Source organism: Hylemonella sp. GW821-FHT12C09, assembly GCF_058807395.1.
The window spans coordinates 109498-218051 of record NZ_JBXAQQ010000001.1 but is presented as its reverse complement, the minus strand read 5'-3'; the positions used below and the strand labels follow the sequence as shown (position 1 = coordinate 218051).

Below are 108554 nucleotides of genomic sequence, written 5' to 3'. Positions count from 1 at the left end.
GTTCTCGCCGCCCATGAAGTCGCCGGCGCTGAACAGGTCGATGCCCGTGACCTTGAGCTTGGTGGAGGTCAGCGAGCCGGTGTAGCGGCCGATGCCAAACTGCGCCAGGTGGTTGGCCAGCACCTTGCCCTGCTCGAACAGCGGGGCCACCAGGCCGTAGGCAATGCCACGGTGCGCGGCGCATTCACCCACGGCGTAGATGCGCGCATCGGTGGTGGTCTGCAGCGTGTCGCTGACCACGATGCCGCGGTTCACGTGCAGCTTCATGCTCTCGGCCAGCGCCGTGTTGGGGCGGATGCCCACGGCCATCACGACCAGGTCGGCCGGCACTTCCGTGCCGTCCTTGAACTTCACGCTTTTGACGCGGCCGTCTTCGCCACCCACCAGCTCCTGCGTCTGCGCGCCGATCAGGAACTGCATGCCGCGGTCTTCCAGCGACTTCTGCAGCATCTTGCCCGCCACGTCGTCCAGCTGGCGCTCCATCAGCCAGGGCATCACGTGCACCACGCTGACCGTCATGCCGCGTTTCATCAGGCCGTTGGCCGCTTCCAGGCCCAGCAGGCCGCCGCCGATGACCACCGCATGCTGGTATTTGGCGGCGGCTTCGATCATGGCCTCGGTGTCGGCGATGTCGCGGTAGGCCAGCACGCCCTTGAGCTCCTTGCCCGGCACGGGCAGGATGAAGGGGTTGGAGCCGGTGGCCAGGATCAGGCGGTCGTATTCGGCGCTGATCGTCTCGCCCTGGGCGTTCTTTGCGTGCACCACGCGCCTGACGCGGTCCACCTCCGTCACGGTCCAGCCGGCGTGCAGGGTGATGCCGTTGTCCTGGTACCAGGCCCAGTCGTTGAGCACGATGTCTTCGAGCTTCTGTTCGCCGGCCAGCACCGGCGAGAGCAGGATGCGGTTGTAGTTGGGGTGGGGCTCGGCGCCGAAGACCGTGATCTCGTACAGCTCGGGCGCAATCTTCAGCAGCTCTTCGAGCGAGCGCACGCCGGCCATGCCGTTGCCGATCATCACCAGTTTGAGTTTTTTCATCACAAGCTCCGTCGATCCAAATCAAGCAAGAAACAAAAAAGGCGTCCACACGGTGCCTGCCGGGAGCAGTGCACGTGGGGACGCCTTCGTCCTGGGTTCATCCGCTGCGCCGTTGCACCGGATGAGTGAATGGGGGCCAGCTTTGGCCGGGTACGCCGGTACTGACGCAAGTGTCATGCCAGCAATTTCTCCAGGGAGGGGCTGTCCAGAAAGAACGCCAAGGCTTCTTGGGCCGACGCAGAATGCACCATCTCGGGCATCAATCTTGCGGAACCCTGGGCATGAGCTTTGAAATGGATATCGGTTACACCTCGCTGGCGGGCGCCAAGGCCGTCAATGAAGACTTCGCCGGCGCCATGCTGCCCGAAGACGGGCGTGAGGACATGGGCGTGATCGCCGCCATTGCCGACGGCGTGAGCGCCGGCGGCCTGGGCCAGGAGGCCGCGCAGACCACGGTGGCCACTTTGGTGCGCGATTACTACAGCACGCCCCAAACCTGGGATACCACGGTGGCGCTGGACCGGCTGATCGCCGCGCAGAACACCTGGCTGGCCGCCACCAACCGCCGGCGTGCGCCCGCTACGGGCATGACCACGCTGACCGCTTTGGTGCTGCGCGGGCATGCCTACACCCTGGCCCATGTGGGCGACACGCGCGCCTACCTGTTGCGCGAGGGGCAGGTGACCCAGCTCACGGTGGACCACGTCATGCCCCACCCCGATTTCCGCCACCAGCTCATGCGCGTGGTGGGCGCGGAAGACCGCCTGGTGGTGGACTACATCCAGGGCGACCTGCAGGTGGGCGACGTCTTCATCCTGCTCAGCGACGGCGTGCACGGATCGCTGCGCCTGCGCCTGCTGGCGGAAATGGCCGAACTGGCCAACGCGCAGCGCATCAGCGACAACCTGGTGCAGGCCGCCATCAAGGCCGGCAGCAACGACAACGCCACCGCCCTGGTGGTGCGGGTGCTGGGCCTGCTGGACGCCACGCTGCAGGACGTGAGCCGCAGCGCCCAGGCCCTGCCGGTGCCCGTGCGCCTGAAACCCGGCGAGGTGATCGACGATCTGCGCGTGGAAGAGGTGGCCGCCGACAACGGCATCAACCTCATCTACAAGGTAAGGGACACCCACACCCAGACCGACTACGCGCTCAAGACCCTGCATCCCTCACGTGCCCACGACCCCGAGGAGTGCGCCGCGCTGGCCCACGAGGCCTGGCTGGCGCAATGCATGCAGACCTCACGCGCGGCCGAGCACCTGGTGCGCCTGCACGAGAAGCCGCCCGCCGGCAAGGGGCAGACCGCCTTTTACCTGCTGTACGACTGGCACGCCGGCGAGACCCTGCAGCAGATGCTGGCGCGCCAGCAGCGTTTCAGCCCGGCCCAGGCCGTGGCCCTGGCCACCCAGGTGCTCAAGGCCCTGGGTCGCCTGCACCGCCAGAGCGTGGTGCACCGCGACATCAAACCCGCCAACCTGCACCAGGGCGACGACGGCGTGCTGCGCCTGCTGGACCTGGGCGTGGCCCTCAGCGGGCGCGAGCCCGAAGCCATGCGCCGCCTGCACGCGGGCACGCCAAGCTACATCAACCCCGAGCAGTGGGGTTTCACCGTGCGCGCCGGCGGCATCGACACCACTGTGCCGCCCGAAGACCCCGACGCCATGAGCGACCTCTTCGCGCTGGGCGTCACCTTCTACCAGCTGCTGGCTGATGGCAAGCTGCCCTACGGTGAAGTGCTGCCCTGGCAGAGCGGCCGTTATTACCGCGACCCCACGCCCCCCAGCCGCCACAACCCCGAGGTGCCCATCTGGCTCGACCACGTGGTGCTCAAGGCCGTGGCCCGCGACAAGCGCCAGCGTTTCGAAACGGCCGAGGAGTTCCTGCTGGCGCTGGAGCGCGGCGCTTCACGCCCGCTGACCGCGCCGCCGGCTTCGCCGCTGCTGCAGCGTGACCCGACCTTGGTGTGGAAGCTGTTGTTTGGCGTCAGCGCGCTGTTCAACGTGCTGCTGGTCTACTGGCTGCTGTTCCTGCCGAAGTAGGGCAAGCCGGCGACTTTGCCGGTTTTGTTCATGGGGCTCCTTTTCGAAGGAAACGCTCCAAGTCCTTGATCGGCCTGGGTTTTTTGCTGTTGACGCCGACTTTGTTATCCGTCACTTCGCCTTGTTAGGCAGACAGCTTTGCCGGGTTTGTGGGCTTTGTTCATGGTCCGGAACCGAAGGCTTGAACGGGAAAGGCTGATATAAATCAGGCACTTACAAAACACGACGGGAGGAAGGCATGAGCAGTGTTAAGCAGACAGGTTTGACGTCTATATCAAGTTAGAACCCATCATGTCGCACCTAAGCGCGCGCAGAAGGAAGGATCGAGCGCCACTGACGGAACGTAGCCTGCTGAGGACCTTGCGGCGAGCCCTTCCGCGACGGAATGGTTATGCGTCGCCCAATTGCGAAGAGCTCATTTCTGAGGCAAGCCACTTCGGCGTTGGTAGTCCGTTGCGCATACGGCGACTTCTACTCAAGCATCGTCGTACTCTTATTGCGGATGATCGAGAGACGCTCCTGGCCAGTGGCTATATGCGTCTTGTCGCCGAAGAATACGGTGAGTCGCACGTTGCGGAACTGAGGCGCAAGCAGCGTTGCTTCACCTGGGAAGCGCTCGTGCGAAACGCATTTGAGTTGGAGTTTGGTGAGCGGTATGAAGCATATTCAAGGAAGCGCGATGGGCTCTAACACTTCAATCGAGAGTGGATCGCTTACGGCTCCCACTCATCTCAAACGTTAGGCCAATCAAGTGGCAATTCTTCTCATACTCGTGTTGTATGCGCTGGCAGGCATCGCGTTGCGCTCTGTCGCAGCGCTGGACATGAGCAATGAAGTTCGTCTCGCGTTCAATGTCTTCGGCGGAATCGGCGCTCTTGTCCTACCAATTGTCGTTTACTCCGTCATTGACCATCGGCTCACGCGTCGCGCAGTAAATGCAATTGGGTTAACCTCCTGCACTGAGAGCGGAGCAGAATTCGTTCGCGTCGAGATGCACAAGAATCACTTTACGTTGGTGTGTCGTCACGCCGAGAGGCAAGAACGCAAGAAGTTTCGCATTCGCTTTGTATTTTCCACTTGGTACGTGCGGAGCGTTCAATGGCTGCAATAAAAACAGGCCTAACAACCAGCTCATGTGCGACGCGTATAAGCGTTGCACCTCCTTCATGCGTTGTCGCACGCGCGCCATAGCTGGAGCGTTAAAGAGCAAATGGGTACGTTCATTTCACCTTGGTCCTCAATGACAAAGCGCAAGCTTTTTGGCACTGTCGCGTTCGTCGTTGTTATGTTCATAGTTATTGCTGCTCTAGGGCAACTTTGGATCAAAACCTCCGAGCCATATGAGCTGGGCCGTTCTGCAGTTGGTTCAAAGCTCAACGTGCAACCGACCGCGGTTGAACTTAAGCGGTTCGCCGCCTTTCGGTTTGCCGACAGCGACTTTTCGGGCGAGGCATTGTTTGTGCTCTGTGCGCCTGAAGCACGTTGCTTTACCGTCGTCGCAAAGAAGCGAGATGCGCGTTGGTCTATTGTGGATCTTGTGGAGCGGTAAATTGGTCGCAATGCTCTTTAAAATGTCAGTCGAGCGGACCGCCTACGGCGCTCGCTCACCTTCACGTTAGGTGGCCTTCTTGAGCGCCGCATCGCCCCAAGTCATCTATCTGGAAATATGAGTAATCCAAAGTTCTCGCTGGGTGATCTGCTGAAGATCCAGGTTGTCATAGGCATCTCCTCCACTCTGATCTCCTACCCCTTTATTGCGGCTTACTGGTTCGTCCGCTATGGTGTTGAAAACTTTTCTTTCTCCGGGATAGTGTCTGAGTTGTTTACGCTTGCCTTGTGGGCATGCGGGACTGGGTTGGGAATGGCGGTGATGGCGCTGGTTGCCTACCCGGCTCTAAAGCTGAGCTATCGAAAAGGTTGGCTGACCTGATTGGCGCAGCATGACTCTCGGCACACCTAACATTTCATATATGGACTCCCCCTCAACAGCAAGAGGCTGATCGATTGGTGGTCTTGGGGGCAAGCGCCTGCTTCGTATATCCGGCATCTGAGGTGGGATCATGGAAGTCCCGTGCCGACATGGAATCTGCGTCACCGTTGCTCGCCGTCCAAACTTTCATCGGCACCGTTCTGCCAAGGCTGAGCAGGGCTGCTCTGGACGATGGCGCTTCCTGCTGCATAAAAATTCAATTGGGGCCGGGGAATCGGTCGATCATCGGGGGCCGCGTTCGTCGTAAGGTGTGAGCCATCCTCGCGACCACCGGGGTCGCGAGCCAGTGGCCACACACAAGGAGCACCCTATGAAGAACTTTTTGGCCGTTTTCCTGGGCACCCCCGAAGCCGCCGAGCGCTCAGGCTGGAACGCCCTGAGCGAGGCCGCCCGGCAGGAGCGCACCCAAGCCGGCATCCAGGCCTGGCATGCCTGGATGAATGTGAATGCCTCCCACATCGTCGAGCATGGCGGGCCCATCGGCAAGACCAAGCGGGTGTCGGCATCCGGCCTCGCCGATGCACAAAACGCGATCTGTGGTTATGTGGTCGTGGCGGCGCAGACCCATGAAGCGGCCGCCAGGCTGTTTGTGAACCATCCCCACTTTGCGATCTTCCCTGGCGAATCGGTCGAGATCATGGAATGCCTGCCCACACCCGGGATGGGGTGAGCCTTGCCGACGACGAAAAGGGGGGCACGCCACCGGCGTGCCCCTTTTTTTCAACCAGCCTTGGCGGCTGGCAGGATCAGGCTGCGATGGCTGCCTGGTCCTGGTTGGCGGCCTTGCGGGTGGCGGCCTTGACTTGCAGGGTGGCGCTGTACAGGGCTTCGGCCTTCTTGGCCTCGCCCATCGCCACGCCTTCGGCGCGCACATAACGCACGTCGGTGATGCCGAAGAAGCCGAACACCGTCTGCAGATAACTTTCCTGGTGTTCCATGGCGCGGCCACCTTCGCTGGTGGAGTACACGCCGCCGCGGGTGGAGGCCACGATCACCGTCTTGCCGCCGGCCAGGCCCACGGGGCCGGTTTCGGTGTACTTGAAGGTGCGACCCACCTGGGCGACGCGGTCGATCCAGGCCTTGAGCTGGCTGGGGATGCTGAAGTTGTATAGCGGTGCGCCCACCACGATGACGTCGGCCGCCAGGAACTGGCTCACCAGGGCTTCGGAGATGGCGTTTTCACGGCGTTGTGCGTCTGTCAGGGTGGCGGTGGCCGGCAGGCGGAAACCCAGGGATTCGGCGCTCAGGTGGCTGGGGGCCTCGGCGGCCAGGTCCAGGTAGTCCACCGTGGTGCCCGGGTGCTGGGCTTGCCATTCGGCCACGATGGCGCGGGTCAGCTGGCGCGAAACGGAGTTGTCGCTCAGGATGCTGGAGTCGATGTGCAGAACTTTCATGGGGGTCCTCGTAAGGCGGGTTGTCGATGTTGTTATTCTGGGGATGATGCGAATAAATGAATAGATGGACTTATTGAGTTACATTGTTCTGAAAATAGGACGATAGAGGCCCAAATGCAGGATCTCAACGACATGCTGTATTTCGCCGAGGTGGCCGAGCGCGGCGGTTTTGCCGTGGCGAGCCGGCACCTGGGCATCCCCAAATCCAAGCTTTCGCGCCGGGTGGCCGAACTCGAAGGCCGCCTGGGCGTGCGCCTGCTGCACCGGACCACGCGCAAGCTTTCGTTGACCGACGTGGGCGAGCACTACCTGCGCCATTGCCTGGCCATGCGTGATGCGGCCGAAGCGGCCACCGAGGCGGTGGAGCAGGTGCAGACCGAGCCCCGCGGCACGGTGCGCGTGGCCTGCCCGGTGACGCTGGCGCAGACCACGCTGGGGCCCATCCTGCCGGCTTTCCTGGCGCGGTACCCGCAGGTGCGCGTGGACATGCGTGTCAGCAACCGCGTGGTCGATCTGGTCGAAGAGGGGTTTGACGTGGCCCTGCGTGTGCGCGTGAGCCTGGAGGAGAGCCGCAGCCTGGTGGTCAAGCACCTGGGGGTGACGCAGACCGTGCTGGCCGCCAGCCCTGCGCTGCTCCAGCGCCAGGGCCGGCCGGAGCGGCCTGAAGACCTCGCGCGCATGGACACGGTGGCCATGTCTGGCGTGGAGGGCCGCTCCACGCTGGTGCTGCAGGGGCCGCAGGAGCAGACCTTCACGCTGGCGCATACCCCGCGGCTGCTGGCCGATGACCTGCTGACGCTGAAGTTCGCGGTGGTGCAGGGCACCGGCATGGGTTTCCTGCCGGACTACATGTGCCGCGAGGAACTGCTGGACGGGCGCCTGGTGAAAGTGCTGCCGGACTGGGCGCCCCAGCCCGGCATCTTTCACGCGGTGTACCCCTCGCGCCGGGGCATGGTGCCTGCGGTGCGGCGTTTTCTGGATTACCTGGGCGACTTCATCGAGGCCGAAGGCGATCCCTTCGCCGTGTCGGCTGCGACGGTGCGTTGAGGCAGCGCGATCAGGTGCTACGCGCGCGTCCACCCCGCTCCGCCCACGTGCGGGTCCAGCGGAGCTGCATCACGCGTGTCATGCCCAGCACCCCCAGCGAGAGCAGGGCGAAGAGCGCGAAGCCCCAGAAGTAGGTGCCGGTGTACTGCTTGGACAGGCCCATGGCGTTGGGCACCAGGCCGCCGCCCAGGGCGCCGATCTCGCCGATCATGGAGCCGGCCACGGCCGTGCTCAGCGGCCAGCGCAGCGGCACCAGCTGGAACAGCGCGCCGTTGCCCGCGCCCAGGGCCGCGAAGCACAGCATCATGAGCAGGGTGGTGAGCACCAGCGAACCGCCGGCCAGCCCGCACAGCAGCAGGGTGACGGTGACGATGACGAGCACGGCGCTCAGGGTGTTGATGCCGCCCCAGTGGTCGGAGATCCAGCCGCCGAAGATGCGCAGCGCCGCGCCCATGAAGGCGGCCAGCATGGTGAGCTGGCCGGCCTGCACCTTGCTCACGCCGAACTGGTCGTAGTAATAACTCGGCAGGAAGGTGGTCAGGCCGATGAAGCCGCCGAAGGTGATGGCGTAGATGATGCTGAAGGCCCAGCCGTCTTTTTCGAACAGGCAGGCCACGTGGTCGCGCAGGCTGGCGTGTTTGTCCACGTCGTCGGGTTCACGCGCGATGAAGACCATGACCAGCACGGGCAGCAGCAGGCCGATGGCCGCCAGGCCGTAGACGGCCTTCCAGCCGAAAGCCTGGGCCAGTTGTGGCGCCAGTAGGGCCGACACCGAAGTGCCCACATTGCCGGCGCCCACCAGGCCCATGGCCAGGCCCTTGTAGCGCGCGGGGAAAGAGCCCGAACCCAGCGAGAGCGCCACGCCGAAGCTGGCGCCGGCGATGCCCAGCAGCACACCCATGGCCAGCAGGTCATTGAAGGTCTGGACGAAGAAATAGCCATACATCAGGGCCAGGGCGATGCCGCTCATTTCCACCAGGGTGGCGTTCTTGCGCCCGATGTACTGGGCCAGGATGCCCAGCGGGAAACGCATGAGGGCACCGGCGAAGATGGGGATCGAGAGCATCAACCCGATCTGCGCGGGGCTGAGCTGCAGCGATTCCTTGATGAAGGGCGCCATGGCGCCATTGGTGACCCAGACGCCGCAGCAGTAGCTGAAATAGATGAAGGAGGCCAGCAGCGTGGGGCTGTGGCCGGCCTTGAGGAAAGTGCGAAAGCTGTTCATCGTTGTGGCTGCGGGCATGAAAAAAGGCGCCTGCAGGTGCTCCGCAACAGGGCTGAGCACATGCAAGACGCCTTCGTCTGGGGGAATCCGGTGCATCCTTGCACCGAATCCGGGAATTCAGACCGCCATTGGCCTGACTTGCTTGATACAAGCAATATCCGCGCCCGGGTCTGGGGCGGCGATGGTCATGCCGCTGCGCCCGGTTTTCAACCCAGGGACATCGCGGAACCGGCTTTGCCGGGCCACTGGTGTCGCCCGCTTGGGGGCTGAGGGCCGCGGCTCCAAGCCTGCCTGCGCAGGCTTGGACGTGCCCGAAGGGGCCGGGCCTCTGGCCCTGCCACCGGACGCGCCGCTGGCGCGGCACGGGGGTGTTTTGTTGTTTACGCGGCTTTTTCCACGTGGGCCTGGCGCGTGTAGAGGAAGTCGATCACGGCCTTGCGGCAGTTGATGTAACGCGGGTCTTCGGCCAGTTCCACACGCTTGCGTGGGCGCGGCAGGTCCACCGTCAGCACCTCGCCGATGGTGGCGGCGGGCCCGTTGGTCATCATCACGATCTTGTCGCTCAGCAGCACGGCCTCGTCCACGTCGTGCGTGACCATGACCACGGTGCTTTTCGTGCGCGCCACGATCTCCAGCAGTTCGTCCTGCAGCTTCGCGCGCGTGAGCGCGTCCAGCGCGCCGAAGGGCTCGTCCATCAGCAGCACCTGGGGTTCCATGGACAGGGCGCGGGCGATGCCCACGCGCTGCTTCATGCCGCCCGAGATCTCGCCGGGGCGTTTCTGTGCCGCAGGGGTCAGGCCCACCAGGGCCAGGGCGGCCTCGGTGCGGGCCTTGAGCTGGGCCTTGCTCTCGGCGGTGGCGCCCGTGCTCTTGCTGCCGGCGCCGAAGACGCGTTCCACCGCGAGGTAGACGTTCTCGTAGCAGGTCAGCCAGGGCAGCAGGGAGTGGTTCTGGAACACCACCGCGCGCTCGGGGCCAGGGCCGGCGATCTCGCGGTTGGCGCACAGCAGGGTGCCGTTGGTGGGTGTGGTCAGGCCGGCGATCAGGTTGAGCAGGGTGGACTTGCCGCAGCCTGAGTGGCCGATCAGCGCCACGAACTCGCCCTTGGCGACGGTGAGGTTGATGTCGCGCAGCGCGGGGAAGGAGCCCTTGGCGGTCTTGAAGGTCTGCTCGACGCCCTGGACCTCGATGTACTTGGTGCTTAACGAATCACTCATGATGTGCTCCTTTTCTTTCCGGGGGCCACCGTGGAACCGGCTTGGCCGGGCCGCTGGTGGCGCCCCCTTGAGGGGGTGACGCGCCCTTGGGCGCGGCTCAGGGGTGGGCTAATTCTTCACTTCTTCGAAAGTGAAGGCGGTGGCGAGTTTGATCAGCGCGTACTCGAGCACCAGGCCGACGATGCCGATCACGAAGATGGCGATGATGATGTTCTTGACGTTGAGGTTGTTCCACTCGTCCCAGACCCAGAAGCCGATGCCCACGCCGCCGGTCAGCATTTCGGCCGCCACGATCACCAGCCAGGCCGTGCCCACGGCCAGGCGCACGCCGGTCAGCATATAGGGCAGCACGGCGGGGAAGAGGATCTTGGTGACGATCTTCCACTCGGAGAGTTGCAGCACCCGCGCCACGTTCATGTAGTCCTGCGGCACGCGCTGCACGCCTACCGCGGTGTTGATGATCATGGGCCAGATCGAGCAGATGAAGATGGTCCAGATGGCCGCCGGGTTGGCGCCCTTGAAGACCAGCAGGCCGATGGGCAACCAGGCCAGCGGCGAGACCGGGCGCAGCAGGCTGATCAGCGGGTTGAACATGCGGCTCAGGAAGGTGAAGCGCCCGATCATGAAACCGGCCGGGATGCCGACGATGGCCGCCAGGCCGAAGCCCAGCGCCACCCGTTCGAGCGACATCAGCACGTTCCAGCCCACGCCCTGGTCGTTCGGGCCCTTGCGGTAGAACGGGTCGCTGAAGACGTCGAGGGCCTGCCTGAAGGTCTCGACCGGGCTGGGGATGCTGCCCTTGCTGGTGAGCGACACCAGCGCCCAGATGCCGACCAGCAGGGCCAGGCCCAGCACGGGCGGGATCACGCGCAGCCACAGGCCGCGCCAGTCGTAGCCCGGCGTCCTGACGGCCTCCACGGCGGGGGCTCGCGGTGTCGCTGCCTTTTTTCCGCCGGTGGGCGGCAGGGGAACGGGGGCGGCCCGCTCCAGGGGGGTATGAAACACGGCGCTGACCATCATGGGCTCCTCTTCAGGCTTTGATCTTGAAACCGTCGGCGTACTTCTTCGGGTCCTTGCCGTCCCAGACCACGCCGTCGATCAGCTTGCTGCTGCGCATCTCGCTCTTGGGCAGGGGCGCCTTGGCGGCGGTGGCGGCCTGCTTGTACAGGTCGATGCGGTTGATCTGCCTGGCCACGGCCAGGTAGTCCGGGTGCTCCTTGAGCAGGCCCCAGCGCTTGTGCTGGGTCAGGAACCACATGCCGTCGGAGAGGTAGGGGAAGCTCACCGCGCCGTCGTTGTAGAACTTCATGTGGTCCGGGTCGTCCCAGGTCTTGCCCATGCCGTCCTGGTAGCGGCCCAGGATGCGCTGGTTGATGGCGTCCACGCCGGTGTTGACGTAGCTCTTGTCGGCCACGGTCTCGGCCATCTTCATCTTGTTGGACAGGCCGGCGTCAATCCACTTGCCGGCCTCGATGATGGCGGCCGTGACGGCGCGCGCGGTGTTCGGGTACTTCTGCACGAATTCGCTCGTGGTGCCCAGCACCTTTTCGGGGTGGTCCTTCCAGATGGCCTGCGTAGTGGTGGCGGTGACGCCGATGCCGTCCATGATGGCGCGGTGGTTCCAGGGCTCGCCCACGCAGAAGCCGTCCATATTGCCCACGCGCATGTTCGCCACCATCTGGGGCGGCGGCACGGTGATGACCTTGGCGTCCTTCATGGGGTTGATGCCGTTGGCCGCCAGCCAGTAATACAGCCACATGGCGTGCGTGCCGGTGGGGAAGGTCTGCGCGAAGGTGTACTCGCGTTTCTCGCTGGCCATCAGCTTGGCCAGGCCCTCGCCGTTGACGGCACCCTTGTCGGCCAGTTTCTTGCTCAGCGTGATGGCCTGGCCATTGTTGTTCAAGGTCATGAGCACGGCCATGTCCTTCTTCGGGCCGGAGACACCGAGGTGCACGCCGTAGACCAGGCCGTAGAGCACGTGGGCGAAGTCCAGTTCGCCGTTGACCAGCTTGTCGCGCACGCCGGCCCAGCTGGCTTCCTTGCTGGGGATGATCTTGACGCCGTACTTCTGGTCGATGCCCAGCACCGAGGCCATGACCACGCTGGCGCAATCGGTCAGCGGGATGAAGCCGATCTTCACTTCCTTCTTCTCGGGGGCGTCCGAGCCGGCGGCATAGACGGCGGCGCGCAGGGCGGGGTCGATACCGACCGCGCCCACGGCGGCGGTCTGCAGCACGGCGCGGCGGCTCAGTTTGGCGTTCAGAAGATCAGGCATGGCTAGCTCCTAGTGACGATGAAGAAAAACAAAAAGGCGTCCTCACCGAGCCGGCGCGTCGAGATGACGCGGCCTAGCTCCGTGGGGACGCCTTTGTCCGTACCGGTGGCCACATCCGCCGTTGGACGGGCTGCCGGTAAACCGTGTATGGTCTTGCTAACTGCTACGCAAAGGGCGTGCCAGCTTCTGGGTTTTTTGATTGCTACTGATTTGGTAGCTTTAAACCATTGCCTATCAATGGCTTATAGAGGTCCGTGCACTGAATGGGGGTGATGCGCCGGAATGGTGCGGCGCACCAAAAAGAGCAGCTGTGCGCTGCTCTAAAGCAGGTCGGCCACGTCCAGCATGCGCTGCGCGACCTCGGCCAGCTTCATGCCCTTGTCCATGGCGGTCTTGCGCAGCTTCTCGTAGGCCAGCTGCTCGCTCAGGCCCTGGCGCTGCATGAGCAGGCCCTTGGCGCGGTCGATGGTCTTGCGGTCCTTGAGTTCGGCGCTGAGTTCGTCGAGTTCGCTGCGCGTCTCGGCCAGTTCATGGCGCAGGGCCTGCTCATGCTGGAAGCGTGCCAGGGCCACGTCCAGGATGGGGCGGATGCGTTCGGCCGACAGGCCGGCCACGATGTAGGCCGTGACGCCCGCGGCCACGGCGGCGCGTACGTGCGAGGTGTCCTGATCGTTGGTGAACATGACAATGGGGCGCGGCGCATCGCGCGTGGCCATGACCACATGCTCGAGCGCATCGCGCGCATCGCTCTCGGCGTCGACGATCACCATATCGGGTTGCAGTTGCGCCAGGCGCTCGTTGAGGAAGACGTCGGCCGGCAGCGAGGCGACCAGATTGAAGCCGCTCTCCAGCAGGCCGATGCGCAGGCTGCGCGAACGCTCGGCCTGCAGCACGGCGTCTTCGTCCCCGGGGTCACCCACTCCCAGGTCCGAGGTCACCACCACGATGCGCAAGGCTTCATTCATGTCGTTCCAGATGCAAGAAATACGCCAAACGGCGCGGTGCGCGTCGGCGCTTGGCATAGAATTATCCCTGCTCCGGGGTGTTGTCCGTGCAGACGGACAGCTGAGATGGTGGGAAAAGATCCCGATACCGAACCCGTGAACTTGACTCGGATCATGCCGACGTAAGAAGAGCTGTTTGCCAGGCCCCCGCCTCGCCACACCTTTCGGAGCACGCGCCGCCGGCGCACCAGGAAAGGTCATCGTGGCAGAAGCAGTACACCCATCGTCGCAGCAGGTAGCCGCTCTGGTTCCGGAGCTGCTGGCGTTCATCGCGCACCCGGATGCGGGGGATGATGGCTTCAATGCCCTGGCCCTGCGCCTCTTCGCCCACCAGTTCCAGCACAACCAGGCTTTCCAGAAGTTCTGCCAGCAGCGCGGCCGCACCCCGCGCACGGTGAAACACTGGCGCGACATCCCGGCCGTGCCGATCAACGGTTTCAAGGACCTGACGCTGAGCTGCGCGCCGCCCGAGCATTGCGAACGCGTCTTCATGACCAGCGGCACCACGCGCGGCGACATCAAGGGCCGGCACTACCACCCGCAGCTGCAGGTTTACGACCTGTCGATGACCTTGAACTTTCGCCAGCGTTTCATGGGCGGGGCGGACCGTTTGCGTATGGGCATCCTGTTCCCCAGCGAACAGCTCATGCCCAACTCCTCGCTGGCGCATTACCTGGCGCTGGCGCTGCACCACTTCGGCACGCCCGAGAGCCGTTATGACCTGGGCCCTGAAGGCCTGCAGGTGGACGCGCTCTGCGCAACCCTGGCCCAGGTGCAGGCCAGCGGGGAGCCCTTCGCACTGCTGGGCGCGAGCTACAGCTTTGTGCACCTGATGGACGCGCTGCAGGCACGCGGCCTGAGCTTTCGTTTGCCCGCGGGCAGCCGCCTGCTCGACACCGGCGGTTTCAAGGGCCAGTCGCGCGAGATGGACATGGACGCGTTCTACGACGCGCTCGCATCGACTTTCGGGGTGCCCCGCAGCGCCTGCATCAATATGTATGGCATGACGGAACTCAGCACGCAGTTCTACGACGATGGCAACGCCGTGTTGCCGGCCCTCAAGTCCGGCCCGCACTGGATCCGCAGCCGCGTGCTGGACCCGCTGACCGGGCAGGAGATGCCCCGGGGCGAACGCGGCATCCTGGCGCACACCGACCTGGGCAACTTCAACTCGGTCACGACCATCCTCACCGAAGACGTGGGCGTGGCGGTGGAGGGTGGTTTCCTGCTGCTGGGCCGTGCCCAGGGCGCGCAGGCCAAGGGCTGCTCGCTGGCGGTGGATGAATTCCTGCGGGCGGCACAGTCATGAAAATCACCGCGGCTTATCTGCCGGGCCTGAAGCCCAGCGAGGTGCAGTGGCACACGCTGGGCTTTGGCGCCGGCGCCCAGCAGGTAGATGTGCTGGTGCCGCAGCTCACGCCGGCCCAGCTGCACACGCTGGCCGCGCACGTGCGTAAGCAGGGGCGCACGCAGCTCAAGCCCATGCCGGTGTCGCAGATCATCGCGGCCATCGACCGTGCCATCGAGCGCCTGCTCAACCCGGCCGACCCCTATCGCCTGGAGCTGGAACTGCTGTTGCCGCGCATCTCGGGCTTCGACGCCGAGATGGTGCGCCTGGGCCTCAACGCCTACCTCAAGACCTTCCGCGCGCCGCAGCTGCAGCGTTTCGTGGCCGAGGACTTCAGCAACCCCAAGCTGCTCGACGAATTCCAGCCTAGGCCTAAGGGCGGCATGGCGCGCGCGCTCGGCCCCGAACTGCTGGTGCACGTCTGGGCCGGCAATGTGCCGGGCCTGCCGCTGTGGAGCCTGGTCTGCGGCCTGCTGGTCAAGGCGCCGGCCATCGGCAAGGTGGCGAGTGCCGAGCCGCTGTTCGCTTCCCTGTTCGCGCGCCTGCTGGCCGAGGTGGAGCCGCGCCTGGCCGAGGTGCTGGCCATCGTCTGGTTCAAGGGCGGCGACACGACGAGCGAACGTGCCCTGTTTGCCGAAGCCGACGCGGTGCTGGCCTATGGCGGCAACGACACGCTGACGGCGCTCAGGCAGCAGGTGCCGGTGAGCATGCGTTTCCTGCCGCACGGCCACAAGCTCAGCGTGGGGCTGGTCTCGGCCGCCGCGCTCGACGTGGCCCATGCCCCGGCCACGGCACGCGCCGCCGCGCTGGACGTGGTGCGTTACGAGCAGCAGGGTTGTTATTCGCCGCACACCTATTACGTGGCACGCGGCGGCCGTGTCACGCCGCGCGAGTTCGCGCAGCAACTGGCCGGCGAGCTGGCTGCCTTGCAACACAAGTTCGCACGGCGCACGCTGACGCTGGAAGAGTCCGCCAGCGTGGCCGGCTGGCGCCAGGGCCAGGAGATGCAAGGGTTTGCCGGGGCCGGCGTGGAGCTGCTCGGTGATGCTGGCGCCGCCTGGTGCGTGGCCTATGCCGAGCAGGCCAGCGCCTTGCAACCCTGCGCGCTGAACCGCACGGTGCAGGTCCAGGCCGTGGACCACCTGGCAGACACGCTGCCCCTGCTGGCCGCGCAGCGCGAGGTGTTGCAGACCGTGGGCCTGGCCGCTGCGCCGCAGGAATTGCATGCGCTGGCCGAACCGCTGGGGGCGGCCGGTGCCACGCGCCTCTGCGCCCTGGGCCAGATGACGGCGCCCGAAGCCGGCTGGCACCACGACGGCCGTTTCAGCCTGCTGGACCTGGTGCGCATGGTGGAGCTGGAAGCCTCGGCCGAGAGCGCGGCCGAGACCTACGCACCTTACCGGGACTGAGGAAGCGGACCCCATGACCTTCCTCGACATGCAGCAGGTGAGTTACACCTTCCCCGGTTGGCCGCCGGTGGTGCAGGGCGTGGACTGGGACATTGCGCCCGGTGAGTTTCATTGCCTGGTGGGGCGCAGCGGCTGCGGCAAGACCACGCTGCTCAAGCTCGCGGCCGGCCTGCTGCAACCCGACGCCGGCACGGTGCGCCTGCAGGGGCAGCCTGTCCGTGCCCCCGGACCGGGCACGGGCTTCGTGTTCCAGCAGCCCACGCTGCTGGACTGGCTGACCGTGCTGGACAACGTGCTGCTGCCCCTGACGCTGCAGCGCACGCCGACGGACGCCGACCGCGCGCGCGCCGAGCAGCTGCTGGCCCAGATGGGCCTGAGCGCCTACCTGCACCACCATCCGCGCCAGCTCTCGGGCGGGCAGCAGAGCCGCGTGGCGATTGCACGCGCGCTGCTGCTCGATCCGCCCATCCTGCTGATGGACGAGCCCTTTGCCGCACTCGACGCCATCACGCGCGAAGAGTTGCAGGACGAGCTGCTGGCCATGTGCCGCGCGCGCGGCACCTCGGTTTTTTTCGTGACACACGACATCGCCGAGGCGGTCTACCTGGCCGACCGCGTGGCCGTGATGGACGCCGGCCGCATCCGCCACGACATCCGTGTGGACCTGCCACGCCCGCGCGGACGGGACCTGCGCTACGGCGCGGCCTTCAACGCCATCTGCGCCGAACTGCGGCACGCCATGGACGGGGAGGGGGCCGCATGACGAGGTATCCGCGCCTGCTGGCCCTGGCCTTGCTGATCATCCTGCTGCTGGCCTGGGAGTGGGCCGTGTCGGCTTTCCGGTTTTCGCCGCTGGTGCTGCCGGCGCCTAGCGTGATCGGTACGGCGTTGCTGCGCGGCCTGCAGACGGGCTACCTCTGGCCGCACATTGCCCAGACCTTGCTGGAACTGGGCCTGGGGCTGGCGCTGGGCGTGGCCCTGGGGTTTGCGGGCGGTGTGCTGCTGGGCGAATCGGTCGTGTTGCGCCGTGTGCTCATGCCCTATGTGGTGACCAGCCAGGTGGTGCCGAAGCTGGCGCTGGTGCCGTTGTTCATCGTCTGGTTCGGCTTCGGCACCGTGCCCACGGTGGTCATCACCGCGCTGATCTGCTTCTTCCCGCTGCTGGAGAACACGCTCACCGGCATCGCCCAGGTGGATGCCGCGCGGCTGGAGCTCTTTCGCATGCTGGGCGCCACGCGCTGGCAGACCCTGTGGCGGCTCAAGGTGCCCGCCGGTCTGCCGGCCATCCTGGCCGGCCTGCGCGTGGCCGTGGTGCTGGCCCTGGTGGGCGCGGTGGTGGGTGAGTTCATCGGCGCCAGCAAGGGCCTGGGCGCGCTCATCATCGCCGCCCAGGGCTCCATGGACACGCCGCTGATGTTCGCCGTGCTGCTGCTGATCACGCTGATCGGCCTGCTGCTGTACGAGGCCACGCTGCTGATCGAGCGCCGCTTATTGCAATCCTATTCATCCAACCTTTGAGGACGACACCATGAAACGACATTTCCTGCGCACCCTTGCTGCGCTTGCAGTCGGTGCCCTGTGCACCGGTGCCTGGGCCCAGGCCAAGCTGGACAAGGTGACCATCGCCGGCTGGGGCGGCCCGATCTCCGAGATCACCAACCTGCTGGTCGAGCCTGACAAGGGCTTCTTCCGCGCGCAGGGCATCGACATGGTCTACATGCCCGGCACCGGTGGTGGCGATGCCGTGCGCAACCTGCTCAGCGGGCAGGCTGACGTGGCCTTCACCGACCCGGGGTCGCTGTATGCCGCGCTGGACAAGGGCGAGAAGCTGCGCGTGATCTACGACATCTACCCGCAGAACATCTTCAACGTGGTGGCGCTCAAGAGCAGCGGCATCAGCAAGCCCGCGGACCTCAAGGGCAAGAAGATCGGCGTCTACAGCCTGTCCAGCGGCACGCTGACCAATCTGCAGTTGCTGCTCAACCAGGCCGGCCTGACTGAAAAGGACGTGACCATCGTCGTCACGGGCTTGCTGAACTTTGCGCCGCTGATGCAGAGGCAGGTGGACGCCACCGCCGCCACCGACACCGGCCTGCTGGTGGCCCGCGCCAGGGGCGTGGGCGAGGTGAACGTGATGGAGGTGCGCCAGTCGCTCAACGTCTCCAGCGACATCTTCGTGGTGCGCGAGGAGACCTTCCAGCAGAAGAAGGACGTGCTCAGGCGCTTCCTCGCCGCCTACCGCGACAGCATGCAGTGGATGATCGCCCAGCCGCAGGAAGCCGCCGCGCTGGCGGTCAAGCGCGCCATCAACGGCCAGAACGAGGCCGTGAACCTGGAGGTGATCAGGCTGCGCAATGCCTCCAGCGTCTCGCCGCTGACGCAACAAAAAGGCCTGGGTGCCATCGACGTGGAGGCCTTGCAGAAGGGGGCCGACGCGTGGAAGAAGATCGGCCTGATCCAGCGCGAGCTGAAGATGAAGGACGTGGTGAGCAGCGAACTGGTGCCGGGTAAATAAGCATGAACTTCCAGGGCCAGGTCATCCTCGTCACCGGCGCCAGCCGCGGCATCGGCGCGGCCATCGCACGGGCCTTCGCGGCCGAGGGGGGCTTCGTGGTCGTCAACTACCTGCGCAACGAGGCCGCGGCCGACGAGGTGGTGGCGCAGTGCAAGGCGGCTGGTGGCGATGCCTGGGCCCTGCGCGCCGACGTCAACGACGCCGCCCAGGTGCAGGCCCTGGTGGCGCAGGTGCAGGCCGAACTGGGCCGCATCGATGTGCTGGTCAACAACGCCTTCGCACCGTACCGCTTCGACCCCGAGCAGCGCAAGCGCTTCTGGGAAACCGGCTGGGACGATTACCAGACCCAGTTCGACGGGGCCGTGCGCGCGACTTACAACGTCTGCCAGGCCGTGCTGCCCGGCATGCGCCAGCGCGCGCAGGGTTGCATCGTCAACCTGGCCAGCGACCTGGTCGAGCGGCCCGTGGTGCCTTATCACGACTACGCCACGGCCAAGTCCGCGCTGGTGGGCTTCAGCCGCAACCTCGCGGCTGAACTCGGGCCGCTGGGCATCCGTGTGAACTGCGTGGCGCCGGGCCTGGTCTACCCGACCGACGCCAGCCGTGCGACCAAGGAGGACGTGAAAGAGGCCATCGTCGCGCAAACCCCGCTGCGCCGCATCGCCCGGCCCGAGGACGTGGCGGGGCCGGTGCTTTTCCTGGCCTCCGACTGGAGCCGTTTCGTCACGGGCCAGGTGCTGGTGGTGGATGGCGGTCTCGTGATGAAGTAAGCGGGCATTCGCCTACACTCGCTGCCATGTCTGATGTAGCGCCCCTGATCCTCGGCATCGAATCCTCCTGCGACGAAACCGGCGTGGCCCTGGTGCAAACCGATGACGGCCCGGTGCCGCGGCTGCTGTCGCACGCGCTCTACAGCCAGATCGAGATGCACCAGGCCTATGGCGGTGTGGTGCCCGAGCTGGCCAGCCGTGACCACATCCGCCGCGTGCTGCCTTTGACGACACAGGTCATGCAGGAGGCCGGCAAGTCGCTGCAGGACATCGACGTTGTCGCCTATACGCGCGGCCCGGGTCTGGCCGGCGCGCTGCTGGTGGGGGCGGGCGTGGCCTGCGCGCTGGGCGCGGCCCTGGGCAAGCCCGTGCTCGGCGTGCACCACCTCGAAGGCCATCTGCTTTCGCCCTTCCTGAGCGTCGACCCGCCCGAGTTCCCCTTTGTCGCCTTGCTCGTTTCCGGCGGCCACACCCAGCTCATGCGCGTGGACGGGGTGGGGCGCTACGCCATCCTGGGCGAGACCATCGACGACGCCGCCGGCGAAGCCTTCGACAAATCGGCCAAGCTCATGGGCCTGCCCTATCCCGGTGGTCCGGGGCTGGCCAGGCTGGCAGAGCAGGGGGACGGCGCGGCCTTCAAGCTGCCGCGGCCTCTCTTGCACAGCGGCAACCTCGATTTCTCCTTTGCCGGGCTCAAGACGGCGGTGCTCACGCAGGCGCAACGCCTGGGTGATGAGCTGGAGGCCCGCAAGGCGGACCTGGCCGCTTCGACGCAGGCCGCGATCTTGGAAGTGCTGGTGAAGAAGTCACTGTCCGCGTTGAAGGAAACGGGCTTGAAGCGCCTGGTGGTGGCCGGCGGCGTGGGCGCCAACAAACGACTGCGCGAACAGCTGAATATGGAATGCGCCAAGCTCAAGGTGCGCGTGCACTATCCAGAGCTACACCTGTGCACCGACAACGGCGCCATGATCGCCATGGCCGCCGCCATGCGCCTGCAGGCCGGCCAGCAGGAGGCGACCCGCGCCTACACCTTCGAGGTCAAGCCGCGCTGGCCGCTGGACGCGATCAGCCAGTCGGTGTGAACTGACGGCTGCGCGGTTACCGGCTTTGTTCATGGCCGCGCCGAGGCAGGAAAAATCGTGGTTGCGGTTATAAATCAGCTCCGCTCAGCAACTCACGGGAGGCGTTAGCATTGTTTATGAAATCGCTCTCTGCCCATATAAACCTCACCTCACATTGGAATGGCGCCATGCGAAAGCTACTCAAGTCCCTGTTGCTAATACTTCTGATTCAACAAGCTTTCGCTGCTAATGAGGATGCTCTTCTGTCATTTGCGAAGAAAAACGCGGGAAAATTCTCAACTGAAATAGAGCAATTCTCCAAGCCTGTGAAAGTTCGCGCTAGACCGACCGATGACTGGTGGACATTCAGTATGTATGACCAGGAAAAACAGATCCTCGTCGCAAATCGGGGTAGCGTTACCTATAGAGAACGGCTGTCCCAGCGTTGTACTAACGTTGGCTCGTTTGTCGGCCAGAATTCCTTCGGAGCGAAAACGCGCGTTCAAAAGCAACGCTGCGAACGCCTCGAAATTCAAGATGTCCGAACCCTGGGGGTAAAGCTCGGCAACCTTGATTGCAGTTTGGCTAACAGATTAACTCTTTCAAAAAGCGAGGAGGACCGACGCCAGGAGTGTCGGGAAATGAACTTCCGTCGTTTCGAGATACCGATGACGCCCCAGCAGTACCGTGTGCTTAAAGAACGCGGGCCGATCTATGAAATCGACTTCGATGTTGGCGCCGATGCAAAGCAGGAAGTAGTCACAGACGATACTGTGGTTTCAGAGGCGACGATAAGCGAACCCATCGAACAAACCATTCGCATACTTCGCGTCTACGGAAAGTTTAGATCCGTCCGAATAATGTCCCCCGATGGGCAAATCGTTTTGGCAACTTACGAGATCGACTGAATACGGCTTGCCATCACATCGGAGATTTTCAAATCATCACGTCTATGAAGATGGTAGTGCTAACCCGGCTACACATACGATGCACAGCGAGATAGCCGCGTAGCGCCAGTGAGTTTCACATTTGGTTTAGGAATTCATGAGTCCATATGACCTCATCGAAACCGAGGTTCGAGCAACCACCACACTGGAGCAGTGTGCCGATTCACTGGCCAAGCTTCTCTCCGATGGCTTTGCTGTATGGGAGGACGGTTCCCTTTACAGCATCAAACAGCTGGTTGCTCAGGTCAAAGGCCTGAAGATCGAGGTCTTCGCACGCGAGCACTCGCCCCCTCACTTCCACGTTTCCGGTGGAGGTGTTGACGCAACTTTCTCACTCGCGGACTGCACGCACTTGGCGGGGCAAATCTCTGGTCGCCATGCGGCCTTGGTTAAGTGGTGGTATGTACGCAGCCGCCCGGCGCTTGTAAGGGCGTGGAACGAGAGCCGGCCCTCTAATTGCCCAGTCGGACCCATTCACGAGTGAAGCTTTCGTCCACCCCTTAGCACTCGCCTGCTTCCGGGATTTGATCAACTCAATCGTGAGGCATCGCTTAGCAATCAGGCTCTCGCCACCAACGAAGAATACAAGTTGCCATCATGAACACACAGGTCATCGACGAGAAGAGTCTCTCGCTGTCTTTGCTGCAATCCACGCTATCTGGTTTGACTAACGAAAAGTGGACAACGATTGACGAGAGAGTCCTAAGTGCCACGATTAACGAACGAGCCTGCTTAGTCAGCATTGTGGGTGGTTCTCAGATCCGAATATTCTCAGCGTCCGTGGTCCCAGTTCCTCAAGGTGTTTCATTGCACGAACTCGTGGCACTTGCGAACGAGGTGAACAGTGACCTCGATTGGTCCCTTCGAGCATACGTCTCTGATGAGGCCGACCTCTGCTTTTTGCACTCGATTTATGTTGACGGAGGCGTCAACAATTGGAACGTTGGTCTCTCCCTGCTAGCTTTTCTTGTTGAGTGCACGATAGTTGACGAGGGGGTTGTGCGAAAGAGGGTCACTGCAAGCTGATCCGCCCCGCGCTGTAGCCAAAGCTTTCCGGTCACCATGTGCATGGGCTGTTCGAGAGCAAGGTAGTTGCAGGCTACGGCGGTGCGAACTTTGATGTCATGAAAAAGGCCGCGCATTGCGCGGCCTTCGTTTTTCGAGGGGTGGATTCAGTTGATCGCCAGCTTCACCGCCTTGCTTTCGGGCGGCACTGTGGCCTGTTTCAGCGTCAGCATGCCGTTTTCCAGCTTGGCTTCGCTCTTGGCGGTGTCGATGTCCTGCGTCCAGTTCGTAACGTGCACGGGCTTGCAAAACACAACAGAAGTGTTTATTATGCGGGTCCATGAACTCGAAGCAGATGAGGAAATGGCTGGTGCAGCAGGGGGCGACGTTCCAGTCGGGCAAGGGTTCGCATCTGAAGGTGTTCTTGAACGGCAGGCAGACCACGCTGCCCATGCACGGCACGGCCGAGCTGGGTAAGGGCTTGGAAGCCGCCATCACGCGCCAGTTGGGACTGAAATGAGGAACCGCTATGTTTGACTATCCCGTAACGCTTGAACGCGACGGCGACACCGTGCTCGTCACGTTCATTGATGTGCCCGAGGCCATCACTTTCGGAGCGAACGAAGAAGAGGCGCTGCTGCACGCCGTCGATGCGCTGGAGACCGGGCTGTCCTTCTACATCGACGCCCGCCAGCCGCTGCCCATGCCAAGCAAACCCAAGCGGGGCCAGAAGACGGTGCGTCCTGGCGCGCTGGAGGGCGCCAAGCTGGGCCTGTACCAGGCCATGACGGAGCAGGGTCTGCGCAAGGCAGAGCTGGCCCGTCGCCTGGGCTGGCATGTGCCGCAGGTGGATCGGCTGTTCACACTGAACCATGCATCCCGGCTGGACCAGATCGAAGCCGCCGCCCGCGTGATGGGGCGTACGGTCGAAGTGCGCGTGGCTTGATAGACATCATGAAGCCGGTCGATCATCACAGCTACCGTGTCTGCTGGTCACCCGAGGACGGCGAGTACGTGGGGACTTGCGATGAATTTGCCTCGCTGAGCTGGCTGGACCAGACGCCGCAATTGGCGCTGGCGGGCATCATGCGTATGGTGGCTGATGCGGTGGTTGATCTGCGGGCCCTTGGGGGAAATGCGCCATCGCTCACATTGGAGCAAAGGCTCGCGCTGTTTGACCCTGAGCGCCATGGCGGCGAGGCGTAGGGATTTTGCGAAAACCCGTTCGCGTTGAGCTTGTCGAAACGCGGTTTCGGTTTGGCAACGCAACATCCATCCGCGTTTTCCTTGCGTCACGTGACTGCGGCAGTTGAGCGCCAGAGCTTGGCGTGACAAAACATTCCCCACCCACTAAACTTGCGTCGAACACAGATCATGTCAGACAGCCGTCCCAACCTCGCCATCAACGCTGCTCGCGACTTTGCCAGCCGCGTGGCTGCGCGCTGGCCGATGCGCAGCGCCATGCTGTTTGGCAGCCAGGCGCGCAACACGTCTCACCCGGGCAGCGATACCGATGTGGCGATTGTTCTGACGGGCGCGCGTGGTGATTTCGTGGCCACCAAGCTTGCCATGGACGATGTGGCTTACGACGTGCTGCTGGAGTCCGGCATCCGCATCCAGCCGCTTCCGATCTGGGAGCAGGAATGGGCGCACCCGGAGCAGTATTCCAACCCGCGCCTGCTGCATAACATTGCCCGCGAGGGCGTGCCGTTGTGACACCAAGGGACTTGATGCACAAGGCAGACCGTGCCTTGCAGTCAGCCAGCGTGTTACTTGAAAACGGCGATGTGGATGGCGCCTGCAATCGCGCCTATTACGCCATGTTTGACGCAGCCCGTGCGGCCCTGCTGGCATCCAAAGCTCCGGTAGAAGCCGAAGTTGCCCGCACCCACAGCGGCCTGATCACCGCTTTCAGCCTGCATCTGGTGAAGCCGGGCCGGATTGCGGTGGAACATGGCCGCGCCCTGAACAAGGTGGAGGATTTGCGCCTGCTTGCCGATTACAAGGACGACCCGGTCAGCCCGAAAAACGTGGTCTGGGCAATCGATCAAGCCAAGCTTTTCGTCTCGGCCATCCGGGCGGCCTTTCCCGATGAATCGCCCGATCAGTAAAGGTGCACGCGGCAACTCACCGGGGTGTGCGCGGTTCAACCAGATCCTGCGGCTTGCCTGAGGCGCAATAGAAAAGGCCGCGAGATTCGCGGCCTTTGTTTCGTCGGTGGAGCGGGATCAGTTGATCGCCAGCTTCACCGCCTTGCTCTCAGGCAACACCTTGACCAGCTTGAGCGTCAGCACGCCGTTTTCCAGCTTGGCTTCGCTCTTGGCCGTGTCGATGTCCTGCGGCAGTTCGTAGGCGGCCTTGTACTGGCGCTTGGCTTCGGGCAGGGTCTCGATGCGAATCACATTGCCCTCGATGCCGATGGACAGCTGCTCGCGGCTGACGCCGGGCACGTCGAAGCTCAGCTCGTAAGCCTTGTCTTCGGCGGCCTGGGGGGCCTGCTCGGCGGGCGCGGACTCGCTGAAGAAGCGGTCGAAAGCGCGCAGCGAAGGGGAGAAGGCGGAACGGCGGATGACGGGAACAAACAGCATGGTTGAACTCCTGTAGGGTAAACGGTGGACTCGGTGTGCGGGGGCACTGCCGGCCGCAGGGCATAACTGGGAACGGGCCAGGAAGTTTTCAAGGCCTGCAGCGCGCGGCAAATTTTTGGTGGCCAGGTCTTGAAAACATGGGGGCTGTCTCTATGTCGGGCCGCCGCGCCCGTGCCGGCCAGGCGGCACAATCGATCCCTTGCGATGGAGAACACATGCGCCAGGTGATCCGTGACCTCGAAGAATCCAAAATCCGCGAAGTGGCCAATGCCGGCCTGGGGCGCAGCGACGTGCTGGCCTTCTGGTTCGGTGAGGGGGACGAGGTCACGCCCGACTTCATCCGCCAGGCGGCCATCGACTCCCTGCAAAAAGGTGAGACTTTCTACAGCCACAACCTGGGGCTGCCCGAGCTGCGCGCGGCACTGGCCTTACACCTGACGCGCCTGCACGGCACGGTGGCCCCAGACCGTCTGGCCATCACCTCCGGTGGTGTCAACGCCCTGATGATCGCCATGCAGGCGCTGCTGGAAGCGGGCGACGAGGTGGCCATCGTCACGCCGGTCTGGCCCAACCTGACGGCGCAGCCGCTCATCCTGGGCGCGCGTCTCAAGCCCGTGCCGCTCAGGCCCGTGGCCGGGGCCTGGACGCTGGACCTGGAGGCGCTGCTGGCCGCCGTGACACCGGCCACCAGGCTGCTGGTGCTCAACGCCCCGAGCAACCCCACGGGCTGGACGCTGACGCGCGCCGAGCAGGAGCGCATCCTGGACCACTGCCGTCAGACCGGCACCTGGATCCTGGCCGACGAGGTGTACTCGCAGCTGTTTTATGAAGCCTCCCCGAATGGTTGCGCACCCAGCTTCCTCGATATTGCCTCCTCCGAAGACCGTCTCATGGTCGTGGGCAGTTTCTCCAAGGCTTTCCTGATGACGGGCTGGCGCCTCGGCTGGCTGGTGCTGCCGCCGGCCATCACCCACGACGTGGGCAAGCTCATCGAGTTCAACACCTCCTGTGCCAGCGTCTTCACCCAGCGCGCCGCCGTGGCGGCGCTGCAGCGGGCGGATGAGATCACGCCCCGGGTGGTGGCCCACCTGAAGACCTGCCGCGACACCCTGGTGCCCTTGCTGCGGGCCCTGCCGGGCGTGGAGCTGGCGACGCCGGCTGCTGGCATGTACGCCTTTTTCCGCCTGGCCGGCCATGACGACTCCCTGGCCACGGCCAAGCGCCTGGTGCGCGAGGCCGGCCTGGGCCTGGCGCCGGGCGAGGCCTTTGCCCCGGAGGCCCAGGGCTGGCTGCGCTGGTGTTTTGCGTCCAGGGACCCGCAGCGCCTGGTGCTGGGGGTGGAACGGCTCAAAACCTGGCTAAGGGCCTGCTCCGACTGATTTCTCAAGTGCGAATGGGGTTAAAACCGCGCCAATCTAGGCGCGCGACGACGCCCAGGCTGGCCGCCTGGGCGAGGAGCGCAACAACGAGTGGCGCGGTTTTAACCCCGTTCCCTTCGGGTTGCGGCCAAAAAGGCCATGCGGGGTGTTGCGCGGACTTGCCGGGGGCGACCCCGGCGGCGTCCACGCGCCTACCGCATGGCCTTTTTGATCCGCAACGCATCTTGAGAAATCAGTCGGAGCAGGCCCAAAGTAAGTAGGCGCTCCGCGGAATCGGTTTGGGCTATAATTCCATGGTTCTGCGGCCTGCCAAGGCTTGCAGAGCGCACGTCAGTAGCAGTTCCAGCCGCTGACGCAAGTTGTAAACCCTGGGACGTTCCGACCGAAAGCGGCCGGTTTCGTCCCGCATGACAGGAAATAGAAATGATCGCTACCAGCATCAAGGCCGAAGTTGTCAAGGCCAATGCCCGTTCCGCTACCGACACCGGTAGCCCGGAAGTCCAGGTCGCCCTGCTGACCGCCCGCATCAACGAACTGACCCCGCACTTCAAGACCCACGCCAAGGACCACCACGGCCGTCGCGGTCTGCTGCGCATGGTGAGCCGTCGCCGCAAGCTGCTGGACTACCTGAAGTCCAAGGACTTCGACCGTTACAGCGCGCTGATCACCAAGCTGGGTCTGCGCAAGTAATCGCCCCGGACAGATGAATAGAAGCGCCTGAGTTGGTCCGCTAGCTCAGGCGCTTTGTACTTCGGAGCAGACAGGAACAGAGCGAAGCTGTGTCATTCCAGAGGAAATCGGGCGAATTTCCTCGAATTTCTCTGGAATGGCATCGTGTTCTGTGATGTGGCTTCGAGCCCTAGGGGAGGCGGCTCAGACCTCCCTTGATCCATAAGGAGAAACACATGACCATGTTCAACAAAGTCACCAAGACCTTCCAGTGGGGCCAGCATACGGTCACCATGGAAACCGGCGAAATCGCCCGCCAGGCCACCGGCGCCGTGCTGGTCAACATCGACGACACCGTGGTGCTGGCCACCGTGGTGGCGACCAAGAGCGCCAAGCCGGGCCAGGACTTCTTCCCCCTGACGGTGGACTACACCGAGAAGTCCTACGCCGCCGGCAAGATCCCGGGCAGCTTCTTCAAGCGTGAAGGCCGTCCCAGCGAGCTGGAGACCCTGACCTGCCGCCTGATCGACCGCCCGATCCGTCCGCTGTTCCCCGAAGGCTTCTACAACGAAGTCCAGGTGATCGTGCACGTGGTGAGCCTGAACCCCGAAGTGCAGGCCGACATCGCCGCCATGATCGCCACCAGCGCTGCGCTGAGCATCAGCGGCATCCCCTTCAGCGGCCCCATCGGCGCTGCGCGCGTGGGTTACATCAATGGCGAATACGTCCTGAACCCGGGCCAGACCCAGCTCAAGGACAGCCAGATGGATCTGGTCGTCGCCGGTACCGAATCCGCCGTGCTGATGGTCGAGTCCGAAGCGCAACAGCTGTCGGAAGAGATCATGCTGGGCGCCGTGGTCTTCGGCCACGAGCAGGGCAACATCGCCATCAACGCCATCCACGACCTGGTGCGTGACGCCGGCAAGCCGGCCTGGGACTGGAAAGCCCCGGCCAAGGACGAGGCCCTGATCGCCAAGGTCAATGCGCTGGCCGAAGAGAAGCTGCGCGCTGCCTACCAGATCCGCAACAAGCAGGCGCGTACCCACGCCTGCCGCGAGACCTATGCCGTCGTGATGGCCGACCTGAAAGAGGCCGGCGTCGAGTTCGACAGCGTCAAGGTCGAAGGCATGCTGTTCGACATCGAAGCGCGCATCGTGCGCAGCCAGATCCTGGCTGGCGAGCCGCGCATCGACGGCCGCGACACGCGCACCGTGCGCCCCATCGAGATCCGCAACGGCGTGCTGCCCCGCACCCACGGTTCCGCCCTGTTCACGCGCGGCGAGACCCAGGCCCTGGTGGTCGCCACGCTGGGCACCGAGCGCGACGCACAGCGCATCGACGCGCTGGCCGGCGAGTTCGAAGACCGCTTCATGCTGCACTACAACATGCCTCCCTTCGCCACCGGCGAAGCCGGCCGTTTCGGCACCCCGAAGCGCCGCGAGATCGGCCACGGCCGTCTGGCCAAGCGTGCCCTGGTGGCCTGCCTGCCCACCAAGGAAGAGTTCCCCTACACCATGCGTGTGGTGTCCGAGATCACCGAGTCCAACGGCTCCTCGTCGATGGCTTCCGTCTGCGGCGGCTGCCTGTCGCTGATGGACGCTGGGGTGCCGATGAAGGCCCACGTGGCCGGCATCGCCATGGGCCTGATCAAGGAAGGCAACCGCTTCGCCGTGCTGACAGACATCCTGGGTGACGAAGATCACCTGGGCGACATGGACTTCAAGGTGGCCGGTACCACCAATGGCATCAACGCCCTGCAGATGGACATCAAGATCCAGGGCATCACCAAGGAAATCATGCAGGTCGCCCTGGCTCAGGCCAAGGAAGCGCGCATGCACATCCTGGGCAAGATGCAGGAAGCCATGGGCGAGGCCAAGACCGAGGTGAGCAACTTCGCGCCCAAGCTCTTCACCATGAAGATCAACCCCGAGAAGATCCGTGACGTGATCGGCAAGGGCGGCGCCGTCATCCGCGCGCTGACCGACGAGACCGGCTGCCAGATCAACATCGAGGAAGACGGCACCATCACCATCGCCGCCACCGACGCCACCAAGGCCGAGGAAGCCAAGCGCCGCATCGCCGAGATCACCGCCGAAGTCGAAATCGGCAAGGTCTACGAAGGCCCGATCACCAAGATCCTGGACTTCGGTGCCCTGGTCAACCTGCTGCCCGGCAAGGACGGTCTGCTGCACATCAGCCAGATCGCCCACGAGCGCGTCGAGAAGGTCACGGACTACCTGTCCGAAGGCCAGATCGTCAAGGTCAAGGTGCTGGAGACCGACGAGAAGGGTCGCGTCAAGCTGTCCATGAAGGCGCTGCTGGACCGTCCGGCCCAGAACAACGGCGGCGAACAGGCCTGATCCGACTTTGTCACCCTGACGACGGCGCCCTGCGGCAAGTCCGCAGGCGCTGTCGGAGCGAGAGACCATGAAAGCCATCGAAATCACTTCCTACGGTGCGCCCGAGGTGCTGCGTCTGGGCCAGCGCCCCGACCCGGTGCCGGGTGCGGGTGAGCTGCTGATCCGCGTGGCGGCCAGCGGCATCAACCGGCCCGACGTGTTCCAGCGCACCGGCAATTACCCGGTGCCCCCGGGTGCCTCCGACATCCCCGGCCTCGAAGTGGCGGGCACGGTCGTGGGCGGCAATGCCGCGGAGCTGGCGCAAGCCGGTCTCAAGCTGGGCGACAAGGTGTGTGCGCTGGTGGCCGGCGGCGGTTACGCCGAGCTGTGCACCGCGCCGATTGCGCAGTGCCTGCCCTACCCGAAGGGCCTGAGCGATGTCGAGGCAGCCTCGCTGCCCGAGACCTTCTTCACCGTCTGGAGCAATGTGTTCGACCGCGGCCGCCTGCAGGCCGGCGAGACGCTGCTGATCCAGGGTGGGTCCAGCGGCATCGGCGTCACCGCCATCCAGCTGGCCAAGGCCATGGGCGCCAAGGTCATCGTGACCGTGGGCAGCGACGAGAAGTGCGCCGCCTGCATCAAGCTGGGCGCCGACCATGCCATCAACTACAAGACGCAGGACTTCAAGGAAGAGGTCAAGCGACTGACGGACGGCAAGGGTGTGGACGTGATCCTCGACATGGTGGGCGGCGAGTACGTTGCACGCGAGGTCGAGAGCCTGGCCGAGGACGGCCGCATCGTCATCATCGCCGTGCAGGGCGGCACCAAGAGCAGCTTCAACGCCGGCCTGGTACTGCGCAAGCGCCTGACCATCACCGGCTCGACGCTGCGCCCGCGTCCCATCGCTTTCAAGCAGGCGATCGCGCAGGCCTGCCTGAAACACGCCTGGCCCCTGATCGAGGCCGGCAAGGTCAAGCCGGTGATCCACAGCACCTACGCAGCCGTGGATGCCAAGGATCCCACCGGCAGCGGTGCCGCACGTGCGCATGCGCTGATGGAATCGAACCAGCACATCGGCAAGATCGTGCTGACCTGGAGTGGTGCATGAAAAAGCTGATTGCCGGTAACTGGAAGATGAATGGCAGCCTGGCTGCCAACCAGGCCCTGCTCAAGGGCCTGCTGTCCGGCCTGAAGGATCCGGCCTGCGACATCGCGGTCTGCGTGCCGACGCCTTATCTGGCCCAATGCCAGGCGTTGCTGGCGACCAGCCCGGTCGAGCTGGGCGCGCAGGATGTCTCCCAGTACGAGCTGGGTGCCTACACGGGCGAGGTCTCGGTGGCCATGCTCAAGGATTTCGGCGTGCGCTACGCCATCGTCGGCCATTCGGAGCGCCGCCAGTACCACGGCGAGACCGATGCGGTCGTGGCGGCCAAGGCGCAGCGCGCACTGGCCAACGGCGTGACCCCCATCGTCTGCGTGGGCGAGACCCTGGCCGAGCGTGAAGCGGGCAAGACGGAGGAGGTGGTCAAGCGCCAGCTGGCTGCGGTGATCCACCTCAATGGCCACTGCATCAGCGAGATCGTCGTGGCCTACGAGCCCGTCTGGGCCATCGGCACTGGCAAGACTGCCAGTCCCGAACAGGCGCAGCAGGTGCATGCCGTGCTGCGCGCGCAACTCAAGGCTGCCACGCCGCAGGCGGACCGCATCAAGCTGCTGTATGGCGGCAGCATGAACGCGGCCAACGCCGCGCAGTTGCTGGCACAACCCGATATCGACGGCGGCCTGATCGGCGGCGCTTCGCTCAAGGCCCCGGACTTCCTCACCATCATCGCCGCAGCTGGCTGATACAGCTACCCGATTGCTACGAATTTAGGAGTAAACATGAGTTTCATCGTCACCATCATCCTCACGGTGCAGATCGTCACGGCCGTGGCCATGATCGGCCTCATCCTGATCCAGCACGGCAAGGGCGCCGACATGGGCGCCGCCTTCGGCAGCGGCTCCTCGGGCAGCCTGTTCGGCGCCAGCGGCAGTGCCAACTTCCTTTCGCGCACCACGGCCGTGCTGGCCACGGTGTTCTTCGTCTGCACGCTGCTGCTGGCCTATTTCAGCAACGCGCGCCCGGCCAGCACGGGCAGCGTGCTCGAAGGCAGCGCGGTGACGGCGCCCGCCGCGCCCGAGAACTCGGCACAGATTCCGGGCACCTCGGCACCGGTCGGCGGCGCCCCCGCATCCGCCCCTGCGGCACCGGTCGCGCCTGGCCCGGCGCAGATTCCGGCGCGATGACCTGAGTCAATAAATCCGGAATTTCTCCCCGGGGCGAGGGGGGAATTCGGAGTAAACTCCAAGGCTTGCCGGGTGAGCTATCAGACCCTCATGCAAGCCTGGCAACAGAGACAAGCCGTCGTGGTGAAATTGGTAGACACGCTATCTTGAGGGGGTAGTGGCGAAAGCTGTGCGAGTTCGAGTCTCGCCGACGGCACCAGATAAATGACCGTCCGGATACAGTCCGGGCGGCCCAACGGTGATCAGCATTCAAGATGAGCCTCGATCAGTACCTTCCCGTCCTTCTGTTCATCTTGGTCGGCATTGCCGTCGGGGTCATCCCCCAGGTCATCGGCTATGTCCTGGGCCCCAACCGGCCCGACGCGGCCAAAAATTCCCCCTACGAGTGTGGTTTCGAAGCGTTTGAAGACGCCCGCATGAAGTTCGACGTGCGCTACTACCTCGTTGCCATCCTCTTCATCCTGTTCGACCTGGAAATTGCCTTCCTCTTCCCCTGGGCTGTGGCGCTCAAGGAAGTGGGTGCGGTGGGTTTCTGGGCGGCCATGGTGTTCATCGCCATCCTCGTCGTGGGTTTTGCCTACGAGTGGAAAAAGGGCGCCCTCGACTGGGAATAGACATGGCCCCCACGCTTGTCACTTCGTGTTCTGCGCTGCCCCCCGAGGGGGCCCAGTCGCCTTGGGGCGGCCCGGCGGCGACTGACAGTTTCAACAAGGTCACTAAGGATAGTCGTCATGATTGAAGGCGTGATGAAAGAAGGCTTCGTCACCACCAGTTACGACACGGTGGTGAACTGGGCCAAGACCGGCTCGCTCTGGCCTATGACCTTCGGTCTGGCCTGCTGCGCGGTCGAGATGATGCATGCGGCCGCCGCGCGCTACGACATCGGCCGCTTCGGCGCCGAGGTGTTCCGCGCCAGCCCGCGCCAGTCCGACCTGATGATCGTGGCCGGCACGCTGTGCAACAAGATGGCGCCGGCCCTGCGCAAGGTCTACGACCAGATGAGCGAGCCGCGCTGGGTCATCTCCATGGGCTCCTGTGCCAACGGTGGCGGTTATTACCACTACAGCTATTCGGTGGTGCGCGGCTGCGACCGCATCGTGCCGGTCGACGTCTACGTGCCGGGCTGCCCGCCCACGGCCGAGGCGCTGATCTACGGCATCATCCAGCTGCAGCAGAAGATCCGCCGCACGCAGACCATCGCCCGCGTCTGAGGAACCATTGATGACTGCTTTTGCCGTAAATACCGAAGCCACCCAGGACGCGGTGGCTGCCGCTCTGGGCGGCAAGGCCCGCCGTGTCGACGTCAAGCTGGGCGAAGTCACCGTCGAGGTCGCGCCCCAGGACTACCTGGCCGCGGCCCGCATCCTGCGCGATGCGCCCGGTTGCCAGTTTGAGCAGTTGATCGACCTGTGTGGTGTCGACTACTCCGCCTGGGGCGAGGGCGCCTGGGACGGTGCGCGCTTCTGCGTCGTGTCGCACCTGCTCTCGGTCAGCCTGAACCAGCGCCTGCGCCTCAAGGTCTTCGCCACCGATGACGATTTTCCGGTGGTCGACTCCCTGACCGACGTCTGGCGCGCGGCCAACTGGTACGAGCGCGAGGCCTTCGACCTCTACGGCATCGTCTTCGAAGGCCACGACGATCTGCGCCGCATCCTGACCGACTACGGCTTCATCGGCCACCCCTTCCGCAAGGACTTCCCCCTGTCCGGTCATGTCGAGATGCGTTACGACGCCGAACTCAAGCGTGTGATCTACCAGCCGGTGAGCATCGAGCCGCGCGAGATCACGCCGCGCATCATCCGTGAAGACAACTACGGAGGCCTGAAGTAATCATGGCCGAAATCAAGAACTACACCCTCAACTTCGGTCCCCAGCACCCCGCCGCCCACGGCGTGCTGCGCCTGGTGCTCGAGCTCGATGGCGAAGTCGTGCAGCGTGCCGATCCGCACATCGGCCTGCTGCACCGCGCCACCGAGAAGCTGGCCGAGAGCAAGACCTACATCCAGTCGCTGCCCTATATGGACCGCCTGGACTACGTCTCGATGATGTGCAACGAGCAGGCCTACTGCCTGGCCATCGAGAAGATGCTGGGCATCGAGGTACCGCTGCGCGCCAAGTACATCCGCACGATGTTCGGCGAGATCACGCGCCTGCTCAACCACCTGATGTGGCTGGGCTCGCACGGCAACGACTGCGGCAGCTCCACCATCCTGATCTACACCTTCCGCGAGCGCGAAGACCTGTTCGACATGTACGAGGCCGTGTCCGGCGCGCGCATGCACGCAGCCTACTTCCGTCCGGGCGGCGTCTACCGCGACCTGCCGGACAGCATGCCGCAGCACAAGGTCAGCAAGATCCGCAACGCCCGCGCCATCGCCGAGATCAACGCCAACCGCCAGGGTTCGCTGCTGGACTTCATCGACGACTTCTGCGCGCGTTTCCCCAAGTGCGTGGACGAGTACGAGACGCTGCTCACCGACAACCGCATCTGGAAACAGCGCACGGTCGGCATCGGCGTGGTCACCGCCGAGCGCGCCCTGAACCTGGGCATGACCGGCCCCATGCTGCGCGGCTCCGGCATCGCCTGGGACCTGCGCAAGACCCAGCCCTACGACGCCTACGACCGGGTCGATTTCGACATCCCCGTGGGCAAGACTGGCGACAGCTACGACCGCTACCTGGTGCGCGTGCAGGAGATGCGCGAGTCCAACCGCATCATCCAGCAGTGCTCGGCCTGGCTGCGCGCCAACCCCGGCCCGGTGATCACGGACAACCACAAGGTGGCGCCGCCGGCCCGCGAGGCCATGAAGTCCAATATGGAAGAGCTGATCCACCACTTCAAGCTCTTCACCGAAGGTTTCCGTGTGCCCGCCGGCGAGGCCTATGCCGCCGTCGAACACCCCAAGGGCGAGTTCGGCATCTACATGGTGAGCGACGGTGCCAACAAACCCTATCGCCTCAAGATTCGTGCCCCGGGCTTTGCCCACCTGGCCACGCTCGATGAGCTCGCCCGCGGCCACATGCTGGCCGACGCCGTGGCCATCATCGGCACCCTGGATATCGTGTTTGGAGAGATTGACCGATGATCTCTGAGTCCATCAAAGCGCGCTTCGCCAAGGAAGTCGCCAAATACCCGGCCGAGCAAAAGCAGTCTGCCGTCATGGCCTGCCTGGCCATCGTGCAGCAGGAGCTTGGCCACGTCAGCACCGACAGCGAGGCCGAAGTCGCCAGCTATCTCGGCATGCCGGCCATGGCCGTGCACGAGGTCACGACCTTCTACAACATGTACAACCAGCGCCCGCTGGGCAAGTACAAGCTCAACGTCTGCACCAACCTGCCGTGCCAGCTGCGTGACGGCCAGAAGGCGCTGCATCACCTGGAGCGCAAGCTCGGCATCAGCATGGGCGAGACCACGGCCGACGGCCTGTTCACGCTGCAGCAGAGCGAATGCCAGGGCGCCTGCGCCGACGCGCCCGTGCTGCTGGTCAATGACCGCACCATGTGCAGTTTCATGAGCAACGACAAGCTGGACCAGCTGATCGACGGCCTGAAGGCTGGAGGGGCCAAGTGATGTCGGTTGAAAAACTTCTTTCGCAGTTCGCCGCCACCGGCGCCGAGACCTGCTTCCACAACCGCCACATCGAACCCCAGATCTACGCCGGCCTCGACGGCAGCAACTGGCACCTCAAGGACTACGAGGCACGCGGCGGTTACCAGGCCCTGAAGAAGATCCTGGGCAAGGATGGCGGCGAAGGCCTGACCCAAGACCAGGTGATCGCCACCGTCAAGGAATCCGCCCTGCGCGGTCGTGGCGGCGCCGGTTTCCCCACCGGTTTGAAGTGGAGCTTCATGCCGCGCCAGTTCCCCGGCCAGAAGTACCTGGTGTGCAACTCGGACGAGGGCGAGCCCGGCACCTGCAAGGACCGCGATATCCTCATGTACAACCCGCACATCGTGATCGAGGGCATGGCCATCGCGGCCTACGCCATGGGCATCACGGTGGGCTACAACTACATCCACGGCGAGATCTTCCAGGTCTATGACCGTTTCGAAGCCGCGCTGGAAGAGGCGCGCGCCGCCGGCCTGCTGGGCAACAACATCGCGGGCAGCAATTTCAGTTTCCAGCTGCATGCAGCCCACGGTTTCGGCGCCTACATCTGCGGCGAAGAAACCGCGCTGCTCGAATCGCTCGAAGGCAAGAAGGGCCAGCCGCGCTTCAAGCCGCCGTTCCCGGCCAGCTTCGGCCTCTACGGCAAGCCGACCACGATCAACAACACCGAGACCTTCGCGGCCGTGCCCTGGATCATCCGCAACGGCGGCCAGGCCTACCTCGAGTGCGGCAAGCCCAACAACGGCGGCACCAAGATCTATTCGATCAGCGGTGACGTCGAGCGTCCGGGCAACTACGAAATCCCCATGGGCACGCCCTTTGCCAAGCTGCTGGAGCTCGCCGGTGGCGTGCGCGGCGGCAAGAAGCTCAAGGCCGTGATCCCTGGCGGTTCCTCCGCCCCGGTGCTGCCGGCCGACATCATGATGCAGTGCACGATGGACTACGACTCCATCGCCAAGGCCGGCTCCATGCTGGGTTCGGGCGCCGTCATCGTGATGGACGAGACCCGCTGCATGGTCAAGGCGCTGCAGCGCCTGTCCTACTTCTACATGCATGAATCGTGCGGCCAGTGCACGCCCTGCCGCGAAGGCACGGGCTGGCTCTCGCGCGTGGTCGACCGCATCGAAAACGGCCAGGGTCGCCCGGAAGACCTGGACCTGCTGGACAACGTGGCCGAGAACATCCAGGGTCGCACCATCTGCGCGCTGGGCGACGCCGCGGCCATGCCGGTGCGCGCCATGATCAAGCATTTCCGTCCCGAATTCGAACATCACGTGGCCCACAAGACCTGCCTGGTCCCGGCCTACGTCTGAGCGACATAGCGAGAAGTACATGACCCCCAAGCTTACTCATCGTTCGCTGCCCCCCGTGGGGGCGCCCGCCTTTATTGGGGCGGCCCGGCTAAAGGCTCAACATGGTTGAAATCGAACTCGACGGCAAGAAGGTAGAGATCCAGGAAGGCAGCATGGTCATGCATGCGGCCGAGAAATCCGGCGTCTACATTCCGCATTTCTGCTACCACAAGAAGCTCAGCATCGCGGCCAACTGCCGCATGTGCCTGGTGGACGTGGAGAAGGCGCCCAAGCCCATGCCGGCCTGCGCCACCCCCGTCACGCAGGGCATGATCGTGCGCACCAAGACCGACAAGGCGCTCAAGGCCCAGAAGTCGGTCATGGAGTTCCTGCTGATCAACCACCCGCTGGACTGCCCCATCTGCGACCAGGGCGGCGAGTGCCAGCTGCAGGACCTGGCCGTGGGCTATGGCGCCTCCGCCTCGCGCTACGAGGAAGAGAAGCGCGTAGTCTTCCACAAGGACGTGGGCCCGCTGATCTCCATGGAAGAGATGAGCCGGTGCATCCACTGCACGCGCTGCGTACGTTTCGGCCAGGAAGTCGCCGGCGTGATGGAACTCGGCATGAGCCATCGCGGCGAACACTCCGAGATCGAGACCTTCGTCGGCCACTCGGTCGATTCCGAGCTGTCGGGCAACATGATCGACATCTGCCCGGTGGGCGCGCTCACCAGCAAGCCTTTCCGCTACCAGGCCCGCACCTGGGAGCTGGGCCGCCGCAAGTCGGTCAGCCCGCATGACTCCACCGGCGCCAACCTGATCGTGCAGGTCAAGAACCACCGGGTCCTGCGTGTGGTCCCCCTGGAAAACGAAGATGTCAACGAGTGCTGGATCGCCGACCGCGACCGCTATTCCTACGAAGCCCTGGATGGCGCCGACCGCCTCAGCAGCCCCATGGTCAAGCAGGGCGGCCAGTGGAAGGAAGTCGACTGGCAGACCGCGCTCGAGTACGTGGCCAACGGCCTGAAGACCATCAAGGGCGATCACGGTGCCAGCAGCATCGGTGCCCTGGTCAGCCCGCACAGCACGCTCGAAGAGCTTTACCTGGCCGCCGGCCTGCTGCGCGGCCTGGGCAGCGACAACATCGATTACCGCCTGCGCAACGCTGAATTCGGCAAGGCCGAAGGCGTGCGCTGGCTGGGCCTGCCCATCGCCGCGCTCACGCAGCTGCAGCGCGTGCTGGTCGTCGGCAGCAACCTGCGCAAGGACCACCCGCTGTTCGCGCAGCGCGTCCGCCAGGCCGTGCGCCAGGGCGCACAGCTCAGCACCATCACCTCGAAGAGCCTGTACCAGAGCGCCGACGCCTGGGCCATGAAGGTGGCCCATGCACAGGTGACGCCGGCTGCGCAGTGGGCGCAGGCCCTGGCCAATGTGGCTGCGGCCATCGCGGCAGAGAAGGGCGTGGCCGCCCCGGCCGCCGGCCAGGCCACGCCCGAAGCACAGGCCATCGCCAAGTCCCTGCTGGGCGGCGAACGCAAGGCCGTGCTGCTGGGCAACGCCGCTGCACACCATGCCAACGCCTCCAGCCTGCTGGCCCTCGCCAACTGGATCGGTGCCCAGACCGGTGCCAGCGTCGGTTACCTGACCGAAGCCGCCAACACCGTGGGCGCGCAATGGGTCGGTGCCCAGCCGCAGGCTGCAGGCCTGAATGCCGCGCAGATGCTGGGTGGCACGCTCAAGGCTGCCGTGCTGCTGGCCGTCGAGCCCGAATACGACACGGCCGCCGGCCAGGCCGCTGCGGCTGCGCTGGACAGCGCCGAGATGGTGGTCACGCTCAGCCCCTTCAAGACCAACCTGGCGTTCAGCGACGTGCTGCTGCCCATTGCGCCGTTCAGCGAAACCTCGGGCAGCTTCGTCAACGCCGAAGGCCGCCCGCAGAGCTTCCACGCCGTGGTCAAGCCCCAGGGCGATACGCGCCCGGCCTGGAAGGTGCTGCGTGTGCTGGGCAATCTGCTGGGCCTGCAGGGCTTCGATTTCGAATCCTCGCAGGACGTGCTGGCCGCGGCCACCGCCCAGCCTGTGAAACTGTCCAACGCCACGCAGGCAACCATCAATGTCGCTGCCACCGCGGGTGAGCCGGTGGTCGCTTCCATCTACCAACTCGACGGCCTGGTCCGTCGCGCGCCGTCGCTGCAACTGACGGCCGACGCCCGTGAACAAGGGGTAGCCGCATGATCGATGCGTTTTACAACGGCGGTCTGAACCTGATCGCCGCCAGCTGGTGGGCCACGATGGCCTGGCCGGTGCTCTGGATCCTGATCAAGATCGTCTGCGTGCTCGCGCCGCTGATGGGCGCCGTGGCCTACCTGACGCTGTGGGAGCGCAAGCTGCTGGGTTTCATGCAGGTGCGTTTTGGCCCCAACCGCGTGGGCCCCTTTGGCCTGCTGCAGCCCATTGCCGATGCGCTCAAGCTGCTGACCAAGGAAATCATCCAGCCGACCGCCGCGGCCAAGGGCCTCTTCGTGCTCGGCCCCATCATGGCCATCATGCCGGCGCTGGCCGCCTGGGTGGCGATTCCCTTCGGGCCGGATGTGGCGCTGACCAATATCAACACCGGCCTGCTGCTGATCATGGCCATTACGTCGATCGAGGTCTACGGCGTCATCATCGCGGGCTGGGCTTCCAACTCCAAGTACGCCTTCCTCGGTGCGCTGCGCGCTTCCGCGCAGATGGTGAGCTACGAGATTGCCATGGGCTTCTGCTTCCTGGTGGTGCTCATGGTCTCGGGCAGCATGAACCTGACCGACATCGTGCTGGGGCAGGGCGAGGGCTACTTCGCCGACAAAGGCCTGGGCATCCTGTCCTGGAACTGGCTGCCGCTGCTGCCGATCTTTCTGGTCTACCTGATCTCCGGCGTGGCCGAGACCAACCGCCACCCCTTCGACGTGGTCGAGGGCGAGGCCGAGATCGTGGCCGGCCACATGGTCGAGTACTCGGGCATGGGCTTTGCCATCTTCTTCCTGGCTGAATACGCCAGCATGTGGCTGGTGTCCATCCTCGCCGTGATCATGTTCCTGGGCGGCTGGCTGTCCCCGATCGACAGTGCGCTGTTCAACTGGATTCCGGGCTGGATCTGGCTGGGCCTCAAGACTTTCGTCGTGGTGTCCATGTTCATCTGGATCCGCGCCACCTTCCCGCGTTTCCGTTACGACCAGATCATGCGTCTGGGCTGGAAGATCTTCATCCCGGTCACCCTGGTGTGGCTGCTCGTCGTCGGCATCTGGATGCAGACGTCGTGGAACATCTGGAACTGAACATGCGCCCCCACGCTCATCACTTTGTGTATTCGCTGCCCCCCGAGGGGGCGTCGTCTGCCTTGGGACGGCCCGGCGGCAGCCGAGGAGCAGGACTATGACCACCGCTACCGCTTCGACCTTTTCCCTCAGGGACTTCTTCAAGAGCTTCATGCTCGTGGAGCTTTTCAAGGGCATGGCCCTGACGGGGCGTTATGCCTTCGCCCGCAAGGTCACCATCCAGTACCCGGAAGAAAAGACCCCGCTGTCGCCGCGTTTCCGCGGCCTGCACGCCCTGCGCCGCTATGAAAATGGCGAAGAGCGCTGCATCGCCTGCAAGCTCTGCGAAGCCGTCTGCCCGGCCATGGCCATCACCATCGAATCCGAAGCGCGCAAGGACGGCAGCCGCCGCACCACGCGCTACGACATCGACCTGACCAAGTGCATCTTCTGCGGCTTCTGCGAAGAGAGCTGCCCGGTGGACTCCATCGTCGAGACCCACATCCTCGAATACCACGGCGAAAAGCGCGGTGACCTGTACTTCACCAAGGACATGCTGCTGGCCGTGGGTGACCGCTACGAGACCGAGATCGCTGCCGCCCGCGCGGCCGACGCGAAGTACCGCTGAGCCGCCAGGAAACACCAAGAAACGATCATGGACGTCAAAACCGGCTTCTTCTTCCTGTTCTCGGCCGTGCTGCTGTTCGCAGCCTTCCGGGTCATCACGGCACGCAACCCCGTGCACGCCGTGCTCTTCCTCATGCTGTCCTTCTCGCAGGCCTCGGCCATCTGGCTGCTGCTGAAGGCCGAGTTCCTGGCCATCACGCTGGTGCTGGTCTACCTCGGTGCGGTGATGGTGCTCTTCCTCTTCGTGGTCATGATGCTGGACATCAAGATTGACCAGCTGCGCCAGGGCTTCTGGAAGCACATGCCGCTGGCGGTGACCTTGGGCGCCGTCGTGGTGCTGGAGATGGCCGCCGTGCTGCTGACGGGCTTTCGCGTCAGCGATGAGCCGGCCGTGGCCCAGGTCATCGGCCAGCCGGTGACGGACGTCGACAACGCCAAGGAGCTGGGCATTCTGCTCTACACCGAATACGTCTACCCGATCCAGGTGGCCGCCTGCATCCTGCTGGTGGCCATGATCGCCGCCATCGCGCTCACGCTGCGCCAGCGCAAGGACAGCAAGGCCATCGACCCGTCCATCCAGGTGCGCGTGCGCGCCAGTGATCGCATGTCCATCGTGAAAGTCGAGACCACCCGCGCCGCGCCCCCGGCCGCCGCGCCCGAGGAGAACAAGCCATGACCCTGACCCTGGGACACTACCTCACGCTGGGCGCCGCGCTGTTCGCCATCGCGGTGGTCGGCATCTTCCTGAACCGCAAGAACCTGATCGTGCTGCTGATGGCCATCGAGCTCATGCTGCTGGCTGTCAACCTGAATTTCGTGGCCTTCTCGCACTACCTGGGCGACATGCACGGCCAGGTCTTCGTTTTCTTCATTCTTACCGTGGCAGCGGCCGAATCGGCCATCGGCCTGGCCATCCTGGTGCTGCTGTTCCGCAACAAGTCCAGCATCAATGTGGACGAACTCAACACGCTCAAGGGCTGAACCCGCCGGTTCATCAAGGTACTAGAAGATGAGTCAAACCCTGAATGCATCCACCCTGCTGGCCGTGCCGCTGGCGCCGCTGGTCGGCTCCGTGCTGGCCGGCATCCTCGGCACCCAGCTGGGCGGCAACTGGATCGGCCGCCGCCTCTCTCACACCTTCACCATCCTGGGTGTGCTGGTGGCCTTCATCCTCTCCGCCATGACGCTCAAGAGCGTGGCCATGGACGGCGCGCGCTTCAACGAAACCATCTACGAGTGGATGGTGGTCGGCGGCCTGAAGATGGAAATCGGCTTCATGGTCGATGGCCTCACCGCCATGATGATGTGCGTGGTGACCTTCGTCTCGCTCATGGTGCACATCTACACCATCGGCTACATGGAAGAGGACGAGGGCTACAACCGCTTCTTTGCCTACATCTCCCTGTTCACCTTCTCCATGCTCATGCTGGTCATGAGCAACAACCTGCTGCAGCTGTTCTTCGGCTGGGAGGCGGTGGGCCTGGTGTCCTACCTGCTGATCGGCTTCTGGTTCAACAAGCCCACGGCCATCTTCGCCAACATGAAGGCTTTCCTGGTCAACCGCGTGGGTGACTTCGGCTTCATCCTGGGCATCGGCCTGATCGCCGCCTACGCCGGCACGCTGAACTACACCGAGGTGTTCGCCAAGGCACCGCAGCTGGGTGCCATCGAGTTCCCCTGGTACATCCTGGGCCAGGACGCCATGCTGATCACCGTGATCTGCATCTGCCTGTTCATCGGCGCCATGGGCAAGTCGGCCCAGTTCCCGCTGCACGTCTGGCTGCCGGATTCGATGGAAGGCCCCACGCCGATTTCCGCGCTGATCCACGCCGCCACCATGGTGACGGCCGGCATCTTCATGGTCGCGCGCATGTCGCCGCTGTTCGAGCTGTCCGACACGGCCCTGAGCTTCATCATGGTGATCGGCGCCATCACGGCCCTCTTCATGGGTTTCCTGGGCATCATCCAGAACGACATCAAGCGCGTGGTGGCCTATTCCACGCTCTCGCAGCTGGGTTACATGACGGTGGCCCTTGGTGCTTCCGCCTACTCGGTCGCCGTGTTCCACCTGATGACGCACGCCTTCTTCAAGGCCCTGCTGTTCCTCGGCGCGGGTTCGGTCATCATCGGCATGCACCACAACCAGGACATCCGCTGGATGGGTGGCGTGCGCAAGTACATGCCCATCACCTGGATCACCTCGCTGCTGGGTTCGCTGGCCCTGATCGGCACGCCGCTCTTCGCCGGCTTCTATTCCAAGGACAGCATCATCGAGGCGGTGCACGAGAGCCACCTCTGGGGTGCCGGTTTCGCCAACTTCGCGGTGCTGGCCGGCGTCTTCGTGACGGCCTTCTACTCCTTCCGCATGTACTTCCTGGTCTTCCACGGCAAGGAACGCTACGACCAGAACCCCGATGCACACCATGATGACCACGGTCACCACGGCCATGACGATCACCACGAGCCGCACGAGTCGCCCTGGGTGGTGACGGTGCCGCTGGTGCTGCTGGCCATCCCCTCGGTGGTGATCGGTTACCTGACCATCCAGCCGATGCTGTACGGCGACTTCTTCAAGGACGCCATCTTCGTGGACGCCACCAGGCACCACGTGATGGTCGAGCTGGCCGAAGCCTTCCATGGCCCGCTGGCCATGGCCGCGCACGCCTTCAGCACGCTGCCTTTCTGGCTGGCGCTGGCCGGCGTGGCCACGGCGTATTACATGTACATGGTCAACCCGGCCGTGCCGGCGGCCATCAAGCGCGCCGTGCAACCGATCTACACCCTGCTGGAGAACAAGTACTACCTGGACTGGTTCAACGAGAACGTCCTGGCACGCGGCGCGCGCATGCTGGGCGTCGGACTGTGGAAGGGTGGCGACCAGGCCGTGATCGACGGCACCCTGGTCAACGGTTCCTGGAAGGTGGTGGGCTGGGTGGCCGGCGTGGTGCGCTGGTTCCAGTCCGGTTACCTCTACCACTACGCCCTGGCCATGATCCTCGGCATCGTGGTCCTGATGACGTATTTCGTGACCTGGCCCATGCTGGCCCAGTGGCTCGGCCGCTAAGGAGAAGAACAAAATGGGTTTGTTGAGCCTCGCCATCTGGATGCCGATCGTTTTCGGCGTGCTGCTGCTCGTCCTCGGACGTGATGACCAGGCACGCACCGTGCGCTGGGTCGCACTGGTGGGCGCAGTAGCCAGTTTCCTGGTCACCCTTCCGCTGTACGCGGGTTTCCAGCTCGGCACGGCCGAGATGCAGTTCGTGGAACTCCTGCCCTGGATGGAGCGCTTCAATGTGCACTACCACCTGGGCCTGGACGGCATCTCCTTCTGGTTCGTGCTGCTGACCGCCTTCATCAACGTGATCGTGGTCATCGCCGGCTGGGAAGTCATCACCAGCCGCGTCAACCAGTACATGGGCGCCTTCCTGATCCTCAGCGGCCTGATGATCGGCGTGTTCTCCGCGCTGGACGGCATCCTGTTCTACGTCTTCTTCGAAGCGACGCTGATCCCGATGTACCTGATCATCGGTATCTGGGGCGGCCCCAACAAGATCTACGCGGCCTTCAAGTTCTTCCTCTACACGCTGCTGGGCTCGCTGCTGCTGCTGATCGCGCTGATCTTCCTGTACACCAAGTCGGGTGGCAGCTTCGACATCGCCACCTGGCATTCCCTGCCGCTGGATGGCCGTACGCAGACGCTGATCTTCTTCGCCTTCTTCGCGGCCTTCGCCGTGAAGGTGCCGATGTGGCCGGTGCACACCTGGCTGCCCGACGTGCACGTCGAGGCGCCCACCGGCGGCTCCGCCGTGCTGGCCGCCATCATGCTCAAGCTGGGCGCCTACGGTTTCCTGCGTTTCTCCATGCCGATTGCCCCCGACGCCGCGCGCGAATGGGCCTGGCTGATGATCGCGCTGTCGCTGATCGCCGTGATCTACGTGGGCCTGGTCGCCATGGTGCAGCAGGACATGAAGAAACTGGTGGCCTACTCCTCGGTCGCCCACATGGGTTTCGTCACCCTGGGTTTCTTCATCTTCAACGACCTCGGCGTGGCCGGCGGCCTGGTGCAGATGATCGCCCACGGCTTCGTCTCGGGCGCCATGTTCCTGTGCATCGGTGTGCTCTACGACCGCGTGCACTCGCGTGAGATCGCCAGCTACGGCGGTGTGATCAACACCATGCCCAAGTTCACGGCCTTCGCCCTGCTGTTCGCCATGGCCAACTGCGGCCTGCCTGCCACTGCCGGTTTTGTCGGCGAGTGGATGGTGATCCTGGGCGCCATCAAGGCCAACTTCTGGCTGGGCCTGGCGGCTTCCACGGCGCTGATCTTCGGCGCCGCCTACACGCTGTGGATGTTCAAGCGCGTCTACCTCGGCCCCGTGGCCAATGAGGACGTCAAGGGCCTGCAGGACATCAACAGCCGCGAGTTCCTCATGCTCACGCTGCTGGCCATCGCCGTCTTGTGGATGGGCGTTCACCCCAAGCCCTTTACCGACGTGATGGACAGCTCGGTGGCCGAGCTGCTCAAGCACGTGGCGCAGTCGAAGCTGAACTGAATTAAAGAGACTGAAGATGACAGACACCATCAGCTGGATCGCGGTATTCCCCGAAGTCATCCTGCTCGTCATGGCCTGCGCCATCACGCTGCTGGACCTGACCGTCAAGAGCCGCTTGCGCACCACCACCTATGTGATCACCCTGCTGACGCTGGCCGGCGTGGCCCTGCTGCAGGCCCTGTACGCCAGCGCCGGCGGCACGATCTACGGCCTGGGCAATATGGTCGTCAGCGACGCCATGGGCAACTGGCTCAAGTTCTTCGCCACCATCGCCGTCATGGTGACCCTGGTCTATGCGCGTCCCTACGCGGCCGATCGTGACATGCTGCGCGGCGGTGAGCTGTTCAGCCTGAGCCTGTTTGCGCTGCTGGGCATGTTCATCATGATCTCGGGCAACAACTTCCTGCTGATCTACCTGGGCCTGGAACTGCTCACGCTCTCCAGCTACGCGCTGGTGGCCCTGCGCCGTGACCACGCCGTCTCGACCGAGGCGGCCATGAAGTACTTCGTGCTGGGCGCGCTGGCCTCGGGTTTCCTGCTCTATGGCATGTCCATGATGTACGGCGCCACCGGTTCGCTGGACGTCAACCAGGTCTTCCGCGCCGTCAATTCCGGCCTGATCAACCCGAGTGTGCTGACCTTCGGCCTGGTCTTCGTGGTGGCCGGCCTGGCCTTCAAGCTCGGCGTGGTGCCTTTCCACATGTGGATCCCCGACGTCTACCAGGGCGCGCCCACCGCCGTCACGCTGATGATCGGCGGCGCGCCCAAGCTGGCCGCCTTTGCCATTGTCATGCGCCTGCTGGTCGAGGGCATGCTGCCCCTGTGGTTCGACTGGCAGCAGATGCTCGGCCTGCTGGCTGTCGCCTCGCTGCTGATCGGCAACCTGGCCGCCATCATGCAGACCAACCTCAAGCGCATGCTGGCCTACTCGACCATCTCGCAGATGGGCTTCGTGCTGCTGGGCCTGATGTCGGGCGTGATCAACGGCAACATCTACTCCGCGGCCAATGCCTACAGCTCGGCCATGTTCTACGTCATCACCTATGTGCTGACCACGCTGGCTTCCTTCGGCGTCATCCTGCTGCTGGCACGTGAAGGCTTCGAGAGCGAAGAGATCGCCGACTTCGCCGGCCTGAACCAGCGCAGCCCGCTGTACGCCGCCATCATGGCCATCTGCCTGTTCTCGCTGGCCGGCATCCCGCCCATGGTCGGCTTCTACGCCAAGCTCTCCGTGCTGCAGGCGCTGATCGCCTCGGGCCAGACCCTGCACATCGTGCTGGCCGTGTTCGCCGTCATCATGTCGCTGATCGGGGCCTTCTACTACCTGCGTGTCGTCAAGGTCATGTACTTTGACGAGCCCATCACCGCCACCACGGTTTCGGCCCCGCTGGACGTGCGTGCCGTGCTCTCCGTCAACGGCCTGCTGGTGCTGGTGCTGGGCATCGTGCCCGGCGGCCTGATGGCACTGTGCGCACAGGCCGTGGTGCAGATGCTCGGCACATGACCTCGTCTTCCGCCGCCGTCTGGTTCGTGGTGCTGGCCGCCGTCGTCGGCGCCAACCTGCCTTTCGTCAACGGCCGCCTGCTGGCCGTCGTGCCGCTGAAGTTCCCCAAGAACCTGGGCCTGCGCCTGCTGGAGCTGGTCGTGTTCTATTTCATCGTGGGCGGCCTGGCCCTGCTGCTGGAGCAGCGCGCCGGCCGTATCGCCCCGCAGGGCTGGGAGTTCTACGCCATCACGGGCACGCTCTTCCTGACCCTGGCCTTCCCCGGCTTCGTCTACCGCTACCTCTACAAGCGCCACCGTTGAGATAGTGCTGCGATCATGGATGACGAGCACCTGATCGAAACCCAGCAGAGCAGCGAGGAGCTGCTCAAGGGCCGTTTCCTGCACGCCTTCCGCGACAGGGTGCGCCTGCCCGACGGCAGCAGCGCCGTGCGCGAGTACGTCAAGCACCCCGGTGCCGTCATGATCATCCCGCTGCTGCCGCAGGCCGATGGCAGCATGCGCGTGGTGCTGGAGCGCCAGTACCGTTACCCCGTCAAGCAGGTGATGATCGAATTCCCCGCCGGCAAGCTCGACCCGGGCGAAGACATCCTGGCCTGCGCGCAGCGTGAGCTGCAGGAGGAGACCGGCTACCGCGCCACCGAATGGGCGCGTGCCGGCGTGCTGCACCCCGTCATCTCCTACTCCACCGAGTTCATCGAGGTCTGGTTCGCGCGCGGCCTGACCCAGGGCGCGCGCCAGCTGGACGAGGGCGAGTTCCTCGACGTGTTCAGCGCCACCCCCGCCGAGCTGCTGCAGTGGTGCCGTGAGGGCCAGGTCACCGACGCCAAGACCCTGACCGGCATGCTCTGGCTGCAGAACGTCCTCTCGGGTGCATGGGTTTTGGACTGGCGCCCGGCAGCCTGAGCCGCTGGCTGTCAAGATTCAGTCCATGAAGGTCTTCAACCTCCAGTGCAGCGCACACCACAGCTTCGAGGGCTGGTTCGCCTCCGAAGAGGACTACACCCGCCAGGTCGAACGCGGCCTTATGGTATGCCCCCTGTGCGCCGACAAGACCGTGCACAAGCTGCCCAGCGCCCCGCGCCTGAACTTCGGCGCGCCCGCCGCACCGCAGGCCGCGGCGAGCCAGGAGAAACAGGCCGTGGCTGCCGGCGACCCGGCCCAGGCCCTGCAGGCGGCCTGGCTGCAAGTCGCGCGTCGCATCATCGCCGAAACGGAAGACGTGGGCGTACGCTTTGCCGAAGAGGCGCGCAAGATCCACTACGGCGAAACCGAGGAGCGCGGCATCCGCGGCCAGGCTTCACGTGAGGAGACTGAGGCGCTGATGGAGGAGGGCATCACCGTGATGCCCCTGCCGCTGCCTGAGGGGCTCAAGGGGCCGCTGCAGTAAGGCAAGTAAAGAGAGGTAGTCAGATCGAAACTGATTTCAGTGCTAGCTTGTTGACTGCTTCAGCTTCTCGATAAAAATTCGCACGCGACTAAGGTCATCAGACAAGGTGATTTTTCTAGGGTCCGCATCAGGCTCTCGAGCTTGCTTAAATTGTTCAAATTTAAGTGGATGTTGATATTTGCCAGCCCACTGAGCAATCTGAGAAAGTCGCTTTAACAGCTCGTGCTCATCCGCATTCAAATTAATGCCTAGATCGGTTGCCTGCTTACATAGGTCGTGAACTGATGAGCCTTGCCCGAGGCTAGATTTCAAAATACCTATCTCGTCGAATTCGATAAGCCCTTTCCGGGCTCTAACGGATTTCAGTGCATTTTCGACTGCGAAAGCTAACAGCAGCAAGCTGCCTTTCATTGCGCCAACAGAGCGGGCTATTTGATCTTCCGAGTGGGGTGGGGGCGCTAATGCGATATTCGAGGACAGTAATTCCGCTGCAAGATATAGCTGCTCTGCTTGCAGCAGCCATATTGCGGCATCGCTGACGGAATCTTTATAGGCGTCGATATCTGATGCCATATACGTGACCTCACTCGACGACAGCGAGAAATCCTTTGATATAAGAACCAGGAATAAAAAACAGCGCATCTCCTCCTTTTCCGCTTAGTTTGAAATTCAAACCCGTGTCTACGAACTCTTCAAGGTACGCTCTGCTCACATTTAAACCAACATGCTCTTCATGAGAGCAGTTCGCGTATCTGCATGAAGGCACGTCGCGAGAAATCAACGTGGTTGAAAGCCGATTTCCTTTGATATCGAAGGCGGAGTCGTAGAAACGCCAGTCTCCGTTGTAGTAGTCTATGACGTAGATTTGGTAGATCACGATTTTGCTTTCGTCACTGCCCCATGCTCTGATAAGCAATTTGTCGAGCCTGTCGGTTGAAACGTCTGGCCCCTCGTAAACTCTTAATTTCTTGTAGGGGTCATTCTTCACGGACACTGCCGCTGATACCGCGTTAGGATCATTAAATTTTTGATTCGGTATCGTTACAGAGCACGCGGTCAAAATTGTGGTCAGTATGGCGATCAAGAATTTCATGAGAAGCCTTTCGAGTGAATCTCGGTGATTCTAGGAGGCCCCTCTAGTTTCCCCATCCTCTGAAGAGGTAATGGCAAACCCTAAGACTTGAACTGCAACGCCGCCAGCCGCGCATACAGCCCGTTCGCCGCCACCAGGCTCTCATGCGTGCCCTGTTCCACCAGCCGCCCCTGGTCGATGACCACGATGCGGTCGGCCTGTTGCACGGTGGCCAGGCGGTGGGCGATGACCAGCGTCGTGCGCCCGCGCATGGCGGTTTCCAGGGCGGCCTGCACCATGCGTTCGCTCTCGGCGTCCAGCGCGCTGGTGGCCTCGTCCAGCAGCAGCAGCGGCGGGTTCTTGAGCATGGCGCGGGCGATGGCGATGCGCTGGCGCTGCCCGCCGGAGAGGCGCACACCGCGTTCACCGAGGAAGGTGGCGTAGCCCTCGGGCAGTTTTCGGATGAAGTCGTCGGCAAAGGCGGCGCGGGCGGCGGCAAACACCTCGTCGTCGCTGGCCCCGGGGCGGCCGTAGCGGATGTTCTCCAGCGCGCTGCTGGAGAAGATCACCGGCTCCTGCGGCACGATGGCGATCTGCGCGCGCAGGGCCTGCAGGCTTTGCTGCGGCAGGGGCACGCCGTTGAGCTTGAGCGTGCCGGCGCTCGGATCGTAGAAGCGCAGCAGCAGCTGGAACACCGTGGTCTTGCCCGCGCCGCTGGGGCCGACCAGGGCCACGGTCTCGCCCGGGGCGACCTTGAGCGTGAAGTCGCTCAGCGCGGGCTGGCTGGGGCGGGAGGGGTAGTGGAAGGTGAGGGCTTCAAAGGCGATGGCGGTACCGGCGGCCGGGGAGGGGGCGGCCTGCGGCTGCGCCGGCGAGGTGATGGGCGACTGGCTGGCCAGCAGCTCCATGAGGCGTTCGGTGGCACCGGCGGCGCGCAGCAGCTCGCCGTAGACCTCGCCCAGCACGGCAAAGGAGCTCGCCAGCATGATGACGTAGACCACGGTCTGCCCCAGGTGGCCGGCGCTGATCTCGCCGGCCAGCACGGCCTGCGTGCCCTGGTACAGGCCCCAGAGCAGGGCGCCCGAGGTGGCCGTGATGATGAAGGCCATGAGCATGGCCCGCGCGCGCACGCGGCGCTTGGCGGTGCCAAAGGCGTTCTCGGTGGCGGCGTCGAAACGCGCGGCTTCGCGCGCCTCGGCGCCATAGCTCTGCACCACGGGCACGGCGTTGAGCACCTCGGCGGCGATGGCGCTGGAGTCGGCCACGCGGTCCTGGCTGGCACGCGAGAGGCGGCGCACCCGGCGGCCGAACCAGATGCTGGGCAGCACCACGCCGATGAGCACCAGCAGCACCTGCGCCATGATCAGCGGGTTGGTCCACACCAGCATGCCCAGCGCGCCCAGGCCCATCACGGCGCTGCGCAGGCCCATGGAGAAGGAGGAACCCACCACGGTCTGCACCAGGGTGGTGTCCGTGGTCAGGCGCGAGAGCACCTCGCCGGTCTGCGTGGTCTCGAAGAACTCGGGGCTCTGCTGCAGCACGTGGTGGTAGACGGCGTCGCGCACGTCGGCTGTGACGCGTTCACCCAGCCAGCTCATGAGGTAGAAGCGCACCGCCGAGAACACGCCCATGGCCGCGGCCACGCCGAACAGCAGGGCAAAGTGCTGGCGCAGCGCCAGCATCTGCACGCCGCGGTCCTGCGGCTGCAGGCCGCCGTCGATCAGCTCGCGCAGCGCCAGCGGAAAGGCCAGCGTGGCCGCGGCGGCCAGCACGAGGAACACCAGGGCCAGGGCGATGCGCGCGCGGTAGGGCCGCAAAAAGGGCAGCAGGCCGCTGAGGGAGCGGGGGGTGGGGGCGCGTGCGCGGTCGCTGGACATGGATGGAGCGGCGGTGGGTAGGGATGCCGGCAAGCTTAACGCGGCGCGTGGCGCCGCGTGCGGGCAAGGGCATGGCCAGCGCCCGGCTGGCCAGGACCGCTCAGCGCCGGGCCAGCACTTCGCGCAGCGTGGAAGCGAGATCGTCGATGTGGAACTTGGCGATGTAGGCGTCGGCGCCGGCGCTTTGCACCTGGGCCTCGTTGGCCGTGCCCGTGAGCGAGGAGTGGACCACCACCGGGATGCCGCTGAACTGCACGTCGGCCTTGACATTGCGGGTCAGGGTGAAGCCGTCCATCTCGGGCATTTCCAGGTCGGTGAGCAGCAGCGCGACCTTGTCCTTGACGGACTTGCCTTCGCTCTTGGCCTGCACGGCCAGGCTTTGCAGGCGTTCCCACGCCTCCTTGCCGCTGTGCGTCATGATGAAGGAGACCCCCAGCGAGTTCAGGCCTTTCTCCAGGATGCCGCGCGCCATGGCCGAATCGTCGGCCGCCAGCACCACGCTGCCCGGCGGGAGCTGGATCTTGGGGCCCGTGGGCTTTCCGAAATCGGCCGTGTCTGGCATCACGTCGTGCAGGATGCGTTCCACATCGAGCACCTGCGCCAGCCGGCTGTTCTCTGCGTCGCCGTCCAGGCGGGCGATGCTGGTGACCAGTTCGCCACCACGGCCCTCGGCGGAGAGCACATGCTTCCAGTCCACCTGCACGATCTCGGTCACGTTCTCCACGAAGAAGCCCTGGGTGGTGCGGGCGAATTCGGTGACCAGCAGGATGCCGTCGCCCTGGGCCGGCGTGCGGCCCGTGATGGCGGGCAGGTCGATCACGGTGATGATCTGGCCGCGGATGTTGGCCACGCCCAGCACATGGGCCGGCGCATTGACCATCTTGGTGAGCTGGGGCATGACCATGATTTCGCGCACCTTGAACACATTGATGCCGAACAGTTCGCGTTGCTCGGAGCCGGCGGCGGTGCCCAGCTGGAAGAGCAGCAGCTCGAACTTGCTGCTGTTGCCGGCAGTGTTGCGGGTATCGGCGGTGCGGGAGGCGGGCTGGGAACTCATGCGGGTCGTCCTTGTTGATCTCAGTTGACAGCGTAACGGCTTGTCCGGCTGCCGGCAAGGCAGGCCGGCCGAAAAATTCCCGGATTCACCCGCCAATTGCGCAAGAATCGGGTGGCCGCCGCCGGGTATCGCGGCCGAAAATAGGCCCCTATCGTGCAGCCCCCAAGACCATGACCCCCGCCAACCTGCTCCAGCTGATCATCCTTGCGGCCATCTGGGGAGCTTCTTTCCTGTTCATGCGCATCGCCGTCCCCGCGCTGGGGCCGGTCTGGCTGATCGAGTGGCGGGTGTTGCTGGGGGCCCTGCTGCTGGCGCTGGCGGGGCGCTGGTTCCGCCACAGCCTGGCTTGGCGTACGCACTGGCGCCACTACCTGGTGCTGGGCCTGTTCAACAGCGCGCTGCCCTTTGTGCTCTTCGCCTGGGCGGCGCAGACGCTCACGGCGTCGCTGCTCTCGGTGGTCAACGCCACGGCGCCGATCTGGGGCGCGGTGATCGCCTGGGCCTGGAGCCGCGAGCCGCTGCGGGGTCGTGTCGCGGCGGGCCTGGCCCTGGGTGTGGCGGGGGTGGCCCTGCTCATGGGGCTGGATCCGGCCATGCTCAAACCCGGCTCGGGCTGGGTGCTGGCCGGCGTGCTGCTGGCGCCCTGCTGTTACGCCATCGCCAGCCACTACGCCAGATCGACCCGCAACGCGCTCCTGCCCTACGCCAACGCCCACGGCAGCATGTGGGCGGCCACGCTGCTGCTGTGGCCGGTGCTGCCTTTCGCGGGCCATGCACCGATGCCTGAGACGGCCACGCCGGTGCTGGTCTGGGGCGCGGTGCTGGGCCTGGGCCTGCTGTGCACAGGCCTGGCCTACCTGATGTACTTCCGCTTGGTTGCGGCGCTGGGCGCAGCCTCGGCGCTCACGGTGACCTTCCTGATCCCGGTCTTCGGCATCCTCTGGGGCCACCTCTTCCTGGGCGAAGCCGTGGGCTGGCAGACGCTGGCTGGCGCGTTGGTGGTGCTCACGGGCACGGCGCTGGTGACGGGCTTCGATCCGCGCACGCTGTGGGCGCGCAAGGCGGTGCCGCATGGATGAGCTGCCGGTCCCGCCGCAACGCCAGTACGCCGTGGTGGCGCAAGCCATCCGCTACCTGCGTGAGAACGCCTTGCAGCAGCCCACGCTGGCCGAGCTGGCGCAGGCCGTGCACCTCAGCGAGCATCACCTGCAGCGCGTCTTCGCCGCCTGGGCCGGCATCTCGCCCAAGCGCTTCCTGCAATACCTGACCAAGGCCTACGCGCTGCAGGCGCTGCGCGAGGCGCAGGACGTGCTGAGCGTCGCACAGGCCAGCGGCCTGTCGGGCAGCAGCCGGCTGCACGACCTGATGATCAGCTGCGAGGCCATGACACCCGGGGAGATCAAAAGCGGCGGCGCCGGCGTGACGCTGGGCTGGGGCCAGGCCGACACGCCGTTTGGCACCGCGCTGGCGGGCTGGACGGAACGCGGCCTGTGCTACCTGGCCTTTCTCGACGGTGATGCGGCGCTGCGCCACCAGGAGTTGCTCGCGGCCTGGCCGGCGGCGCAGCTGGTCTGCGACGACCGCGAGGCCCAGCGCCTGATGGACCAGGTGTTCCCCGGCACGCCGCAGCCGGGCCGCCTGCACCTGCTGCTGCGCGGCACCAACTTCCAGATCAAGGTGTGGGAGGCGCTGCTGCGCCTGCCGCCGGGCCGGCGCGTCTCTTACACGCAGCTGGCTGGCCTGGCCGGCACGCCCCGAGCGCAGCGTGCGGTGGGCAGCGCGCTGGCCGCGAACCATATCGGGTACCTCATCCCCTGCCACCGGGTGATCCGCGAGAGCGGCGACAGCGGGCAGTACCGCTGGGGCGGTGAGCGCAAGGCGGCCATGCTGGCTTGGGAGGCCGGCGCCCGCGACAGATCAACGACGAGGGCCGGTTCGCCGCAGTACCCGCACGCCTGATCCGGTTGGTCGCGCGCGTTACTGCATGCGACGCTCGGCTGGGGCATGATCTGCCTCCGTTTCCGTCTCTTTCCATTCCCCCGTATGACCACACTTTTCGATCCGCTCCAGCTCGGAGCACTCCGCGTGCCCAACCGTGTCTTCATGGCGCCGCTCACGCGCGCGCGCGCCGGCGAGGCGCACCTGCCCAACGCCATGATGGCCGAGCACTATGCCCAGCGCGCCAGCGCCGGCCTGCTGATTGCCGAGGCCACCATGGCCATGGCGGGCAACTCCGCTTTCTGGAAGGAACCCGGCATCCATTCGCAGGCCCAGGTCGAGGGCTGGCGACTGGTCACGGACGCCGTGCACAAGGCTGGCGGCCGCATCTTCCTGCAGATCTGGCACGGCGGGCGCGCCTGCCACCCGGACCTCAATGGCGACGCCCAGCCGGTGGCGCCCAGCGCCATCGCCATCACCAGCGACATGGTCCACACGCCCAAGGGCAAGGTGGCCTATGCCGTACCGCGCGCGCTGCGCGACGACGAACTGCCCGGCATCGTCGCCGGTTTCCGCAAGGCCGCCGAGAACGCCAAGACCGCCGGTTTCGACGGCGTGGAAGTGCACGGTGCCAACGGCTACCTGCTGGACGAATTCCTGCGTGACGGCTCCAACCAGCGCAGCGGCCCCTACGGCGGCCCGCGCGAGAACCGTGCGCGCCTGATGTTCGAAGTGATCGAGGCGGCCAGCAGCGTCTGGGGCAGCGATCGCGTGGGCCTGCGCCTGTCGCCGCTCAACAGCTTCAACAGCATGATCGACAGCGACCCCGTGGGCCTGACGACCTGGCTGGCCGGCGAGCTCAACCGTTTCAAGCTGGCCTACCTGCACCTGATGCGCGGCGATTTCAAGGGCCTGCAGAAGGGCGACCTCATGACGCCGGTGCGTGCGGCCTACCAGGGCGTGCTGATCGGCAACATGGGCTACAGCGGCGAAGAGGCCGCACAGGCCGTGGCCAACGGCCAGCTCGATGCCGTGGCTTTTGGGGTGCCGTTCCTGGCCAACCCCGATCTGCCTGAGCGCCTGCAGGCCGGCGCGCCGCTGAACAAGGCCAACCCGGCCACCTTCTACACCGAAGGCCCGGCGGGCTACACCGACTACCCGCGCCTGTCCGCCGCACAGGCGGCCTGAAGGCCCCGGTGGGCCCTGCGGCTCAGCGGAATTCGATCAGCAGGGCCTGGCCGGCCTGCAGGAACTGGCCGGCCTTCTTCTCGTCGATGGTCAGGCGGATGAGCTTGTGGCAGCGCTCCAGGGCGGCCTGCAGCTCGGCCGGGCTGTCAGGCGCCGCCTGCAGGCGTTCGATGACCTTGGGCGCATCGGCGCCCAGCAGTTCGCGGCTCAGCGCGATCAGCGCATCGCGCGCCGACAGGCGCGAGGCCGGGTGGCCCGCGGGCGCCACCGACTCCACGAAACCTTCGCTGACCAGCCATTCGATGTGCTCCTGCACCTTGGGCAACTGCGCCGTTCGGCTCAGCAGGCTGGAGAGGCTGATCGAGCCGTCGGCCATGATGAGCAGGGCACGCAGTGTCTGTGGCAGGCCGAAGGAACGGCTGCGGATCTCCTCCACGCCCTTGCTGGTCTTGACCAGGATCAGTGAGGTGTCCATGGCGCGGTGGCTCCTCAGCGTGTCATTTCCTCGATGATGCGGTAGATCAGCCGCACCGTGATCAGCACGTAGACCGCGCCGAAGAAGAAGATCAGCGCCACCATCAGGCTGATGACTTCGGCCGGCAGGCTGGTGAAGAAGGGGGTGACGAAATAACCCAGGGTGAACAGGGTGACCAGCGAGGTCAGGTAACCCCACTGCTTGCCGACCACTCCGCCCGGGATATTGGCGCGCAGGCGATAGACGCTGGCCAGGCAGAACAGCATGACGGCGATGGCGGCAATATTGATCGACAGGATCACGGTGGGGGTCATTCCTGGTTCCTCTTGGGGTTGGTTGATCGCGATCATGATACGGGTGGGGGCATCAATTGGGAACGTTTGAAGACCCATTCCTAGGGTAAATCAGGATGCCCTGGAGGGTAGTTGGCGGGCCGACCGTGTTTGATCTGCGTCAACGGCGCTGCGCAAGGGCCTTGAGATGGGCGGGAGGGGGACCTATATTTTTTGCATGGCCGTCGCCGGTCATGGGGACCGCCGGCCTTCAACCCCAGGAGGATCACATGAACTCTCTCATCTCGCGCGGCAGCCTGTTCGACGACTTCTTCCGCGACGTCGCGCCAGGTTTCTACGTCAAGCCCCTGCACGGCGACCCGCTGCCCAACCCGGGCCAGATCAGGATGGACGTGAAGGAAAACGGCGAGGCCTACACCGTCTCGGCCGAGATCCCCGGCGTGCGCAAGGAGGACATCCACGTGACCATCGAAGGCGGCATGGTCATGGTGCGCGCCGACGTGAAGCAGGAAGACAGCCAGACCCAGGACGACAAGCTGCTGCGCAGCGAGCGCTACTTCGGCTCGGTTTCGCGCGGCATCCAGCTGCCGCAGGATGTGGACCCGGGCCAGGCCAAGGCCAGATACGACAACGGCGTGCTCACGCTCACGCTGCCCAAGAAGCAGGGCAAGGGCGGGCAGAAGCTGCGCATCGAATGAAACAACGGGGGCCGCGGCCCCCGTTGTGTTCCTGGAGCGGCGTGATGCTCAGCGTGCGTTCAACAGCTCGGGCACGTGCAGCAGGATGAACTCGTTGTCATCGTTGCGGCCCAGCTGGCGACCGGAGGAGTAGGGCAGGTTGTTGTCGTTGGCGACGACGATGTGCTCGGCGTCCACCACGTCCACGTCCTCGATGGTCACGAAGGGGAAGGTGAAACGGCCGTTCTCGCCGCCCACCCTGGCCAGGCCTTTCGGGTCCTGGATGTCCATCAGGTCGATGTAGCCGATCTTGCGCATGATACCGTCGGCGTCCACCTCCTTCAGGCTGACCTTGTAGACGCGCTTGAACTTCGCGGGGATGTTCTGGCAGTCCGGGCGGGCCGGGCCGTTGCAGGCCGTGCGTTCCAGGCCCTCGCCGTTGTCGCGCTCGATGATGAGGCCGGTGTCGGCATCGATCATGTTGAAGTCGCCGATGTTGTTGCCCTTGAGCTCCAGCGCGTACTTCCAGGAGCGGCCGGTCCACTCACCCTTGGCCACGTTGAACTCCAGCACGCGCAGGACTTCGCGGCCGTCCTTGTTTTCCCATTGCTTGTCGGCCTCGTTCCACAGCGGGCCTTCGAGCAGGGGGTAGAGGAACTGGCCGTCTTTCGATGCGGCCATGCCTTCATAACCGCGCGAGCGGCGCACCGGGGTGCTGAAAGCGCCGGGCGTGGCGGGCGTGCTCACGCTGAAGTGGTCGGGCGAGCGGGCCAGCTTGCCGTCGACCAGGGTGTCGTACACGGCCAGGACCTGGCCCTGGCGGTCGGTCTTGATCAGGTAGGGGCCGAGCTCGTCGCCGAACCAGACGTGATCGCCGATGAACTGCATGGATTCGATGTCGAAATCGGCGCCGGTCAGGTAGCGCTTGCTCGTGCCCTCGTTGACGATGAGGAAGGGCACCTTCTTCTGCGGGTCGTGCAGGAACACGGTCTGCAGGCGTTTGACGCTGCCGCTCTTCCAGTCGGGTTTGACGTGGTGGAACATCAGCATGGCGTCGGCCGAGTTGGCCTTGCTGCCGAAGCCGTTATCGGTCAGCACCCAGTAGCTGCCGTCTTTCATGGCCTTGATGCCCGAGAAACCCTGCACGGGCTGGCCGGTGAAGGGCAGGCTGATGCCGGTCGGCTTGGGCGCGTCCTTGGCCGAGAGGTAGGAGCTGCCGGCCATCACGCCCAGGCGGTCTTCGCGGCGTCCGTTGGGCGTGGTGTACTTGCCCGAGGTCTGCAGGCTGGCCGGTGCGTCCTTGGGCGCGGCGATGAAGGTAGTTGCCGGCAGGGCCGCGTGACCGGCCAGCGTGACGGGGAAGGCGGACTGGGCCTGGGCGGTCGATGCCACGGCAAGGACCAGGAGTGACAGCAGCAGAGGAGTGCGCATGATGGACTTGGGTTGGTTGAACACGCAAGTCGCATGCTAGGAAGCGCAGATGACAGCGCTGTGAAGGCCCGTGCGGCCTCCGCCCCGGGGCTTACATCATGGCGTAACGTTTCTTGGCCTGCACCGCGTTGGCGATGTAACCACGGGTCTCGTCATAGGGCAGCTTGCTGCGCAGGGCGTTGTAGACCTCGTCGGGGCGCATCGCGTTGACGGCGTCCAGCGCCTCGTCCTGGCGGGCCCGCCCGTTCTTGCCGCTGAACGCCCGGTACACATTGCTGGGCCCGGTGTTGTAGGCGGCGATGGCGCAGTATTCACGCGACACCGGGTCGCGGATCTCGCGCAGCGGGCTATCAAAAAGCAGCACGCCCAGATAGGCCGTGCCGAACTCGATGTTGTTCTCAGGGGTGAACAGGAATTCCTTGGTCGGGATCACGTCCTCGCCACGGGATTTGCGATAGGCTTCGCGCCCGCCGCTGGTGGGCACGAGCTGCATCAGGCCGTAGGCCGGAGCGCTGGACACCGCGTAGGGGTTGAAGGCGCTCTCGATCCGGATGATGGCGTAGATCAGGCTGCGGCTGACCCGGGTCTTGTCCGAGTTCTGGCGCACCAGGCTGGCGTACTGCAGCGCGCGCTTGTCGATGGCGGCGTTGACCATGGTCATCTGCACGTAGAACACGGTCTTCGGCGCGCCGTTCACGTCGATGCTGCGCTGCTGCAGGCGGTTCTCGACCAGGTAGCTCGCGTAACGCTCCACCTCCTCACGGGTCTTGATGACAGTGTTGTTCTGGTCCACCACCAGGTCCTGCAGATAAGGCTGGCCGCTGAGCGTGATCTCCTTGTCCGAGAACAGGTCCACGGCGCCGGGGTCACCCGGCGTGAGCAGGGCCACCACGGTGGCGCGGCGCAGCTTGTCCTTGACCCCTTCCTCATCCAGGTGTTCGATCAGGATGGTGCCGGCGTCATAGTCCACCACGACCCGGTTCTTGTAGTTCTCCGTGTACTTCACGTAGCGCGTGCGGCTGGGCAGCGTGCCTGATTCGCGCTGGCCCCACTTCTCGCCGCTTTCCTTCTGCAGGTTGCCCATGAGCTTGTCGTACTCGTTCTTGATACGGCGCAGGTCGGCCAGCGCAAGCTGGGGGTTGTAGGTGTAGGCGTTGACGCGGCTCTGGGCCATGTTGCGCAGGGCCGCTTCCGGGCTCCTGGCCGTGGCGAGGTTCACCACCTGCTGCGTGCTGCAGGCCGACAGGGTCAGGGCGCCGGCAGCGCCCAGCAGCATGCGTCTGTTCATGTCCATGGTCTGTTCCCTTGAAGGGCCCGGGTGCGGCGGTCCCGGGGCATAGGGCCATGGTAGCGAATTCTGCGGGCCGCGCAGGCTGCCGGTCCACGCGGGTGTGGCGCCGGCAGGTAACAAAAGGAAAAAGGGGGCCGGTCAGAAAACCGGGGCCCCCTGGTTGCCGGACGCGGGCAAGGTTTCAGTCGGCCTCGATCTTCGAGGCTTTCACCACCTGCGCCCAGCGCGCCAGTTCGGCCTGGGTGAACTGGCCCAGTTGCTGCGGGTTCATGTAGTCGGCCTCGGCGCCCAGGTCCAGCGCCTTCTGCCTGAAGGCCGGCGTGGCCATGATCTTCGCGATCTCGGTCGTGAGCTTGTCCACCACGGGCTTGGGCGTCTTGGCGGGTGCGAAGACGGCGAACCAGGAGGTGGCGTCCAGCTTGGGCAGGCCGGCTTCGGCCGTGGTGGGCACCTCAGGCAGGCTGGGCAGGCGCGTCTTGCCGGTCACGGCCAGCGCGCGCAGCTTGCCGCTCTGGATGTGGGGCACGAAGGGCGGGGGGGTGCCGAAGGTCAGGTCCACCTGGCCACCCAGCAGGTCTTGCAGCGCGGGGCCGGTGCCCTTGTAGGGGACGTGGACCATCTGGATGCCAGCCTGCTGCTCCAGCATGGCGCCCGTGACGTGCTGCAGCGAGCCGTTGCCCGAAGAAGCGTAGTTGAGCTTGCCCGGGTTGGCCTTGGCGTAGGCGACCAGCTCGGCCAGTGTCTTCACCGGCAGGCTGGCGCGCACCACCACGACCTGCGGCGCCGACAGCACATTGGCCACGGGCTGGAAGTCGCCGGCATCCCACGGCAGCGGGGTCTTGCTCACCGCGGGTGTGATGACGTGGTAACCCGAGTACTGCATCAGCAGCGTGTGGCCGTCGGCGTCGGCGCGCTTGACGATCATGGCGCCGATGGAGCCGTTGGCGCCACCCTTGTTGTCCACGATCACCGACTGCCCCAGCGCGGTCCCCAGGGGCTGCGCCAGTATGCGGCCGGCAAAGTCCGTGGTGCCGCCGGTGGCGGTGGGGACCACCAGGGTGATCGGGCGGTTCGGGTAGCTGCCCTGGGCCAGGGCGCTGAAGGCCGCGGCAGCGGCCAGGGTGGCGAGCGCGAGGCGCAGGCGGTTACGCGGGTTCATCATCGAAAGTCTCCTGGTGTTGTGGGTTGTCAGGGGGAGGGAACGGTAGCGCGCGCCAGGGCGCGGCTGCGGAGGGTTTCGAAATCGGCCGGCACCGGGTGCAGGTCCAGGCGGCGGCCGGCCTTGGTGATCTGGCTGGGGGTGTCGTGGCCGATCAGGCCCCGCAGGCGGCGCGAGGCGGCGATCAGGCCTTCCAGGTCCACGCCGGTGTCGTAGTCCATGAGCTCCAGCGCATGCACCACTTCCTCGGTGCAGACATTGCCGGTGGCGCCCGGCGCATAGGGGCAGCCGCCGATGCCACCGAGCGAGGCGTCGAAGCGGTCGGCCCCGGCGTCGATGCCGGCCAGCACATTGGCCAGGCCCATGCCGCGCGTGTTGTGAAAGTGCAGGGTGAGTTCGGTGTCCGGCCAGCGCTGGCGCGCCGCCTGCGTGAGCAGCGCGACCTGGCCCGGGTAGGCCATGCCCGTGGTGTCGCACAGCGTGAGGCCGTGCACACCCAGGTCGACGAAGCGCTGGGCCCAGGCCAGTACCGTGGACTCCGACACATCGCCTTCCATCGGGCAACCGAAGGCGCAGGACAGCGAGATGTTCACGGACACCTGCTGCGCCCGCGCCAGCTGGACCACCTGCGCCAGGGCGGCGAAGGACTGCTCGCGTGTCATGCGCAGGTTGGCCAGGTTGTGGGTTTCGCTGGCCGACATCACCAGGTTGAACTCATCGGCGCGCGCCTCGATGGCGCGTTCGGCGCCGCGCAGATTGGGCACCAGCGCGCTGTAGACCACACCAGGGCGGCGCTCGATCTCGCGCAGCACGACCTCGGCGTCGCGCAGCGCGGGGATGGCCGCGGGCGAGGTGAAGGAGGTGACCTCGATCTTGGACAGGCCGGTGGCCGAGAGCGCGTTGACCAGGGCGATCTTGTCTTCGGTGGGCACGAAGGTGCACTCGGCCTGCAGGCCGTCGCGCGTGCCGACTTCCTGCAGGTGGATGCGCCGGCCCTTGCCCTGCCAGACGGAATTCAGAGTGTTCATGCGACGATGCCTTTCTGGCGCAGGGCGCGGATGTTGTCCGGGGACAGGCCCATCTGCTGCAACACGCTGTCGGTGTCGTCGCCCAGGTGGGGCGCACTGCTGCGGACGGTGCCGGGTGTGCCCGAAAGCTTGGGCACGATGCCCGGCACGGCGATGTCGTCGCCGTCGCGCGTGTGCTGCATGAGGATCATGTCGCGCGCGCGGTAGTGCGGGTCTTCATGGATGTCCTTGGCGGTGTAGACGCGGCCGGCCGGCACGCGCGCCGCGCCCAGCGTATCCAGCACCTCGACGATGCTGCGCGTCTGCGTCCAGGCGCCGATGGCCGCGTCGATCTCGGCCACGCGCTTGACGCGCCCCGCGTTGTCGGCCAGGTCCGGGGCCTTGCCCAGGTCGGGGCGTCCGATGCTGTCCATCAGGCGCTTGAAGATGCTGTCGCCGTTGCCGGCCACCAGCACGTAGCCGTCGCGGCAGGGGTAGGCGTTGGAAGGTGCGATGCCTGGCAGCGCGCTGCCTGCGGCTTCGCGCACCGCGCCGAAGGCGCTGTACTCGGGGATCAGGCTTTCCATCACGTTGAAAACGGCTTCGTGCAGGGCCACGTCGATCACCTGGCCGGCGCCGCCGTTGACCTTGCGGTGGTACAGGGCCATGAGCACGCCGATGGTGCCGTGCAGCGCGGCCAGCGTGTCGCCGATGGACACGCCCACACGCACCGGCACGCGGCCCGGCTCGGCGGTGAGGTGGCGCAGGCCGCCCATGGCCTCGCCGATCACGCCGAAGCCCGGCATGTCGCGATAGGGGCCGGTCTGGCCGTAGCCGCTGATGCGCAGCATCACCAGGCCGGGGTTGATCTTCTTCAGGTCGTCCCAGCCCATGCCCCAGCCCTCCAGCGTGCCGGGGCGGAAGTTCTCGATCAGCACGTCGGCCTCGGCGATCAGCTGGCGCGCGAGGTCCTGTCCCTGCGGGTCACGCAGGTCCAGCGCAATGGAGCGCTTGTTGCGCGACTGCACCTGCCACCAGACCGAGGTGCCGCTCTTGATCATGCGCCAGTTGCGCAGCGGGTCGCCCGCGCCCGGGGCTTCGATCTTGATCACATCGGCACCGAACTCGCCCAGGGTCTTGCCTGCAAACGGTCCGGCGATCAGCTGGCCCATCTCGATGACGCGCACGCCCTGCAGGGCGGCCGGCGTGAGTGCGGGTGGGGTGGTGGTCATGGTGTCTCCTTCTCGAACCGAGATGATGGGGAAAGCGGCCCCTAGGGTAAATCAGTCTTTTGCCATGCTGCCATCGCAAACGGAGATGGCAAACCGCCGGGCATGCTCTAATCGGGCCCCATGAAGCTCGACCCGGTCTCCCTGCGCCTGTTCGTCGCCGTGATGGAAGAGGGCACCATCGCCGAGGCCGCCACGCGCGAGCACATCGCCGCCTCGGCCGTGAGCAAGCGCCTGAGCGAGCTGGAGCAGACGCTGCAGACCGAACTTTTCGTGCGCAGCAACAAAGGCACCGAGCCCACCGCCGCGGCCTACGCGCTGCTCAACCTGGCGCGTGGAGTGCTCAACGACCTGGACGGCATCCTGGCCCAGATGAGCGAATACGCCAGCGGCGTGCGCGGCCAGGTACGGGTCTACGCCAACATCTCGGCCATCACGCAGTTCCTGCCGGCCGAGCTCAAGTCCTTCATGGAGCGTTACCCGCAGGTGCAGATCCACCTGCAGGAGCGCATCAGCTCGGTGATCGCCAAGGCGGTGGCCGACAACGCCGCCGACATCGGCATCCTCAACGACGGGAGCTACGGCGAGCGGTTCAGCCTGCTGCCCTACCACGACGACGAGCTGGTGGTGATCGCGCCGGCCGGCCACGCGCTCACGCGGCGCAAGTCGGTGAAGCTGGCGCAGGTGCTGGACCACGACGTGGTAGGGGCCCATCCGGGCAGTGCCATGAACAATCTGCTGACCCAGGCCGCGGCCGGGCTGGGCCGCCCGCTGCGCTTGCGCATCCAGGTCAGCAGCTACGACGCCCTGTGCCTGATGGTGGCCGCGGGGCTGGGCATCGGCGTGATGCCGCGCAAGAGTGCCCAGCTGTTCCTGCCCTCGCTCAAGATCCGCTGCGTGTCGCTGGACGAGCCCTGGGCGGCGCGCAGGCTGGTGCTGTGCGTGCGCGACCTGGCGGCGCTGTCGCCGGCGGCGCGGCTGCTGGTGCAGCACCTGGCCGCGCCAGCAGAAAAGTCCTAAGCCTCCTGGTGCCAGGCCAGGGCGATCTGCAGCACCTGTTGCAGCGCGTCGGGCGCGTCGCAGGCCACCACGCGGCGTTGCGGCATGGAACGCAGCCAGGTGATCTGGCGCTTGGCCAGCTGGCGCGTGGCATAGATGCCGCGCTCGCGCAGTTCGCCCATCGGGAAGACGCCGTCCAGAGCCTCCCAGGCCTGGCGGTAGCCCACGCAGCGCATCGACGGCAGCTCGGGGTGCAGGTCGCCGCGCGCGCGCAGGCGCTGCACCTCGTCCAGCAGCCCACCGGCCAGCATGGCGTCGAAGCGCTGTGCAATGCGTTCGTGCAGCCAGGCGCGATCGGCAGGCTCCAGAGAGATCAGCGTGGTGGCCTGCATGGCGGCCGAGGGCTGGGCGTCGTCCCGGCGCGTGTGGAAGGACGACAGGGGAAGTCCGGAGACGCGGTACACCTCCAGCGCGCGCTGGATGCGCTGTGCGTCGGCCGGGGCCAGGCGCGCAGCGGTCACCGGGTCCACGCGCATCAGCTCGGCGTGCAGCGCGGGCCAGCCCTGTGCTTTCGCTTCGGCCTCGATCTGTGCGCGCACCTGCGCGTCGGCGCGGGGCATGTCGTCGATGCCGTCAAACAGCGCCTTGAAATAGAGCATGGTGCCGCCCACCAGCAGCGGAAACCGGCCGCGTGCGTGGATGGCCTGCAGGAGTCCGGTGGCGTCGTGCACGAACTCGGCCGCGCTGTAGGCCTGCAGCGGGTCGCGGATGTCGATCAGGTGGTGCGGCACCGCGGCCAGTTCGGCGGCGCTGGGCTTGGCCGTGCCGATGTCCATGCCGCGGTAGACCAGGGCCGAATCGACACTGATGATCTCCACCGGCAACTTCGCCGCAATGGCCAGCGCGGCCGCCGTCTTGCCGCTGGCCGTCGGCCCGGCAATCGCGAGAATGGCCCCCACGCTTGCCACTTCGTGTGCTGCGCTGCCCCCCGAGGGGGCCTTCGCGCCTTGGGGCGGCCCGGCGGCGCTCAACGCGGCAGTGGGTTCAGTGTTCGGACTTGCCATGCTTTTGCACCAAGGTCCAGGCCGCCAGGGCGATCATCACGCTCCAGAACCACACGCCGTACATCAGGGGGCGCACCGTGCCGTCCATGGCCGTGCCCAGCCAGTGGCCGACGATGAAGGAGGTCACCGCCATCAGGAAGCCGTTGAGCGCCGAGGCCGCGCCCGCGGCGTAGGGGAAGGGGCCGACGGCGCCGCTCTGGCTGCAGGGCTGGTGCACGCCGTGCGCCAGCATGAAGAGGTAGAAGGGCAGCATGATGGCCCAGCCATTGTGCAGGCCGGCCAGCGCGAAGATGCCCATCAGCGTACCGCCCGCGAGCGTGAAACCCGCCGCCAGCGCCACCGAACGCCGCACACCCAGGCGCGGCAGCAGGCGCCGGCAGGCCAGCGTGCCCAGGATGTAGGTGAGGGACACCGAACTCATGATGAAGCCGTAAGCCGGCCGCGACAGGCCTAGCACGTCGATGAAGACGAAGGACGAAGAGGCCAGCACCGTGAACAGCCCGCCATAGGAGGCGGCCGACAGCGCCGAATAGGCCCAGAAGGTCGGGTGGCGCAGGATGCCGCGCCAGGTCTGCAGCAGCGTGGCCGGCTCCAGGGCCTGCGGGTTCTTCTGCTTCACGGTCTCTTCGAAGCGCCAGGCCACCAGGGCCAGCGTGGCCGCGCCGAACACCGAGAGCGCGAGCAAGGCAATGCGCCAGCCGGCCCAGCCCGAGAGCACGCCGCCCAGCGGCCCGCTGAGGCAGGCGATCACGCCCAGGCCGGTCAGGCCCTTGGACATCATGCGTGCGCCCTCCACGGGCTTGTACAGGTCGCGCACGATGGCGCGCGCGCACATCACGCCTGCGCCCATGGCCACGCCCTGCAGCACGCGCGCCACGATCAGCAGTTCCATGGTGGGTGCCAGCGTGCTGACGACCGAGGCCAGCACATAGGCCCCCAGGCCCCAGAGCAGGATGGGCCGGCGGCCAAAGCGGTCCGACAGCGGGCCCCAGACCAGCTGCGAGATGCCGAAGGCCAGCAGCAGGGCGGTGAGCGTGAGCTGCGCCTGCGGCAGCGTGGCACCGAAGCCCGCGGTCAGCGCGGGCAGGGCGGGCAGGTAGAGATCGGTGGTGATCGGCTGCAGCCCCAGCAGGAGGGACAGAATGAGCACGATCAGGGCGGGGGACATGGCGGGCGCGGGAGTGGCCGCAGGCAGGGCGACAGACATCGGTCTGAGATTAGCAGATCGGGGGGCTCCCACGTTTGGGGGATAGGCAAGGTCAGGTGCGGTGGCTAGGATGTAGCGATGTTCGTCGGTCTCTCACGGCAGCCTTTCTGGCTGGCACCCCATGTCGTCTCCGCATCAGACATCTGACGCCCCACGCAAGGCACGCAGTGTCGTGTTCTTCGTGGCCGTCCTGGTACTCCTGGGGCTGATGGCGGCCCTCTGGCTTTTCCGGGGTTTCCGTCAACCCAGCCATCCGCCCGAAACTTTCGATGCCCGGGTATGGCGGTCGGCCGCGCCGGTGTACGGCGCCTCCAATGATCCTGGCTGCGTTCGAGGCGGCATGGCGCAGGACCTCATCGAGCGCCAGCTGCTGGTAGGCAAATCGCCTGCCCAGGTGCTGGAACTGCTGGGGGACCCGGTGCGTCGCGGCACCGCTGCCTGGGCCTATGAGCTGGGACAGTGTTCGGGTTGGGGCTGGAGTGACAGTGAGCTGCTGCTGGAGTTCGATGCCGGCAGCACCCAGGTGCTGCGCGCCGTTTTCCAGCACCTGGATCCGGACTAGCTGGCGCTGCTCAGCGCAGCCCGAACAGCTCGTTGATCGCCACCCGGTACTGCGACTGCCCCACCGAGTTGGTGTTGTGGTGCGAACCGCCTTCCACCAGCACAAAGGCCTTGCGGCCGGTGGCGGCGTCAAAGAGCTTGCGGCCCAGCTCGGGCGGGATCAGGGTGTCGTTGGCGCCGTGCACCACCAGCAGCGGCGAGCCGATGTCGGGCACGCGCTTCACGGCCTCGAAGCGCTGGGTGATCAGCGGGCCCACGGGCAGCCAGCCCCATTTGAAGCTGCTGACCACATCGGGGATGGAGGTGAAGGTGCCTTCAACCAGGGTGCCCACCTCGTCTTCCACCTGCGCCGCCAGCTCGATGGCAATGGCCCCGCCCAGGGAGTGGCCGAAGATGTAGCGCGGCCGGCCGGGGTACTGCCGGCCCAGCCAGTCCCAGGCGGCGCGTGCGTCCTCGTAGGCCATGGTCTCCGAGGGCAGCTCGGGCGAGCTCTTGCCGAACCCCCGGTAGTCCACCGCCAGCACCGAGAAGCCCAGCTCCTGCATGCGCCGCGCACGGAAGGCCGAGCCCACCACGTTGAAGCGCGCGCCGTGCAGATAGAGCATGACCGGTGCGTCGGGCTTGCGGGCCAGGTCCGGGTGTGCCAGCCACAGGCCGTGCAGTTTCACCGCCTGCCCGGTCTCGCGCGAGGTGAAGGCGACCCACACATCCGTCATGCCCTGGGCCGCCTCGTCGCCGCGCCACCAGCTGCGGTCCGAGGGCTGGAAGATCCAGCCGCGCTGCTTCTCGTCGAGGGTGGCGCAGCCCGTGACCAGGGCAAAGGCGGTGAGCAGGGCCAGGAGCAGGAGGAACCAGCGTTTCATGGGGTCATAGGATGCCTTGCGGACCGGAAAAGTTCATGCCGTCCCGAAATACCCCCAGATGCTGCTTGTGCGGTCTGGCGAGGGTTGCCATAATATTGTTGAAATTTTCAACAAACAGGGGTCGCCATGTCCACCGTCAACTTCAGTGTCCCGGACGACGTCAAGGAGGCATTTAATGCCGCTTTCGATGGGCAGAACAAGAGCGCCATCATCGCGGACCTGATGCGCGAGGCCGTGGAGCGTGCGCAGCGCCGGCAGCGCAGCATGGCCGCCTACAAACGCATTGCCCGCCGCCGCCTGCAGGCGCCCAGCGTCTCGCAGAGCCAGTTGCGGGCCGCACGTGAAGAAGGCCGGCCGTGACCGTGGTTCTCGATGCCAGCGTGGCCCTGAAGTGGTTTCTGGCCGACGCGGCCGGTGAGGATGATGTCGACCTGGCCCTCGGCCTGCTGGGACAGGTGGCCAGCGGGGAAGTAAGGCTGCTGCAGCCGCCGCATTTCGTGGCTGAAGTAGCGGCCGTGCTGGCGCGGCTCAAACCACAGCAGGCGCTGGACGACGTACTGGACCTGCTCGACCTCGAGTTCGAGACGGCCGGCGACCCTGGCATCTACGCCCGCGCGCTGGAATTGGCGATCAGGTATCAGCACCATGTCTTCGATGCCCTGTACCACGCAGTGGCCCTGGAGACACCGGGCGCGGAATTCATCACGGCCGATGGCCGTTATTTCGAGAAAGCCAGGAGCGAGGGGCGCATGCGCCTGCTGGCGACGGTCTGAGCTTCAGCGCCCGCGCAGGAACAGGGCGTCCAGGTCCTTGAGCGTCACCTGCCGCCAGGTCGGGCGGCCGTGGTTGCACTGGTCGGAGCGCTCGGTCTGCTCCATGTCGCGCAGCAGGGCGTTCATCTCTTCCAGTGTGAGTTTGCGGTTGGCACGCACGGCGCCGTGGCAGGCCATGGTGCCCAGCAGCTCGTTGCGGGCGCGCTCAATCACCGTGCTGGCCTCGTGCTGGCCCAGCTCGGCCAGCACGCTGCGCGCCAGCTCCACCGCATCGCCCTGCGCTAGGGTGGACGGCACGGCGCGCACAGCCAGCGTCCTGGGCGAGAAGGAGGTGATCTCCAGGCCCAGGGTCTGCAGCGTGGCGGCGTGCGCCTCGGCCGTGGCCACTTCCTGCGGCGTGGCGGCGAAGGTGGCGGGGATCAGCAGGGGCTGGCTGCTGATGGCCTGCACGTCGAGCTGGTTCTTCAGGCGCTCGTAGACGATGCGCTCGTGGGCGGCGTGCATGTCCACCACCACCAGGCCCTGGGTATTCTCGGCCAGGATGTAGACGCCCTGCAATTGCGCCAGGGCGCGGCCCAGCGGCCAGGTGTTGCCGCTTTCTTCAGCGGGCTGCGGCCGCGGCTCCTCGAGTGCCGCCGAGCCGGGCTCGCGCACCGCCCAGGCCGGCGCCGCGGGTGTTGCCGCGGACGCGGGCTGCCACAGCGCGGCCAGGTCGTGCACCTCATGGCCGCGCGCCGAGGTGTCGCTTGCTCCGAAATTGATAGCGGGCTGGGCCCAGGGCGCCGGCGCGATGGGCCGCGCAATGTCGGCCAGGTGGGCCGGCACAGCCGAACCCCCGTTGACAGCCGCCTGCGCGCGCGGCGCGGCCAGGGCGTTTTCCACGGCGTGGCGCACGGCCTGGTGCACTTCGCGACCGTCGCGGAAGCGCACCTCGATCTTGGTGGGGTGCACGTTGACGTCCACCCGCGCCGGGTCGATCTCCACATAAAGCGCATAGACCGGCTGGCGGTGGCCGTGCAGCACGTCCTCGTAGGCGCTGCGCGCGGCGTGCGTGAGCACCTTGTCGCGCACGTAACGGCCGTTGACGTAGCAGAACTGGTGGTCGGCGCGCGACCGTGCGGCGTCCGGGATGCCGGCGCGGCCCCAGACCCGCACGCCGGGCAGGTTGAGGCTGGTGCCGTAGTCCACCACGACAGATTCGGTGATGAAGTCCTCGCCCAGCACGTCGGCCAGGCGCTGCTTGAGGGCGTCTTCGCCGCTGCAGACGCGCCACTGCTCCACCAGCTTGCCCTCGTGCCAGATGGCAAAACCCACGTCGGGCCGGGCCAGGGCGTGGCGGCGCACGGATTCGATGCAGTGCGCCAGTTCGGTGGCGTCGGTCTTGAGGAACTTGCGGCGTGCCGGCGTGCTGAAAAACAGCTCCTTCACCTCCACCGTGGTGCCGGCGCTGCGCGCCACGGGGCGGATCTCGCCGGTGCGGCCGTCCAGCAGAAAGGCGCTGGACTGCTCGGCCACGCGCGAGAGAATGGCGCAGTCGGCGATGGAATTGATGGCGGCCAGCGCCTCGCCCCGAAAACCCATGGTGCCCACCGACTCCAGGTCGTGCAGGCTGCCGATCTTGCTGGTGGCGTGGCGTTTCAGGGCGATGGGCAGCTCGTCGCACGGAATGCCGAAACCGTTGTCTTCCACCGCGATCAGGCGCACGCCGCCGGCCAGCAGGCGCACCGTGATCTGGGTGGCGCCCGCGTCCAGCGCGTTGTCCACCAGCTCGCGCACCACCGAGGCCGGGCGCTCCACCACCTCGCCCGCGGCAATCTGGCTGATCAGCTCATCCGGCAGTTCACGGATGGGGCGGCGGGGGGCGGAGGCGAGGGGGGCGTTCACCGGGGCATTTTAGGCTGGGTGGAGTGCCCTGTTGCGGGCAGGAGCTAGCGCTGAGAATTCCTGGGTAGATAGGCTTCAGGCTGAACGGAGTCACACAAAGGCGGGTCGCGAAGGTCCGCAGTGATCGTTACCGGCCCTTCGACGAACGGCGCCTCATACGACCGCTGCGTATCCCAGACCGGGTACTTAACCGGCATCGGCCGCTGTTTGATCGCAAGCGATCCGTCTGACGTGCGATGAGCTGGCAATGCCGGCCATGAACATCAATGATGGAAACGACGGCGTATCTTGCAATGCTTGTTGAATCGACATTTCGGCCTGACCAGATCGTTGGCGATTGTGCATGCCTTACCGAAGATCGTCTGGTTAACCCGTGGCCCCATCCTGCCGTTAAGTGGATGACCGTCAGGCCGCAATCTTTTCCATCGCATCCAGCGGTGCCTGAAGGCGCCTACTGAAAAACATGACTTCTGAGCCCGTGTAGCGACGCTGGGCAGTGTAGTGGAGGCCGTACGCATAGGGTGTGGCGTATGCGTACATCTCTCTGATCTCTTCTGCGTTGTCGTACGACACGATCCACGGTCGCTTGAAACGCTGGCTACCCAGAAGCTTTGCAATCTGCACGTGGTCGTCGTGTTTGTAAAAGTTGCGGTACAGGCCAGCGCCTTTGACGTAGTACGGTGGGTCCAGGTAGATGAGTGACTTGGCTGGTAAAAACTGGTGACAACGCCGAAGTAGCTCATGTGCATCTTCTTCATACACGTGGATGCCCGCGGCGTGCTGGCCAATTCGCTCCAGGCGCGTACAAAGCTCGTCACGCATGAATCGCGCATCGATTTTGTAGCTGCCCGCTTGGGCTTTGCCACCAATAACGCCACCTTTGAGGATGCCTGAGCGGTTGGTCCGGTTCATGAACAGCGTGGCAAAACCGCGATCCAGCTCCGTTCCGGTCTCCTGCCCCAGCATCACCCCACGCCAGTGGTGCCACGCATCCATGGTGATGGGTTCGGTGGCGACCATCGCCACCAATTCGGCTGTTTTCTGCGTGGCGACGCGCCAGAACCCCGCTATGGCGGGGTCAGCATCATTGATGTGAATGTGTCCAACGACGTTATCGATCAGCAGTGACAGGGCAACACCTGCCCCTCCTGCATACGGCTCAAGATAGTGTCCGCCGGCAAGGTCGTTGGTCGTGATTACCTCGGCAATCAACGCGGCAAAGCGAGCTTTGCCGCCGGGGTAACGTAGAGGGGTGTACAGCTTGTTGGAGTACATGGATAGATCGGTAGGCGAATAGCTTACCTCATGCCTTGTTTTTCAGCCGGTCAGCGGTACGGGCAACCGCGGTCTCAAAGGCGACTTCAAATTTGGCCACCTCGGTTTTGTAAACCACAGCCCATTGCCCAATCACGCCCCAATTCTTCAGCTTGGCCCAGTGTTTCTTCCACCAAGCTTTGGTTTTTGTTCGCTCGGTACTGTTGCCATCACCGTCTTGAAAAAAGCTGACGTGGACCTTGTCACTGGTCGGGTTTGGCGTGTTGAGATCCAACAGCGCCTCGCGCAGAGGACCGTCTGGGGTATTGGAAATGTCGCGCAGGAATTGCTTGACGGTATTCTCCAATGACCGTGCAACACCGGTTGTGCCAGGCACGTTTGGCAACTTGACAGTGTTGCCTCTAGCTGCCGCAGCTTGGGGTACGGTGGTGTCGGCGTCCACGACCAAAACCCTGTCCAGGAATAGTGGGTCTTTTTCTGGAAGCTTGACCAGATGAGATCCACCAATGCCCAGCGCAATCAAGTTGATGCGAACGCCATACTTCTTGGACAAGGCGGTTTTCTTCGCTGTTGGGATCAAGCCGGAACAGAACTGCGCGGCCTCGTCGTCCTCGAAGTAAACAGCCAGGGTTGGCTTTACCTTTTTAGTTGGCTTCTTTGCGTCCGACGTCATGGCCATGTCGCTTAGCACGGCCCGAAGTGATTGATCGTCAGCCAGTCTGGGGTACTTGGTGTCAAGCAGGTAGATTACCTTGTCGGGTGCATTGGCGTTCCCGTCGCCGTCTGGGTGAACGGCTTCAATGAGACGAGGCGAGTGCGTGGTGGCAATGATTTGCAGGTCAAGTTGCTTGGCATAAGTTTTCAGTGCCTTGGCGAGCCGTTCAATGGCGTGCGGATGGAAGCCTACATCCATTTCGTCAATGACCAGCAAGCCCCCTGGATACTCTTCGCCCATATCGCGCTTCAACTGGTTGAATGACGCCAGCGCTGTCGCCATGCTGCCCAGGCTATCCTGACCCATGGACACGGCGAGCGCATCATGCTGGGTGTAGCCGGGTTGAGCGGTCTTTTTCTTTGAGCCTTTGATGGTTTGGTGGGTCACGTCCGTGTTCAGTTCGGTGCCATGAATCACTGAACTGACGAAATCCACCATCAGTGCGCTGTCGGCCAGGTGCATGTCCAGCTTGTTGCTGGCGACTTCCTTCTCGTCTGCCTCGCCTGCCGAGGCAAGCCGCCGCATCCCAAGGTATATGGTCGGCAGCGGAATCTTGGCATCCTGTCCAACCGTGTCGTCTTCGGCCTTATCAAGCGTCCGTGGCACAACCCGAGCGCGTTTCCAGACCGAACGGTGGGTCATTGAGCAACGTTTTTTGACCTCAGCGCCATTGACGCAGGCTGTGACAACAGGAGCGGAAGCCAAGTCTTTCTGGGCGTCAGCCACTTCAGCCAACGCCAAGTAAACGATGCGCTCTATGTTTGCATAGAAGGGCTCACCAAAGTAGCTTTTTGGGCTACCACGGCCAGTCATTCCAAAGGTGTTGGCGACCAAGCCCAAGATGGTGGATTTGCCGATACCGTTGTGCCCTGCGATGAGGGTAAGACGGTCGGCGAACTCAATGTTGATGTTGCCCAGCTTGCGAAATGGAGGATTCCCAAACGTCAGCGATTTGACCTGAACTTTGGCTGCCATTGGACCTCCTGAATATTGTTCATCTGCACGGTGATGCGCTCCCAGTGCCGGGACCTATGTGCATCTTATCCAAAGTGCTGCGCCGTCTGCGTTTTGGAGTAGAGAGAGGTCGCTGCAAAGCGTCGCTCGGATAGGGGCGTTCGATTGCGCAATTACTCGACTCGCCGAGGCCGGGCAACACAGCCTTGCATTGCTGTGCCTACTACAGCTGACGTTAGGGCCGTCGACTGTTGCTGGACCCAACGACTGCTTGGTAGTAAGGTAGGGTGAATCCGCCCTTGCGGCAACCACCGGCAGCACCCGCTGCACAGCAGCCGGTCAAGCCCACAGACGTGGGTGCACTGGCTCTAAACCGACACCAGCCCCGCCCTCTGTTCCCGACCTCGTTCAGATATGCCCCAGCGCCCGCAGCACCTTCTCCGGCGTCACCGGCTGTGACCAGACCTCGGCCTTGAGCGGGCGCAGCGCATCGTTGATCGCATTCACCACCGCGCCCGGCGCGCCGGCCGTGCCGGCCTCGCCCGCACCCTTGGCGCCCAGCAGCGAGCTGCGCGTGGGTGTTTCCACGTGCGCGACCACGATGTCGGGCATCTCGCCGGCCATGGGGACCAGGTAGTCGGCCATGCTGCCGTTGGTTATGAGGCCTTCGTCGTCGTACAGGCATTCCTCGAACAGCGCACCGCCGATGCCCTGCACGATGGCGCCGCGGATCTGTTCGTCCACCAGCTTGGGGTTGATGACGCGGCCGCAGTCTTCCACGGCCCAGTGCCTGAGCAGCTTCACAAAGCCGGTCTCGGTGTCCACCTCCACGTAGGAGGCTTGCACGCCATTGGTGAAGATGAAGGGGTAGTCGCGCTGCGCGTAGTGGCGCGTGACCATCAGCTCCGAGGTGAAGCCGGCCGGCAGCGTGTCCGGGCGGTAGTAGGCCACGCGGCCCAGTTCCTTCAAGTCCAGCAGGGTTTCGCCGCTCACGGCATCCTTCACCACGCCTTCGCTGACGGTCATGCCTGTGGCGTCACGTTGCAGGATGGTCTCGGCCACCTTGAGGATGTTGCTGCGCAGGGCCAGGCCGGCCTGCAGCACGGCCTCGCCGCCGATGCCGGCGCCGCGCGAAGCCCAGGTGCCGCCGCCATAGGGCACGGTCTCGGTGTCGCCGGTGACCAGGCGCACCGCGCTCATGGGCACGCCCACGGCGTCGGCCGCGATCTGCGCGTAGATGGCCTCGGTGCCCTGGCCCTGTTCGCCCACGCTCACCATCACGGCCACGCCGCCGGTGGGCTCCAGGCGGATGGTAGCGCCGTCTTGCGAAGAGATGCGCGCGCCGCCCACACCGTAGAAGGCGGCGCTGGGGTTGGTGAGTTCGATCAGGGTGGCAAAGCCGATGCCGCGGTAGATGCCCTTGGCGCGCAGCGCGGCCTGCTCGGCGCGCAGCGCGGGGTAGTCCATCAGCGCTTCGATCTTGCGCAAACACGCTTCATGCGACAGCACTTCGAGTTTGATGCCCGAGGCGCCGGTGGCCGGGTAGGCGTGGTCGGGGATGACGTTGCGCTGGCGGAAGGCCAGCGGGTCCATGCCCAGCTTGGCGGCGGCCAGGTCCACCAGGCCTTCGGTCACGGCGCAGGCAATCGGGTGGCCCACACCGCGGTACTGGCAGGTGGGGGTCTTGTTGAGGAACACCACGCTGAGCTTGGCGCGGTAGGCCTTGTGCTTGTAGGGGCCGCCGGTGAGGTTGACGACCTGGTTGCCCTCGATGCCGCTGGTGCGCGGGAACATGGAAAAGGGGCCGATGCCGGTGACGTCGTCGATCTCGAAGGCCAGGATGTCGCCGGCCTTGTTGGCGGCGATGCGGCCCTTGATGCGGTGCTCCCGTGCATGGATGTCGCTGGTGAAGGACTCCAGCCGGTCGGCCACGAACTTCACCGGCCGCTTGAGCAGGATGGCCACGGCCACGGTGGCGAAGTCGTCCGGGTAGGCGTGCACCTTGATGCCAAACGACCCGCCCACGTCCTTGCAGATCACCCGCACCGCCGATTCGGCCAGGCCGAACTGGCGCGAGTACAGGTCCTGCATCATGTGCGGGGCCTGCTGCGAGTGGTAGACCGTGAGCTGCCCGGCGGCCGGGTTGTAGTCGGCGATCTGGCAGCGCGGCTCCAGGGTGACGCCGGTGTGGCGGCCGAAGTCGAAGGTGGCCTCGGCCACCACGTCGGCCTGGGCAAAGGCCTCGTCCACGCCGCCCGTGTCCAGGCTGCGCGCGAAGCACAGGTTGTCACCGAGTTCGGGGTGAATGATGGGCGTCTCGGGTGCCAGCGCGGTGTTCATGTCCAGTGCGGCGGGCAGGGCTTCCCATTCCACCTGCACGTACTGCAGCGCGTCCTCGGCCTCGGCGCGGGTCTTGGCCACCACGGCCACCACGGGCTCGCCCTGCCAGCAGGCGCGGTCCATGGCCATGGGGTACTGCGGCGCGGACTTGATGCCGGCCAGGTGGGTGAGGGTGGCCACCCAGGGCTTGCAGATGGTCGCCAGGTCCGGGCCATCGTACACGGCCAGCACGCCGGGCATCATGCGCGCGTAGTCGCGCTCGATGCGCAGGATCTTCATGTGCGCCACCGGCGAGCGCCAGAACACCACATGGGCCATGCGCGGCAGTTCCAGGTCGTCGACGTACTGGCCACGGCCTTCGGTCAGGCGTTCGATATTGGGGCGCGGGATGGCCTGGCCGATGTGGCGCGCATCCTTGAGCGGGCCGGTGAGCGGCTCGGCCACCGGGGTGTGCGGTGCTTCGGCGCGGGTTTCGGCGCGCGAGGCCTGCGCGTCTTCCAGCGATTTTTTCAGGGCGCGTGATTCGGGGGCGTTCATGCGGCTCCTCCTTGGGGGCGGGCGGCGCGGCGGGCGGCCAGCACTTCACAGATGGCGTCGACGATGGCCTGGTAGCCGGTGCAGCGGCAGTAGTTGCCGCTCATCCATTCGCGCACGTCCTCGCGGCTGGCGCCGGGCTTGTGCTCCAGCAGTTCACTGGCGGCCATCAGCATGCCCGAGGTGCAGAAACCGCACTGCAGGGCGTTGTGGCGGATGAAGGCCTGCTGCAGGTCGCGGATGCTGCCGCGCTCGCTCAGGCCTTCGATGGTTTCCACGCGCCGGCCGTCGGCCTGCACGGCCAGCACCAGGCAGCCGCGCACCACGGTGTCGTCCAGCCGCACGGTGCAGGCGCCGCACACACCATGCTCGCAGCCCAGGTGCGAGCCCTTGAGGCCCAGGCTGTCGCGCAGGAAATCCACCAGATGGGTGCGCGGCTGCACCGCGTGCTGGCCGCAGTGGCCGTTGACCGTGATGGTGACCGGGCGGGCGCCGGTGTCGAGTTCGTCGGGTGCTTCGTGCATCGTGCTCATGGCATGTCCTCGTCGGCGTTCAGGCCTGCAGCGCGGGCTGCTGTGTCAGGGTGTGCAGGGCGCGCTTGAGCATCACCCCCACCAGATGTTGTTTGGCGGCGGGGCTGTGGGTCAGGTCGCCCTCGATCTGCAGCTCGGCGCGCAGGGTCTGCAGCGCCTGCGCCAGCACGGCCTGGCTGAGTCGCTGGCCTTCGAGCACCTGCTCGGTGGCCTTCGAGCGCTGCGGCATGCTGCCGGTGCCCAGCCAGGCCAGGCGCACCTTGCCGAGCACGCCGTTCTGCAGCTGTGCGCCGGCGGCCAGGCCGACCACGGCGTAGTCGCCATGGCGGCGCGAGAGTTCGTCGAAGACGTAGTGCTGGCCGGGGGCAGCCAGCGGCAGCTCGCAGGCCACGATCATCTCGTTGGGCTGCAGCGTGGTGGTGTACAGGCCGGTGTAGAAATCCTTGGCGGCGATGCGGCGTTCGCCCGCCACGCTGCGCGCGACGACCACGCCGTCGAGTGCCAGCAGGCAGGCCGGCCATTCGGCGGCCGGGTCGCCGTAGGCGATGGAGCCGCAGAAAGTGCCCAGGTTGCGGATGGCGCGGTGCGCGATGTGCGGCGCGGCCAGGGCCAGCAGCGGCGCGTGGCGCGCGACCTCGGCCGAGGCTTCGATCTCGCTGTGCGTGACCATGGCGCCGATGCGCAGCGCGTTGCCGCTGAGCTGCAGGCCGCGCAATTCGGCCACGCCCTGCAGGTCGATCAGCAGGGCGGGTTCGGACAGGCGCATGTTCAGCGTGGCCAGCAGGGTCTGGCCACCGGCCAGCAGGCGGGCTTCGTCGCGGTGGCGGTCCAGCAGGGCCAGCACCTCGGCGAGCTGCCGGGGGCGGGCGTAGGAAAAGGCGGGGGCTTTCATGGGCGGGGTCCTCGCGGCAGATGGGGTGCGTGCGTCTTGCTCAGCGCAGCCAGTGCGCGCCCATCCACACACCCAGGGCGGTGGAGGCCACGCCGGCAGCAAACCAGAGCAGGCGCGGTTTTTCTTTCTCGAACCAGCCCGTGGGTGCGGCAGGCACGACCGCTGCAGCCGGTGTGGCGAGCGCGGGCAGGCCGGCGCCGGGAGCGGGCAGGGCCAGCGGCAGGGCCGGCACGGGGGCGGCGCTGAGCTGGGCCTTGAAGGCTTCGAAGAAACGCTCGGACAGCTGGCGCGCCGAAGCGTCGATCAGGCGCCCGCCGATCTGGCCCAGTTTGCCGGCCACGGAGGCCTGCGCGGTGTAGTCCAGGCGCGTGCCTTCGGCCACGGCGGCCAGCGTGATCACGGAACTGCCCTTGGCGAAACCGGCGCTGCCGCCCGAGCCTTCGAAGTTGAGCGTGTAGCCCTGCAGCGGGCGCACATCGGTGAGGCGCACCTTGCCGATGAAATTGGCGCGTACGGGGCCGAGCTTGAGCTGCACGCGCGCGTGCATCTCCTCGGGCGAGATCTGGCGCACTTCCTCGCAACCGGGGATGCACAGGCGCAGCACCTCGGGGTTGTTCAGGGCCTGCCAGACCTGGTCCGGCGTGGAAGGGATGGTCACGCTGCCTTGTAATTCCATGGGGCTGTCCTGTGTCGTCTGGGTGGCTTGGGGTTTGTCCTGATTCAGGCTTATTGACCAAGCGTTAAATTAACCCGGACTATCAAGCAAGCCCGTGGCCACATCCATCCGTAAAAACCCTGTCAAGCCGGTCGCCGATGCGGCCGCGCCGCGGCGCCGGCTGTCGCCGGCCGAGCGCGAGCGGCTCATCGTGGAAGGGGCGGTGCGTTTCTTCTCCGAGCACGGGCTCGACGGCCAGCTGCGCGACCTGGCGCGCGAACTCGACATCACCCACACCTTGCTCTACCACTACTTCCCTACCAAGCAGGCCCTGATCGAGCGTGTCTACGCCGACCTGTTCGCCGCGCGCTGGGAAAGCGAGTGGGAGGAGCTGCTGGACGACAAGGCACTGGACGTGGAGACCAAGCTCACGCGCTTCTATACCAAGTACGCCAAGCGCATCCTGGAGCGCGACTGGGTGCGTGTGTTCGTCTTCTCGGGCCTGAGCGACCGCTACATCACCGACCGCTATTTCGCCCTGCTGGGTGAGAAGCTGTTCCCGCGCCTGGTGCGCGAGAGCCGGCGCTACCTGGGCCTGCCCAACCGCGCCAAGCCCACCCCGCGCGAGATGGAGCTGCTCATGGGCCTGCACGGCAGCATCTTCTATATGGGCATGCGCCGCTGGGTCTATGGCCTGGAAAAGCCGGGCAGCAAGTCCGATCCGTTTGACGAGGTGTTCGTGCACGACCGCGTGCTGGGCTACCTGCAGACCTTGCCCGAAGTCTTTGGCCAGGGCAGCCAAGCCCGCGCCCGAAGCCGGGCCCCCGTGCTCGCACTGGCCTAGACGCCCCAAGAAGGAGAAACCGAGATGGCACTGGCACTGAATCATTTTTCGATCCGCACCACCGACATGGACGCGACGCGGGTGTTCTACGAGACGGTGCTGGGGCTGACCGTGGGCCCGCGCCCGCCGTTTCCCTTCCCCGGCATCTGGCTCTACAGCGGCGACACCGGCAGCTGGGCCAACGCGATGGTGCACGTGATCGGCATCGACAAGAACGACCCCGAGGGTCTCAAGCGTTACCTGGGCGACCGCGATGTCTCCGCCCTGCACGGCAGCGGGGCGGTGGACCATATTGCGCTGTTTGCCCAGGGCCTGGGGGGCATGCTGGCGCATTTGAAGAAGCTCGGCATCGCGTGCCGCGAGCGTACCGTGCCGCAGATCGGCCTGCACCAGCTCTTCCTGGACGACCCCAGCGGCGTGGTGATCGAGCTCAACTACCCGGCGCAGGAAAAGGCCGAGCTGGACGCCCAGCAGGCGAAGGCTGCTGCCTGATGGCACGCATCCTCGTGGCCGGTGGTTCGCTGGGTGGCCTGCTGACGGCCAACCTGCTGCATCGCGCCGGCCACGACGTGGTCCTGCTGGAGAAGGCGAGCGGTTCGCTCGATGGCCGCGGGGCCGGCATCGTGACGCACCGCCCGCTGGTGACGGCGCTGGCGCGCTGCGGCATCACCTCGGACGCGCCGCTGGGCGTGGCGATCGATCGCCGTGTCATCCTGGACCGCGAGGGCCACACGGCGGACCAGGCCCACATCCCGCAGGTGCTGACCTCCTGGAGCCGCCTGTACGCCATCCTGCTGGCGGTGTTTCCGGCCGAACGCTATGTGCAGGGCGCGGCCGTGAGCCAGGTCCGCCAGAGCGGCGACGGCGTCAGTGTGCAATGCGAGGACGGCCGCCGCTTCGAGGCCGAACTGCTGGTGGCCTCCGACGGCATCCGCTCGGCGGTGCGCAGCGCGCTGGCGCCGGAGGTGAAGATCCAGTACGCCGGCTACGTGGCCTGGCGCGGCGTGTGTGATGAGTCCGTGCTGTCGCGGCGCACGCTGGAGACGGTGTTCGAGACCTTCGGTTTCGGCCTGCCGCCTGACGAGCAGATCATCGGCTACCCGGTGGCCGGTGCCGGCAACTCGGTGGCGCGCGGCCAGCGCCGCTACAACTTTGTCTGGTACCGCCCGGCAGCGGACAACGGCGCGCTCCAGGCCCTGATGACCGACGCCGACGGCCAGCACCACCCGCTGGGCCTGCCGCCGCACAAGGTGGACTGGCGCAACGTGGCCGCCGTGCGGCAGGCAGCGCGCGAGAAGCTGGCGCCGCAATTCGCCGAGATCCTGGAGAAGACGGCGCAGCCCTTCCTGCAGCCGATCTACGACCTGAGCAGCGAGCGCATCGCCTTCGACCGCATCGCGCTCATGGGCGACGCGGCCTTCGTCGCGCGCCCGCACGTGGGCATGGGTGTGACCAAGGCGGCCGAGGACGCCATGGCCATGGCCGACAGCCTTGCCGCGCACGGCGCCACCCCGCAGGCGCTGCAGGCTTTCGAGCAGCTGCGCCGGCCGGCCGGCCAGGCGGCGGTGCAACGCGCCCGGCGGCTGGGTGCCTACATGCAGTCGCACACCCAGCCGGGTGCCACCGCCGATTCGATCGAACGCGACGCGCGCGAGGTGATGATGGAAACCGCCATCGACCTCTCGCCCGTCCCCGCATGACAACGCGAACCTGGTCCGAACCAGGCACCTTGTGACCTTTCACCCACCTGAAAACAACCGGAGACAAAACATGACTGAGAAGCTAGCCCCCAGGAATCCAGGTCGTCGTTCCCTCATCGTCGGAGGCGCAGCTGTCGCCGTGGCTCCGGCCTGGATGGGTGTGGCGCGTGCGCAATCCACGCCGATCAAGATCGGTTTCCCGGTGCCCCTGACCGGTGCCTTCTCTGCCGAGGCCCAGGACCAGGTGCGCGCGGCCGAGATCGCCATCAAGGACTTCAACGACGCCGGCGGCTACAAGGGCCGCAAGGCCGAGCTGCTGGTGCGCGACGACAAGCTCAACCCGGGCGAGGCCGCCACCCGCACGCTGGAGCTGATCGAGAAGGACAAGGTGGACTTCGTGGTGGGTTCGCTGTCGGCGGCCACCCAGCTCTCCATCAACGCGGTCTGCCGTGACCGCAAGGTGCTGTTCAATTCCATCAGCCAGTCCGATGCCATCAACGAGGCCAAGGACTGGAGCCTGTACACCTTCCACGAGGCGCTCAACCCGCACCTCACCGCGGGTGCCGTGGCGCGCTACGCCTTTCCGAAGTTCGGCAAGAAGGTGGTCTACCTGACGGCCGACTACGCCTACGGCCACGAGATGGTGCGCGGCTTCCAGCGCGCCGGGCAGTCCCTGGGCGTGCAGACGCTGGCCGACATCCGCCACCCGATCGGCGCGGCCGACTACTCGGCCTTCCTGCCGCGCATCCAGGCGCTCAAGCCCGACATCCTGGTGCTGTGCAACTTCGGCCGCGACCTGGTGAACTCCGCCAAGCAGGCCACCGACTTCGGCATCAAGGCCAACACCAAGATCATCGCCCCGGTGCTGCTGTACACGGCGCGCCAGGCCGGCGGCCCCGACGCCTTCGAGGGCGTGCTGGGTGGCACCTCCTACTACTGGGGCATGGAAGACAAGATCCCGGCGGCCAAGGCCTTCAACGACAAGTTCCGCAAGGCCAACGGCGGTGCGGTGCCGTCGGACTACGGTGCGCTGGGTTACGCCGGCGTGCGCAGCGTGCTGCAGGCCGTGCTCAACGCCAACTCGACCGAGTCCATGAAGGTCAGCATCGCCCTGCGCCAGCTGCGCTACAACTGGTACAAGGGCGAGCAGTTCTACCGCAAGTGCGACCACCAGTCGGTGCAGTCGGTGGTGATCGTCGAGTCGAAGTCCAGGAACATGAAGGACAAGTACGACGTCTTCAATGTGCTGGCCATCGAGAACGCCGACGAGAAGAACCTGCGCAGCTGCGACGAGCTGGGCCACAAGGTCTCGACCTGATCCACGGCGCTGCGTCTGCGTCCCGCGGTGCCTGTGCGCCGCGGGATTTTTCTGATCCCACCGAAGAATCCGAATGCTTGATATCTCGCCGCAACTGTTTGCCCTGCAGTTGATGACCGGCATCGCGCTGGGCGCCATCTACGCCCTGCTGGCGATCGGCCTGTCGCTGATCTTCGGCATGCTGACCGTGGTGAATTTCGCCCACGGCGCCTTCTTCATGGTGGGCGCCTTCCTCGGCGTCTACTTCCTCGGCATCACCGGCAACTTCTGGTTCAGCCTGCTGCTGGTCCCGCTGGCCACCGGCGCCATCGGCCTGGTGTGCGAGCGCTTCCTGGTGCGCCCGCTCTATGGCCGCGGCATCGATTACCCGCTGCTGCTGACCTTCGGCCTGTCCTACGTGCTGATCGACGTGATGCGCTTCGCCTTCGGCATCGAGGGCCTGCCCAGTTCCACGCCGGCTGCGCTGCGCGGCTCGGTGTCCCTGGGCTTCGGGCATTTCCCGCTCTATCGCCTGTTCCTGATCGGCGCCACGGCGGCCATCGTGCTGGCGCTGTGGCTCTTCATCGAGAAGACCCGCTATGGCCTGATCATCCGCGCCGGCTCGCGCGACCCGGAGATCGTGCGCGTGCTGGGCATCGACATCTCGCGCGTCTGGCTGCTGGTGTTCGGCATCGGCACGGCCATCGCCGGCCTGTCGGGACTGCTGGCGGCGCCCACGCGCGCCGTCAACCCCGAGATGGGCATCCCCATCCTGGCCGAGTCCTTTGTGGTCACGGTGGTGGGCGGCATGGGCTCGCTGCCCGGCGCGGTGGTGGCCGGCCTGCTGGTGGGCATCGTGTTTGCGATGACCTCGCTGGTGGCGCCCGAGTACGCCGAACTTTCCATCTTCGTCCTGATGGCCGTGGTCCTGCTGATCCGGCCGCAGGGCTTTTTCGGCAAGGCCGGACTGATGAGCTGACCGAGCACCATGAACAAGACCCTGATCTCTTTCCTCACGCTGGCGCGGCAGCACCGGGTGGCCTCGGCCCTGCTGTTCCTGCTGGTGTTTCCCTTCCTGATGCCCTATGACGCGCTGTCGGTCAACATCCTGATCTTCGGCCTCTACGCCGTGGGCTTCAACCTGCTGTTCGGCTACACCGGCATGCTGTCCTTCGGCCATGCGGCCTTCCTGGGCGTCGGCTCCTACCTGGCCGGCATCGCGGTGGTGCATGCCGGCTGGCCCTGGTGGGCGGCCATCCTGGCGGGCGTGGCCTCTTCGGCCCTGGTCGGGCTGCTGATCGGCTTCCTGGCCATCCGCACACGCGGCATCTACTTTTCCATGGTCACGCTGGCCCTGGGCCAGATCGTCTACTACGCCTTCTACAAGGCCGACCACTGGACCGGCGGCGAGAACGGCCTGCGCGGCGTCAAGGTGGAGTTCATCGAGCTGCCGGGCCTGTCCATCAACTTCATCGATCCGCTCAACAAGTATTATGTGATCTACGTCTTTGTGGCGCTGGCGCTGTGGTTCCTCTCGCGCGTGCTGAGCTCGCCCTTCGGCGCCGTGATCGAGGCCATCCGCGAGAACGAGAAGCGCGCCGCCGCCTGCGGCTACGACGTGGCGCGCGCCAAGCTGCTGGTCTTTGTGCTGTCGGCCGGCATCTGCGGCCTGGCCGGCACGCTGCGCGCGCTGCACCTGTCCATCGTGCCGATCGACTCGCTGCACTACCTGCAGTCGGGCCAGGCCGTGATGATGTGCCTGCTCGGCGGCATGGGCACCTTCTTCGGTCCCTTCGTCGGTGCGGCGGTCTTCCTCTACCTGGAGGATGTGATCACCAACCTCACGCGCTACTGGATGGGGGTGGTGGGCCTGGTCTTCATGGTCTTCGTGCTGTTCTTCCCCAAGGGCCTGTGGGGCACGCTGCTGCACCAGCTGGAGCGCTGGCAGCGCCGCCAAGGAGGTGCCGCATGAGCAATGTGCCCATCCTGGAAGTGCGCCACGCCTCGCGCTTTTACGGCAAGTTCAAGGCGCTCAGCGATGTGAGCGTGTCCTTCCGCACCGGTGAACTCACGGCCATCATCGGGCCCAACGGCGCGGGGAAAAGCACCTTCTTCAACGTGATCAGCGGCGGCGTGCCGCCCAGCGCAGGGCAGGTGCTGTTCCAGGGGCAGGACATCACGGGCATTGCCCCGCACGAGTTTGCCCGCCTGGGGATTGCCAAGAGCTTCCAGATCACCAACGTCTTCAAGCACCTGAGCGCGCACGAGAACGTGCGGGTGGCGCTGCAGATGCAGACCACGCGCTTCCAGCTGCTGCGCCCGCGCAGCCACTACCGCGAACTGATCGAGCGGGCCGATGCCCTGCTGGCGCGCGTGGGCCTGCAGGCCAGCCGCGACAAGCTCGCCGGCGACCTGGCCCATGGCCAGCAGCGCTCGCTGGAAGTGGCCATGGCCCTGGCCTGCGAGCCCAAGCTGCTGCTGATGGATGAGCCCACCGCCGGCATGTCGCCCGAGGAGACGCTGGTGATGATGGACCTGATCCGCCGGCTGGCGCAGGAACGCACCGTGATCCTGGTGGAGCACAAGATGAAGATGGTGATGGGCCTGTGCAATCGCCTCATCGTGCTGCACCACGGCGAGCTGCTGGTGGACGGCACGCCCGAGGAGATCCGCAACAACGCCGAGGTCAAGCGCGTGTACCTGGGACAAGGTTAAGGAAGATCATGCTGAAAGTGCAACAACTCAACGCCTGGTACGACCACAGCCATGTGATCCAGGGCCTGGATTTCGAGGTGCGACAGGGCGAGATCGTCACGCTCATGGGGCGCAACGGTGCGGGCAAGACCAGCACCCTGCGCACCATCATGGGCCTGGTGGGCAAGTGCCGCGGCCAGGTGGTGTTCGACGGGCAGGAGCTGCTGGGCCAGCCGCCGCACGTGCGCTTCCACCAAGGCCTGGCCTATGTGCCCGAGGAGCGGCGCATCGTGCCGGGCCTGACCGTGCTGGAGAACCTGCAGCTCGGCCTGCTGGCCAGCCCGCGCCGCGGCGAGATGGGCGCCATGATCGACGAGATCGCCGAGACCTTCCCGCGCCTGAAGGAGCGCCTGCATCAGGAGGGCACCTCGCTCTCCGGTGGCGAGCAGCAGATGCTGGCGATCGCCCGCGCCATGATGGCCAGGCCGCGCATGATCCTGCTGGATGAACCGTCCGAGGGCATCATGCCGCTGCTGGTGCACGAGATGTTCCAGCTCTTCGTGCGCATGAAGCAGGCCGGCACCACCATCCTGCTGGTGGAGCAGAACGTGGAGCGCGCGCTGTCCATCTCCGACCGGGCCTACATCCTGGACCAGGGCCGGATCGTGCACCAGGGGGATGCGCAGGCCCTGCTGGAGAACGCCGAGATCCAGGAGCGATATTGCGCGGTGTGAGCGCAGGGTGCGGGCGGGGCAGGGATAATCCCCTCCCATGGAAATCCTCACCTTTCTGATCGACTTCATCCTGCACGTGGACAAGCACCTGGAGGTGTTCGTGCAGAACTACGGTGCCTGGGTCTATGCGCTGCTGTTCCTGATCGTCTTCGTCGAGACCGGCGTGGTCGTCATGCCTTTCCTGCCGGGTGACTCGCTGCTCTTCGTGGTGGGGGCGCTGGCCGGGGCCGGCCTGCTGAGCTTTCCGCTGGCCGTGGCCGTGCTGCTGGCGGCGGCGGTGCTGGGGGACCAGTGCAACTACTCCATCGGGCGCTATTTCGGCCCCAAGGTGTTCCAGTGGGAGGACTCGCGCTTTTTCAACAAGCGCGCCTTCCAGCGCGCGCACGATTTCTACGAGACCTACGGCGGCATCACCATCATCCTGGCGCGCTTCATGCCCTTCCTGCGCACCTTCGTGCCCTTCGTGGGCGGTGTGGCCGAGATGAGCCGCGTGAAGTTCACGCTCTACAACATCGTGGGCGCCGTGATCTGGGTGCTGGGCATCTGCACGGCGGGTTATTTCCTGGGCAGCTTGCCCTGGGTCAAGCAGAACCTGGACAAGATCATCTGGGCCATGATCCTGATTCCCGGCCTGGTCGTGATCTACGGCAGCTGGAAGGCGCATCGGCAGTCGCGCACAGGCTGAGCAGGTGCCCACAGGTGGATGAATGACCAGCTTGCCGGTTGTGGCCGGCTGTGTGCATGATGGAGCCAGGGATGTGTTCCAGCCGGCTGCCACAAGGCCGGCCCACTGTCAGCAGGAAGGTGCAGACATGCCACGCAAGAAAGCCGAAACAGGCAGCCACGAGACGCCCAGCATGAAGGCGGTGCCCGAGGCTGCGGAAGTCCTGGTGGGGCAGGTGCTCAAGCGCCCCGGCGGCTACTACTGGAGCCTGACCGACGGTGGGCGGGAATTCGGCCCTTACGACAGTTTCGATGAAGCCCAGGCCGACATGGAGGCCGCGGCGGACCTGGAAGCCCCCGAGCCCGGCGAGAGCCTGCAGGAGGCCGAAAGCGAACTCGGCATTGCCGACTGGATCGACCCCGAGACCGGCGAACCCGCCGAGGGGCTGTCACCCCCCCATCTCGATAACGATTAATCCCAACGCGCGAACAGCCCCCACGGCGAGTGGGTCAGCGCCACCGAGACCATGAAGCCGTAGCAGGCCAGCGCGCCGATGTAGCACAGCGCCTTGGCTTCCCGCTGCCGCGCGTACTTGAGCGCGAGCATGCCCAGCACGATGTAGAGCGGCAGCACGGCCAGCTTGACCTGCAACCAGGGCGTGACCAGGGGGTTGAGGCGCAGTTCCCATAACAGGCGCAGGGCCGCGGCGAGCAGGCCGGTGTCGATGATGGCGCTGACCCGCCCCAGCACCGGGTGCAGGGGCCAGCGCTGGCGGGCCAGCACGGCGGCGCCGCGCAGCGCGAACAGCGCGCCGCTGGTGAAGGCCAGGCCCATGTGCAGATGGCGCAGGGCGGGGTAGTGGACGATCCAATCCATGCGTGTGACCCGGTCTCAAACGCTGCGGTTGCGCGCCAGCGGCGGGTTCTTGGCGAAATAGCCTTCGATGCCGCGCATCAGCGCCTGGGCCAGCTGCTCCTGGTAGGCCTCGCTGTTGAGCTTGGCTTCCTCTTCCGGGTTGCTGATGAAGGCCGCCTCCACCAGCACGCTGGGGATGTCGGGCGCTTTCAGCACGGCGAACCCGGCCTGCTCCACACGCGGCTTGTGCAGCTTGCCGACCCGGCCGATCTCGCTGAGCAGGGTGCCGCCCAGGCGCAGGCTGTCCTTGATCTGGGCGCTGGTGCTCATGTCCAGCATGGCGCTCTGGACCTGCGCATCCTTGGCCTTGACGTTGATGCCGCCGATCTGGTCGGCCTTGTTTTCCTTGGCCGCCATCCAGCGCGCCGCGCTGCTCGACGCCCCGCCGTGGCTCAGCGCGAACACGCTGGCGCCCTGCGGGCGCGGTGTGTAGAAGGCGTCGGCATGGATGCTCACGAACAGGTCGGCCTGCACCTGGCGCGCCTTCTGCACGCGCACGTGCAGGGGCACGAAGAAGTCGCCGTCGCGCGTGAGGTAGGCGTAGAGGGTGTGGCCGTTGACGCTGCGCGAATTGATGCGGTCGCGCAGCCGGCGCGCCAGGCGCAGCACCACGTCCTTCTCGCGCGTGCCGCGCGGGCCGATGGCGCCCGGGTCTTCGCCGCCGTGGCCGGGGTCCAGCGCGATGATGATGAGCCGGTCGGTCCCGTTGCCGCGCGCCGGCAGCGCAGGCACGGGCGGCTGGCCAGGCGCAGGCGCCTTGTCGGCGTGGCGTGCGATCAGCTCGCCCAGCGGATCGGCGCCGGGGTGGGCGGCCGAGGCCGCCGCGGACGGTGCGGGCGCGCCTTCCTTGAGCTTGAGGCGCTCGGCGATCAGCGCGGCCAGCGGGTCGGGGGGCTGGGTGGGGTAGAGGTCGAACACCAGGCGGTGCTGGTAGGGTTCGATGGGGTGCAGCGTGAAGACCTGGGGTTTGATGGCCTGCTTGAGGTCGATCACCAGACGCACCACGCCCGGCGCGTATTGGCCCACGCGGATGCCGGCGATGTTGGGGTCTTCGGGCAGGACCTTGGCGACCAGCTCGCGCAGCGCGGGGTTGAGCTCGATGCCCTCGATGTCCACGGCCAGGCGCGGCGGCTGGCCGATGAAGGTCTGCTTGGCCTTGAGCGCGGTGTCCGATTCGAGCGTGACGCGCGAGTAGTCCTCGGCCGGCCAGACCCGCACGGCCACGATGGCCGCACCGCTGGCCAGCTGGGCGCGGCCCAGCAGCAGCACCAGCGTGCCGGCCTGGATCAGATCGCGCCGCTTGAATGTGGCCCCCACGCTTGCCACTTTGTGTGCTGCGCTGCCCCCCAGGGGGGCCTTCGCGCCTTGGGACGGCCCTTCGGCACTCATGCGAGCGCCTCCTTCAGACCTTGCAGCAGCGCGGCCCCGGTGGGCGTACGTGCCGTCAGGATGGCCAGGCGTGATTCGTCCGCCTGCACCTGCAGCTCGATGGCGAGGTCCGCCACCGGCAGCAGGCCGACAGCCTTCTCGGGCCATTCGGCCAGTTTGAGACCGGGGCTGGCAAACAGGTCACGAAAGCCTGCGTCTTCCCATTCGCGCGGGTCGCTGAAACGGTAGAAGTCGAAGTGCCAGATGTTGAGCCCGGGCAGCTCATGCGGCTCGACCACGGCATAGGTGGGGCTCTTGATGCGGCCGGCCACGCCCAGGGCCCGCAGCAGGTGGCGCACCAGGGTGGTCTTGCCCGCGCCCAGCTTGCCGTGCAGTTCGACAAAGGCATTGCGCAAGGACGGCTGCGCCGCCAGCACGGCGGCCAGGGCCTGCGTGGCGGATTCGTCAGGCAGGACGCGGGTTTCTACAATGGCTTCGTGACGTTCAGCAGCAGTCAATTCATTTCCCGGATACGGACCTGGGCCCGTGAACTCGGATTTTCCCAAATCGGCGTGAGCGGTGTCGATTTGTCGTCCGCGGAAGAGGGTTTGCGCGACTGGTTGTCGCGTGGTTTCCACGGTGAGATGGCCTATATGGCCGCACACGGTCTCAAACGCGCCCGCCCGGCCGAGCTGGTGCCCGGCACGGTGAGCGTGATCACCGCACGTCTGGACTACCTCAGCGCGAGTATGCCCGAGGGCTGGCAGGCCATCGAGTTCGAGCGCCTGCAGCGCCCCACGGAGGGCATCGTCTCGCTGTACGCCCGCGGCCGCGACTACCACAAGGTCCTGCGTGCGCGCCTGCAGCAGCTGGCCGATCGCATGGCGGCCGAGGCGGGTCCCTTCGGTTACCGCGTCTTCACCGACTCGGCCCCGGTGCTGGAGGCCGAGCTGGCCACACGCAGCGGCCAGGGCTGGCGCGGCAAGCACACCCTGGTGCTGAACCGCGAGGCCGGCTCCATGTTTTTCCTGGGTGAGATCTATGTGGACCTGGACCTGCCGGCCAGTGAACCCGTCAGCAACCATTGCGGCAGCTGCAGCGCCTGCATCGACATCTGCCCCACCCAGGCCATTCTGGGTCCGGGCAAGCTGGACGCGCGGCGTTGCATCTCCTACCTGACGATCGAACACGCGGGGCCCATCCCGCTGGAGCTCCGCCCGCTGATGGGCAACCGCATCTACGGCTGCGACGACTGCCAGCTGATCTGCCCCTGGAACAAGTACGCGCAGCGCAGCCCCTTGCCGGATTTCGCGCATCGCCCCGGCATGAGCGGCGCCGCGTTGCTGGACCTGCTGGCCTGGAGCGAGGCTGAGTTCTTGCAGCGCACCGAGGGCAGCCCAATCCGGCGCATCGGCCACGAGCGCTGGTTGCGCAACATCGTGGTGGCCCTGGGAAATGCCTTGCGCGTGGCGCATGACCCTGCGATAGTCGGGGCACTGCAGGGGCAGCTGGAGCAGGGCAGTGCGCTGGTGCGGGAGCACGCAGCCTGGGCCCTGGCCCGGCAAGCGGACCCACAGGCCCCCGCGTGAAAGACGGAGCCGGAACATGACCATTCAATACACCTACGTCTCGCCCCACTTGCCGGAAAACAAGATGCGCCTGTACCCGACGAAAGTGATCAACATCATCGGCGGGCCGGGCTGCGAAAAGTCGCTGTTCACTGCCGCCATCATCCTGTACCTGCACCTGCATCACAAGTCGGTGGAACTGATACCGGACTACGCCAAATCGCTGGTGTGGCAGAAGGACTACGAGGGCCTGCGCAACCAGTACAGGATCGCGCAGCAGCAGTACCACATGCTGGAGCTGCTCGACGGCCAGGTGCAGTTCCTGGTAGGCGAATGCTCGCTGCCGCAGATCCTCTACTACAACGAGTTCTACCCCGACAACATCTGCGACACGGGCAAGACGCGCAAACAGATCCTGGACTGGTACAAGCAGCACAACAACGTCAACATCTTGGTCGAGCGCGGCGAGCGCAAGTACATCCACACCGGCCGCTTCCAGGACGAGGAGCAGGCCAAGGAAGTCGACCGCGGCATGCGCGCCCTCTTGCGCCGCGAGGGCATCGCCTGCACGGCGCTCAAGCCCGACCTGGAGGCCATCCACGCCTTCATGGCCGAACTGCTCAAGCAGTGCAGGCCCTAGCGCAGCAGACCCAGCGCGAACGACAGGCTGACCACGCCCAGCAGCGTGGACAGCGTAACCAGTCCGGCCACGTAGGCACCGTCGTAGCCCATGCGTGCGGCCAGCACGTAGCAGCTGGACGCCGTGGGCAGGGCCGAGAAGGCCAGCAGGATGGTGGTCTGCACCGGCGTCAGGCCGAAAACCCTGGACAGGCCCAGGGCGATCAGCGGCAGCAGCAGGTGCTTGATGGCCAGCACGGCCACCGCGAGCACCTTGCCCTGGCCCAGGCTGGAAAAGCGCAGGCCGGCGCCAGCCGCCATCAGGCCCAGGGCCAGCGAAGCAGCGCCGATGCGGCTGAGCGTGGGATCGGCCCAGGCCGGGACCCTGAAACCCAGCACGTTGGCGATCAGCCCCGAGACCGTGGCGATGATCAGCGGGTTGCGCAGCAGTTCGCGCCCCACGCTGCGCTGCGCATGGCGGGCCATGGGCCAGACCGCGCCCACATTGAAGAGCGGCACGCAAAAGCCGATCAGCACGGCCAGCAGCAGCAGGCCTTCGGGGCCGGCCAGGCGGTCGGCCAGGGCCAGGCCGATGAAGGAGTTGAAGCGGAAAGCCACCTGGGCGCTGGCCGCATGCAGGCGCGCATCGACATGGCGACCGACGAAGGGCAGGTGGGGCAGGGCGTAGGACAGGGCGATGCCGCTGACGCCCATGGCCAGGCCGGCGCCGATCAGGCTGGAGGCGGCCGATAGGTCCAGCGGGCTCTTCACGATGCTGTGGAACAGCAGCACCGGGAAGAGAAAGTAATAGACCAGGATCTCGACCTGGTCCCAGACCGGCCGGTTCAGCGCGGTGTAGCGGCAGACCAGGTAACCGCACAGGATCAGGGAGAAATCGGGGAAAAGCAGCTGGGCGTAGTTCACATGGCGAGAATACCAGTCCCGATGGCGCCGGCCTGTCAGCCGGATCCACGCCTGCGGCGTTTTCAGGTCATGAACAAGCTGTTTTCTCTTCCCCTGCTGGCCCTGGCCGCCGTCCTGGCCGGTGCCCCTGCCCAGGCGGCCACCCTTGAAGGCCAGCGCTTCGACGACACGGCCCGCCTGGGCAGCCGCGACCTGCAACTCAATGGCCTGGGCGTGCGCGCCATCTACATCTTCAAGGCCTTCGTGGCCGGGCTCTACCTGACCGAGAAGGTCGTGGCTGGTCCCGAGGCGCTGCGCCAGAGCGGCCCCAAGCGCCTGCAACTGCGCATGTTGATGGAGGTCGGCTCCGACCACGTCAAGCAGGCGCTGGTCGACGGCATGCGCAAGAACGTCACGGACGCCGAGTGGGCGGCCATGCAGGAGCGCGTGCAGCGCTTCTCGCGCACGATCGACACCATCGGTGTGGCCCGCGAAGGCGACACCATCACCCTGGACTACCTGCCCGAACAGGGCCTGCTGCTGGCCGTCAACGATGTGCCGCGCGGCACGGCCATCGGCGGCGCCGATTTCTACCAGGCACTGCTGGAGATTTTCGTCGGTCCCGACCCCGTGGATACCCGACTTAAAAACGGCCTGCTGGGGCAATAGAATCGGTCATCCCTCACTGATTCAGGAGTCCTACACCATGCAGCGACGCGCTCTCTTCGCCCTCAGCCTGCTGGCTGCCGCCAGTACCGCCTTTGCCCAGGGTTATCCCACCAAGCCAATCAAGCTGCAGGTGCCCTTTGCGCCCGGCGGCACCACCGACATCATCGCGCGTGTCATCGCCGATCCGCTGGGCAAGGTCCTGGGCCAGCCGGTGGTGGTGGAGAACAAGGCCGGCGGCGGCGGCGTGGTCGGTGCCAACGAGACGGCCAAGGCCGCGCCGGACGGTTACTCGCTGGCCATGGCCACCGTGTCCACCACGGCGGCCAACCCGGCCATCAACTCCAAGATCCCCTACAACGCCCTGACGGACTTCACCGCCATCATCAACATTGCGGCCACGCCCAATGTGATTGCCGTGCACCCGAGCTTCCCGGCCAAGGACCACAAGAGCTTTCTGGCCGAGCTGAAGAAGTCGCCGGGCAAGCACTCCTACGCCACGTCGGGCACGGGCGGCATCGGCCACCTGCAGACCGAGCTCTACAAGAGCCAGACCAACACCTTCATCACGCACATCCCCTACCGGGGTGCGGGCCCGGCCCTGAACGACACGGTGGCCGGCCAGGTGCCGATCATCTTCGACAACCTGCCTTCGGCATTGCCCTTCATCCAGGCCGGCCGCCTCGTGCCCATCGTCGTCGCTGCCCCGCAGCGCCTGGCCGTGCTGCCCAATGTGCCCACCTTCAAGGAAGTGGGGCTGGAGCCGGTGAACCGCATGGCCTATTACGGCATCCTCGGCCCCAAGGGGCTGCCCAAGGAGGTGGTGGACAAGGTCAATGCGGCCGTGCGCCAGGTGCTGCAGGATCCGGCCGTGCGCAAGCGCATCGAGGACACCGGCTCCCTGGTCGTGGGCAACACGCCTGCGCAATTCGCCGAGCAGATGAAGGCCGAATACCTGGTCTACAAGAAGGTGGTCGACACCGCCGGCCTCAAGCTCGATTGAGCCCCTTGTGGCACAGGGCCTGGGAGACGACGCGTCCATCGACGCCTTTGTCGATGCCCTGTGGCTGGAGGAAGGCCTGTCACGCAACACGCTGACGGCCTACCGCCGCGATCTCACGCTCTACGCCCGCTGGCTTGCCGTCCGCGGGCGTACGCTTTTGGAGACCACGGAACACGATATCAACGGGTATTTTTCCGAGCGGCACGCGGCCACGCGGGCCACCACGGCCAACCGCCGCCTGACGGTCTTCAAGCGCTACTTCCGCTGGGCCCTGCGCGAGCGCCGTATCACGACCGACCCGACCCTGCGCCTGCAGGCGGCCAGACAGCCCTTGCGCGTGCCCAAGACCCTGAGCGAAGCCCAGGTGGAGGCCCTGCTGGCCGCGCCCGGCGAGGACACGCCGCTGGCCGTGCGTGACCGCACCATGCTCGAGCTGATGTACGCCAGCGGCCTGCGCGTGAGCGAGCTGGTGGGGCTGAAGACCTACAACGTCAGCCTGTCCGAGCACGTGCTGCGGGTTTTCGGCAAGGGCAACAAGGAGCGCCTGGTGCCTTTCGGCGAGGTGGCTTCGGGCTGGCTGCAGCGTTACCTGCAGGAGGCGCGCCCGGCCCTGCTGGCGCAGAAGCAGACCGACGACCTCTTTGTCACCCTGCGCGGCACACGGGCCGGCGAGGCCATGTCGCGCGTGATGTTCTGGATGATCGTGAAAAAGCATGCGCTGGCCGCCGGCGTCACCGCGCCGCTCTCGCCGCACACCCTGCGCCACGCCTTTGCCACCCATCTGCTCAACCACGGCGCCGACCTGCGCGCCGTGCAGATGCTGCTGGGCCATGCCGACATCTCGACGACCACCATCTACACCCATGTGGCGCGCGAGCGCCTCAAGTCGCTGCATGCACAACATCACCCGCGCGGATAAGATGGGGCGATGATCACCGTCCACCACCTCGAAACCTCGCGCTCGCAGCGCGTCCTCTGGCTGCTGGAAGAGCTGGGCCTGCCCTACGAACTCAAGGTCTACGCGCGCGACCCGCTCACCCGCCTGGCCCCGCCCGAGCTCAAGAAGATCCATCCCCTGGGCAAATCGCCCGTCATCACCGACGGCGAAGAGGTCGTCCCCGAATCCGGCGCCATCATCGAATACCTGGCCGAACGCTACGGCGCCCAGGCCAGCGGTGAACTGGCACAGCTGCTCCCGAAGCCGGGCACGCCCGCGTACCGCCAGTGCCGCTTCTGGATGCACTACGCCGAGGGCTCGCTGATGAACTGGCTGGTGATGAAACTGGTTTTCATGAGCATCCCGCGCCAGCGCATGCCCTTTTTCGTGAAGCCCATCGCGCGCCAGCTCTGCGCCAAGGTCATCGCGCGGTTGATCGAGCCCAATGTCGTGGGAGCGCTGGTTTTCATGGAAGACCATCTTGCCCGCAGCCCCTGGTTTGCCGGCGAGGCGCTGAGCATCGCGGACTTCCAGATGAGCTTCGCCGTCGAGGCCGCGCTCACGCGCGGCACGGACACCACGCCTTATCCGCACGTGTGGGCCTGGCGTGAGCGCATGAACGCGCGCCCGGCCTACCAGCGCGCACTGCAGCGCGGCGGCCCGGTGATCGCGAACTTGTAGGTCCAGGCCTCAGGCCTGGGCGGGGTCGAGGTTCTCAGCCCAGCTCAGGGCCTGCAGATGGGCCCAGTTGACCTGGTGGTTGGAGAGGTGCAACTGTGTGGCGGCGCGGGCAAAGGCGGCCTCGTCAGCCAGTTCGCAGGCCAGGGTCAGCTCCAGGAAGGGCGCGAACATGCCCTTGCGGTACAGCAGCGCGTCGGTCACGTGGGACGAGAGCGAGATCGACTCCAGCGCCTGCGCCATCGGCATGCCCAGCATGGTGTCCAGCAGCGAGAACACGCCGACCACGAAGGCGTCATCGGCCTCTTCGGGTGGCAGCAGCTCGGCGGCCAGCAGTTCCATCAGCCGGCCGCGCACCACCGCCATCTGGCCCACGGCCGGCGCGGTGCCGCCCACGCGCGAGGTGGTCATGAGCAGGGCGGCCCAGCGGAACAGCTTCTGCATGCCCAGGATCATCACCGCGTGGCGGAAAGAGGTGATCTCGCAGCTCAGGCCGAAACCGGCCGAGTTGATGAAACGCAAGAGGTTGAAGGAGAGGGTGGGGTCGCGCTTGAGCAGCGCCTCGATCTCGCCCACCTCGGCCTGGCGGCGCACCAGGTTGATCAGCTGGATGATGTTGGCCTGCGCCGGGCGCAGGGTCTGGCCCTTGACCAGCACCGGCGTCGCAAACCAGTAACCCTGGAAGAGCTTGATGCCGTGCTGGGCCGCAAGTTCGTGCTGCGCGGCGGTCTCCACCTTCTCGGCGATGAGCTTGGCCGTGCTGTGCTTCTGCGCAAACTTCACCAGCGGCTCGATCAGCTCGGACTTGAGCTGCGACATGTCGAGCTTGATGTAGCTGGCCAGCGGCAGCCAGGCGGCATAAGGGCGCGTGAGCATGGTCTGGCTGAAGGCCAGGCGGAAGCCCTTGCGTTTCACCTCCATCAGCATGGGCAGGCGGGCCTCGATCTCGGCCGGGCTGTTCCCTTCCAGCGGCGGGATCTCCAGCACCACACGCTCGGGGTGGATCAACTCCAGGTGCCGACCCGCCAGGCTCTCGTGCGTGCAGTTGATGAACATGGTCTTGCGACCCATGAGGGCCTGGTGCTCGGCATGCGAGAGCACATTGAACAGCAGCTCGGCGTCGCTGGCGGCGGTGTGCGCGTCGGCGCCCAGCGATCGGTCGTAGAGCTCGTAGCCGATGACGTTGCGCGCCTCGTCCAGGATGCCCTGGCGGGCTATGGCGGTCTGGTCGCCGGTGACCGGCTGATCGGGGGCTGCAGTGGGGGTGGACATGGCGGCTCTCGGGATGATCCATGTGATTCTAGGGGGATAATTTCGTCACCATGGAACTGCGTGCACGCTGCCTCGAACTGCTGGCCCTGGCCGACCCTGTGGCCAAGGCGCAGGCGGTCTCGGCCCTGGACCGCAGCGGTACGGTCGACTGCCCCCGGGTGTTTGCCGAGCCGCCCGGTGTACCCGGCCGCAGCGAGCGCCCGCCTTTGTTGCCTCACACCCAGATCAAGCTCGGCTCGCTCGCCACCCCGCGTGGTCATGCGGCCCTGGTGCACAGCATCGTGCACATCGAACGCAACGCCATCGACCTGGCCCTGGACATCTGCTGGCGCTTCGCCGGCCTGCCCGAGGCCTTCTACCGCGACTGGCTGCAGGTGGCCTTTGAAGAGGCCTACCACTTCACTTTATTGCGTGAGCACTTGCTGACGCTGGGCTTCGACTACGGCGACTTCCCGGCCCACGACGGCCTGTGGTCCATGGCCGAGCGTACGCGCGGTGACCTGCTGGCCCGCGTGGCCCTGGTGCCGCGCACGCTGGAAGCTCGCGGCCTCGATGCCTCACCAGCGGTGAAGACCAAACTCGTTTCCATCGGCGATCACCGTGCCGGGGAGATTCTGGACATCATCTTGCGGGATGAGATCGGGCATGTGGCCACCGGCAATCGGTGGTATGCGTGGGCTTGTGCGCAGCGGTCTCTTGATCCGCTTGCGACTTATGCCGAGTTGACGGTGAAGTATCAGGCGCCTAAGCTCAAGAGGCCGTTTAATCTGGATGCTCGTCGCGCTGCTGGCTTTTCGGATGCTGAGTTGTCTGCCTTGCAGGCGGATTGATTCGTCTTTGTTGTGTGTGCCCTCGCAGGCGTGGCAAGCCGGGTCTCGCCCCGGCGGGCGAGTCACCTTTCTTTGCTTCGCCAAAGCAAGGTAACCGAAAGAAAGGCGAGCCGGATTCGTCGACCCTGCGCTGCGCTACGGGCACGCTGCGTTGCTCGGGACCGGCGGGAAGCGCAGAAACTCGCTGCGCTCAAACATCTACGCTTCTTGATCCGCCGCTCCCTGCGCTACTCGCCTCCTCATTACGGCGGGGGAGACCAAACAGCCAACAGCCGAACCGGTACGCGCAAGGCGCGCACTGGTCCGGCTGTAGCGTGACTTGAAGCTTGTTGGCTGAGAGTGACTCTGCGTCTCAGCAGCGCAGAACGTAGTTGACGCTGAGCTAACGCGCTGACTTACCAGAATTTCCACCATTCCTTCGAAGACTTGTGCTTGCTGCCGCCATTGGTTGAAGTTGACAATCGAGCTTCTGCATCTGTTTTATCGTCGATAGAAATCGCAGCATTCTCATTACGCAAGAATCGGCCGAGCCCGTTATCTATTTCTAAATATCGACGAGCATCTTCATAAGTGCTGAAGCTCTCATACTCGTGTATTACGCCGCGATCTTGGTGATATACCGTCCACCAAGATTCCCCTCTTTGTAGAAAGTACACACCATCTTGCGTGCTCGGCGACGTTCTGATCCACCCGTCCTCGCGCAATGGCTTGGTAAGCAGCCAATCCAGATATTCTTTCTGAGTTAAGGTAATCAGTTCCCCAATCCTACTAATATCTCCGCCCAAATAAACGCGAACTATGTCGGGTACCTTGCGTTCTTCTAACAGCTCATATTGTTCTTCACGGGAAAATGGCGGTGTCTTCATCACAGGAATTTTTTAAAGTGATGTGGATCTCGAAGGTGCGAAATGAAATGACAGGGCTCCATTTTGAGCCATTTCCTTTTTGCATCCAAGGGGCTGTTTTATATCAACAGTCAGCTTGTCGGTTTAGTTGGCGACGTAATCAGCAGAGTATGAAAGCGCGCAAGGACGCGCCATAGCGCGTCCTTGTGGTCTTCGGCTGTCGGTGCCCTACGCCGTAATGAGGAGGCGAGTAGCGCAGGGCCGGGCGGATCAAGGGGCGCGCATGTTTGAGCGCAGCGAGTTTGCGCGCACCCCGCTCAGACCGAGCAACGCAGCGTGCCCGTAGCGCAGCGGAGGGTCGACGAATCCGGCTCGCCTTTCTTTCGGTTACCTTGCTTTGGCGAAGCAAAGAAAGGTGACTCGCCCGCCGGGGCGAGACCCGGCAAGGCTACGAACACAAACCCTTTGCCAGCGCGAGAAGGAACCTCTCTTTACAATCCCCCGATCGCCCAAAAACAAAGACGGAACAAGAACATGGCACTCTACGAACTCGACGGCCAATCCCCCAAACTGGGCAAGAACGCCTACGTCGCCGACAGCGCCCAGGTCATCGGCAAGGTGACCCTGGAAGACAACGTCAGCGTCTGGTTCGGTACCGTCATCCGCGGTGACAGCGAACACATCCACATCGGCCGCAACTCCAACATCCAGGACGCCAGCGTGCTGCATGCCGACGAAGGCGTGCCGCTGGTCCTGGGCGAGAACGTGTCGGTGGGCCACCAGGTCATGCTGCACGGCTGCACCGTGGGCGACGGTTCGCTGATCGGCATCGGGGCCGTGGTGCTGAACCACGCGAAGATCGGCAAGAACTGCCTGGTCGGTGCCGGCTCGCTGGTGACCGAGGGCAAGGAGTTTCCCGATGGCTCCATGATCCTGGGCAGCCCGGCCAAGGCCGTCAAGCAGCTTTCTCCCGAGCAGATCGCCGGCCTGCAGCGTATTGCCCAGCACTACGTCGACAACGCCGAGCGCTTCCGCAAGGGCTTGAAGAAAATCGGCTGAGCCTCATCTAGGGCCTGCTCACACTCATTTCTCAAGATGCGTTGCGGATCAAAAAAGTCATGCGGTAGGCGCGTGGACGCTGCCGGAGTCATCTCCGGCAAGTCCGCGCAACACCCCGCATGGCTTTTTTGGCCGCAACCCGTAGGGAACGGGGTTAAAACCGCGCCACTCGTTGTTGCACTCCTAGCCCAGGCGGCCAGCCTGGGCGTCGTCGCGCGCCTAGATTGGCGCGGTTTTCACCACGTTCGCACTTGAGAAATGAGTGTGAACAGGCCCTATACATGTCTGAACTCCACAAATTCCTCTTCGAAGGCCTGCCGGTGCGCGGCATGGTCGTACGCCTGACCGATGCCTGGACCGAGATCCTGAAACGCCGCGCTCAGAGCAGCACCGGAGCCTATGCGCCGCCGGTGCAGGCCCTGCTGGGCGAGATGGTGGCGGCCGGGACGCTGATGCAGTCCAACATCAAATTCGACGGCGCGCTGGTCCTGCAGGTGTTTGGCGACGGGCCGGTCAAGCTGGCCGTGACCGAGGTGCAGTCTGACCTGAGCCTGCGTGCCACGGCCACCGTGCCGGGCCCGGTGCCCGATGACGCCGGTCTGCGCGCCATGCTCAATGTGAATGGCCAGGGCCGCTTCGCAGTCACGCTCGACCCCAAGGACCGCCAGCCCGGCCAGCAGCCCTACCAGGGTGTGGTGCCGCTCTCCGGTTCCGATGGCAAATCCGTCCACAACCTGGCCGAAGCCCTGCAGCTCTACATGCGCCAGAGTGAGCAGCTCGACACGGTGTTGGTGCTGGCCGCCGACGACAAGGTGGCTGCCGGCCTGCTGATCCAGCGCCTGCCCATCGAGGGCATGGGCAACCTGGCCGGCCAGCAGCCGGCCGAGGCCGAACTGTACGAAGCGGAGATGTACGAACACTACAACCGCATCGCGACGCTGGCCTCCAGCCTCAAGCGCGAGGAGCTGCTGACGCTGGACGTGGAGACCATCCTGCGCCGCCTGTTCTGGGAGGAGAAGCTGCAACGTTTCATGCCGCATGCCGGTGAGACGGCGCCGCGATTTGCCTGCACCTGCAGCCGCGAGCGCGTGGGCCGCATGATCCAGGGGCTGGGCGAGGTCGAGGCGCGCGAGATCCTGGCCGAGCGCGGCGTGATCATGGTGGACTGCGAGTTCTGCGGTGCCAACTACCGCTTCGACACCATCGACACCACCCAGCTGTTCACGACGGCGGGCGACCAGCCGCCTTCGAGCGCAGCAATCCAGTAAAGAGACGGAGTTCGCACTCGGGATCGGCGCAGCGCTCGCAGGGGCCGGTCCAGCGCGGGGGAGGGCCATCCTGCGGGTCGATGAGGCGTAGCGCGGCGCGCGCCCGCTGCGCTCCTTCGCCGTACACCACGCCGTAGCCCACGCCGGCATCGGCCAATTGCGCACGCAGCCGGGCATCCGCTTCGTATTGATCGGGCGAGGTCGGTGGCAGGTCCAGGCCCATCAGCAGGACCCGGTCGAAGGCGCCGGGTTGCAGCGATACAGGGGAGGGGGCGTCGCTGACCTGCAACTCAGGCAGGTGCTGGGCCAGGGCCTGGGCCAGGCGGGTTTTGCCGGTCGTGGGCGCACCGACGACGGCAATTTTCATCACGGCCTTATTTGGTGATCTGGACGTAGATCTCGTTGGGCTTGACCATGCCCAGTTCCAGCCGCGCCTTCTCTTCCACCATCTCCAGGCCCTCGCGGAGGTCCTGCACGTCGGCCAACAGCCGGTCGTTGACCAGCTGGGCCTGGGTGTTCTTCTGCTTCTGCGCTTCGAGCTCGCCCGCCATGCGGTTCACATTGGGCACGCTGCCCCGGCCAAACCACAGCTGCGCGTGCAGGACCACGAGCAGGGTGATCAGGATGGCCGGGACGAAGCGTGCGCCCATGCAGCGGATTACCGGAGGTTGTAGAAGGCGCTACGGCCGGGGTAGACGGCGATCTCGCCCAGGTCTTCCTCGATGCGCAGCAACTGGTTGTACTTGGCCATGCGGTCCGAGCGGCTGATCGAGCCGGTCTTGATCTGGCCCGCGTTGGTACCCACCGCGATGTCGGCAATCGTGCTGTCCTCGGTCTCGCCCGAGCGGTGGCTGATGACGGCGGTGTAGCCGGCGCGCTTGGCCATCTCGATGGCGGCGAAGGTCTCGCTCAGGGTACCGATCTGGTTGATCTTGATCAGGATGGAGTTGGCGATGCCCTTGTCGATGCCTTCCTTCAGGATCTTGGTGTTGGTGACGAAGAGGTCGTCGCCGACGATCTGCACCTTCTTGCCCAGGCGATCGGTCAGGATCTTCCAGCCGTCCCAGTCGCCTTCGGCCATGCCGTCCTCGATGCTGATGATGGGGTACTTGTCGCACCAGGTGGACAGCATGTCGGTCCACTCGGTGGCGGACAGCACCAGGCCTTCGCCTTCGAGGTGGTACTTGCCGTCCTTGTAGAACTCGCTGGCGGCGCAGTCCAGGCCCAGGGCGATCTGCTCGCCGGCGGTGTAGCCGGCCTTGTCGATGGCTTCCAGAATCAGCTGGATGGCGGCCTCGTGGCTGGCTACGCTGGGGGCGAAACCGCCCTCGTCACCCACGGAGGTGGGCATGCCCTTGTCGTGCAGGATCTTCTTGAGCGCGTGGAAGACCTCGGCGCCGTAGCGCAGGGCTTCGCGGAAATTGGGGGCGCCCACCGGCAGGATCATGAATTCCTGCAGGTCGAGGTTGTTGTTGGCGTGGGCGCCACCGTTGATGACGTTCATCATGGGCACGGGCATCTGCACAGCGCTCATGCCACCGAAATAGCGGTACAGGGGCAGGCCGGCTTCTTCGGCCGCAGCGCGGGCCACGGCCATGGAGACGGCCAGCATGGCGTTGGCGCCCAGGCGGCTCTTGTTCTCGGTGCCGTCCAGGTCGATCAGGGTCTTGTCCAGGAAAGCCTGCTCGGAGGCATCCAGGCCCAGCACGGCCTCGGAGATCTCGGTATTGATGTGCTCGACGGCTTTCAGCACGCCTTTGCCCAGGTACCGGCTCTTGTCGCCGTCGCGCAGCTCGATGGCTTCGCGCGAGCCGGTGGAAGCGCCCGAGGGCACGGCGGCGCGGCCCATGGTGCCCGACTCCAGCAGGACGTCGCATTCGACGGTGGGGTTGCCTCGGCTGTCCAGGACTTCGCGGCCGACGATATCAACAATAGCGCTCATGCTTACCTTTCGATTTGGATTTCTTGAGAGTGGTGTTCAAACGATGGGGGCGGCCACGCCCTCCACCAGGATCATGTTGAAGAACTGCGTGGCACCGGCGCGCTTGGCTCGGGCCTGGGTGTACATCTCGCCGTCGTAGAAGGCCCGGGCCTGCTCGAAGCTCGGAAAACGCAGCATGGCCACGCGGGCCGGCTGCCAGTTGCCTTCCATCACCTCAAAGCGGCCGCCGCGCACCAGGTACTCGCCGCCCGCCGCCTTCACCGCCGCAGGGGCCTCGGCCATGTATTGCTTGTACTGCTCCATGTCGGAGATCTGCATGTCGACGATGATGTAGGCGGGTGTCATGGCGGTCTGGAGCGGGTCAGGTGTTGAAACTGTTTTCGAGGAAAGCGCTGCGCTTGGCCACGTCGTCCAGCGCCACCAGCGTTTCCAGCAGCGCCTTCATGTGCCTGAGCGGCACGGCGTTGGGGCCGTCGGACCAGGCCTGGTCGGGCTTGGGGTGGGTTTCCATGAAGAAGCCCGCGACGCCCACGGCCGCACCGGCACGGGCCAGCACGGGCACCATCTCGCGGGCGCCGCCGCTGGTGGTGCCCTGGCCGCCGGGTTTTTGCACGGAGTGGGTCACGTCGAACACCACGGGTGCGCCGGACTTGCGCATTTCGGCCAGGCTGGTCATGTCGGCCACGAGGTTGTTGTAGCCAAAGCTCACACCGCGCTCGCAGGCCAGAAAGCGATCCGGGTCCAGGCCCGCTTCAACGGCGGCCCCACGGGCCTTGTCGATCACGTTCTTCATGTCCCAGGGCGCGAGAAACTGGCCCTTCTTGATGTTCACCGGCTTGCCCGACCTGGCCACGGCGTGGATGAAGTCGGTCTGACGGCACAGGAAAGCCGGCGTCTGCAGCACGTCGACCACGCTGGCGACCTCGGCCACCTGCGACTCGTCGTGCACGTCGGTGAGGACGGGCAGGCCGGTCTGGCGGCGCACCTCGTCCAGGATCTTCAGGCCAGCCTCCATGCCCACGCCGCGCTTGGTTGTGCCCGAAGAACGGTTGGCCTTGTCGAACGAACCCTTGTAGATCAGGGGGATGCCCAGGGACGTGCAGGCTTCCTTGAGCTGGCCGGCCACGTCGACGGACATCTGCAGTCCTTCGATGGAGCAGGTGCCGGCGATCAGGAAAAAGCGCTGGTCGAGGCCGACGTCGAAGCCGCAGAGTTTCATGGTCTTTGCTCCGGCCTCAGGCCACGACCTTCAGGTTCTTCTTGCCGGCACCCTGGTGCTCCAGCGCCGCCTTGACGAAGGCGTTGAACAGGGGGTGGCCGTCCCAGGGGGTGGACTTGAACTCGGGGTGGAACTGCACGCCGACGAACCAGGGGTGGACGGCCTGCGGCAGCTCGACGATTTCGGTGAGCTGCTCGCGCTGTGTCAGGGCCGAGATCACCAGGCCGGACTTGCGCAGGGTGTCCAGGTAGTTGACGTTGGCCTCGTAACGGTGGCGATGCCGCTCGGTGACCACGTCACCATAGATCTTGTTGGCCAGCGTGCCCTTGGCGACGTCGGAGCTTTGCGCGCCCAGGCGCATGGTGCCGCCCAGGTCGGAGTTGGCGTCGCGGGTCTTGATGCTGCCGTCGGCGTCCTTCCACTCGGTGATCAGCGCGATCACGGGGTGCTGGCAGTGCGGCTCGAACTCGGTGCTGTTGGCGTCCTTGAGGCCGGCCACGTGGCGCGCGAACTCGATGGTGGCGACCTGCATGCCCAGGCAGATGCCCAGGTAGGGCACTTTCTGCTCGCGGGCGTAACGGGCGGTGCTGATCTTGCCCTCGATGCCGCGCTTGCCGAAACCGCCAGGCACCAGGATGGCGTCGTACTTGGCCAGGCGCTGGAGGGTCTCGTCGGTGATGGTTTCCGAATCGACGTGCTCGATCTTCACGCGCACGTGGTTTTTCATGCCGGCGTGGCGCAGGGCCTCGTTGACGGACTTGTAGCTGTCCGACAGCTCCACGTACTTGCCGACCATGGCAATGGTGACCTCACCCTGCGGATGCTCGGTCTCGTAGACCAGCGAATCCCAGCGCTTGAGGTTGGCCGGCGGGGTGTTCAGGCGCAGCTTGTCGCAGATCAGGCCGTCCAGGCCCTGCTCGTGCAGCACGCGTGGCACCTTGTAGATGGTGTCCACGTCGGGCATGGAGATCACGCCCCACTCCGGCACGTTGGTGAACAGCGAGATCTTGTCGCGCTCGTCGTCGGGAATCGGGCGGTCGGCGCGGCACAGCAGCGCGTCGGGCTGGATACCGATTTCGCGCAGCTTCTGCACGGTGTGCTGGGTGGGCTTGGTCTTGAGCTCGCCGGCAGCGGCGATCCAGGGCACATAGGTCAGGTGCACGAAGGCCGCATTGTTGGGCCCCAGGCGCAGGCTGAGCTGACGCACGGCTTCGAGGAAAGGCAGGGACTCGATGTCGCCCACGGTGCCGCCGATTTCGACGATGGCCACGTCCACCGCTTCGGGCGTGTCGTAACCGGCGCCGCGCTTGATGTATTCCTGGATTTCGTTGGTGACGTGCGGGATGACCTGCACGGTCTTGCCCAGGTAGTCGCCGCGGCGCTCTTTCTCGAGCACGCTCTTGTAGATCTGGCCGGTGGTGAAGTTGTTGGTCTTCTTCATGCGCGTTTCGACGAAACGCTCATAGTGGCCCAGGTCCAGGTCGGTCTCCGCGCCGTCATCGGTCACGAACACCTCGCCGTGCTGGAAGGGCGACATCGTTCCCGGATCGACGTTCAGATAGGGATCGAGCTTGATGAGGGTGACTTTGAGGCCCCGCGATTCCAGGATCGCGGCCAAGGACGCTGAGGCGATTCCCTTGCCCAGGGAGGACACCACACCGCCGGTGACGAAGACGAATTTGGTCATGTCAGGTTCGGACGCGGGTCCGAGGAGGTGGTAAAGCGAGATTATAGGCGTCGGGGCGTGACAGCCCTGCCACGGGACGGAAACTTCCTGCCAAACTGTTACATTGCGGGCCATGAACGACTTGGCTGGAAAACACATCGTCCTGGGCTTGACCGGTGGCATCGCCTGCTACAAGGCGGCCGAACTCTGCCGCGCCCTGGTCAAGGAGGGGGCCACGGTGCAGGTGGTGATGACCGAGGCCGCCGGCCAGTTCATCACGCCGGTGACGATGCAGGCCCTGTCGAACCGGCCGGTCTACCACTCGCAGTGGGACCCGCGCGAGGCCAACAACATGGCGCACATCAACCTCAGCCGCGAGGCCGACGCCATCCTGATCGCGCCGGCCAGTGCCGATTTCATGGCCAAGCTGCTGCACGGGCGCGCCGACGACCTGCTCAGCCTGATGTGCCTGGCGCGTCCGATCGACCAGGTGCCGCTGCTGATTGCTCCCGCCATGAACCGCGAGATGTGGGCCAACCCGGCCACGCAGCGCAATGTGGCCCAGCTGCAGGCGGACGGCGCCCATGTGTTCGCGGTGGGCAGCGGTGACCAGGCCTGCGGCGAGACGGGCGACGGCCGCATGCTGGAGCCGCAGGAACTGCTGGAGGAGGTGATCACCTTCTTCGCGCGCAAGAGTCTGCGCGGCCAGCGTGTGCTGGTGACCGCCGGCCCGACCTACGAGGCCATCGACCCGGTGCGTGGCATCACCAACCGCTCCAGCGGCAAGATGGGTTTTGCCATCGCACGTGCGGCGCATGAAGCCGGTGCCGAGGTGGTCTTGGTCGCCGGCCTCGTGCACCTGTCCACGCCGCGCGGCGTGCGCCGTATCGACGTGCGCTCGGCGCAGGACATGCAGCAGGCGGTGGACGTCGAAGTAAGGAATGCTACTGTTTTTGTAGCTACAGCCGCTGTGGCTGACTGGCGCCCGACGAATGCTGCCGACCAGAAGATCAAGAAGGACGGTTCCGGCCAGCCGCCGGCGCTGTCATTCGTAGAGAACCCCGACATCCTGGCCGGCGTGGCGCAGGGCCCGCGTGCAAGAAGCGGTGCGCTGTATTGCGTCGGCTTTGCGGCCGAGAGCCACGACCTGCTGGCCAACGCCCAGGCCAAGCTTGCGCGCAAGGGCGTGCCCCTGCTGGTGGGCAATATCGGCCCGGCCACCTTCGGCCAGGACGACAACGCCCTGCTGCTGGTCGATGCCCAGGGCGCCACCGAGCTGCCGCGCGCCGACAAGCTGGTGTTGGCACGCCAGTTGGTGGCCGAGATCGCCCGTAGGCTGAAACACTGAATTTCCGAAACCCCGAAGATGAACATCGACGTCAAGATTCTCGATCCGCGCATGGCGGATCAGCTCCCCGCCTATGCAACCCCCGGCAGCGCCGGCCTGGACCTGCGCGCCTGCCTGCTGGAGCCCCTGACCTTGCTGCCCAATGCCTGGCAGCTGATCCCCACGGGCATCGCCATCCACCTGGCCGATCCGGGCTACGCCGCGCTGATCCTGCCGCGCTCAGGCCTGGGCCACAAACACGGCATCGTGCTGGGCAATCTGGTGGGCCTGATCGACAGCGACTACCAGGGCCAGCTCATGGTCAGTGCCTGGAACCGCAGCCCCACGGCCTTCACCATCGAGCCCATGGAGCGCGTTGCTCAACTGGTGGTGGTGCCCGTGGTGCAGGCACAGTTCAATGTGGTGAGCGAGTTCGCCGCCGCGACTGAGCGCGGTGCCGGGGGTTACGGCTCTACCGGAAAAGCTTGAGTGGCGTGACCCCAGGCGGGGAACCCCGCGGAACCGGCTTCGCCGGGCCGCTGGGGTTGCCCCCTTGAGGGGGGAGACGGCTACACGAAGTGAGCCGTAACAGGGGTGCTTACTGGACTCGGAAGAAGCCGGTACCGGCCGAGCCGCGGCCGATTTCCTCTTCGGTCGCTTCGCGCACGCCTTCGACCTTGAGCGTCAGGCGCAGGGCGATGCCGGCCAGCGGGTGGTTGCCGTCCAGCACCACATGTTCGGGGTAGATCTCGGTGACCGTGTAGAGCACGTCCTTGGGGGCTTCCGGGTTGCAGCCAGCCGGCAAGGCCGAGCCTTCGATCGTCATGCCCTCTTCGAGTTCAGCCGGAAACAGGGCGCGCGGCTCCAGGAAAACCAGGTCTTCCTTGTAATCGCCGAAGGCCTCCTCGGGTTCCAGTTGCAGGGCCACGGTGGCGCCCATACGGTGGCCTTGCAGGGCATCTTCGATTTTCTTGAACAGGTCCTGCCCGCCGATCAGGAACTCCACCGGCTCATCGAGCACGTCGAGTTCTTCATTCAAGGTGTCCTTGAGCGTCCAGGTCAGGGCGACCACGCATTGCTGATTGATGTCCATAGGGCAGAATTGTCGCAGTTAAACAGGAACACTGAAATCGTCATGGATGTCAAAAAGCCGCTGCCCCTGCTGGGTGGCCTGAGTCCGGAAGCCTTCATGAAGCGCTACTGGCACAAGAAGCCGCTGTTGGTGCGCCAGGCCATACCCGGCTTTGCGCCGCTGCTGGCGCGCGGCGAGCTGTTCGAGCTGGCCGGGCGCGAGGAGGTGGAGTCGCGCCTGGTCGCGCTGGAGCGCCGCCGCGGCAAGGAACACTGGACCTTGCAGCGCGGGCCGTTTGCGCGCCGCGCGCTGCCGGCGCTGAAGACGCCGGAATGGACCCTGCTGGTGCAGGGCGTGGACCTGCATAACGATGCCATCCACGACCTGATGAACCGCTTCCGTTTCATTCCCGACGCCCGGCTGGACGATCTGATGATCAGCTACGCCAGCGACGGCGGCGGCGTGGGCCCGCATTTCGACAACTACGACGTCTTCCTGCTGCAGGCCCACGGCCGGCGCCGCTGGCGCATCGGTCGCCAGCATGATCTGAGCCTCAAGCCCAACATGCCGGTCAAGATCCTGGCGAATTTCGAGCCCGAGCAGGAGTTCGTGCTGGAGCCGGGTGACATGCTGTACCTGCCGCCGCACTATGCGCACGATGGGGTCGCCGTGGGGGGGGACTGCATGACCTATTCCATCGGCTTTCGCTCGCCCAAGGCGGGTGAGCTGGCGCAGGAACTGCTGCAGCGCCTGGCCGAGGATGCGGCCGAGGTCGTGGGAGACGATTTCTATCGCGATCCGGGGCAGGCTGCCGTGGCTACGCCGGCAGCCTTGCCGGCCGAAATCGGGCGGTTCGCCCGCCGGGCCCTGCAGCAGGCGCTCAAGGACCCGCTGGCCTTGATGCGTGCCCTGGGCGAGACCTTGAGCGAGCCCAAGGCACATGTCTGGTTCGAGGCCGGCGCCACGCCCGGTGGGCGCTGGGGCGTGACCCTGGACCGGCGCACGCGCATGCTTTACGACGAGCAGCATGTGTTCATCAATGGCGAGAGCTACCGCGCTGCCGGTCGCGATGCCTTGCTGATGCGCCGGCTGGCCGACCAGCGTTGCCTGAGCGCAGCCGAAGTGGCGCGTGCCAGCAAGGCGGCGCGCGAACTGTTGCAGGCTTGGTGCGAGGATGGCTGGGCCCATGCCTGCTGAGGAGAATCTTCCCCATCCGCTGCCACAGGGACGGCTGCAGGGGCGCAGTGTTTTTGTGCAGGCAGTGCGCGATGCGCTGAAGGCGGCCGCGCACGAGGGTTGGAACGAGTTGATCCTGTGCGACGCCAATTACGCGGACTGGCCGCTGGGCGAGCGCGCCGTGGTCGAGTCGCTGCAGGCCTGGTCACGCGGCGGGCGCAGGCTGCACATGCTGGCCATCGACTACTCGGGTGTGACGCGCCAGCATGCGCGTTTCGTGAAATGGCGCCAGACCTGGGACCACATCATCGAGTGTCGTGTCTGCCGCAGCCGTGATGCCCTGGCTTTTCCGAGCGCCTTGTGGACCCCAGCCTGGGTGATGCAGCGCATCGACCCCGAGCGTGACGTGCTGGTGTGTGACAGCGCGGCGTCCAGGCGTGTGGAGTTGCGGCAGGTGCTGGATGAATGGCGGCGTGACAGCGCGCCGGGTTTCCCGGCCTCGGTGCTGGGGCTCTAGGCTTCTAAGGTACTTCCTAGGGC

At 65.4% G+C, this 108554-nt stretch carries 117 protein-coding genes, 1 tRNA gene and 1 riboswitch (1 of these 119 running past the window's edge); of the genes, 75 read left to right on the top strand and 43 right to left on the bottom strand.

Features of this window, described 5'->3' with window-relative positions; translation table 11 throughout:
* Window positions 1-1035, bottom strand: partial view of a nitrite reductase large subunit NirB gene (gene nirB / locus AC1RRP_RS01130; RefSeq protein WP_493032410.1) — the start only. It extends 1425 nt beyond the left edge of the window; 1035 of the gene's 2460 nt are visible here — the first part of the coding sequence; its start codon is at window positions 1033-1035; the stop codon falls past the left edge of the window.
* Window positions 1036-1316: 281 nt separating this feature from the next.
* Here nirB and AC1RRP_RS01125 point away from each other — a divergent pair, with 281 nt between their 5' ends.
* The 5 genes from AC1RRP_RS01125 (at window position 1317) to AC1RRP_RS01105 (ending at window position 5731) form a co-directional block, all read left to right on the top strand.
* Window positions 1317-3071 (top strand): bifunctional protein-serine/threonine kinase/phosphatase, encoded by a 1755-nt coding sequence (locus AC1RRP_RS01125; protein WP_493032408.1) that lies wholly within the window; start codon window positions 1317-1319, stop codon window positions 3069-3071.
* A gap of 751 nt (window positions 3072-3822) precedes the next feature.
* On the top strand, window positions 3823-4182 hold the full coding sequence (locus AC1RRP_RS01120; RefSeq protein ID WP_493032406.1) for a hypothetical protein: 360 nt from the start codon (window positions 3823-3825) through the stop codon (window positions 4180-4182).
* Between the two features lie 129 nt (window positions 4183-4311).
* Window positions 4312-4620: a hypothetical protein gene (locus AC1RRP_RS01115; protein ID WP_493032404.1), complete on the top strand. Its 309-nt coding sequence runs from the start codon at window positions 4312-4314 to the stop codon at window positions 4618-4620.
* Between the two features lie 117 nt (window positions 4621-4737).
* Complete coding sequence (locus AC1RRP_RS01110) at window positions 4738-5001, top strand: hypothetical protein (RefSeq protein WP_493032402.1); 264 nt, start codon at window positions 4738-4740, stop codon at window positions 4999-5001.
* 370 nt (window positions 5002-5371) lie between these two features.
* Window positions 5372-5731 (top strand): hypothetical protein, encoded by a 360-nt coding sequence (locus AC1RRP_RS01105; RefSeq protein WP_493032400.1) that lies wholly within the window; start codon window positions 5372-5374, stop codon window positions 5729-5731.
* Window positions 5732-5807: 76 nt separating this feature from the next.
* Here the strand turns inward: AC1RRP_RS01105 and AC1RRP_RS01100 are convergent, their stop codons facing one another.
* The gene (locus tag AC1RRP_RS01100) at window positions 5808-6455 is read right to left on the bottom strand and encodes an FMN-dependent NADH-azoreductase (RefSeq protein WP_493032398.1); all 648 of its coding nucleotides are present in this window, start codon (window positions 6453-6455) and stop codon (window positions 5808-5810) included.
* A gap of 114 nt (window positions 6456-6569) precedes the next feature.
* Here AC1RRP_RS01100 and AC1RRP_RS01095 point away from each other — a divergent pair, with 114 nt between their 5' ends.
* Entirely contained in the window at window positions 6570-7502 is a 933-nt protein-coding gene (locus AC1RRP_RS01095) for a LysR family transcriptional regulator (RefSeq protein WP_493032397.1), read from the top strand.
* A gap of 10 nt (window positions 7503-7512) precedes the next feature.
* On the opposite strand, the gene AC1RRP_RS01090 is transcribed toward AC1RRP_RS01095, so the two are convergent.
* From AC1RRP_RS01090 to AC1RRP_RS01070, 5 genes are all read right to left on the bottom strand, one after another.
* A complete protein-coding gene (locus AC1RRP_RS01090; protein WP_493033418.1) occupies window positions 7513-8727 on the bottom strand; it encodes an MFS transporter in 1215 nt (404 codons plus the stop codon).
* A gap of 380 nt (window positions 8728-9107) precedes the next feature.
* A complete protein-coding gene (locus AC1RRP_RS01085; protein WP_493032395.1) occupies window positions 9108-9944 on the bottom strand; it encodes an ABC transporter ATP-binding protein in 837 nt (278 codons plus the stop codon).
* Window positions 9945-10052: 108 nt separating this feature from the next.
* Window positions 10053-10961, bottom strand: coding sequence for a nitrate ABC transporter permease (ntrB, locus tag AC1RRP_RS01080; RefSeq protein WP_493033416.1), 909 nt, complete (start codon window positions 10959-10961; stop codon window positions 10053-10055).
* A 13-nt stretch (window positions 10962-10974) separates the two neighbouring features.
* Window positions 10975-12219 carry a CmpA/NrtA family ABC transporter substrate-binding protein gene (locus AC1RRP_RS01075; RefSeq protein WP_493032393.1) on the bottom strand — a complete coding sequence of 415 codons (1245 nt, stop codon included), beginning with the start codon at window positions 12217-12219 and terminating at the stop codon, window positions 10975-10977.
* A 320-nt stretch (window positions 12220-12539) separates the two neighbouring features.
* On the bottom strand, window positions 12540-13184 hold the full coding sequence (locus AC1RRP_RS01070) for an ANTAR domain-containing response regulator (protein WP_493032391.1): 645 nt from the start codon (window positions 13182-13184) through the stop codon (window positions 12540-12542).
* A gap of 63 nt (window positions 13185-13247) precedes the next feature.
* Window positions 13248-13369: riboswitch (TPP riboswitch) on the top strand.
* Window positions 13370-13425: 56 nt separating this feature from the next.
* Between AC1RRP_RS01070 and AC1RRP_RS01065 the strand changes: the two genes are divergently transcribed.
* From AC1RRP_RS01065 to AC1RRP_RS01025, 9 genes are all read left to right on the top strand, one after another.
* Window positions 13426-14532 (top strand): LuxE/PaaK family acyltransferase, encoded by a 1107-nt coding sequence (locus AC1RRP_RS01065; RefSeq protein ID WP_493032389.1) that lies wholly within the window; start codon window positions 13426-13428, stop codon window positions 14530-14532.
* Complete coding sequence (locus tag AC1RRP_RS01060) at window positions 14529-15980, top strand: acyl-CoA reductase (RefSeq protein WP_493032388.1); 1452 nt, start codon at window positions 14529-14531, stop codon at window positions 15978-15980. Before AC1RRP_RS01065 ends, AC1RRP_RS01060 begins: the two co-directional genes overlap by 4 nt.
* Before the next feature lie 13 nt (window positions 15981-15993).
* Window positions 15994-16743, top strand: a complete 750-nt coding sequence (locus AC1RRP_RS01055; protein ID WP_493032386.1) for an ABC transporter ATP-binding protein — start codon at window positions 15994-15996, stop codon at window positions 16741-16743.
* Window positions 16740-17498 (top strand): ABC transporter permease, encoded by a 759-nt coding sequence (locus tag AC1RRP_RS01050; RefSeq protein ID WP_493032384.1) that lies wholly within the window; start codon window positions 16740-16742, stop codon window positions 17496-17498. Before AC1RRP_RS01055 ends, AC1RRP_RS01050 begins: the two co-directional genes overlap by 4 nt.
* A 10-nt stretch (window positions 17499-17508) precedes the next feature.
* Complete coding sequence (locus AC1RRP_RS01045; RefSeq protein WP_493032382.1) at window positions 17509-18495, top strand: ABC transporter substrate-binding protein; 987 nt, start codon at window positions 17509-17511, stop codon at window positions 18493-18495.
* 2 nt (window positions 18496-18497) lie between these two features.
* Window positions 18498-19265 (top strand): 3-oxoacyl-ACP reductase, encoded by a 768-nt coding sequence (locus tag AC1RRP_RS01040; RefSeq protein WP_493032380.1) that lies wholly within the window; start codon window positions 18498-18500, stop codon window positions 19263-19265.
* Between the two features lie 26 nt (window positions 19266-19291).
* The gene (gene tsaD / locus AC1RRP_RS01035; protein ID WP_493032378.1) at window positions 19292-20347 is read left to right on the top strand and encodes a tRNA (adenosine(37)-N6)-threonylcarbamoyltransferase complex transferase subunit TsaD; all 1056 of its coding nucleotides are present in this window, start codon (window positions 19292-19294) and stop codon (window positions 20345-20347) included.
* Window positions 20348-20463: 116 nt separating this feature from the next.
* A complete protein-coding gene (locus AC1RRP_RS01030; protein ID WP_493032376.1) occupies window positions 20464-21234 on the top strand; it encodes a hypothetical protein in 771 nt (256 codons plus the stop codon).
* Between the two features lie 136 nt (window positions 21235-21370).
* Window positions 21371-21757, top strand: coding sequence for a DUF4160 domain-containing protein (locus AC1RRP_RS01025; RefSeq protein WP_493032374.1), 387 nt, complete (start codon window positions 21371-21373; stop codon window positions 21755-21757).
* A gap of 688 nt (window positions 21758-22445) precedes the next feature.
* Here the strand turns inward: AC1RRP_RS01025 and AC1RRP_RS01020 are convergent.
* On the bottom strand, window positions 22446-22577 hold the full coding sequence (locus tag AC1RRP_RS01020) for a hypothetical protein (RefSeq protein ID WP_493032372.1): 132 nt from the start codon (window positions 22575-22577) through the stop codon (window positions 22446-22448).
* A gap of 41 nt (window positions 22578-22618) precedes the next feature.
* On the opposite strand from AC1RRP_RS01020, the gene AC1RRP_RS01015 reads away from it, so the two are divergent.
* The 5 genes from AC1RRP_RS01015 (at window position 22619) to AC1RRP_RS00995 (ending at window position 24389) form a co-directional block, all read left to right on the top strand.
* Complete coding sequence (locus AC1RRP_RS01015; protein WP_493032370.1) at window positions 22619-22798, top strand: type II toxin-antitoxin system HicA family toxin; 180 nt, start codon at window positions 22619-22621, stop codon at window positions 22796-22798.
* 9 nt (window positions 22799-22807) lie between these two features.
* Window positions 22808-23224 (top strand): type II toxin-antitoxin system HicB family antitoxin, encoded by a 417-nt coding sequence (locus AC1RRP_RS01010; RefSeq protein WP_493032368.1) that lies wholly within the window; start codon window positions 22808-22810, stop codon window positions 23222-23224.
* 8 nt (window positions 23225-23232) lie between these two features.
* Entirely contained in the window at window positions 23233-23484 is a 252-nt protein-coding gene (locus AC1RRP_RS01005; RefSeq protein WP_493032367.1) for a toxin-antitoxin system HicB family antitoxin, read from the top strand.
* 168 nt (window positions 23485-23652) lie between these two features.
* Entirely contained in the window at window positions 23653-23994 is a 342-nt protein-coding gene (locus tag AC1RRP_RS01000) for a nucleotidyltransferase family protein (RefSeq protein ID WP_493032366.1), read from the top strand.
* A 14-nt stretch (window positions 23995-24008) separates the two neighbouring features.
* A complete protein-coding gene (locus AC1RRP_RS00995) occupies window positions 24009-24389 on the top strand; it encodes a HEPN domain-containing protein (protein WP_493032365.1) in 381 nt (126 codons plus the stop codon).
* Window positions 24390-24506: 117 nt separating this feature from the next.
* Here the strand turns inward: AC1RRP_RS00995 and AC1RRP_RS00990 are convergent, their stop codons facing one another.
* The gene (locus AC1RRP_RS00990; RefSeq protein ID WP_493032362.1) at window positions 24507-24866 is read right to left on the bottom strand and encodes an Hsp20/alpha crystallin family protein; all 360 of its coding nucleotides are present in this window, start codon (window positions 24864-24866) and stop codon (window positions 24507-24509) included.
* 215 nt (window positions 24867-25081) lie between these two features.
* Here AC1RRP_RS00990 and AC1RRP_RS00985 point away from each other — a divergent pair, with 215 nt between their 5' ends.
* The 24 genes from AC1RRP_RS00985 to AC1RRP_RS00870 all read left to right on the top strand — a co-directional run bounded on the left by AC1RRP_RS00985 (window position 25082) and on the right by AC1RRP_RS00870 (window position 47806).
* A complete protein-coding gene (locus tag AC1RRP_RS00985; RefSeq protein WP_493032360.1) occupies window positions 25082-26245 on the top strand; it encodes a pyridoxal phosphate-dependent aminotransferase in 1164 nt (387 codons plus the stop codon).
* Window positions 26246-26668: 423 nt separating this feature from the next.
* On the top strand, window positions 26669-26935 hold the full coding sequence (gene rpsO / locus AC1RRP_RS00980; protein WP_057675287.1) for a 30S ribosomal protein S15: 267 nt from the start codon (window positions 26669-26671) through the stop codon (window positions 26933-26935).
* A 215-nt stretch (window positions 26936-27150) separates the two neighbouring features.
* On the top strand, window positions 27151-29274 hold the full coding sequence (gene pnp, locus AC1RRP_RS00975; protein ID WP_493032357.1) for a polyribonucleotide nucleotidyltransferase: 2124 nt from the start codon (window positions 27151-27153) through the stop codon (window positions 29272-29274).
* Between the two features lie 67 nt (window positions 29275-29341).
* Entirely contained in the window at window positions 29342-30361 is a 1020-nt protein-coding gene (locus tag AC1RRP_RS00970) for an NAD(P)H-quinone oxidoreductase (protein WP_493032355.1), read from the top strand.
* The gene (gene tpiA, locus AC1RRP_RS00965; RefSeq protein WP_493032353.1) at window positions 30358-31098 is read left to right on the top strand and encodes a triose-phosphate isomerase; all 741 of its coding nucleotides are present in this window, start codon (window positions 30358-30360) and stop codon (window positions 31096-31098) included. Before AC1RRP_RS00970 ends, tpiA begins: the two co-directional genes overlap by 4 nt.
* Window positions 31099-31134: 36 nt before the next feature.
* Window positions 31135-31539, top strand: coding sequence for a preprotein translocase subunit SecG (gene secG, locus AC1RRP_RS00960; protein ID WP_493032351.1), 405 nt, complete (start codon window positions 31135-31137; stop codon window positions 31537-31539).
* Between the two features lie 114 nt (window positions 31540-31653).
* Window positions 31654-31738 (top strand) — tRNA-Leu (locus tag AC1RRP_RS00955).
* A 55-nt stretch (window positions 31739-31793) separates the two neighbouring features.
* Complete coding sequence (locus AC1RRP_RS00950) at window positions 31794-32153, top strand: NADH-quinone oxidoreductase subunit A (RefSeq protein ID WP_057675292.1); 360 nt, start codon at window positions 31794-31796, stop codon at window positions 32151-32153.
* Window positions 32154-32270: 117 nt separating this feature from the next.
* Window positions 32271-32750 carry a NuoB/complex I 20 kDa subunit family protein gene (locus AC1RRP_RS00945; RefSeq protein ID WP_057675293.1) on the top strand — a complete coding sequence of 160 codons (480 nt, stop codon included), beginning with the start codon at window positions 32271-32273 and terminating at the stop codon, window positions 32748-32750.
* A gap of 10 nt (window positions 32751-32760) precedes the next feature.
* Entirely contained in the window at window positions 32761-33369 is a 609-nt protein-coding gene (locus AC1RRP_RS00940; RefSeq protein WP_493032348.1) for an NADH-quinone oxidoreductase subunit C, read from the top strand.
* A 2-nt stretch (window positions 33370-33371) separates the two neighbouring features.
* A complete protein-coding gene (locus AC1RRP_RS00935) occupies window positions 33372-34625 on the top strand; it encodes an NADH-quinone oxidoreductase subunit D (protein WP_493032346.1) in 1254 nt (417 codons plus the stop codon).
* On the top strand, window positions 34622-35110 hold the full coding sequence (gene nuoE / locus AC1RRP_RS00930) for an NADH-quinone oxidoreductase subunit NuoE (protein ID WP_493032345.1): 489 nt from the start codon (window positions 34622-34624) through the stop codon (window positions 35108-35110). Before AC1RRP_RS00935 ends, nuoE begins: the two co-directional genes overlap by 4 nt.
* Complete coding sequence (nuoF, locus tag AC1RRP_RS00925) at window positions 35110-36462, top strand: NADH-quinone oxidoreductase subunit NuoF (RefSeq protein ID WP_493032343.1); 1353 nt, start codon at window positions 35110-35112, stop codon at window positions 36460-36462. Before nuoE ends, nuoF begins: the two co-directional genes overlap by 1 nt.
* A gap of 101 nt (window positions 36463-36563) precedes the next feature.
* Window positions 36564-38675, top strand: a complete 2112-nt coding sequence (nuoG, locus tag AC1RRP_RS00920; RefSeq protein ID WP_493032341.1) for an NADH-quinone oxidoreductase subunit NuoG — start codon at window positions 36564-36566, stop codon at window positions 38673-38675.
* Window positions 38672-39754, top strand: a complete 1083-nt coding sequence (gene nuoH / locus AC1RRP_RS00915; RefSeq protein WP_493032339.1) for an NADH-quinone oxidoreductase subunit NuoH — start codon at window positions 38672-38674, stop codon at window positions 39752-39754. Before nuoG ends, nuoH begins: the two co-directional genes overlap by 4 nt.
* A 97-nt stretch (window positions 39755-39851) precedes the next feature.
* Window positions 39852-40361, top strand: coding sequence for an NADH-quinone oxidoreductase subunit NuoI (gene nuoI, locus AC1RRP_RS00910; protein ID WP_493032337.1), 510 nt, complete (start codon window positions 39852-39854; stop codon window positions 40359-40361).
* 27 nt (window positions 40362-40388) lie between these two features.
* The gene (locus AC1RRP_RS00905; protein WP_493032335.1) at window positions 40389-41036 is read left to right on the top strand and encodes an NADH-quinone oxidoreductase subunit J; all 648 of its coding nucleotides are present in this window, start codon (window positions 40389-40391) and stop codon (window positions 41034-41036) included.
* On the top strand, window positions 41033-41341 hold the full coding sequence (gene nuoK, locus AC1RRP_RS00900; RefSeq protein WP_057675302.1) for an NADH-quinone oxidoreductase subunit NuoK: 309 nt from the start codon (window positions 41033-41035) through the stop codon (window positions 41339-41341). The genes AC1RRP_RS00905 and nuoK overlap by 4 nt, the downstream gene beginning before the upstream one ends.
* A gap of 28 nt (window positions 41342-41369) precedes the next feature.
* Window positions 41370-43424 carry an NADH-quinone oxidoreductase subunit L gene (nuoL, locus tag AC1RRP_RS00895; protein ID WP_493032333.1) on the top strand — a complete coding sequence of 685 codons (2055 nt, stop codon included), beginning with the start codon at window positions 41370-41372 and terminating at the stop codon, window positions 43422-43424.
* 13 nt (window positions 43425-43437) lie between these two features.
* On the top strand, window positions 43438-44913 hold the full coding sequence (locus AC1RRP_RS00890; protein ID WP_493032331.1) for an NADH-quinone oxidoreductase subunit M: 1476 nt from the start codon (window positions 43438-43440) through the stop codon (window positions 44911-44913).
* Window positions 44914-44929: 16 nt separating this feature from the next.
* Window positions 44930-46417, top strand: coding sequence for an NADH-quinone oxidoreductase subunit NuoN (nuoN, locus tag AC1RRP_RS00885; protein WP_493032329.1), 1488 nt, complete (start codon window positions 44930-44932; stop codon window positions 46415-46417).
* Window positions 46414-46719: a DUF2818 family protein gene (locus tag AC1RRP_RS00880; RefSeq protein WP_493032327.1), complete on the top strand. Its 306-nt coding sequence runs from the start codon at window positions 46414-46416 to the stop codon at window positions 46717-46719. Before nuoN ends, AC1RRP_RS00880 begins: the two co-directional genes overlap by 4 nt.
* Before the next feature lie 15 nt (window positions 46720-46734).
* Window positions 46735-47322, top strand: coding sequence for an NUDIX domain-containing protein (locus AC1RRP_RS00875; protein WP_493032325.1), 588 nt, complete (start codon window positions 46735-46737; stop codon window positions 47320-47322).
* 25 nt (window positions 47323-47347) lie between these two features.
* On the top strand, window positions 47348-47806 hold the full coding sequence (locus AC1RRP_RS00870; protein WP_493032323.1) for a DUF1178 family protein: 459 nt from the start codon (window positions 47348-47350) through the stop codon (window positions 47804-47806).
* Between the two features lie 42 nt (window positions 47807-47848).
* Here AC1RRP_RS00870 and AC1RRP_RS00865 read toward each other — a convergent pair whose 3' ends face one another.
* The 4 genes from AC1RRP_RS00865 to AC1RRP_RS00850 form a co-directional block, all read right to left on the bottom strand.
* Window positions 47849-48379: a hypothetical protein gene (locus AC1RRP_RS00865; protein WP_493032321.1), complete on the bottom strand. Its 531-nt coding sequence runs from the start codon at window positions 48377-48379 to the stop codon at window positions 47849-47851.
* Between the two features lie 10 nt (window positions 48380-48389).
* Window positions 48390-48899 carry a hypothetical protein gene (locus tag AC1RRP_RS00860; RefSeq protein ID WP_493032319.1) on the bottom strand — a complete coding sequence of 170 codons (510 nt, stop codon included), beginning with the start codon at window positions 48897-48899 and terminating at the stop codon, window positions 48390-48392.
* 80 nt (window positions 48900-48979) lie between these two features.
* The gene (locus AC1RRP_RS00855) at window positions 48980-50755 is read right to left on the bottom strand and encodes an ABC transporter transmembrane domain-containing protein (protein WP_493032317.1); all 1776 of its coding nucleotides are present in this window, start codon (window positions 50753-50755) and stop codon (window positions 48980-48982) included.
* Window positions 50756-50855: 100 nt separating this feature from the next.
* On the bottom strand, window positions 50856-51812 hold the full coding sequence (locus tag AC1RRP_RS00850) for a chemotaxis protein (protein ID WP_493032315.1): 957 nt from the start codon (window positions 51810-51812) through the stop codon (window positions 50856-50858).
* A 170-nt stretch (window positions 51813-51982) separates the two neighbouring features.
* On the opposite strand from AC1RRP_RS00850, the gene AC1RRP_RS00845 reads away from it, so the two are divergent.
* The 3 genes from AC1RRP_RS00845 (at window position 51983) to AC1RRP_RS00835 (ending at window position 54938) form a co-directional block, all read left to right on the top strand.
* Entirely contained in the window at window positions 51983-52891 is a 909-nt protein-coding gene (locus tag AC1RRP_RS00845; protein WP_493032313.1) for a DMT family transporter, read from the top strand.
* Complete coding sequence (locus AC1RRP_RS00840) at window positions 52884-53771, top strand: methylated-DNA--[protein]-cysteine S-methyltransferase (protein ID WP_493032311.1); 888 nt, start codon at window positions 52884-52886, stop codon at window positions 53769-53771. Before AC1RRP_RS00845 ends, AC1RRP_RS00840 begins: the two co-directional genes overlap by 8 nt.
* 84 nt (window positions 53772-53855) lie before the next feature.
* On the top strand, window positions 53856-54938 hold the full coding sequence (locus AC1RRP_RS00835) for an alkene reductase (protein WP_493032309.1): 1083 nt from the start codon (window positions 53856-53858) through the stop codon (window positions 54936-54938).
* 22 nt (window positions 54939-54960) lie between these two features.
* Here AC1RRP_RS00835 and AC1RRP_RS00830 read toward each other — a convergent pair whose 3' ends face one another.
* Window positions 54961-55413: a hypothetical protein gene (locus AC1RRP_RS00830; RefSeq protein WP_493032307.1), complete on the bottom strand. Its 453-nt coding sequence runs from the start codon at window positions 55411-55413 to the stop codon at window positions 54961-54963.
* A 14-nt stretch (window positions 55414-55427) separates the two neighbouring features.
* On the bottom strand, window positions 55428-55727 hold the full coding sequence (locus tag AC1RRP_RS00825) for a hypothetical protein (RefSeq protein ID WP_493032305.1): 300 nt from the start codon (window positions 55725-55727) through the stop codon (window positions 55428-55430).
* A 248-nt stretch (window positions 55728-55975) separates the two neighbouring features.
* Here AC1RRP_RS00825 and AC1RRP_RS00820 point away from each other — a divergent pair, with 248 nt between their 5' ends.
* Window positions 55976-56404 carry an Hsp20/alpha crystallin family protein gene (locus tag AC1RRP_RS00820; RefSeq protein ID WP_493032303.1) on the top strand — a complete coding sequence of 143 codons (429 nt, stop codon included), beginning with the start codon at window positions 55976-55978 and terminating at the stop codon, window positions 56402-56404.
* 48 nt (window positions 56405-56452) lie between these two features.
* On the opposite strand, the gene AC1RRP_RS00815 is transcribed toward AC1RRP_RS00820, so the two are convergent.
* The 5 genes from AC1RRP_RS00815 to AC1RRP_RS00795 all read right to left on the bottom strand — a co-directional run bounded on the left by AC1RRP_RS00815 (window position 56453) and on the right by AC1RRP_RS00795 (window position 62503).
* Window positions 56453-57814 (bottom strand): esterase-like activity of phytase family protein, encoded by a 1362-nt coding sequence (locus tag AC1RRP_RS00815; protein ID WP_493033414.1) that lies wholly within the window; start codon window positions 57812-57814, stop codon window positions 56453-56455.
* A gap of 91 nt (window positions 57815-57905) precedes the next feature.
* Window positions 57906-59108, bottom strand: coding sequence for a murein transglycosylase domain-containing protein (locus tag AC1RRP_RS00810; protein WP_493032300.1), 1203 nt, complete (start codon window positions 59106-59108; stop codon window positions 57906-57908).
* A gap of 178 nt (window positions 59109-59286) precedes the next feature.
* Window positions 59287-60264: a Bug family tripartite tricarboxylate transporter substrate binding protein gene (locus AC1RRP_RS00805; RefSeq protein ID WP_493033412.1), complete on the bottom strand. Its 978-nt coding sequence runs from the start codon at window positions 60262-60264 to the stop codon at window positions 59287-59289.
* A gap of 29 nt (window positions 60265-60293) precedes the next feature.
* Window positions 60294-61292, bottom strand: a complete 999-nt coding sequence (locus tag AC1RRP_RS00800; RefSeq protein WP_493032298.1) for a hydroxymethylglutaryl-CoA lyase — start codon at window positions 61290-61292, stop codon at window positions 60294-60296.
* Window positions 61289-62503, bottom strand: coding sequence for a CaiB/BaiF CoA transferase family protein (locus AC1RRP_RS00795; protein ID WP_493032296.1), 1215 nt, complete (start codon window positions 62501-62503; stop codon window positions 61289-61291). Before AC1RRP_RS00795 ends, AC1RRP_RS00800 begins: the two co-directional genes overlap by 4 nt.
* Window positions 62504-62623: 120 nt before the next feature.
* On the opposite strand from AC1RRP_RS00795, the gene AC1RRP_RS00790 reads away from it, so the two are divergent.
* Complete coding sequence (locus AC1RRP_RS00790) at window positions 62624-63520, top strand: LysR family transcriptional regulator (protein ID WP_493032294.1); 897 nt, start codon at window positions 62624-62626, stop codon at window positions 63518-63520.
* On the opposite strand, the gene miaA is transcribed toward AC1RRP_RS00790, so the two are convergent.
* Together miaA and AC1RRP_RS00780 are read right to left on the bottom strand one after the other, a co-directional pair.
* Complete coding sequence (miaA, locus tag AC1RRP_RS00785; RefSeq protein WP_493032292.1) at window positions 63517-64563, bottom strand: tRNA (adenosine(37)-N6)-dimethylallyltransferase MiaA; 1047 nt, start codon at window positions 64561-64563, stop codon at window positions 63517-63519. The genes AC1RRP_RS00790 and miaA overlap by 4 nt on opposite strands.
* Entirely contained in the window at window positions 64544-65770 is a 1227-nt protein-coding gene (locus AC1RRP_RS00780) for a multidrug effflux MFS transporter (protein ID WP_493032290.1), read from the bottom strand. Before AC1RRP_RS00780 ends, miaA begins: the two co-directional genes overlap by 20 nt.
* Window positions 65771-65891: 121 nt before the next feature.
* Here AC1RRP_RS00780 and AC1RRP_RS00775 point away from each other — a divergent pair, with 121 nt between their 5' ends.
* A complete protein-coding gene (locus tag AC1RRP_RS00775) occupies window positions 65892-66332 on the top strand; it encodes a hypothetical protein (protein WP_493032288.1) in 441 nt (146 codons plus the stop codon).
* Between the two features lie 10 nt (window positions 66333-66342).
* Here AC1RRP_RS00775 and AC1RRP_RS00770 read toward each other — a convergent pair whose 3' ends face one another.
* The gene (locus tag AC1RRP_RS00770) at window positions 66343-67194 is read right to left on the bottom strand and encodes an alpha/beta hydrolase (protein ID WP_493032286.1); all 852 of its coding nucleotides are present in this window, start codon (window positions 67192-67194) and stop codon (window positions 66343-66345) included.
* 126 nt (window positions 67195-67320) lie between these two features.
* On the opposite strand from AC1RRP_RS00770, the gene AC1RRP_RS00765 reads away from it, so the two are divergent.
* A complete protein-coding gene (locus tag AC1RRP_RS00765) occupies window positions 67321-67554 on the top strand; it encodes a hypothetical protein (RefSeq protein ID WP_493032284.1) in 234 nt (77 codons plus the stop codon).
* Window positions 67551-67967 (top strand): type II toxin-antitoxin system VapC family toxin, encoded by a 417-nt coding sequence (locus tag AC1RRP_RS00760; protein ID WP_493032282.1) that lies wholly within the window; start codon window positions 67551-67553, stop codon window positions 67965-67967. The genes AC1RRP_RS00765 and AC1RRP_RS00760 overlap by 4 nt, the downstream gene beginning before the upstream one ends.
* Before the next feature lie 3 nt (window positions 67968-67970).
* On the opposite strand, the gene mutL is transcribed toward AC1RRP_RS00760, so the two are convergent.
* From mutL to AC1RRP_RS00725, 7 genes are all read right to left on the bottom strand, one after another.
* A complete protein-coding gene (mutL, locus tag AC1RRP_RS00755) occupies window positions 67971-69851 on the bottom strand; it encodes a DNA mismatch repair endonuclease MutL (protein ID WP_493032280.1) in 1881 nt (626 codons plus the stop codon).
* A 405-nt stretch (window positions 69852-70256) separates the two neighbouring features.
* A complete protein-coding gene (locus AC1RRP_RS00750) occupies window positions 70257-71126 on the bottom strand; it encodes a DNA adenine methylase (RefSeq protein WP_493032278.1) in 870 nt (289 codons plus the stop codon).
* A gap of 28 nt (window positions 71127-71154) precedes the next feature.
* Complete coding sequence (locus tag AC1RRP_RS00745; RefSeq protein WP_493032276.1) at window positions 71155-72816, bottom strand: AAA family ATPase; 1662 nt, start codon at window positions 72814-72816, stop codon at window positions 71155-71157.
* A gap of 387 nt (window positions 72817-73203) precedes the next feature.
* Window positions 73204-75672, bottom strand: coding sequence for a xanthine dehydrogenase family protein molybdopterin-binding subunit (locus tag AC1RRP_RS00740; RefSeq protein ID WP_493032274.1), 2469 nt, complete (start codon window positions 75670-75672; stop codon window positions 73204-73206).
* Complete coding sequence (locus AC1RRP_RS00735) at window positions 75669-76202, bottom strand: (2Fe-2S)-binding protein (protein ID WP_493032272.1); 534 nt, start codon at window positions 76200-76202, stop codon at window positions 75669-75671. The genes AC1RRP_RS00740 and AC1RRP_RS00735 overlap by 4 nt, the downstream gene beginning before the upstream one ends.
* 19 nt (window positions 76203-76221) lie before the next feature.
* Entirely contained in the window at window positions 76222-77094 is an 873-nt protein-coding gene (locus AC1RRP_RS00730) for an FAD binding domain-containing protein (protein ID WP_493032270.1), read from the bottom strand.
* Between the two features lie 40 nt (window positions 77095-77134).
* Window positions 77135-77770: an SRPBCC family protein gene (locus tag AC1RRP_RS00725; protein ID WP_493032269.1), complete on the bottom strand. Its 636-nt coding sequence runs from the start codon at window positions 77768-77770 to the stop codon at window positions 77135-77137.
* A 94-nt stretch (window positions 77771-77864) separates the two neighbouring features.
* Here AC1RRP_RS00725 and AC1RRP_RS00720 point away from each other — a divergent pair, with 94 nt between their 5' ends.
* The 10 genes from AC1RRP_RS00720 to AC1RRP_RS00675 all read left to right on the top strand — a co-directional run bounded on the left by AC1RRP_RS00720 (window position 77865) and on the right by AC1RRP_RS00675 (window position 86157).
* Window positions 77865-78593 carry a TetR/AcrR family transcriptional regulator gene (locus tag AC1RRP_RS00720; RefSeq protein ID WP_493032267.1) on the top strand — a complete coding sequence of 243 codons (729 nt, stop codon included), beginning with the start codon at window positions 77865-77867 and terminating at the stop codon, window positions 78591-78593.
* A gap of 24 nt (window positions 78594-78617) precedes the next feature.
* Window positions 78618-79085 (top strand): VOC family protein, encoded by a 468-nt coding sequence (locus AC1RRP_RS00715; RefSeq protein WP_493032264.1) that lies wholly within the window; start codon window positions 78618-78620, stop codon window positions 79083-79085.
* Window positions 79085-80293 carry an FAD binding domain-containing protein gene (locus AC1RRP_RS00710; RefSeq protein WP_493032262.1) on the top strand — a complete coding sequence of 403 codons (1209 nt, stop codon included), beginning with the start codon at window positions 79085-79087 and terminating at the stop codon, window positions 80291-80293. Before AC1RRP_RS00715 ends, AC1RRP_RS00710 begins: the two co-directional genes overlap by 1 nt.
* 70 nt (window positions 80294-80363) lie before the next feature.
* Complete coding sequence (locus AC1RRP_RS00705; RefSeq protein ID WP_493032260.1) at window positions 80364-81611, top strand: ABC transporter substrate-binding protein; 1248 nt, start codon at window positions 80364-80366, stop codon at window positions 81609-81611.
* A gap of 73 nt (window positions 81612-81684) precedes the next feature.
* A complete protein-coding gene (locus AC1RRP_RS00700) occupies window positions 81685-82569 on the top strand; it encodes a branched-chain amino acid ABC transporter permease (RefSeq protein WP_057675337.1) in 885 nt (294 codons plus the stop codon).
* Window positions 82570-82578: 9 nt separating this feature from the next.
* Window positions 82579-83562 (top strand): branched-chain amino acid ABC transporter permease, encoded by a 984-nt coding sequence (locus tag AC1RRP_RS00695; protein WP_493032258.1) that lies wholly within the window; start codon window positions 82579-82581, stop codon window positions 83560-83562.
* On the top strand, window positions 83559-84305 hold the full coding sequence (locus tag AC1RRP_RS00690; protein ID WP_493032255.1) for an ABC transporter ATP-binding protein: 747 nt from the start codon (window positions 83559-83561) through the stop codon (window positions 84303-84305). Before AC1RRP_RS00695 ends, AC1RRP_RS00690 begins: the two co-directional genes overlap by 4 nt.
* Before the next feature lie 8 nt (window positions 84306-84313).
* Window positions 84314-85018, top strand: coding sequence for an ABC transporter ATP-binding protein (locus AC1RRP_RS00685; protein ID WP_493032254.1), 705 nt, complete (start codon window positions 84314-84316; stop codon window positions 85016-85018).
* Between the two features lie 37 nt (window positions 85019-85055).
* Window positions 85056-85703 (top strand): DedA family protein, encoded by a 648-nt coding sequence (locus AC1RRP_RS00680; protein ID WP_493032252.1) that lies wholly within the window; start codon window positions 85056-85058, stop codon window positions 85701-85703.
* 127 nt (window positions 85704-85830) lie between these two features.
* Window positions 85831-86157: a hypothetical protein gene (locus tag AC1RRP_RS00675; protein WP_493032250.1), complete on the top strand. Its 327-nt coding sequence runs from the start codon at window positions 85831-85833 to the stop codon at window positions 86155-86157.
* Here the strand turns inward: AC1RRP_RS00675 and AC1RRP_RS00670 are convergent.
* Genes AC1RRP_RS00670 through tsaE form a run of 3 tightly spaced genes read right to left on the bottom strand, consistent with a single transcriptional unit; the run spans window position 86154 to window position 88483 of the window.
* A complete protein-coding gene (locus AC1RRP_RS00670) occupies window positions 86154-86558 on the bottom strand; it encodes a SirB2 family protein (RefSeq protein WP_493032248.1) in 405 nt (134 codons plus the stop codon). The genes AC1RRP_RS00675 and AC1RRP_RS00670 overlap by 4 nt on opposite strands.
* Window positions 86559-86573: 15 nt before the next feature.
* Window positions 86574-87986, bottom strand: coding sequence for an N-acetylmuramoyl-L-alanine amidase (locus tag AC1RRP_RS00665; protein ID WP_493032246.1), 1413 nt, complete (start codon window positions 87984-87986; stop codon window positions 86574-86576).
* Window positions 87983-88483, bottom strand: coding sequence for a tRNA (adenosine(37)-N6)-threonylcarbamoyltransferase complex ATPase subunit type 1 TsaE (gene tsaE / locus AC1RRP_RS00660; RefSeq protein ID WP_493032244.1), 501 nt, complete (start codon window positions 88481-88483; stop codon window positions 87983-87985). The genes AC1RRP_RS00665 and tsaE overlap by 4 nt, the downstream gene beginning before the upstream one ends.
* Window positions 88484-88495: 12 nt before the next feature.
* On the opposite strand from tsaE, the gene queG reads away from it, so the two are divergent.
* Both queG and AC1RRP_RS00650 read left to right on the top strand, forming a co-directional pair.
* Window positions 88496-89554, top strand: coding sequence for a tRNA epoxyqueuosine(34) reductase QueG (gene queG / locus AC1RRP_RS00655; RefSeq protein ID WP_493033410.1), 1059 nt, complete (start codon window positions 88496-88498; stop codon window positions 89552-89554).
* A 16-nt stretch (window positions 89555-89570) separates the two neighbouring features.
* Window positions 89571-90173, top strand: coding sequence for a hypothetical protein (locus AC1RRP_RS00650; RefSeq protein ID WP_493032242.1), 603 nt, complete (start codon window positions 89571-89573; stop codon window positions 90171-90173).
* On the opposite strand, the gene AC1RRP_RS00645 is transcribed toward AC1RRP_RS00650, so the two are convergent.
* Window positions 90170-91075, bottom strand: a complete 906-nt coding sequence (locus AC1RRP_RS00645; RefSeq protein ID WP_493032240.1) for an AEC family transporter — start codon at window positions 91073-91075, stop codon at window positions 90170-90172. The two genes, AC1RRP_RS00650 and AC1RRP_RS00645, sit on opposite strands and share 4 nt — an antisense overlap.
* Before the next feature lie 69 nt (window positions 91076-91144).
* On the opposite strand from AC1RRP_RS00645, the gene AC1RRP_RS00640 reads away from it, so the two are divergent.
* From AC1RRP_RS00640 to AC1RRP_RS00625, 4 genes are read left to right on the top strand one after another with little or no spacing between them, the layout of a single operon-like run.
* A complete protein-coding gene (locus AC1RRP_RS00640; RefSeq protein WP_493032238.1) occupies window positions 91145-91723 on the top strand; it encodes a chalcone isomerase family protein in 579 nt (192 codons plus the stop codon).
* A gap of 37 nt (window positions 91724-91760) precedes the next feature.
* Entirely contained in the window at window positions 91761-92723 is a 963-nt protein-coding gene (locus AC1RRP_RS00635) for a tripartite tricarboxylate transporter substrate binding protein BugE (protein ID WP_493032236.1), read from the top strand.
* A gap of 7 nt (window positions 92724-92730) precedes the next feature.
* Window positions 92731-93642 (top strand): site-specific tyrosine recombinase XerD, encoded by a 912-nt coding sequence (xerD, locus tag AC1RRP_RS00630; RefSeq protein ID WP_493032234.1) that lies wholly within the window; start codon window positions 92731-92733, stop codon window positions 93640-93642.
* A 9-nt stretch (window positions 93643-93651) separates the two neighbouring features.
* Window positions 93652-94341, top strand: coding sequence for a glutathione S-transferase family protein (locus tag AC1RRP_RS00625; RefSeq protein WP_493032232.1), 690 nt, complete (start codon window positions 93652-93654; stop codon window positions 94339-94341).
* 9 nt (window positions 94342-94350) lie between these two features.
* On the opposite strand, the gene AC1RRP_RS00620 is transcribed toward AC1RRP_RS00625, so the two are convergent.
* Complete coding sequence (locus AC1RRP_RS00620; RefSeq protein WP_493032230.1) at window positions 94351-95610, bottom strand: EAL and HDOD domain-containing protein; 1260 nt, start codon at window positions 95608-95610, stop codon at window positions 94351-94353.
* A gap of 50 nt (window positions 95611-95660) precedes the next feature.
* Here AC1RRP_RS00620 and AC1RRP_RS00615 point away from each other — a divergent pair, with 50 nt between their 5' ends.
* A complete protein-coding gene (locus tag AC1RRP_RS00615) occupies window positions 95661-96440 on the top strand; it encodes a ferritin-like domain-containing protein (protein ID WP_493032228.1) in 780 nt (259 codons plus the stop codon).
* Between the two features lie 395 nt (window positions 96441-96835).
* Here the strand turns inward: AC1RRP_RS00615 and AC1RRP_RS00610 are convergent, their stop codons facing one another.
* Complete coding sequence (locus AC1RRP_RS00610; protein WP_493032226.1) at window positions 96836-97306, bottom strand: hypothetical protein; 471 nt, start codon at window positions 97304-97306, stop codon at window positions 96836-96838.
* 513 nt (window positions 97307-97819) lie between these two features.
* On the opposite strand from AC1RRP_RS00610, the gene AC1RRP_RS00605 reads away from it, so the two are divergent.
* Entirely contained in the window at window positions 97820-98344 is a 525-nt protein-coding gene (locus tag AC1RRP_RS00605) for a gamma carbonic anhydrase family protein (protein WP_493032224.1), read from the top strand.
* 281 nt (window positions 98345-98625) lie between these two features.
* Window positions 98626-99612 carry an Hsp33 family molecular chaperone HslO gene (gene hslO / locus AC1RRP_RS00600; protein WP_493032222.1) on the top strand — a complete coding sequence of 329 codons (987 nt, stop codon included), beginning with the start codon at window positions 98626-98628 and terminating at the stop codon, window positions 99610-99612.
* Here the strand turns inward: hslO and AC1RRP_RS00595 are convergent.
* From AC1RRP_RS00595 to pyrG, 6 genes are read right to left on the bottom strand one after another with little or no spacing between them, the layout of a single operon-like run.
* Window positions 99566-99979, bottom strand: coding sequence for a hypothetical protein (locus AC1RRP_RS00595; protein ID WP_493032220.1), 414 nt, complete (start codon window positions 99977-99979; stop codon window positions 99566-99568). The genes hslO and AC1RRP_RS00595 overlap by 47 nt on opposite strands.
* A gap of 7 nt (window positions 99980-99986) precedes the next feature.
* A complete protein-coding gene (locus AC1RRP_RS00590; RefSeq protein ID WP_493032218.1) occupies window positions 99987-100262 on the bottom strand; it encodes a septum formation initiator family protein in 276 nt (91 codons plus the stop codon).
* Between the two features lie 8 nt (window positions 100263-100270).
* Complete coding sequence (gene eno, locus AC1RRP_RS00585) at window positions 100271-101554, bottom strand: phosphopyruvate hydratase (RefSeq protein WP_493032216.1); 1284 nt, start codon at window positions 101552-101554, stop codon at window positions 100271-100273.
* Between the two features lie 36 nt (window positions 101555-101590).
* A complete protein-coding gene (locus AC1RRP_RS00580; RefSeq protein ID WP_493032214.1) occupies window positions 101591-101899 on the bottom strand; it encodes a DUF1330 domain-containing protein in 309 nt (102 codons plus the stop codon).
* Window positions 101900-101915: 16 nt separating this feature from the next.
* Window positions 101916-102773: a 3-deoxy-8-phosphooctulonate synthase gene (gene kdsA, locus AC1RRP_RS00575; RefSeq protein ID WP_493032212.1), complete on the bottom strand. Its 858-nt coding sequence runs from the start codon at window positions 102771-102773 to the stop codon at window positions 101916-101918.
* A 16-nt stretch (window positions 102774-102789) separates the two neighbouring features.
* Window positions 102790-104460 carry a CTP synthase gene (gene pyrG / locus AC1RRP_RS00570; RefSeq protein WP_493032210.1) on the bottom strand — a complete coding sequence of 557 codons (1671 nt, stop codon included), beginning with the start codon at window positions 104458-104460 and terminating at the stop codon, window positions 102790-102792.
* Window positions 104461-104572: 112 nt separating this feature from the next.
* Between pyrG and coaBC the strand changes: the two genes are divergently transcribed.
* Complete coding sequence (gene coaBC, locus AC1RRP_RS00565; protein WP_493032208.1) at window positions 104573-105787, top strand: bifunctional phosphopantothenoylcysteine decarboxylase/phosphopantothenate--cysteine ligase CoaBC; 1215 nt, start codon at window positions 104573-104575, stop codon at window positions 105785-105787.
* 18 nt (window positions 105788-105805) lie between these two features.
* Window positions 105806-106255 carry a dUTP diphosphatase gene (gene dut, locus AC1RRP_RS00560; RefSeq protein ID WP_493032206.1) on the top strand — a complete coding sequence of 150 codons (450 nt, stop codon included), beginning with the start codon at window positions 105806-105808 and terminating at the stop codon, window positions 106253-106255.
* 109 nt (window positions 106256-106364) lie between these two features.
* Here dut and AC1RRP_RS00555 read toward each other — a convergent pair whose 3' ends face one another.
* A complete protein-coding gene (locus AC1RRP_RS00555) occupies window positions 106365-106859 on the bottom strand; it encodes an FKBP-type peptidyl-prolyl cis-trans isomerase (protein WP_493032204.1) in 495 nt (164 codons plus the stop codon).
* A 42-nt stretch (window positions 106860-106901) separates the two neighbouring features.
* Here AC1RRP_RS00555 and AC1RRP_RS00550 point away from each other — a divergent pair, with 42 nt between their 5' ends.
* Window positions 106902-108035, top strand: a complete 1134-nt coding sequence (locus tag AC1RRP_RS00550; protein ID WP_493032202.1) for a JmjC domain-containing protein — start codon at window positions 106902-106904, stop codon at window positions 108033-108035.
* The gene (locus AC1RRP_RS00545; RefSeq protein ID WP_493032201.1) at window positions 108025-108531 is read left to right on the top strand and encodes a hypothetical protein; all 507 of its coding nucleotides are present in this window, start codon (window positions 108025-108027) and stop codon (window positions 108529-108531) included. The genes AC1RRP_RS00550 and AC1RRP_RS00545 overlap by 11 nt, the downstream gene beginning before the upstream one ends.
* The last annotated feature ends 23 nt before the right edge of the window (window positions 108532-108554 follow it).

Excerpts from the sequence above, each read along its gene's own strand:
- nuoE (WP_493032345.1), top strand. The coding sequence starts at position 34,622 with ATGATCTCTGAGTCCATCAAAGCGCGCTTCGCCAAGGAAGTCGCCAAA.
- secG (WP_493032351.1), top strand. The coding sequence starts at position 31,135 with ATGAGTTTCATCGTCACCATCATCCTCACGGTGCAGATCGTCACGGCC.
- nuoH (WP_493032339.1), top strand. The coding sequence starts at position 38,672 with ATGATCGATGCGTTTTACAACGGCGGTCTGAACCTGATCGCCGCCAGC.
- AC1RRP_RS00945 (WP_057675293.1), top strand. The coding sequence starts at position 32,271 with ATGATTGAAGGCGTGATGAAAGAAGGCTTCGTCACCACCAGTTACGAC.
- AC1RRP_RS00615 (WP_493032228.1), top strand. The coding sequence starts at position 95,661 with ATGGAACTGCGTGCACGCTGCCTCGAACTGCTGGCCCTGGCCGACCCT.
- AC1RRP_RS01115 (WP_493032404.1), top strand. The coding sequence starts at position 4,312 with ATGACAAAGCGCAAGCTTTTTGGCACTGTCGCGTTCGTCGTTGTTATG.
- nuoK (WP_057675302.1), top strand. The coding sequence starts at position 41,033 with ATGACCCTGACCCTGGGACACTACCTCACGCTGGGCGCCGCGCTGTTC.
- AC1RRP_RS00805 (WP_493033412.1), bottom strand. The coding sequence starts at position 60,264 with ATGAACCCGCGTAACCGCCTGCGCCTCGCGCTCGCCACCCTGGCCGCT.
- AC1RRP_RS00555 (WP_493032204.1), bottom strand. The coding sequence starts at position 106,859 with ATGGACATCAATCAGCAATGCGTGGTCGCCCTGACCTGGACGCTCAAG.
- AC1RRP_RS00865 (WP_493032321.1), bottom strand. The coding sequence starts at position 48,379 with ATGGCATCAGATATCGACGCCTATAAAGATTCCGTCAGCGATGCCGCA.
- AC1RRP_RS00970 (WP_493032355.1), top strand. The coding sequence starts at position 29,342 with ATGAAAGCCATCGAAATCACTTCCTACGGTGCGCCCGAGGTGCTGCGT.
- AC1RRP_RS00605 (WP_493032224.1), top strand. The coding sequence starts at position 97,820 with ATGGCACTCTACGAACTCGACGGCCAATCCCCCAAACTGGGCAAGAAC.
- AC1RRP_RS00590 (WP_493032218.1), bottom strand. The coding sequence starts at position 100,262 with ATGGGCGCACGCTTCGTCCCGGCCATCCTGATCACCCTGCTCGTGGTC.
- AC1RRP_RS00610 (WP_493032226.1), bottom strand. The coding sequence starts at position 97,306 with ATGAAGACACCGCCATTTTCCCGTGAAGAACAATATGAGCTGTTAGAA.
- nuoG (WP_493032341.1), top strand. The coding sequence starts at position 36,564 with ATGGTTGAAATCGAACTCGACGGCAAGAAGGTAGAGATCCAGGAAGGC.
- AC1RRP_RS00595 (WP_493032220.1), bottom strand. The coding sequence starts at position 99,979 with ATGAAAATTGCCGTCGTCGGTGCGCCCACGACCGGCAAAACCCGCCTG.
- AC1RRP_RS01060 (WP_493032388.1), top strand. The coding sequence starts at position 14,529 with ATGAAAATCACCGCGGCTTATCTGCCGGGCCTGAAGCCCAGCGAGGTG.
- AC1RRP_RS00770 (WP_493032286.1), bottom strand. The coding sequence starts at position 67,194 with ATGAAACGCTGGTTCCTCCTGCTCCTGGCCCTGCTCACCGCCTTTGCC.
- AC1RRP_RS00765 (WP_493032284.1), top strand. The coding sequence starts at position 67,321 with ATGTCCACCGTCAACTTCAGTGTCCCGGACGACGTCAAGGAGGCATTT.
- rpsO (WP_057675287.1), top strand. The coding sequence starts at position 26,669 with ATGATCGCTACCAGCATCAAGGCCGAAGTTGTCAAGGCCAATGCCCGT.
- AC1RRP_RS01025 (WP_493032374.1), top strand. The coding sequence starts at position 21,371 with ATGAGTCCATATGACCTCATCGAAACCGAGGTTCGAGCAACCACCACA.
- AC1RRP_RS00640 (WP_493032238.1), top strand. The coding sequence starts at position 91,145 with ATGAACAAGCTGTTTTCTCTTCCCCTGCTGGCCCTGGCCGCCGTCCTG.
- AC1RRP_RS00840 (WP_493032311.1), top strand. The coding sequence starts at position 52,884 with ATGGATGAGCTGCCGGTCCCGCCGCAACGCCAGTACGCCGTGGTGGCG.
- AC1RRP_RS00800 (WP_493032298.1), bottom strand. The coding sequence starts at position 61,292 with ATGAACACTCTGAATTCCGTCTGGCAGGGCAAGGGCCGGCGCATCCAC.
- pnp (WP_493032357.1), top strand. The coding sequence starts at position 27,151 with ATGACCATGTTCAACAAAGTCACCAAGACCTTCCAGTGGGGCCAGCAT.
- AC1RRP_RS00875 (WP_493032325.1), top strand. The coding sequence starts at position 46,735 with ATGGATGACGAGCACCTGATCGAAACCCAGCAGAGCAGCGAGGAGCTG.
- AC1RRP_RS00825 (WP_493032305.1), bottom strand. The coding sequence starts at position 55,727 with ATGACCCCCACCGTGATCCTGTCGATCAATATTGCCGCCATCGCCGTC.
- kdsA (WP_493032212.1), bottom strand. The coding sequence starts at position 102,773 with ATGAAACTCTGCGGCTTCGACGTCGGCCTCGACCAGCGCTTTTTCCTG.
- AC1RRP_RS00990 (WP_493032362.1), bottom strand. The coding sequence starts at position 24,866 with ATGCTGTTTGTTCCCGTCATCCGCCGTTCCGCCTTCTCCCCTTCGCTG.
- coaBC (WP_493032208.1), top strand. The coding sequence starts at position 104,573 with ATGAACGACTTGGCTGGAAAACACATCGTCCTGGGCTTGACCGGTGGC.
- miaA (WP_493032292.1), bottom strand. The coding sequence starts at position 64,563 with ATGGCAAGTCCGAACACTGAACCCACTGCCGCGTTGAGCGCCGCCGGG.
- AC1RRP_RS00650 (WP_493032242.1), top strand. The coding sequence starts at position 89,571 with ATGACCATTCAATACACCTACGTCTCGCCCCACTTGCCGGAAAACAAG.
- eno (WP_493032216.1), bottom strand. The coding sequence starts at position 101,554 with ATGAGCGCTATTGTTGATATCGTCGGCCGCGAAGTCCTGGACAGCCGA.
- AC1RRP_RS00780 (WP_493032290.1), bottom strand. The coding sequence starts at position 65,770 with ATGTCTGTCGCCCTGCCTGCGGCCACTCCCGCGCCCGCCATGTCCCCC.
- AC1RRP_RS00940 (WP_493032348.1), top strand. The coding sequence starts at position 32,761 with ATGACTGCTTTTGCCGTAAATACCGAAGCCACCCAGGACGCGGTGGCT.
- AC1RRP_RS00905 (WP_493032335.1), top strand. The coding sequence starts at position 40,389 with ATGGACGTCAAAACCGGCTTCTTCTTCCTGTTCTCGGCCGTGCTGCTG.
- AC1RRP_RS00665 (WP_493032246.1), bottom strand. The coding sequence starts at position 87,986 with ATGAGTGCCGAAGGGCCGTCCCAAGGCGCGAAGGCCCCCCTGGGGGGC.
- AC1RRP_RS00950 (WP_057675292.1), top strand. The coding sequence starts at position 31,794 with ATGAGCCTCGATCAGTACCTTCCCGTCCTTCTGTTCATCTTGGTCGGC.
- hslO (WP_493032222.1), top strand. The coding sequence starts at position 98,626 with ATGTCTGAACTCCACAAATTCCTCTTCGAAGGCCTGCCGGTGCGCGGC.
- AC1RRP_RS01085 (WP_493032395.1), bottom strand. The coding sequence starts at position 9,944 with ATGAGTGATTCGTTAAGCACCAAGTACATCGAGGTCCAGGGCGTCGAG.
- AC1RRP_RS00620 (WP_493032230.1), bottom strand. The coding sequence starts at position 95,610 with ATGTCCACCCCCACTGCAGCCCCCGATCAGCCGGTCACCGGCGACCAG.
- AC1RRP_RS00775 (WP_493032288.1), top strand. The coding sequence starts at position 65,892 with ATGTCGTCTCCGCATCAGACATCTGACGCCCCACGCAAGGCACGCAGT.
- AC1RRP_RS00705 (WP_493032260.1), top strand. The coding sequence starts at position 80,364 with ATGACTGAGAAGCTAGCCCCCAGGAATCCAGGTCGTCGTTCCCTCATC.
- AC1RRP_RS00870 (WP_493032323.1), top strand. The coding sequence starts at position 47,348 with ATGAAGGTCTTCAACCTCCAGTGCAGCGCACACCACAGCTTCGAGGGC.
- AC1RRP_RS00835 (WP_493032309.1), top strand. The coding sequence starts at position 53,856 with ATGACCACACTTTTCGATCCGCTCCAGCTCGGAGCACTCCGCGTGCCC.
- AC1RRP_RS01070 (WP_493032391.1), bottom strand. The coding sequence starts at position 13,184 with ATGAATGAAGCCTTGCGCATCGTGGTGGTGACCTCGGACCTGGGAGTG.
- AC1RRP_RS00710 (WP_493032262.1), top strand. The coding sequence starts at position 79,085 with ATGGCACGCATCCTCGTGGCCGGTGGTTCGCTGGGTGGCCTGCTGACG.
- AC1RRP_RS00750 (WP_493032278.1), bottom strand. The coding sequence starts at position 71,126 with ATGTACTCCAACAAGCTGTACACCCCTCTACGTTACCCCGGCGGCAAA.
- AC1RRP_RS00740 (WP_493032274.1), bottom strand. The coding sequence starts at position 75,672 with ATGAACGCCCCCGAATCACGCGCCCTGAAAAAATCGCTGGAAGACGCG.
- AC1RRP_RS01100 (WP_493032398.1), bottom strand. The coding sequence starts at position 6,455 with ATGAAAGTTCTGCACATCGACTCCAGCATCCTGAGCGACAACTCCGTT.
- AC1RRP_RS01000 (WP_493032366.1), top strand. The coding sequence starts at position 23,653 with ATGTCAGACAGCCGTCCCAACCTCGCCATCAACGCTGCTCGCGACTTT.
- AC1RRP_RS00795 (WP_493032296.1), bottom strand. The coding sequence starts at position 62,503 with ATGACCACCACCCCACCCGCACTCACGCCGGCCGCCCTGCAGGGCGTG.
- AC1RRP_RS00580 (WP_493032214.1), bottom strand. The coding sequence starts at position 101,899 with ATGACACCCGCCTACATCATCGTCGACATGCAGATCTCCGACATGGAG.
- nuoL (WP_493032333.1), top strand. The coding sequence starts at position 41,370 with ATGAGTCAAACCCTGAATGCATCCACCCTGCTGGCCGTGCCGCTGGCG.
- tsaD (WP_493032378.1), top strand. The coding sequence starts at position 19,292 with ATGTCTGATGTAGCGCCCCTGATCCTCGGCATCGAATCCTCCTGCGAC.
- AC1RRP_RS01050 (WP_493032384.1), top strand. The coding sequence starts at position 16,740 with ATGACGAGGTATCCGCGCCTGCTGGCCCTGGCCTTGCTGATCATCCTG.
- AC1RRP_RS00890 (WP_493032331.1), top strand. The coding sequence starts at position 43,438 with ATGGGTTTGTTGAGCCTCGCCATCTGGATGCCGATCGTTTTCGGCGTG.
- AC1RRP_RS01075 (WP_493032393.1), bottom strand. The coding sequence starts at position 12,219 with ATGCCTGATCTTCTGAACGCCAAACTGAGCCGCCGCGCCGTGCTGCAG.
- AC1RRP_RS00985 (WP_493032360.1), top strand. The coding sequence starts at position 25,082 with ATGCGCCAGGTGATCCGTGACCTCGAAGAATCCAAAATCCGCGAAGTG.
- AC1RRP_RS00745 (WP_493032276.1), bottom strand. The coding sequence starts at position 72,816 with ATGGCAGCCAAAGTTCAGGTCAAATCGCTGACGTTTGGGAATCCTCCA.
- AC1RRP_RS01005 (WP_493032367.1), top strand. The coding sequence starts at position 23,233 with ATGAAGCCGGTCGATCATCACAGCTACCGTGTCTGCTGGTCACCCGAG.
- dut (WP_493032206.1), top strand. The coding sequence starts at position 105,806 with ATGAACATCGACGTCAAGATTCTCGATCCGCGCATGGCGGATCAGCTC.
- AC1RRP_RS00680 (WP_493032252.1), top strand. The coding sequence starts at position 85,056 with ATGGAAATCCTCACCTTTCTGATCGACTTCATCCTGCACGTGGACAAG.
- AC1RRP_RS00635 (WP_493032236.1), top strand. The coding sequence starts at position 91,761 with ATGCAGCGACGCGCTCTCTTCGCCCTCAGCCTGCTGGCTGCCGCCAGT.
- AC1RRP_RS00545 (WP_493032201.1), top strand. The coding sequence starts at position 108,025 with ATGCCTGCTGAGGAGAATCTTCCCCATCCGCTGCCACAGGGACGGCTG.
- AC1RRP_RS00625 (WP_493032232.1), top strand. The coding sequence starts at position 93,652 with ATGATCACCGTCCACCACCTCGAAACCTCGCGCTCGCAGCGCGTCCTC.
- AC1RRP_RS00790 (WP_493032294.1), top strand. The coding sequence starts at position 62,624 with ATGAAGCTCGACCCGGTCTCCCTGCGCCTGTTCGTCGCCGTGATGGAA.
- AC1RRP_RS00850 (WP_493032315.1), bottom strand. The coding sequence starts at position 51,812 with ATGAGTTCCCAGCCCGCCTCCCGCACCGCCGATACCCGCAACACTGCC.
- AC1RRP_RS00700 (WP_057675337.1), top strand. The coding sequence starts at position 81,685 with ATGCTTGATATCTCGCCGCAACTGTTTGCCCTGCAGTTGATGACCGGC.
- AC1RRP_RS01090 (WP_493033418.1), bottom strand. The coding sequence starts at position 8,727 with ATGAACAGCTTTCGCACTTTCCTCAAGGCCGGCCACAGCCCCACGCTG.
- AC1RRP_RS00725 (WP_493032269.1), bottom strand. The coding sequence starts at position 77,770 with ATGGAATTACAAGGCAGCGTGACCATCCCTTCCACGCCGGACCAGGTC.
- nuoF (WP_493032343.1), top strand. The coding sequence starts at position 35,110 with ATGTCGGTTGAAAAACTTCTTTCGCAGTTCGCCGCCACCGGCGCCGAG.
- AC1RRP_RS00860 (WP_493032319.1), bottom strand. The coding sequence starts at position 48,899 with ATGAAATTCTTGATCGCCATACTGACCACAATTTTGACCGCGTGCTCT.
- AC1RRP_RS01015 (WP_493032370.1), top strand. The coding sequence starts at position 22,619 with ATGAACTCGAAGCAGATGAGGAAATGGCTGGTGCAGCAGGGGGCGACG.
- AC1RRP_RS01125 (WP_493032408.1), top strand. The coding sequence starts at position 1,317 with ATGAGCTTTGAAATGGATATCGGTTACACCTCGCTGGCGGGCGCCAAG.
- nuoI (WP_493032337.1), top strand. The coding sequence starts at position 39,852 with ATGACCACCGCTACCGCTTCGACCTTTTCCCTCAGGGACTTCTTCAAG.
- AC1RRP_RS00735 (WP_493032272.1), bottom strand. The coding sequence starts at position 76,202 with ATGAGCACGATGCACGAAGCACCCGACGAACTCGACACCGGCGCCCGC.
- AC1RRP_RS00845 (WP_493032313.1), top strand. The coding sequence starts at position 51,983 with ATGACCCCCGCCAACCTGCTCCAGCTGATCATCCTTGCGGCCATCTGG.
- AC1RRP_RS01095 (WP_493032397.1), top strand. The coding sequence starts at position 6,570 with ATGCAGGATCTCAACGACATGCTGTATTTCGCCGAGGTGGCCGAGCGC.
- AC1RRP_RS00830 (WP_493032307.1), bottom strand. The coding sequence starts at position 55,413 with ATGGACACCTCACTGATCCTGGTCAAGACCAGCAAGGGCGTGGAGGAG.
- AC1RRP_RS01055 (WP_493032386.1), top strand. The coding sequence starts at position 15,994 with ATGACCTTCCTCGACATGCAGCAGGTGAGTTACACCTTCCCCGGTTGG.
- AC1RRP_RS00685 (WP_493032254.1), top strand. The coding sequence starts at position 84,314 with ATGCTGAAAGTGCAACAACTCAACGCCTGGTACGACCACAGCCATGTG.
- AC1RRP_RS00695 (WP_493032258.1), top strand. The coding sequence starts at position 82,579 with ATGAACAAGACCCTGATCTCTTTCCTCACGCTGGCGCGGCAGCACCGG.
- AC1RRP_RS00550 (WP_493032202.1), top strand. The coding sequence starts at position 106,902 with ATGGATGTCAAAAAGCCGCTGCCCCTGCTGGGTGGCCTGAGTCCGGAA.
- AC1RRP_RS01010 (WP_493032368.1), top strand. The coding sequence starts at position 22,808 with ATGTTTGACTATCCCGTAACGCTTGAACGCGACGGCGACACCGTGCTC.
- nuoN (WP_493032329.1), top strand. The coding sequence starts at position 44,930 with ATGACAGACACCATCAGCTGGATCGCGGTATTCCCCGAAGTCATCCTG.
- AC1RRP_RS01110 (WP_493032402.1), top strand. The coding sequence starts at position 4,738 with ATGAGTAATCCAAAGTTCTCGCTGGGTGATCTGCTGAAGATCCAGGTT.
- AC1RRP_RS00670 (WP_493032248.1), bottom strand. The coding sequence starts at position 86,558 with ATGGATTGGATCGTCCACTACCCCGCCCTGCGCCATCTGCACATGGGC.
- AC1RRP_RS00715 (WP_493032264.1), top strand. The coding sequence starts at position 78,618 with ATGGCACTGGCACTGAATCATTTTTCGATCCGCACCACCGACATGGAC.
- ntrB (WP_493033416.1), bottom strand. The coding sequence starts at position 10,961 with ATGGTCAGCGCCGTGTTTCATACCCCCCTGGAGCGGGCCGCCCCCGTT.
- AC1RRP_RS01105 (WP_493032400.1), top strand. The coding sequence starts at position 5,372 with ATGAAGAACTTTTTGGCCGTTTTCCTGGGCACCCCCGAAGCCGCCGAG.
- AC1RRP_RS00820 (WP_493032303.1), top strand. The coding sequence starts at position 55,976 with ATGAACTCTCTCATCTCGCGCGGCAGCCTGTTCGACGACTTCTTCCGC.
- AC1RRP_RS00810 (WP_493032300.1), bottom strand. The coding sequence starts at position 59,108 with ATGGACATGAACAGACGCATGCTGCTGGGCGCTGCCGGCGCCCTGACC.
- AC1RRP_RS00935 (WP_493032346.1), top strand. The coding sequence starts at position 33,372 with ATGGCCGAAATCAAGAACTACACCCTCAACTTCGGTCCCCAGCACCCC.
- AC1RRP_RS00995 (WP_493032365.1), top strand. The coding sequence starts at position 24,009 with ATGCACAAGGCAGACCGTGCCTTGCAGTCAGCCAGCGTGTTACTTGAA.
- AC1RRP_RS00815 (WP_493033414.1), bottom strand. The coding sequence starts at position 57,814 with ATGCGCACTCCTCTGCTGCTGTCACTCCTGGTCCTTGCCGTGGCATCG.
- AC1RRP_RS00690 (WP_493032255.1), top strand. The coding sequence starts at position 83,559 with ATGAGCAATGTGCCCATCCTGGAAGTGCGCCACGCCTCGCGCTTTTAC.
- AC1RRP_RS01030 (WP_493032376.1), top strand. The coding sequence starts at position 20,464 with ATGAAATCGCTCTCTGCCCATATAAACCTCACCTCACATTGGAATGGC.
- tpiA (WP_493032353.1), top strand. The coding sequence starts at position 30,358 with ATGAAAAAGCTGATTGCCGGTAACTGGAAGATGAATGGCAGCCTGGCT.
- AC1RRP_RS01040 (WP_493032380.1), top strand. The coding sequence starts at position 18,498 with ATGAACTTCCAGGGCCAGGTCATCCTCGTCACCGGCGCCAGCCGCGGC.
- pyrG (WP_493032210.1), bottom strand. The coding sequence starts at position 104,460 with ATGACCAAATTCGTCTTCGTCACCGGCGGTGTGGTGTCCTCCCTGGGC.
- AC1RRP_RS00675 (WP_493032250.1), top strand. The coding sequence starts at position 85,831 with ATGCCACGCAAGAAAGCCGAAACAGGCAGCCACGAGACGCCCAGCATG.
- AC1RRP_RS01045 (WP_493032382.1), top strand. The coding sequence starts at position 17,509 with ATGAAACGACATTTCCTGCGCACCCTTGCTGCGCTTGCAGTCGGTGCC.
- AC1RRP_RS00880 (WP_493032327.1), top strand. The coding sequence starts at position 46,414 with ATGACCTCGTCTTCCGCCGCCGTCTGGTTCGTGGTGCTGGCCGCCGTC.
- AC1RRP_RS00730 (WP_493032270.1), bottom strand. The coding sequence starts at position 77,094 with ATGAAAGCCCCCGCCTTTTCCTACGCCCGCCCCCGGCAGCTCGCCGAG.
- AC1RRP_RS00855 (WP_493032317.1), bottom strand. The coding sequence starts at position 50,755 with ATGTCCAGCGACCGCGCACGCGCCCCCACCCCCCGCTCCCTCAGCGGC.